At 67.0% G+C, this 115,343-nt stretch carries 102 protein-coding genes, 1 tRNA gene, 1 other RNA gene and 7 pseudogenes (2 of these 111 only partly in view); 41 read left to right on the forward strand and 70 right to left on the reverse strand.

Annotated features, from left to right (window positions below; genetic code table 11):
* The 5 genes and pseudogenes from B9D87_RS08165 to B9D87_RS08185 form a co-directional block, all read right to left on the reverse strand.
* Positions 1–1,205, reverse strand: partial view of a bifunctional [glutamine synthetase] adenylyltransferase/[glutamine synthetase]-adenylyl-L-tyrosine phosphorylase gene (locus B9D87_RS08165; protein WP_040629775.1) — the 5' portion only. It extends 1,792 nt beyond the left edge of the window; the window shows 1,205 of its 2,997 coding nt (coding positions 1–1,205); it begins with the start codon at positions 1,203–1,205; the stop codon falls past the left edge of the window.
* A 51-nt stretch (positions 1,206–1,256) separates the two neighbouring features.
* Complete coding sequence (glnA, locus tag B9D87_RS08170) at positions 1,257–2,597, reverse strand: type I glutamate--ammonia ligase (RefSeq protein ID WP_007770665.1); 1,341 nt, start codon at positions 2,595–2,597, stop codon at positions 1,257–1,259.
* A gap of 81 nt (positions 2,598–2,678) precedes the next feature.
* A complete protein-coding gene (locus tag B9D87_RS08175; RefSeq protein WP_085977794.1) occupies positions 2,679–4,247 on the reverse strand; it encodes an alpha/beta hydrolase in 1,569 nt (522 codons plus the stop codon).
* Between the two features lie 143 nt (positions 4,248–4,390).
* Positions 4,391–5,947, reverse strand: a complete 1,557-nt coding sequence (locus tag B9D87_RS08180) for an alpha/beta hydrolase (protein ID WP_007770661.1) — start codon at positions 5,945–5,947, stop codon at positions 4,391–4,393.
* 58 nt (positions 5,948–6,005) lie between these two features.
* Positions 6,006–7,396: pseudogene (locus tag B9D87_RS08185) on the reverse strand (WS/DGAT/MGAT family O-acyltransferase).
* Between the two features lie 149 nt (positions 7,397–7,545).
* On the opposite strand from B9D87_RS08185, the gene panB reads away from it, so the two are divergent.
* Complete coding sequence (panB, locus tag B9D87_RS08190) at positions 7,546–8,394, forward strand: 3-methyl-2-oxobutanoate hydroxymethyltransferase (RefSeq protein ID WP_007770659.1); 849 nt, start codon at positions 7,546–7,548, stop codon at positions 8,392–8,394.
* A gap of 213 nt (positions 8,395–8,607) precedes the next feature.
* Positions 8,608–9,801, forward strand: coding sequence for a glycoside hydrolase 5 family protein (locus tag B9D87_RS08195; protein WP_040630218.1), 1,194 nt, complete (start codon positions 8,608–8,610; stop codon positions 9,799–9,801).
* 10 nt (positions 9,802–9,811) lie between these two features.
* Here B9D87_RS08195 and B9D87_RS08200 read toward each other — a convergent pair whose 3' ends face one another.
* On the reverse strand, positions 9,812–10,192 hold the full coding sequence (locus tag B9D87_RS08200) for a heme-binding protein (RefSeq protein WP_007770657.1): 381 nt from the start codon (positions 10,190–10,192) through the stop codon (positions 9,812–9,814).
* A gap of 184 nt (positions 10,193–10,376) precedes the next feature.
* Between B9D87_RS08200 and B9D87_RS08205 the strand changes: the two genes are divergently transcribed.
* Both B9D87_RS08205 and B9D87_RS08210 read left to right on the forward strand, forming a co-directional pair.
* Positions 10,377–10,622 (forward strand): hypothetical protein, encoded by a 246-nt coding sequence (locus B9D87_RS08205; RefSeq protein ID WP_007770656.1) that lies wholly within the window; start codon positions 10,377–10,379, stop codon positions 10,620–10,622.
* A gap of 143 nt (positions 10,623–10,765) precedes the next feature.
* Positions 10,766–12,304 carry a CYTH and CHAD domain-containing protein gene (locus B9D87_RS08210; RefSeq protein WP_007770653.1) on the forward strand — a complete coding sequence of 513 codons (1,539 nt, stop codon included), beginning with the start codon at positions 10,766–10,768 and terminating at the stop codon, positions 12,302–12,304.
* A gap of 4 nt (positions 12,305–12,308) precedes the next feature.
* On the opposite strand, the gene rnpB is transcribed toward B9D87_RS08210, so the two are convergent.
* An RNA gene (rnpB, locus tag B9D87_RS08215) (RNase P RNA component class A) lies at positions 12,309–12,708 on the reverse strand.
* 75 nt (positions 12,709–12,783) lie between these two features.
* Here rnpB and B9D87_RS08220 point away from each other — a divergent pair.
* The gene (locus tag B9D87_RS08220; RefSeq protein ID WP_007770649.1) at positions 12,784–13,494 is read left to right on the forward strand and encodes a 2OG-Fe(II) oxygenase; all 711 of its coding nucleotides are present in this window, start codon (positions 12,784–12,786) and stop codon (positions 13,492–13,494) included.
* A gap of 6 nt (positions 13,495–13,500) precedes the next feature.
* Here B9D87_RS08220 and B9D87_RS08225 read toward each other — a convergent pair whose 3' ends face one another.
* Positions 13,501–14,136 (reverse strand): class I SAM-dependent methyltransferase, encoded by a 636-nt coding sequence (locus B9D87_RS08225; RefSeq protein WP_007770648.1) that lies wholly within the window; start codon positions 14,134–14,136, stop codon positions 13,501–13,503.
* 46 nt (positions 14,137–14,182) lie between these two features.
* On the opposite strand from B9D87_RS08225, the gene B9D87_RS08230 reads away from it, so the two are divergent.
* The 4 genes from B9D87_RS08230 to B9D87_RS08245 all read left to right on the forward strand — a co-directional run bounded on the left by B9D87_RS08230 (position 14,183) and on the right by B9D87_RS08245 (position 18,249).
* On the forward strand, positions 14,183–14,758 hold the full coding sequence (locus B9D87_RS08230; protein WP_007770647.1) for a helix-turn-helix domain-containing protein: 576 nt from the start codon (positions 14,183–14,185) through the stop codon (positions 14,756–14,758).
* 49 nt (positions 14,759–14,807) lie between these two features.
* Positions 14,808–15,986: a cytochrome P450 gene (locus tag B9D87_RS08235; protein ID WP_007770646.1), complete on the forward strand. Its 1,179-nt coding sequence runs from the start codon at positions 14,808–14,810 to the stop codon at positions 15,984–15,986.
* Positions 15,987–16,035: 49 nt separating this feature from the next.
* Positions 16,036–16,230, forward strand: a complete 195-nt coding sequence (locus B9D87_RS08240) for a ferredoxin (protein ID WP_007770645.1) — start codon at positions 16,036–16,038, stop codon at positions 16,228–16,230.
* A 66-nt stretch (positions 16,231–16,296) separates the two neighbouring features.
* Positions 16,297–18,249, forward strand: a complete 1,953-nt coding sequence (locus B9D87_RS08245) for an aconitate hydratase (protein ID WP_040629772.1) — start codon at positions 16,297–16,299, stop codon at positions 18,247–18,249.
* Position 18,250: 1 nt separating this feature from the next.
* On the opposite strand, the pseudogene B9D87_RS08250 reads toward B9D87_RS08245, so the two are convergent.
* The 4 genes and pseudogenes from B9D87_RS08250 to cobC all read right to left on the reverse strand — a co-directional run bounded on the left by B9D87_RS08250 (position 18,251) and on the right by cobC (position 22,293).
* Positions 18,251–19,377: pseudogene (locus B9D87_RS08250) on the reverse strand (bifunctional RNase H/acid phosphatase).
* A complete protein-coding gene (locus tag B9D87_RS08255) occupies positions 19,374–20,111 on the reverse strand; it encodes a zinc ribbon domain-containing protein (protein ID WP_007770641.1) in 738 nt (245 codons plus the stop codon). Before B9D87_RS08255 ends, B9D87_RS08250 begins: the two are co-directional and overlap by 4 nt.
* Entirely contained in the window at positions 20,108–21,250 is a 1,143-nt protein-coding gene (locus B9D87_RS08260) for a Nif3-like dinuclear metal center hexameric protein (RefSeq protein ID WP_007770638.1), read from the reverse strand. Before B9D87_RS08260 ends, B9D87_RS08255 begins: the two co-directional genes overlap by 4 nt.
* Entirely contained in the window at positions 21,247–22,293 is a 1,047-nt protein-coding gene (gene cobC, locus B9D87_RS08265) for an Rv2231c family histidinol phosphate aminotransferase CobC (protein WP_007770635.1), read from the reverse strand. Before cobC ends, B9D87_RS08260 begins: the two co-directional genes overlap by 4 nt.
* A gap of 81 nt (positions 22,294–22,374) precedes the next feature.
* Between cobC and B9D87_RS08270 the strand changes: the two genes are divergently transcribed.
* From B9D87_RS08270 to B9D87_RS08280, 3 genes are read left to right on the forward strand one after another with little or no spacing between them, the layout of a single operon-like run.
* Positions 22,375–23,070, forward strand: a complete 696-nt coding sequence (locus B9D87_RS08270; protein ID WP_007770634.1) for an HAD-IA family hydrolase — start codon at positions 22,375–22,377, stop codon at positions 23,068–23,070.
* 55 nt (positions 23,071–23,125) lie between these two features.
* Positions 23,126–23,560, forward strand: a complete 435-nt coding sequence (locus B9D87_RS08275; protein WP_234010115.1) for a low molecular weight protein-tyrosine-phosphatase — start codon at positions 23,126–23,128, stop codon at positions 23,558–23,560.
* Entirely contained in the window at positions 23,560–24,402 is an 843-nt protein-coding gene (locus B9D87_RS08280) for an SURF1 family cytochrome oxidase biogenesis protein (RefSeq protein WP_007770632.1), read from the forward strand. Before B9D87_RS08275 ends, B9D87_RS08280 begins: the two co-directional genes overlap by 1 nt.
* Here B9D87_RS08280 and B9D87_RS08285 read toward each other — a convergent pair.
* Positions 24,384–25,340, reverse strand: coding sequence for a cobalamin biosynthesis protein (locus B9D87_RS08285; RefSeq protein WP_040629770.1), 957 nt, complete (start codon positions 25,338–25,340; stop codon positions 24,384–24,386). The two genes, B9D87_RS08280 and B9D87_RS08285, sit on opposite strands and share 19 nt — an antisense overlap.
* Before the next feature lie 147 nt (positions 25,341–25,487).
* Here B9D87_RS08285 and B9D87_RS08290 point away from each other — a divergent pair, with 147 nt between their 5' ends.
* The 3 genes and pseudogenes from B9D87_RS08290 (at position 25,488) to B9D87_RS08300 (ending at position 27,489) form a co-directional block, all read left to right on the forward strand.
* A complete protein-coding gene (locus tag B9D87_RS08290; RefSeq protein WP_007770630.1) occupies positions 25,488–26,303 on the forward strand; it encodes an oxygenase MpaB family protein in 816 nt (271 codons plus the stop codon).
* Positions 26,304–27,083 carry an SDR family NAD(P)-dependent oxidoreductase gene (locus tag B9D87_RS08295; protein ID WP_007770629.1) on the forward strand — a complete coding sequence of 260 codons (780 nt, stop codon included), beginning with the start codon at positions 26,304–26,306 and terminating at the stop codon, positions 27,081–27,083.
* Positions 27,084–27,094: 11 nt separating this feature from the next.
* Positions 27,095–27,489 (forward strand): annotated as a pseudogene (locus tag B9D87_RS08300) (VOC family protein).
* A gap of 4 nt (positions 27,490–27,493) precedes the next feature.
* Here the strand turns inward: B9D87_RS08300 and B9D87_RS08305 are convergent.
* From B9D87_RS08305 to B9D87_RS08330, 6 genes are all read right to left on the reverse strand, one after another.
* Complete coding sequence (locus tag B9D87_RS08305; protein ID WP_007770627.1) at positions 27,494–28,612, reverse strand: epoxide hydrolase family protein; 1,119 nt, start codon at positions 28,610–28,612, stop codon at positions 27,494–27,496.
* A gap of 62 nt (positions 28,613–28,674) precedes the next feature.
* Positions 28,675–29,508, reverse strand: a complete 834-nt coding sequence (locus B9D87_RS08310; protein ID WP_007770625.1) for a DUF732 domain-containing protein — start codon at positions 29,506–29,508, stop codon at positions 28,675–28,677.
* 765 nt (positions 29,509–30,273) lie between these two features.
* A tRNA-Val gene (locus B9D87_RS08315) sits at positions 30,274–30,348 on the reverse strand.
* A gap of 54 nt (positions 30,349–30,402) precedes the next feature.
* Positions 30,403–30,864 carry a peroxiredoxin gene (locus B9D87_RS08320; protein ID WP_007770624.1) on the reverse strand — a complete coding sequence of 154 codons (462 nt, stop codon included), beginning with the start codon at positions 30,862–30,864 and terminating at the stop codon, positions 30,403–30,405.
* Positions 30,864–31,286, reverse strand: a complete 423-nt coding sequence (locus B9D87_RS08325; protein WP_007770623.1) for a DUF3052 domain-containing protein — start codon at positions 31,284–31,286, stop codon at positions 30,864–30,866. The genes B9D87_RS08320 and B9D87_RS08325 overlap by 1 nt, the downstream gene beginning before the upstream one ends.
* Positions 31,287–31,369: 83 nt before the next feature.
* Complete coding sequence (locus B9D87_RS08330) at positions 31,370–31,957, reverse strand: Rv2240c family protein (RefSeq protein ID WP_007770621.1); 588 nt, start codon at positions 31,955–31,957, stop codon at positions 31,370–31,372.
* Between the two features lie 186 nt (positions 31,958–32,143).
* Between B9D87_RS08330 and aceE the strand changes: the two genes are divergently transcribed.
* The 7 genes from aceE (at position 32,144) to B9D87_RS08365 (ending at position 41,912) form a co-directional block, all read left to right on the forward strand.
* Positions 32,144–34,933, forward strand: a complete 2,790-nt coding sequence (gene aceE / locus B9D87_RS08335; RefSeq protein ID WP_040629769.1) for a pyruvate dehydrogenase (acetyl-transferring), homodimeric type — start codon at positions 32,144–32,146, stop codon at positions 34,931–34,933.
* 127 nt (positions 34,934–35,060) lie between these two features.
* A complete protein-coding gene (locus B9D87_RS08340) occupies positions 35,061–36,383 on the forward strand; it encodes a PucR family transcriptional regulator (RefSeq protein ID WP_007770618.1) in 1,323 nt (440 codons plus the stop codon).
* Between the two features lie 143 nt (positions 36,384–36,526).
* Positions 36,527–37,435 (forward strand): ACP S-malonyltransferase, encoded by a 909-nt coding sequence (locus tag B9D87_RS08345; protein WP_007770616.1) that lies wholly within the window; start codon positions 36,527–36,529, stop codon positions 37,433–37,435.
* 87 nt (positions 37,436–37,522) lie between these two features.
* Complete coding sequence (gene acpM, locus B9D87_RS08350) at positions 37,523–37,870, forward strand: meromycolate extension acyl carrier protein AcpM (protein ID WP_007770614.1); 348 nt, start codon at positions 37,523–37,525, stop codon at positions 37,868–37,870.
* Positions 37,867–39,117, forward strand: a complete 1,251-nt coding sequence (gene kasA / locus B9D87_RS08355) for a 3-oxoacyl-ACP synthase KasA (RefSeq protein ID WP_007770612.1) — start codon at positions 37,867–37,869, stop codon at positions 39,115–39,117. Before acpM ends, kasA begins: the two co-directional genes overlap by 4 nt.
* Before the next feature lie 81 nt (positions 39,118–39,198).
* Entirely contained in the window at positions 39,199–40,458 is a 1,260-nt protein-coding gene (gene kasB / locus B9D87_RS08360) for a 3-oxoacyl-ACP synthase KasB (RefSeq protein ID WP_007770610.1), read from the forward strand.
* A 32-nt stretch (positions 40,459–40,490) separates the two neighbouring features.
* A complete protein-coding gene (locus B9D87_RS08365; RefSeq protein ID WP_007770607.1) occupies positions 40,491–41,912 on the forward strand; it encodes an acyl-CoA carboxylase subunit beta in 1,422 nt (473 codons plus the stop codon).
* A gap of 13 nt (positions 41,913–41,925) precedes the next feature.
* On the opposite strand, the gene B9D87_RS08370 is transcribed toward B9D87_RS08365, so the two are convergent.
* Positions 41,926–43,467: an FAD-dependent monooxygenase gene (locus tag B9D87_RS08370; protein ID WP_007770606.1), complete on the reverse strand. Its 1,542-nt coding sequence runs from the start codon at positions 43,465–43,467 to the stop codon at positions 41,926–41,928.
* A 120-nt stretch (positions 43,468–43,587) separates the two neighbouring features.
* Between B9D87_RS08370 and B9D87_RS08375 the strand changes: the two genes are divergently transcribed.
* Genes B9D87_RS08375 through B9D87_RS08385 form a run of 3 tightly spaced genes read left to right on the forward strand, consistent with a single transcriptional unit; the run spans position 43,588 to position 46,188 of the window.
* Complete coding sequence (locus tag B9D87_RS08375) at positions 43,588–44,304, forward strand: TetR/AcrR family transcriptional regulator (protein WP_007770605.1); 717 nt, start codon at positions 43,588–43,590, stop codon at positions 44,302–44,304.
* Positions 44,282–45,073 (forward strand): class I SAM-dependent methyltransferase, encoded by a 792-nt coding sequence (locus B9D87_RS08380; RefSeq protein ID WP_007770604.1) that lies wholly within the window; start codon positions 44,282–44,284, stop codon positions 45,071–45,073. Before B9D87_RS08375 ends, B9D87_RS08380 begins: the two co-directional genes overlap by 23 nt.
* Positions 45,074–45,105: 32 nt before the next feature.
* The gene (locus B9D87_RS08385) at positions 45,106–46,188 is read left to right on the forward strand and encodes an amidohydrolase family protein (protein WP_052002468.1); all 1,083 of its coding nucleotides are present in this window, start codon (positions 45,106–45,108) and stop codon (positions 46,186–46,188) included.
* Between the two features lie 16 nt (positions 46,189–46,204).
* Here B9D87_RS08385 and B9D87_RS08390 read toward each other — a convergent pair whose 3' ends face one another.
* Positions 46,205–47,746 carry a glycerol-3-phosphate dehydrogenase/oxidase gene (locus B9D87_RS08390; RefSeq protein ID WP_007770601.1) on the reverse strand — a complete coding sequence of 514 codons (1,542 nt, stop codon included), beginning with the start codon at positions 47,744–47,746 and terminating at the stop codon, positions 46,205–46,207.
* Positions 47,743–48,312 (reverse strand): TetR/AcrR family transcriptional regulator, encoded by a 570-nt coding sequence (locus tag B9D87_RS08395; protein WP_007770599.1) that lies wholly within the window; start codon positions 48,310–48,312, stop codon positions 47,743–47,745. The genes B9D87_RS08390 and B9D87_RS08395 overlap by 4 nt, the downstream gene beginning before the upstream one ends.
* 47 nt (positions 48,313–48,359) lie before the next feature.
* Between B9D87_RS08395 and B9D87_RS08400 the strand changes: the two genes are divergently transcribed.
* Entirely contained in the window at positions 48,360–49,940 is a 1,581-nt protein-coding gene (locus tag B9D87_RS08400; RefSeq protein WP_007770598.1) for an FAD-binding oxidoreductase, read from the forward strand.
* Positions 49,937–50,863 carry a diacylglycerol kinase gene (locus B9D87_RS08405; RefSeq protein WP_007770596.1) on the forward strand — a complete coding sequence of 309 codons (927 nt, stop codon included), beginning with the start codon at positions 49,937–49,939 and terminating at the stop codon, positions 50,861–50,863. Before B9D87_RS08400 ends, B9D87_RS08405 begins: the two co-directional genes overlap by 4 nt.
* 82 nt (positions 50,864–50,945) lie before the next feature.
* Here B9D87_RS08405 and B9D87_RS08410 read toward each other — a convergent pair whose 3' ends face one another.
* From B9D87_RS08410 to B9D87_RS08420, 3 genes are all read right to left on the reverse strand, one after another.
* On the reverse strand, positions 50,946–51,458 hold the full coding sequence (locus B9D87_RS08410) for a DUF3145 domain-containing protein (protein ID WP_007770594.1): 513 nt from the start codon (positions 51,456–51,458) through the stop codon (positions 50,946–50,948).
* A 152-nt stretch (positions 51,459–51,610) separates the two neighbouring features.
* Complete coding sequence (locus B9D87_RS08415) at positions 51,611–52,429, reverse strand: serine hydrolase domain-containing protein (RefSeq protein WP_007770592.1); 819 nt, start codon at positions 52,427–52,429, stop codon at positions 51,611–51,613.
* Positions 52,429–53,487 carry a class I SAM-dependent methyltransferase gene (locus B9D87_RS08420; RefSeq protein WP_007770590.1) on the reverse strand — a complete coding sequence of 353 codons (1,059 nt, stop codon included), beginning with the start codon at positions 53,485–53,487 and terminating at the stop codon, positions 52,429–52,431. Before B9D87_RS08420 ends, B9D87_RS08415 begins: the two co-directional genes overlap by 1 nt.
* Positions 53,488–53,590: 103 nt before the next feature.
* Here B9D87_RS08420 and B9D87_RS08425 point away from each other — a divergent pair, with 103 nt between their 5' ends.
* From B9D87_RS08425 to B9D87_RS08440, 4 genes are all read left to right on the forward strand, one after another.
* On the forward strand, positions 53,591–54,676 hold the full coding sequence (locus tag B9D87_RS08425) for an S-(hydroxymethyl)mycothiol dehydrogenase (RefSeq protein WP_007770588.1): 1,086 nt from the start codon (positions 53,591–53,593) through the stop codon (positions 54,674–54,676).
* On the forward strand, positions 54,677–55,300 hold the full coding sequence (locus B9D87_RS08430; RefSeq protein WP_007770586.1) for an MBL fold metallo-hydrolase: 624 nt from the start codon (positions 54,677–54,679) through the stop codon (positions 55,298–55,300).
* 50 nt (positions 55,301–55,350) lie between these two features.
* Positions 55,351–56,445 carry a class I SAM-dependent methyltransferase gene (locus B9D87_RS08435; RefSeq protein ID WP_040629766.1) on the forward strand — a complete coding sequence of 365 codons (1,095 nt, stop codon included), beginning with the start codon at positions 55,351–55,353 and terminating at the stop codon, positions 56,443–56,445.
* A gap of 74 nt (positions 56,446–56,519) precedes the next feature.
* Positions 56,520–56,897, forward strand: a complete 378-nt coding sequence (locus tag B9D87_RS08440) for a hypothetical protein (RefSeq protein WP_007770583.1) — start codon at positions 56,520–56,522, stop codon at positions 56,895–56,897.
* Positions 56,898–56,919: 22 nt separating this feature from the next.
* Here B9D87_RS08440 and B9D87_RS08445 read toward each other — a convergent pair.
* Positions 56,920–58,643 (reverse strand): annotated as a pseudogene (locus B9D87_RS08445) (Hsp70 family protein).
* A gap of 106 nt (positions 58,644–58,749) precedes the next feature.
* Positions 58,750–59,835, reverse strand: a complete 1,086-nt coding sequence (locus B9D87_RS08450) for an NAD(P)H-dependent amine dehydrogenase family protein (protein ID WP_007770581.1) — start codon at positions 59,833–59,835, stop codon at positions 58,750–58,752.
* 91 nt (positions 59,836–59,926) lie between these two features.
* Here B9D87_RS08450 and B9D87_RS08455 point away from each other — a divergent pair, with 91 nt between their 5' ends.
* The 4 genes from B9D87_RS08455 (at position 59,927) to B9D87_RS08470 (ending at position 62,733) form a co-directional block, all read left to right on the forward strand.
* Positions 59,927–60,274, forward strand: a complete 348-nt coding sequence (locus B9D87_RS08455) for an MmpS family transport accessory protein (RefSeq protein WP_174320889.1) — start codon at positions 59,927–59,929, stop codon at positions 60,272–60,274.
* A 36-nt stretch (positions 60,275–60,310) separates the two neighbouring features.
* Positions 60,311–61,618, forward strand: a complete 1,308-nt coding sequence (locus tag B9D87_RS08460) for a cytochrome P450 (RefSeq protein WP_007770579.1) — start codon at positions 60,311–60,313, stop codon at positions 61,616–61,618.
* A gap of 90 nt (positions 61,619–61,708) precedes the next feature.
* Complete coding sequence (locus tag B9D87_RS08465) at positions 61,709–62,251, forward strand: ester cyclase (RefSeq protein ID WP_007770578.1); 543 nt, start codon at positions 61,709–61,711, stop codon at positions 62,249–62,251.
* A 35-nt stretch (positions 62,252–62,286) separates the two neighbouring features.
* A complete protein-coding gene (locus B9D87_RS08470) occupies positions 62,287–62,733 on the forward strand; it encodes a hypothetical protein (RefSeq protein ID WP_007770577.1) in 447 nt (148 codons plus the stop codon).
* Between the two features lie 5 nt (positions 62,734–62,738).
* Here the strand turns inward: B9D87_RS08470 and B9D87_RS08475 are convergent, their stop codons facing one another.
* Together B9D87_RS08475 and B9D87_RS08480 are read right to left on the reverse strand one after the other, a co-directional pair.
* Positions 62,739–64,226: a flavin-containing monooxygenase gene (locus B9D87_RS08475; protein WP_007770576.1), complete on the reverse strand. Its 1,488-nt coding sequence runs from the start codon at positions 64,224–64,226 to the stop codon at positions 62,739–62,741.
* Between the two features lie 279 nt (positions 64,227–64,505).
* Positions 64,506–64,748: a hypothetical protein gene (locus tag B9D87_RS08480; RefSeq protein ID WP_007770574.1), complete on the reverse strand. Its 243-nt coding sequence runs from the start codon at positions 64,746–64,748 to the stop codon at positions 64,506–64,508.
* Between the two features lie 252 nt (positions 64,749–65,000).
* Here B9D87_RS08480 and B9D87_RS08485 point away from each other — a divergent pair.
* A pseudogene (locus tag B9D87_RS08485) lies at positions 65,001–65,791 on the forward strand (cutinase family protein).
* Here the strand turns inward: B9D87_RS08485 and B9D87_RS08490 are convergent.
* From B9D87_RS08490 to B9D87_RS26990, 21 genes and pseudogenes are all read right to left on the reverse strand, one after another.
* Positions 65,757–66,638 carry a sensor domain-containing protein gene (locus tag B9D87_RS08490; RefSeq protein WP_007770570.1) on the reverse strand — a complete coding sequence of 294 codons (882 nt, stop codon included), beginning with the start codon at positions 66,636–66,638 and terminating at the stop codon, positions 65,757–65,759. The pseudogene B9D87_RS08485 and the gene B9D87_RS08490 overlap by 35 nt on opposite strands.
* 112 nt (positions 66,639–66,750) lie before the next feature.
* A complete protein-coding gene (locus B9D87_RS08495) occupies positions 66,751–67,281 on the reverse strand; it encodes a sensor domain-containing protein (protein ID WP_052002466.1) in 531 nt (176 codons plus the stop codon).
* Positions 67,282–67,541: 260 nt separating this feature from the next.
* Positions 67,542–67,868, reverse strand: a pseudogene (locus tag B9D87_RS27790) (DUF4190 domain-containing protein); the annotation flags it as partial.
* On the reverse strand, positions 67,768–68,775 hold the full coding sequence (locus B9D87_RS08505; RefSeq protein ID WP_007770566.1) for a sensor domain-containing protein: 1,008 nt from the start codon (positions 68,773–68,775) through the stop codon (positions 67,768–67,770). The pseudogene B9D87_RS27790 and the gene B9D87_RS08505, both read right to left, overlap by 101 nt.
* 3 nt (positions 68,776–68,778) lie before the next feature.
* On the reverse strand, positions 68,779–69,753 hold the full coding sequence (locus tag B9D87_RS08510; protein ID WP_007770565.1) for a sensor domain-containing protein: 975 nt from the start codon (positions 69,751–69,753) through the stop codon (positions 68,779–68,781).
* A gap of 17 nt (positions 69,754–69,770) precedes the next feature.
* Positions 69,771–70,925, reverse strand: coding sequence for a hypothetical protein (locus B9D87_RS08515; RefSeq protein ID WP_040630202.1), 1,155 nt, complete (start codon positions 70,923–70,925; stop codon positions 69,771–69,773).
* 23 nt (positions 70,926–70,948) lie between these two features.
* Positions 70,949–71,875 carry a hypothetical protein gene (locus B9D87_RS08520; RefSeq protein WP_007770563.1) on the reverse strand — a complete coding sequence of 309 codons (927 nt, stop codon included), beginning with the start codon at positions 71,873–71,875 and terminating at the stop codon, positions 70,949–70,951.
* On the reverse strand, positions 71,875–74,364 hold the full coding sequence (locus tag B9D87_RS08525) for a GAP1-N2 domain-containing protein (RefSeq protein ID WP_007770561.1): 2,490 nt from the start codon (positions 74,362–74,364) through the stop codon (positions 71,875–71,877). The genes B9D87_RS08520 and B9D87_RS08525 overlap by 1 nt, the downstream gene beginning before the upstream one ends.
* Complete coding sequence (locus B9D87_RS27795; RefSeq protein ID WP_496401148.1) at positions 74,361–74,849, reverse strand: SaeA-related protein; 489 nt, start codon at positions 74,847–74,849, stop codon at positions 74,361–74,363. The genes B9D87_RS08525 and B9D87_RS27795 overlap by 4 nt, the downstream gene beginning before the upstream one ends.
* Positions 74,832–75,913 (reverse strand): annotated as a pseudogene (locus tag B9D87_RS27800) (SaeA-related protein); the annotation flags it as partial. The gene B9D87_RS27795 and the pseudogene B9D87_RS27800, both read right to left, overlap by 18 nt.
* Positions 75,907–76,407 (reverse strand): SaeA-related protein, encoded by a 501-nt coding sequence (locus B9D87_RS27805; protein WP_367648967.1) that lies wholly within the window; start codon positions 76,405–76,407, stop codon positions 75,907–75,909. The gene B9D87_RS27805 and the pseudogene B9D87_RS27800, both read right to left, overlap by 7 nt.
* Before the next feature lie 2 nt (positions 76,408–76,409).
* Positions 76,410–77,486: a hypothetical protein gene (locus B9D87_RS27445; protein WP_254425557.1), complete on the reverse strand. Its 1,077-nt coding sequence runs from the start codon at positions 77,484–77,486 to the stop codon at positions 76,410–76,412.
* Positions 77,441–79,060, reverse strand: a complete 1,620-nt coding sequence (locus B9D87_RS27450) for a hypothetical protein (RefSeq protein ID WP_254425558.1) — start codon at positions 79,058–79,060, stop codon at positions 77,441–77,443. The genes B9D87_RS27445 and B9D87_RS27450 overlap by 46 nt, the downstream gene beginning before the upstream one ends.
* A gap of 2 nt (positions 79,061–79,062) precedes the next feature.
* A complete protein-coding gene (locus tag B9D87_RS08540; protein ID WP_040629761.1) occupies positions 79,063–82,608 on the reverse strand; it encodes a tubulin-like doman-containing protein in 3,546 nt (1,181 codons plus the stop codon).
* Positions 82,608–85,556, reverse strand: a complete 2,949-nt coding sequence (locus B9D87_RS08545; RefSeq protein WP_007770556.1) for a vWA domain-containing protein — start codon at positions 85,554–85,556, stop codon at positions 82,608–82,610. Before B9D87_RS08545 ends, B9D87_RS08540 begins: the two co-directional genes overlap by 1 nt.
* 56 nt (positions 85,557–85,612) lie before the next feature.
* A complete protein-coding gene (locus tag B9D87_RS08550; protein WP_007770554.1) occupies positions 85,613–86,179 on the reverse strand; it encodes a hypothetical protein in 567 nt (188 codons plus the stop codon).
* A gap of 10 nt (positions 86,180–86,189) precedes the next feature.
* On the reverse strand, positions 86,190–86,855 hold the full coding sequence (locus tag B9D87_RS08555) for a DUF4190 domain-containing protein (RefSeq protein WP_007770553.1): 666 nt from the start codon (positions 86,853–86,855) through the stop codon (positions 86,190–86,192).
* A gap of 4 nt (positions 86,856–86,859) precedes the next feature.
* Entirely contained in the window at positions 86,860–87,381 is a 522-nt protein-coding gene (locus tag B9D87_RS08560) for a DUF4190 domain-containing protein (RefSeq protein WP_085382801.1), read from the reverse strand.
* Between the two features lie 521 nt (positions 87,382–87,902).
* Positions 87,903–88,682, reverse strand: a complete 780-nt coding sequence (locus B9D87_RS08565) for an Rv3717 family N-acetylmuramoyl-L-alanine amidase (protein WP_040629759.1) — start codon at positions 88,680–88,682, stop codon at positions 87,903–87,905.
* Between the two features lie 16 nt (positions 88,683–88,698).
* Complete coding sequence (locus B9D87_RS08570; protein WP_007770550.1) at positions 88,699–89,961, reverse strand: condensation domain-containing protein; 1,263 nt, start codon at positions 89,959–89,961, stop codon at positions 88,699–88,701.
* 131 nt (positions 89,962–90,092) lie between these two features.
* Positions 90,093–90,239, reverse strand: coding sequence for a hypothetical protein (locus B9D87_RS26990; protein ID WP_157373219.1), 147 nt, complete (start codon positions 90,237–90,239; stop codon positions 90,093–90,095).
* A 160-nt stretch (positions 90,240–90,399) separates the two neighbouring features.
* Between B9D87_RS26990 and B9D87_RS08575 the strand changes: the two genes are divergently transcribed.
* Complete coding sequence (locus B9D87_RS08575) at positions 90,400–91,569, forward strand: acyl-CoA dehydrogenase family protein (protein ID WP_007770549.1); 1,170 nt, start codon at positions 90,400–90,402, stop codon at positions 91,567–91,569.
* Here B9D87_RS08575 and B9D87_RS08580 read toward each other — a convergent pair.
* From B9D87_RS08580 to B9D87_RS08600, 5 genes are all read right to left on the reverse strand, one after another.
* Positions 91,549–92,091 (reverse strand): TetR/AcrR family transcriptional regulator, encoded by a 543-nt coding sequence (locus B9D87_RS08580; RefSeq protein WP_174320906.1) that lies wholly within the window; start codon positions 92,089–92,091, stop codon positions 91,549–91,551. The two genes, B9D87_RS08575 and B9D87_RS08580, sit on opposite strands and share 21 nt — an antisense overlap.
* Before the next feature lie 115 nt (positions 92,092–92,206).
* Positions 92,207–92,752: a carboxymuconolactone decarboxylase family protein gene (locus B9D87_RS08585; protein WP_007770544.1), complete on the reverse strand. Its 546-nt coding sequence runs from the start codon at positions 92,750–92,752 to the stop codon at positions 92,207–92,209.
* A complete protein-coding gene (locus B9D87_RS08590) occupies positions 92,749–93,300 on the reverse strand; it encodes a carboxymuconolactone decarboxylase family protein (RefSeq protein WP_007770543.1) in 552 nt (183 codons plus the stop codon). The genes B9D87_RS08585 and B9D87_RS08590 overlap by 4 nt, the downstream gene beginning before the upstream one ends.
* 3 nt (positions 93,301–93,303) lie before the next feature.
* Positions 93,304–93,624: a hypothetical protein gene (locus tag B9D87_RS08595; protein ID WP_007770542.1), complete on the reverse strand. Its 321-nt coding sequence runs from the start codon at positions 93,622–93,624 to the stop codon at positions 93,304–93,306.
* A 162-nt stretch (positions 93,625–93,786) separates the two neighbouring features.
* On the reverse strand, positions 93,787–94,368 hold the full coding sequence (locus B9D87_RS08600; RefSeq protein WP_148664688.1) for a hypothetical protein: 582 nt from the start codon (positions 94,366–94,368) through the stop codon (positions 93,787–93,789).
* Between the two features lie 127 nt (positions 94,369–94,495).
* Here B9D87_RS08600 and B9D87_RS08605 point away from each other — a divergent pair, with 127 nt between their 5' ends.
* A complete protein-coding gene (locus B9D87_RS08605) occupies positions 94,496–94,744 on the forward strand; it encodes a hypothetical protein (protein WP_007770539.1) in 249 nt (82 codons plus the stop codon).
* Positions 94,745–94,877: 133 nt separating this feature from the next.
* Here B9D87_RS08605 and B9D87_RS08610 read toward each other — a convergent pair whose 3' ends face one another.
* The 13 genes from B9D87_RS08610 to B9D87_RS08665 all read right to left on the reverse strand — a co-directional run bounded on the left by B9D87_RS08610 (position 94,878) and on the right by B9D87_RS08665 (position 111,489).
* Positions 94,878–96,317, reverse strand: a complete 1,440-nt coding sequence (locus B9D87_RS08610; protein WP_007770538.1) for a DNA phosphorothioation-associated putative methyltransferase — start codon at positions 96,315–96,317, stop codon at positions 94,878–94,880.
* A gap of 78 nt (positions 96,318–96,395) precedes the next feature.
* Positions 96,396–96,815, reverse strand: coding sequence for a T3SS (YopN, CesT) and YbjN peptide-binding chaperone 1 (locus B9D87_RS08615; RefSeq protein ID WP_007770537.1), 420 nt, complete (start codon positions 96,813–96,815; stop codon positions 96,396–96,398).
* Positions 96,812–97,729, reverse strand: a complete 918-nt coding sequence (locus tag B9D87_RS08620; RefSeq protein ID WP_148664689.1) for a phospholipase D family protein — start codon at positions 97,727–97,729, stop codon at positions 96,812–96,814. The genes B9D87_RS08615 and B9D87_RS08620 overlap by 4 nt, the downstream gene beginning before the upstream one ends.
* Entirely contained in the window at positions 97,722–98,282 is a 561-nt protein-coding gene (locus B9D87_RS08625) for a hypothetical protein (RefSeq protein WP_148664690.1), read from the reverse strand. Before B9D87_RS08625 ends, B9D87_RS08620 begins: the two co-directional genes overlap by 8 nt.
* 43 nt (positions 98,283–98,325) lie before the next feature.
* Positions 98,326–100,164, reverse strand: a complete 1,839-nt coding sequence (locus tag B9D87_RS08630; RefSeq protein ID WP_007770534.1) for an ATP-binding protein — start codon at positions 100,162–100,164, stop codon at positions 98,326–98,328.
* Positions 100,158–101,756 (reverse strand): DEAD/DEAH box helicase, encoded by a 1,599-nt coding sequence (locus tag B9D87_RS08635; protein ID WP_238553414.1) that lies wholly within the window; start codon positions 101,754–101,756, stop codon positions 100,158–100,160. The genes B9D87_RS08630 and B9D87_RS08635 overlap by 7 nt, the downstream gene beginning before the upstream one ends.
* Before the next feature lie 129 nt (positions 101,757–101,885).
* Positions 101,886–102,734, reverse strand: coding sequence for a phosphoadenosine phosphosulfate reductase family protein (locus tag B9D87_RS08640; RefSeq protein WP_007770530.1), 849 nt, complete (start codon positions 102,732–102,734; stop codon positions 101,886–101,888).
* Positions 102,727–106,170 (reverse strand): hypothetical protein, encoded by a 3,444-nt coding sequence (locus B9D87_RS08645; protein ID WP_040629756.1) that lies wholly within the window; start codon positions 106,168–106,170, stop codon positions 102,727–102,729. The genes B9D87_RS08640 and B9D87_RS08645 overlap by 8 nt, the downstream gene beginning before the upstream one ends.
* Positions 106,167–107,240: a DUF4007 family protein gene (locus B9D87_RS08650; protein ID WP_007770527.1), complete on the reverse strand. Its 1,074-nt coding sequence runs from the start codon at positions 107,238–107,240 to the stop codon at positions 106,167–106,169. The genes B9D87_RS08645 and B9D87_RS08650 overlap by 4 nt, the downstream gene beginning before the upstream one ends.
* A 12-nt stretch (positions 107,241–107,252) precedes the next feature.
* The gene (locus B9D87_RS08655) at positions 107,253–108,398 is read right to left on the reverse strand and encodes a cysteine desulfurase family protein (protein ID WP_040629754.1); all 1,146 of its coding nucleotides are present in this window, start codon (positions 108,396–108,398) and stop codon (positions 107,253–107,255) included.
* A 289-nt stretch (positions 108,399–108,687) separates the two neighbouring features.
* Positions 108,688–109,137, reverse strand: coding sequence for a GIY-YIG nuclease family protein (locus B9D87_RS27810; RefSeq protein WP_367648970.1), 450 nt, complete (start codon positions 109,135–109,137; stop codon positions 108,688–108,690).
* A 4-nt stretch (positions 109,138–109,141) separates the two neighbouring features.
* A complete protein-coding gene (locus tag B9D87_RS08660; protein WP_085382802.1) occupies positions 109,142–110,848 on the reverse strand; it encodes an ATP-binding protein in 1,707 nt (568 codons plus the stop codon).
* Between the two features lie 188 nt (positions 110,849–111,036).
* Entirely contained in the window at positions 111,037–111,489 is a 453-nt protein-coding gene (locus B9D87_RS08665; protein WP_040630185.1) for a VOC family protein, read from the reverse strand.
* A 148-nt stretch (positions 111,490–111,637) separates the two neighbouring features.
* Here B9D87_RS08665 and B9D87_RS08670 point away from each other — a divergent pair, with 148 nt between their 5' ends.
* Positions 111,638–112,906 carry a cytochrome P450 gene (locus B9D87_RS08670; RefSeq protein ID WP_007770523.1) on the forward strand — a complete coding sequence of 423 codons (1,269 nt, stop codon included), beginning with the start codon at positions 111,638–111,640 and terminating at the stop codon, positions 112,904–112,906.
* A gap of 4 nt (positions 112,907–112,910) precedes the next feature.
* Here B9D87_RS08670 and B9D87_RS08675 read toward each other — a convergent pair whose 3' ends face one another.
* Complete coding sequence (locus tag B9D87_RS08675) at positions 112,911–113,519, reverse strand: TetR/AcrR family transcriptional regulator (protein ID WP_415623651.1); 609 nt, start codon at positions 113,517–113,519, stop codon at positions 112,911–112,913.
* A 63-nt stretch (positions 113,520–113,582) separates the two neighbouring features.
* On the opposite strand from B9D87_RS08675, the gene B9D87_RS08680 reads away from it, so the two are divergent.
* On the forward strand, positions 113,583–114,011 hold the full coding sequence (locus B9D87_RS08680) for a DUF1707 domain-containing protein (RefSeq protein ID WP_007770520.1): 429 nt from the start codon (positions 113,583–113,585) through the stop codon (positions 114,009–114,011).
* Positions 114,012–114,039: 28 nt separating this feature from the next.
* Positions 114,040–114,819 carry an SDR family NAD(P)-dependent oxidoreductase gene (locus B9D87_RS08685; RefSeq protein WP_007770518.1) on the forward strand — a complete coding sequence of 260 codons (780 nt, stop codon included), beginning with the start codon at positions 114,040–114,042 and terminating at the stop codon, positions 114,817–114,819.
* Positions 114,820–114,995: 176 nt separating this feature from the next.
* Here the strand turns inward: B9D87_RS08685 and B9D87_RS08690 are convergent, their stop codons facing one another.
* A protein-coding gene (locus B9D87_RS08690; protein WP_007770516.1) for a serine/threonine-protein kinase crosses the window boundary here: on the reverse strand, positions 114,996–115,343 show its end. It continues 1,125 nt past the right edge of the window; only the last 348 of its 1,473 coding nucleotides appear in the window; its start codon lies off the right edge, out of view — the gene reads right to left on this strand; the stop codon is at positions 114,996–114,998.

The following is a 115,343-nucleotide window of genomic DNA, read 5'->3' on the forward strand; positions in this document are numbered from 1 at the left end:
CCGATGTAGCCGCCCTGGCCCAGCGCGGCCAGCGCGTCCACCGTCGACGCCACGTGCAGCGAGTCGTCGCCGCGGCCGTGCACCAGCTGCAGGAGCTGCACGGCGAACTCCACGTCGCGCAATCCGCCGCTGCCGAGCTTGATCTCGCGGCCGCGGACGTCGGCGGGCACCAGCTGCTCGACCCTGCGGCGCATGGCCTGCACCTCGACCACGAAATCCTCACGCTCGCAGGCGACCCAGACCATCGGCATCAGCGCGTCGAGGTAGCGCCGCCCGAGCTCCGCGTCGCCCACCGCCGCCCGGGCTTTCAGCAGCGCCTGGAACTCCCACGTCTTCGCCCAGCGCTGGTAGTAGGCGATGTGCGACTCGACGGTGCGGACCAGTTCACCGCTGCGCCCCTCCGGCCGCAGCCCCGCGTCGACCTGGAAAAAGGCCTCGGAGGCCAGCCGCATCATTTCGCCGGCCACCCGGGTGGTGGCCGCGTCGGCCTGCTCGCCGACGAAGATGACGTCGACGTCGCTGACGTAGTTCAGTTCGCGGGCACCGCATTTGCCCATCGCGATGACCGCCAGCCGCGGCGGGGTCCGGTCGCCGCACACGCTGTTCTCGGCCACCCGCAGCGCGGCGGCCAGCGCCGCGTCCGCCAGGTCCGACAGGTGGGCGGCCACCACGGTGAACGGGACCACCGGTTCGTCCTCGACCGTCGCGGCCAGGTCCAGCCCGGCCAGCACCAGCAGCCGGTCGCGATACAGGGTGCGCAGGCGCACCATCGCCGACCCCGGCGCCGCCAGCGCCTCGTCGACGCATTCGGTGAACATGTCGCACAGCCGGTCGTGGGTGGGCAGGGTGACGTTGCCGCGCAAGAGGTTCCAGGACTGCGGCTGGGCGATCAGGTGGTCACCGAGGGCCAGCGACGAGCCGAGCACGGCGAACAGGCGGCCGCGCAGCGGACGTTCGGTCAGCAGGGCCGCGTTGAGCTGATCCCATCCGAAGTCGGGGTTCTCCGAGAGCCGGACCAGGGCGAGCAGCGCGGCGTCCGGATCAGGTGCGCGCGACAGCGACCAGAGCAGGTCGACGTGGGCCTGGTCGTCGTGGTCGTACCAACCCAGCTGCGCCATGCGTTCGGCCGCTTGCGGATCGACCAACCCGAGCCGGCCGACGCTGGGCAGCCTGGGGCGCTGCGTCGCGGGTTTGGTCACGCCCACGACCGTAGCGCAAGCCGCCGGCGTTCTCCGCTGATCGGCGCCCGATCCGGGCTAGAGCGACAGGTAGGTGCTCAGCTCGTACGGGGTGACGTGGCTGCGGTAGTTGGCCCACTCCGTGCGCTTGTTGCGCAGGAAGAAGTCAAAGACGTGCTCCCCCAACGTTTCCGCGACCAGTTCGGAGGCCTCCATGGCGCGCAGGGCGCTGTCCAGGCTCGTCGGCAGCTCGCGGTAGCCCATCGCGATGCGTTCCTCGGCGGTCAGGTCCCACACGTTGTCCTCGGCCTGCGGCCCCAGCACGTAGCCCTTCTCCACCCCGCGCAGCCCGGCGGCCAGCAGCACGGCGAAGGCCAGGTACGGGTTGCACGCCGAGTCGGGGCTGCGCACCTCGACGCGCCGCGACGACGTCTTGTGCGGCGTGTACATGGGCACCCGCACCAGCGCGGACCGATTGGCCGCGCCCCACGACGCGGCGGTGGGCGCCTCGCCCCCGCCGACCAGCCGCTTGTAGGAGTTGACCCACTGGTTGGTGACGGCGCTGATCTCCGAGGCGTGCTCGAGGATCCCGGCGATGAAGGACTTGCCCACGTCGGAGAGCTGCAGCGGGTCGTCGGGGCTGTGGAACGCGTTGACGTCGCCCTCGAACAGGCTCATGTGGGTGTGCATCGCGGAGCCGGGGTGCTGCCCGAACGGCTTGGGCATGAAGGTGGCGCGGGCGCCGTTCTCGATCGCGACTTCCTTGATGACATAGCGGAACGTCATCACGTTGTCGGCCATCGACAGCGCGTCGGCGAAGCGCAGGTCGATCTCCTGCTGGCCGGGCGCGCCCTCGTGGTGGCTGAACTCGACCGAGATGCCCATGAATTCCAGGGCTTCGATCGCGTGGCGGCGGAAGTTGGAGGCGGAGTCGTGGACGGCCTGATCGAAGTAGCCGGCGTTGTCGACGGGAACCGGCGGGGTGCCGTCGTCGGGGCCCGGCTTGAGCAGGAAGAACTCGATCTCGGGGTGCACGTAGCAGGAGAAGCCCAGGTCGTTGGCCTTCTGCAGCTGGCGGCGCAGCACGTGCCGCGGGTCCGCCCACGACGGCGACCCGTCCGGCATGGTTATGTCGCAGAACATCCGCGCCGAGTGGTGGTGGCCGTTGGGTGAGGCCCACGGCAGCACCTGGAAGGTGGACGGGTCGGGGTTGGCCACGGTGTCGGATTCCGAGACCCGCGAGAAGCCCTCGATCGAGGAGCCGTCGAAGCCGATGCCCTCCTCGAAGGCGCCCTCGAGCTCGGCCGGGGCGATGGCGACCGACTTGAGGAAACCGAGCACATCGGTAAACCACAGCCGAACGAAGCGGATGTCACGTTCTTCGAGGGTGCGGAGGACGAATTCCTTCTGTCGATCCATAACCCGAACAGTATGCAACGGCTGTTAACTCTGTGTTACCGATGCCCGCTCAGAAGCATTGCGAAGCGTGCCCACCGCTGCTCAGGACTGGCAGCGGTAGGCGGCTGGCGGCGGCGTGCCGGCGACCAGATAGCGCACGACGGCGTTGTCCACGCACTGGTGGCCGTTGAACACCGCGGTGTGCTGCGTCCCGTCGTAGGTGATCAGCGGGCCGCCCAGCTGGCGGGCCAGGTTCACCCCGGCCTGATACGGGGTGGCGGGATCGTGTGTGGTGGAGACGACGACGACCTTGCCGGCGGCCATGGGCGGCGCGGCGTGCGGAGCCGACGTCGCCGGCACCGGCCACAGCGCGCACAAATCTCGGGGAGCGTTTCCGGTGAACTGCCCGTAGCTCAGGAAGGGCGCGGCCTGGCGGATGCGCTGGTCGGCGCTCACCCAGCTGGCCGGGTCCGTCGGATTCGGCGCGTCGACGCAGCGGATCGCGTTGAACGCGTCCTGGTCGTTGGCGTAGTGCCCGTTCTTGTCGCGCCCGTCGTAGTCGTCGGCGAGCAACAGCAGGTCGCCGGCGTCGCTGCCGCGCGCCAGGCCGAGCAGGCCGCTGGTCAGGTACTTCCAGTGCGCCGGCGTGTAGAGCGCGTTGATGGTGCCGGTGGTCGCGTCGGCGTAGCTCAGGCCGCGCGGGTCGGCGGTGCGGCCCGGCTTGGTCGCCAGCGGGTTGACCAGCGCGTGGTACCGGTTGACGAACTGGGTCGGGTCGGTGCCCAGCGGGCAGCCCGCCGAGCGGGCGCAGTCGGTGGCGTAGTCGTTGAAAGCGGTTTGGAATCCCGCCATCTGGTTGACGTTCTCGTCGATCGGCCCGACGGTCGGGTCGATGGCGCCGTCGAGCACCATGGCGCGCACGTGGTTGCTGTACTTCTCCAGGTAGGCGGTGCCCAGCTCGGTGCCGTAGCTGTACCCCAGGTAGTTGATCTGGTCGTCACCCAGCGCCTGGCGGACGACATCCATGTCGCGGGCGACCGACGCGGTGCCGGTGTTGGCCAGAAACGCCGTGCCCATCCGGCTGACGCACTGCTGGGCCAGCTGCCGGTAGAGCTGCTCGATGTGCGCGACCCCGCCGGGGCTGTAGTCGACCATCGGCTCACGCCGGTACGCGTCGAACTCGGCGTCGGTGCGGCAGCGCAGCGCGGGCGTCGAGTGACCGACTCCCCTGGGATCGAAGCCGACCAGATCGAAGTTGCGCCGGACCGGCGAGTCCGCCAGGTTCGAGGCCATCGCGGCCACCATGTCGACCGCCGAACCGCCGGGCCCGCCGGGATTCACCAGAAGGGATCCGATCCGTTGACCTGACGCGGGTATCCGGATCACCGCCAGCTTGGCCTGCCCGCCCCCGGGATTGTTGTAGTCGATCGGCACCGACACGGTGGTGCACTGTGCGGTGGGGATATCGCTTGTGTCGTCGACGAATTGGGCGCAGTTGCCCCAACCCTGCGGCACCGCGGCCGACGGCGGATTCGGGCCCGGGGTCTGCCCGGCACCGGGTTCCGGCGTGCCGACGGCCGCGGGCGGCGCGAGGACGCAGGGACCACCGAGCAGCAGCCCGAATGAAAACAGCGCCGAGCTCAGGGATCTCAGGCGCGACATGGCTGTCATCGTTTCAGCCCCGGGTACCCGTGGCAGCTCGAAACGGTTACGCCTTGGTCTCGGCTGCCGCCTTCGCCGAGCGTGCAACCGGCGCGAAAAATCGACGAAAGTCTCGCCGTGAGTGCACGTTCGGCGTCAGGGCCGGCGGGTGGCTAGCACTTGGCGCCCTCGGGCGGGATGGACCCGCTCACCAGATACGCCGTGATGTAGTTGTCGATGCAGCCGTCGCCCTGGAAGACCACGGTGTGCTGGGTGCCGTCGTAGGTGAGCAGCGAGCTGCGCAGTTCGTTGGCCAGATCGACGCCGGCCTTGTACGGAGTGGCCGGGTCGTGGGTCGTGGACACCACCACCGTGGGCGCCAGGCCGGGCGCGGAAATGGTGTGCGGCTTGCTCGTTGGCGGCACCGGCCAGAACGCGCAGGTGCCCAGCGGCGCGTTGCCGGTGAACTGCCCGTAGCTCATGAACGGGGCGAGCTCGCGCGAGCGGCGGTCTTCGTCAACGACCTTGGCGCGGTCGGTGATCGGAGGCTGGTCCACGCAGTTGACCGCCACCCGCGCGTCGGTGGCGTTGCTGTAGTGGCCGTGCGAGTCGCGGCGCATGTACATGTCGGCCAGCGCGAGCAGAGTGTCGCCGTGGTGGTCGACGAGTTCGGACAGACCGTCGGTCAGGTGATGCCACAGGTTCGGCGAGTAGAGCGCCATGATGGTGCCGATGATCGCGTCGGAGTAGCTCAGCCCGCGTGGGTCGTTCGTCGGGACCGGGCGGCCGACCATGGGGTTGTTGGGGTCGACCATCGGGTCGACCAGGCTGTGGTAGACGTCCACCGCCTTGGCCGGGTCGGTGCCCAGCGGGCACGTCGGCTGCTTGGCGCAGTCGGCGGCGAAGTCGTTGAACGCATCCTGGAATCCCTTGGCCTGACGAAGGTCTGCTTCGATCTGATCGGCGTTGGGGTCGACGGCTCCGTCCAGGATCATCGCCCGCACGTTGTGCGGGAAGGCCTCGGCGTACGCCGAGCCGATCCGGGTGCCATACGAGTAGCCGAGGTAGGTCAACTTCTCGTCGCCGAGCGCCGCCCGGATGGCGTCGAGATCCCGTGCGACGTTGACGGTCCCGACGTTGGCCAGGAAGTCCTTGCCCATCTTGTCGATGCAGCGGCCGACGAACTGCTTGGTTTCGTCTTCCATGTGGGCCACGCCCGCCGGGCTGTAGTCGACGTTGGGTTCGGTGCGCAGCCGGTCGTTGTCGGCGTCGGAGTTACACCACACGGCCGGGCGCGACGCCCCGACGCCGCGGGGGTCGAAGCCGACGAGGTCGAATCGTTCGCGCACCTTCTTGGGCAACGACTGGACGACGCCGAGCGCCGCCTCGATGCCGGACTCCCCCGGGCCGCCGGGGTTGATCACCAGCGAGCCGATCTTGTCCCCGGTCGCGGGGAAACGAATCATGGCCAGCGTCGCCACGTCGCCGTCGGGGTGGTCGTAGTCGACCGGGACGGCCAGTTTGCCGCACAGCGCGCCGGCCGGAAGCTTGACCTTCGGGTTCGCGGCCCGGCACGGCGTCCACTCCACCGCCTGGCCCAGCTTGGGCCCGGACATGACGGCGCGCCCGACCACGACGCGGACGCACCCCGCCAGCAGCAGCGCGACGGCAGCCATCGACGTCCAGATCAGCAGCGTGCGCGCGATCTTGGCGCGGCGAGACGGGCCCATGCCAACCTATGCTGCCAGAGGAAACCTGAGATCATGATTAGCGGCACCGCCGCCGGAGCTACCCGGCGAGCGCGAGCAGCTCCTCCATCCCCACCGCGAACGCGTCGGCCATCTCCCACAGGTCCGGCAGCAGGTCCGGGCAGGCGACGAGCCCGATGTCGAGTTTGCCCTGCAGCGACATCGCGGTGATGTTGAGTCCCGAGCCGTGAAATATCGGCCCCAGCGGATACATCGATTTGACCTCGCATCCCAGCATGTACAGCGGAACCCGCGGCCCGGGCACGTTGGAGACCACCAAATTGTGCACGGGCATGCTGTCGGTGAATCGGCTTCTGGCGTAGATCCGCATCGCGATGCCGAAAACCGCCGGGGCGGCGAATTGCGACCAATCCTGCAGCAGTGACGCGCCGATAGCCGAACTGTGTTCTTTGGCAACCGAATTCGCCTGGGCGATGGCTTTCAGCCGGGCCGCCGGATCGGCGATCTGGGTGTGCAGACTGGAGAACATCGCCGATACCTGATTGCGGCCGGGCCGGTCGGATTTGCCGTGCACCGAAACCGGGACGGACGCCACCAGCGACGAACGCGGCAATTCATTTCGGTCCGTCAGGTATTGGCGAAGCACGCCCGAAACCAATGCCATCACGACGTCGTTGACTTTGACACCGAAATGGTTCTTCACCCTCTTTATGTCGTCGAGATCCAATTCGGCATAAGCGACGTTGCGGCGGTCACTGATCCTGCGGTTGAACACGGTTCTGGGCGCCGCGAACGGACGGGCCATGGCCGAGCCGTCGCGCGTCCGGCGCACCGTGGCGAGCACCGACGAGACGGTGTCGGGCACCACGGTGGCCAGCTGCAGCGGACGGGCGGCGAAGCGGACCAGGCCGCCGGCCGCGATCTGCCAGCCGTGGGCTCCCCGACGCCGGCGGCCGGCTCCGGGGCCGGCGCGTCGGCTTCGGTCGCGCACAACTGCGACATCAGGTTGGCGCCCGTCACCCCGTCGACGCCGGCGTGGTGCACCTTGGTCATCACCGCCAGCCGCCCGTCCCGGTGGCAATCCGTGCCGGCCACGCCTTCGATGACCCACATCTCCCAGAGCGGCCTGCCGCGGTCCAACGGCCGCTCGTCGATGTGGCCGCAGATCTCGGAGATCTCGGCCCGCCCTCCCGGGGCGGGCAGGGCGATGCGGTGCAGGTGGCGATCGATGTCGAACTTGTCGTCATCCACCCAGACCGGGTGGTCGAGATTCAGCGGATTGTTCGCGAGCTTTTCGCGGAACGCCGGGATCGCCTTGATGCGCAGCGCAAGGGCCTCGCGCAGCCGGTCGAAGCTGTAGCCGCCCGGCACCGTCGACGTGTCCAGTTCGATGATCGAGCACACATGCAAGGGCTGTGACGAGGTCTCCAGGTACAGGAAGCTGGCGTCCAGTCCACTCAGCCGCTGCATGCGCGCATGGTATGTCTCACACCTTCGCGGCGGTGCAACTGCGCAAAAGAAATGGCAGAATCGAGTAGTCCGACGAACCCGGGGACCCGTTCAGGTTTTCAAAACACTGAGGGCCACGAGGATCGAACCGACCACCCTTAAGGACAATGATGTCTGAGCACAACGTTTACGGTGCCAACTCGCCCGCGCAGCCCGAAAAGCCGCGGACCAAGATTCGCACTCACCACCTGCAGAAGATGAAGGCCGAAGGCCACAAGTGGGCCATGCTCACGGCCTACGACTATTCGACCGCCCGCATTTTCGACGAGGCCGGCATCCCCGTGCTGCTGGTCGGCGACTCGGCGGCCAACGTGGTGTACGGCTACGACACCACCGTGCCCGTCTCGATCGACGAGCTGATTCCGTTGGTGCGCGGCGTGGTGCGGGGCGCCCCGCACGCGCTGGTCGTCGCGGATCTGCCGTTCGGCAGCTACGAGGCCGGGCCGGCCGCCGCTCTGGCCGCCGCCACCCGGTTCATGAAGGAGGGCGGCGCGCACGCGGTCAAGCTCGAGGGCGGTGAGCGGGTGGCCGAGCAGATCGCCTGCCTGACGGCCGCCGGCATCCCGGTGATGGCGCACATCGGGTTCACCCCCCAGAGCGTCAACGGCCTGGGCGGGTTCCGGGTGCAGGGGCGCGGCGACGCGGCGGAGCAGACGGTGCACGACGCGATCGCGGTCGCCGAGGCCGGCGCGTTCTCGGTCGTCATGGAGATGGTGCCCGCCGAACTGGCCACCCAGATCACCGGCAAGCTGACCATCCCGACCGTCGGCATCGGCGCCGGTCCCAACTGCGACGGCCAGGTCCTGGTTTGGCAGGACATGGCCGGCATGAGCAGCGGCAAGGCCGCCCGCTTCGTCAAGCGGTTCGCGGACATCGGCGGGGAATTGCGCCGGGCCGCAACGCAATATGCCCACGAGGTGGCCGGCGGGGTCTTTCCCGCCGACGAACACTGCTTCTGATGCGTCGGTAGCGGGCCCGCACCGACCGGCGGCGGTGTTTTGCGCGGTCGCGTCGCCGGTTTGCGGTTCGCGCCTGGTCGATCACGTTTTCCCTGTCACCGCGAAACCAATGAAATGCGTTGCGGTACAGGGATGTACGATGGTTCGTAAAGACAATCCGAACTCTGACGAGCAGGGGTGGACCACATCGACCGCGGGAATCGCGGTGCCCTCGTGCACCGTCGAACGGTGCTGGCGTTGCCACTGCTAGTAGCGGGAGGCGTGGCTTTGGCCCGGACACCACACGCGTCGGCAAAACCGCCCAACACCTCACCGCAGGCGAGTCGTTGGTCGCCCGAGCGGGCCAACCGCTGGTATCAGGCGCAGGGCTGGCCGGTCGGCGCGAACTACATCACCTCCAACGCCATCAACCAGCTGGAGATGTTCCAGCGCGAAACCTTCGACCCCCGGCGCATCGATACCGAGCTGGGCTGGGCGCGAACCAACGGATTCAACGCGATACGGGTCTTCCTGCACGATCAGCTCTGGGCGCAGGACCCCCACGGGTTTCAGGGCCGGCTGGCCCAGTTCGTCGACATCGCCGCCCGCCACGGCATCAAACCGCTGTTCGTCTTGTTCGATTCCTGCTGGGACCCGTTTCCGCAGGCCGGCCCGCAGCGCGCGCCGCGGCCGGGCATCCACAACTCCGGCTGGGTGCAGAGTCCGGGGGCGGCGCGCCTCGACGATCACGGCTACCTGCGCACCATGCGCGGCTACGTCACCGGCGTGCTGACGCAGTTCCGCCGCGACGACCGCGTCCTGGGCTGGGACCTGTGGAACGAGCCGGACAACCCGGCCGACGCCTACGCCTCGGTCGAGCGCAAAGACAAGGTGGACCTGGTCGCCCAGTTGCTGCCGCAGGTGTTCGAGTGGGCCCGGCTGGTCGATCCCTGCCAGCCGTTGACCAGTGGCGTCTGGCACGGCGAGTGGGCCGACCCGGGGCGCCGCAGCGTCATCAGCGGCATCCAGCTCGACAACTCCGACGTCATCACGTTCCACTCCTACGCAGGACCGGAGGAGTTCGAGCGACGCATCGCCGAGCTCGTCCCGCTGGGCCGGCCCATCCTGTGCACCGAGTACATGGCCCGGCCGCTGGGCAGCACGGTGCAGGACATTCTGCCGATCGCCAAGCGCGCCGGCGTCGGGGCGTTCAACTGGGGATTGGTCGCCGGCAAGACGCAGACCTTCTTCCCCTGGGATTCCTGGGACCAGCCGAACCCCGACCCGGCGATGCCGCAGGAATGGTTTCACGACCTGCTGGCACCCGATGGACGACCGTTCCGCGACAGCGAGATTCAGACGATCCTCGAACTCAGCGACCTGGCGATGCACCTGCAGCCGCCCCCGCCGCCGCCGCCGGCCGGCTGACGACGATCGGTCAGCGGCACCGGTTCTGGAAGTCGGTCAAGGGCTGGCGAATGCCCTCGAGGTCGGCGTGGGTCTGCGGGTTGGCGTCCATGTACTGCTTCAACTGCGCACGCATGTCGTCGCGCGGCTGCCCCTTCAAGCTGGTGAAGTACGCGTTGACGTCGGGATGGGTGAACAAATACGCCGACGTCGCGGCGGCAACGCCCGAGGAGACCTGGGCAAGATCGGCCGCCGTGCAGTTCGGTTGCGACGAGGGGGCCGGTTCCGGATCGTCCATCGGCCAGTCCGCTGCGGCCGAACCCGCCGTCGCGAAAAGCATTGCCACACCGACCGCGCCGGCCGCCATTGCACCGGCGACAACCCGGGCCGCCAGGCGAACAAAAGACACCATGGAAACGCTCCTCCGCCTTCGCATCCGCAACCGCGGCAGTTATCAGTACCGCAAACCATAAGGGGTTTTCTCGCCGCGCATGCGCTAATCACCGGCAAAGAAATACGAGCCATTCTTCGATCTGGGCCCGTCGGCCGGTCCGCGACGGCAGAATGCTTTACGAATGGCTGGAAGGAGACCGCAGATGATTCGGCGCCGCTGGTTTGCCGCCGTGTTGGTGTTCTCGGGCTTGGCCGCTACTCCGGCAATTGTCGTCGCCGCGCATTCCGCGGACCGGGCGGAGGCGACCGTGTGTGTGAACGCGGGCCGACGCATCTCGGTCAGCGGATGCACCAACATCGCCGACAACATCGAACGCTATGTCCCGCCGCCGGCCGCGTATGCGCCGCTGCCCGAGGACGACGCGCCGCCTCCTCCGCCGCCGCCCTAGGGGCGCCCGCGACGGGCCGTCCCCACACCCGCCGATCCGCGGCGGTCTCGTCGCTTCGGTATGGCAGGCTATGGGTGCTCATTTCCCATCCGATCCGTTCACGGCCGCGGTGACGCGCCCAACGCGCCCTCATGGAGCCGAAGATGCCTGCAAAAGCGCCGCAACCCTCGCGTCATCTCGAGGTCGAGCGCAAGTTCGACGTGGTCGAATCCACCGTGTCGCCCTCGTTCGAGGGGATCGCCGCGGTCGCGCACGTCGAGAAGTCAGCGGCGCAAACCCTGGATGCGACGTACTTCGACACGCCCATACACGATTTGGCGCGCAACAAGATCACCCTGCGCCGCCGCACCGGTGGTTCCGACGCGGGCTGGCACCTCAAGCTGCCGTCCGGTCCCGACGCCCGCACCGAGGTCCGCCTGCCGCTGGACGCCTCGAACGGCGGCGACACGGTGCCCAACGAGTTGACGGACGTGGTGCTGGCGATCGTCCGCGACCGCCCGCTGCAGCCCGTCGCGCGCATCACCACCCGACGCGAGAGCCAGGTGCTGTACGACGCCGCGGGCACCGCGCTGGCCGAGTTCAGCAACGACCATGTCACCGCGTGGTCGACGCGGGGGTTCGAGGACACCGACGCTCCGACCGAACAGGAGTGGCGCGAGTGGGAATTGGAGCTCCTGGAATCCAGTGGGCTTTCCAACGGGACGGCCGGCGTCGAGCTGCTGAATCGGTTGAGCAATCGGCTGCTGGACGCCGGGGCCGCACCGGCGGGTCACGGCTCCAAGCTGGCGCGGGTGCTCGGCACGCCGCCCAACGGCGCCACCCCGTCTGCGGATCCGCTGCAGCGCGCGATCGCCGAGCAGGTTCGCGAGCTGGTGGTGTGGGATCGCGCGGTACGTGCCGACGCCTACGACTCCATACACCAGATGCGGGTGACCACCCGCAAGCTGCGCAGCCTGCTGCGCGACTACCAGGAGTCGTTCGGGCTGCCCGAGGACGGGTGGGTCCTGGACGAACTGCGTGAGCTCGCCGGAATTCTGGGTGTGGCGCGCGACGCCGAGGTGCTCGCCGAGCGATACGAGCGCGACTTGGACGGGCTCGCACCGGAATTGGTGCGCGGGCCGGTGCGCGAACGTCTGGTCGGGGGTGCCCAGCGGCGCTACCAGACCGGGCTGCGCCGGTCCTTGATCGCCATGCGCTCGCAGCGGTACTTCCGCCTGCTGGACTCCCTCGACCTGATAGCGGCCGAAACCCCCGGCGCCGCCACGGCCGAGGAGCAGGCGCCGGTGACCATCGAGGCCGCCTACAAGAAGGTCCGCAAGGCCCAGAGGGCCGCCGCCGAGGTCGACCGCGAGCACCCGGATGACCACCACCAGCGCGACGAGGCGCTTCATCGGATCCGCAAGCGCGCCAAGCGTCTTCGTTACACCGCCTCGGCTACCGGCGCCGCGAAGGTGTCCGAACAGGCCAAGGCCGTCCAGTCGCTGCTCGGTGACCATCAAGACAGCGTCGTCAGCCGCGAGCACCTGCGTCAGGAGGCCGAGATCGCGCACTCCGCCGGCGAGGACACCTTCACCTACGGGCTGCTGTATCAGCGGGAGGCCGACCTGGCCGACCGCTGCCGCGACGAGCTCGACGACACCCTGCGCAAACTCGCGAAGGCGGTGCGCAGGGCGGGACATTAGGAGGCGGACGAGTTGGCCTGTAAGCCGGATTCTGTTCCGCGCCGCCGCGCGTAAGCAACGGCGACGCGGCGGCGACCATCCATCTGGACACACCGTCACCGGGTGCCTCGAGCGGCCTACCCGCAGGCTCGGGCGAGCAGCCCTCGAACGCCTGCGCGGCCGCACCGCAGTGCGGCCTTCTTGGCCTTGCTTCGGGTGGGGTTTGCCAAGCCACCCCGGTCACCCGGGATGCTGGTGCGCTCTTACCGCACCGTTTCACCCTTACCACCGCGAGGGTGGCGGTCTGTTTTCTGTGGCACTTTCCCGCGAGTCACCTCGGATTGCCGTTAGCAATCACCCTGCTCTGTGAAGTCCGGACTTTCCTCGAACCGCTTGCGACGGTCCGCGGCCGCCCGGCCAACTCGTCCGCGACGAACCACGGTACTACCTGCGGCATGCGGGGGCCAGCAACTCCGGAGCGCGGCTCTATCGTGGAGTCGATGGACCGATGGGGAAAGCGGGTCGACAGCGGCGATTGGGACGCCATCGCCACCGCGGTCGACGAGTTCGGCGGCGCACTGCTGCCGCGGCTGGTCACGCCCGCCGAAGCGGCCCGGCTGCGCAAGCTCTACGCCGACGACGACCTGTTCCGGTCGACCATCGACATGGCGCCCAAACGCTATGGCGCCGGACAATACCGGTATTTCCACGCGCCCTACCCCGAACCGATCGAAGAGCTCAAGCAGGCCCTCTATCCCCGGTTGCTGCCGATAGCGCGGGACTGGTGGGGCAGGCTCGGCCGGGACGCGCCCTGGCCGGACCGCCTCGACGATTGGCTGGCAGCCTGTCACGCCGCCGGTCAGCACAGATCGACCGCCCTGATGCTGAAATACGGTGCGGGCGACTGGAATGCGCTGCACCGCGATCTGTACGGTGACCTGGTTTTCCCGCTCCAAGTGGTCATCAACCTCAGCGACCCCGAGACCGACTACACCGGCGGCGAATTCCTGCTCGTCGAACAGCGCCTGCGGGCCCAATCCCGGGGCATGGCAACGCAACTGCCGCAGGGACACGGCTACGTCTTCACCACGCGGGAACGCCCGGTGCCCTCGGCGCGGGGCTGGTCCGCGGCGCCGGTCCGCCACGGCGTCTCGGTCGTTCGCTCCGGCGAGCGCTACGCGATGGGGCTGATCTTTCACGACGCGGCCTAGCCGGGGCTATCCGTCTCGCCGCAACACCATGATGTTGTCGGCCATCGTTCCGACTTCCCCGTTCGGGCCGAGCATTTCGCGGTCGACGGCCTCGGTGCGCAGCCGCGTCCACCGCGGCGGGTCCAGGCGCAGCGACCCGAGGACCTCCTCGATGCCGGCGAAGTGGTGACCGTCGTGGTGTTCCGCCCATGGCGGGGGTGCCCCGTGGTCGACGATCAGCAGCACCCCACCACGATCCACCCGCTCGGCCGCCCGCTGCAGCACCCCGTCGCGTTCCAGCCGCGCCGGGGAGTGCAGATACTGCGCGGACACCAGATCGAAGCTCCCCTCGGGGAAACTCTCGTTGAGGTCGTGTTGCTGAAAGTCGATGTGCGCGAGCAGGTTCCGGGCCGATGCGGCCTCGGTGGCGCGCCGCAGCGCGGTGGCCGAGATATCGACGGCCACCACCTGCCAGCCGCGCTCGGCCAGCCAGAGCGCGTCGGCCCCCTCACCGCAGCCGAGGTCGAGCGCCCGGCCCGCCGGCAGGCCGGCAGCCACCTCGGCCAGGCGGGGATTGACCCGTCCGCTCCACGCCCGCTCGACCGAGCGGTAGCGCTCCTCCCAGAACCGCTGGGCGTCATCAGGTTTGCACGAATTTTCCATACCGCGAGCTTGCCCAGCCGGCACGACTTTGCCAAGCTGAATTGCCATGCAGGCAAAAACCACCCCCGACATCGACCTCCTGGTGCGCCGGCGACTGCGCGAACTGCGGGTGCAACGCGGGCTGACGCTGCAGGAGGTGGGCGAGCGCGCCGGCATCGACGTCTCGACGCTGAGCCGCCTCGAGTCCGGGAAACGCCGGCTGGCGTTGGATCACCTGCCCCGGCTGGCGCGCGCTTTGTCGGTCAGCACCGACGAGCTGCTGCAGGCGCCGCCCACCCCCGACCCGCGGGTGCGCGGCACCGCGCGCACCCACCACGGCGTCACCTATTGGCCGCTGACCCACCAGGGGCCCGCCGGTGGCCTGCACGCGTTCAAGGTCCGGGTCAGCGCGCGTCGCCGCACCCCGCCCACCGACCTGCCCGTGCACGAGGGCCAGGACTGGATGTATGTGCTTTCCGGCCGGCTGCGGCTCATCCTGGGCGAACGCGACTTCACCATCGACCCGGGCCAGGCCGTCGAGTTCTCGACGTGGACACCGCACTGGTTCGGCGTGGTGGACGGGCCGGTGGAGGCGATCATGATCTTCGGAGCGCACGGCGAGCGGCTCCACCTGCACAGTTGATCCGCGTTCGACCATTGCCCGGCGGGCACCGCGGTGCCAGGCTGACCGCATGACAGAAGCCGAAAGTTTCGTCGACCAGACGGTCACGGGGCTCGCGGAGCCGCAACCGATGTACAAGGCGCTGCGCGAAACCACCCCCGTGTTCCGGTCGCCGCAGGCGGTGGTTCTCAGCCGCCTGGCCGACATCGAAATGGCGCTCAAACACACCGAGCTGTTCTCGTCGAACATGGATGCGGTCGACCTGGGCAACGTGCGGCCGCTGATCCCGCTGCAGATCGACCCGCCCGAGCACGCCAAGTACCGACGCGTCCTCGATCCGCTGTTCACCCCGCGCGAGATGGCCCGGCGCGAACCACGGGTGACCGAGCTGGTCAACGAGATGATCGACCGCTTCGCCGGCCGGGGCGAGTGCGACTTCCACGCCGAGTTCGCGGTGCCGCTGCCCTGCACCGTCTTTCTGCAGCTACTCGGCCTGCCGCTGGACGACCTCGAGCGATTCCTGGTGTGGAAGGACGGCGTCATCCGCCCCGAGGGCGACTCGGGTTTCGACCGCCGCCACGAGAGCTCCGCGGCCGTGGCCCAGCAGATCTACGAGTACTTCGACCGCGCCATCGACGACCACATCGCCCGCCCGCGCGACGACGTGCTGTCGGCCATGATCGCGGCGAACTTCAAAGACGATGCCGGCCAACCACTGTCGCGCGAGGAGCTGCTCGACATCTGTTTCCTGTTCCTCATCGCCGGACTGGACACGGTCACCGACTCGCTCGACTGCTTCTTCGTATACCTGGCGCGTCACCCCGGCCATCGCCGTCAACTCGTCGAGCAGCCCGACGTCCTGCCCGGCGCGGTCGAAGAGTTGTTGCGTTGGGAGACACCGGTTCCCGGTGTGGCCCGGGTGGCCGTCCAGGACGTCGAGGTGGGCGGGTGCCCGATCAGCAAGGGCGAGCGGGTCAGCCCGCTGCTGGGTGCGGCCAACACCGACCCGGCCGAGTTCCCCGACCCGGAGCTGGTGGACTTCACCCGTAACCCCAACCGGCACCGGGCTTTCGGCGGCGGGCCGCACCGCTGCCTCGGCTCGCACCTGGCCCGCATGGAGCTTCGGGTGGCGTTGCGCGAATTCCACCGCCGCATACCCGATTACCAGATCAAGCCCGGCACCGAGCTGTGCTACACCGCCGCACTGCGGTCGGTGGAGTCGCTGCCGCTGGTCTTTCCGGTGTCATGACCCGCGCCGGCGACGATGCAGAGCGAAGCGATGAGGAGGTGCGGCGCAAATGACTCACGTCGCGGTCGACGCCGACCTGTGCACCGGGCACGGGCGCTGCTACACCCTGGCGCCCGGCGTCTTCGACGCCGACGAGGTCGGGCACTGCCTGGTGCTCGTCGACGAGGTGTCCGGCGAGCTCGAAACGCAGGCCGTCACGGCCGAGCGCAATTGCCCGGAGCGCGCGATCACGCTGACTCGGTGAACGACGGACCGCCGACATAGCCATCGAATCGCGCTAAAACAGGCCGTACCGGGGTAGACCCCGGGTATGCCCATGAACGTCGCCCACAAGCTGATCAGCTCGCATCTGGAGTCCGGGGAGATGTCCCCGGGAGAAGAGATCGCGATCCGCATCGATCAGACGCTGACCCAGGACGCCACCGGCACCCTGGTGATGCAGGAACTCGAGGCGCTCGGCCTCGATCGCGCCCGCACCGAAGTGAGCGTGCAGTACGTCGACCACAACCTGCTGCAGGGCGACGAGAAGAACGCCGAGGATCACGAATACCTGCGCACCGCGGCGCAACGCTTCGGGCTGTGGTTCTCCAAACCGGGCAACGGGGTGTCGCACCCGACCCACATGCAGCGCTTCGGCATCCCCGGCAAGACGATGGTGGGGTCCGACTCCCACACCCCGGCGGCCGGATCGCTGGGCATGCTCGCCATCGGCGTCGGCGGTCTCGAAGTGGCGCTCGCGATCACCGGGCGGCCACTGCACATCCGGATGCCCGAAATCTGGGGGGTGCGGCTCGACGTTGAGCTGCCCCAGTGGTGTTCGGCCAAGGACGTGATCCTGGAGATGTTGCGCCGACATGACGTCAAGGGCGCGGTGAACCGGATCATCGAGTACCACGGGCCCGGTGTGGCGACGCTGACGGCGATGGACCGCCACGTCATCGCCAACATGGGCGCCGAACTCGGCGCCACCACCACGGTGTTTCCCAGCGACGACGCCGTCCGCGAATTCCTGCGGGCCGAGGGACGCGAGGACGACTGGACAGAGTTGCTGGCCGACGAGGGCGCGGGCTACGACGTCGAGGACAGCATCGACTTATCGCAGATCGAGCCGCTGATCGCCAAACCGTCGTCACCGGGCAACGTGGTGCCGGTGCGCGACGTGGCCGGCGAGGAGATCGCCCAGACGGTGATCGGTTCCAGCGCCAACCCCGGGCTGCGCGATTTCGCGATCGCGGCCGCCATGGTGGCGGGACGCCAGACGGCCCCGCAGGTCAGCTTCGACATCAACCCGACGTCACGCGAGATCCTGGCCGACCTGACCAAGATGGGCGCGACGCTCGATCTGGTGGTGGCCGGCGCGCGCATCCACCAGGCGGGCTGCATGGGGTGCATCGGCATGGGCCAGGCCCCCGCGGTCGGCCGCAACTCGCTGCGCACGATGCCGCGCAACTTTCCCGGCCGCTCGGGCACTAAGGAGGACGCGGTCTGGCTCTGCTCCCCCGAGACCGCCGCGGCGTCGGCGCTGACGGGTGTGATCACCGATCCGCGGGCGTGGGCCGAAGAGCAGCAGATGGAGTATCCGAAACTCGAGCTACCCGAACGCAACTCCGTCAACACCGCCATGTTGGTGCCCCCGCTCGAGCCCGAGGAGGCACAACGGGTCGAACCCGTGAAGGGACCCAACATCTCCAGCCTGCCCGAGTTGTCACCGCTGCCGGACGAAATCGAGGCGCCGGTGCTGCTCAAGGTCGGCGACAACGTCTCCACCGACGAGATCTCACCGGCCGGAGTGCAGGCGCTCCCACTGCGGTCCAACATCCCGAAGCTCGCGATGTTCAGCTTCACTCGGATCGACGATTCCTACCCCGAGCGGGCTCAAGCGGCCGGCGACGGCGGGCACATCATCGTCGCCGGCGACAACTACGGCCAGGGCTCCTCGCGGGAGCACGCCGCGATCGCTCCGCGTTACCTGGGACTGCGCGCGGTCATCGCCAAGTCCTTCGCCCGCATCCACTGGCAGAACCTGGCCAACTACGGCATTTTGGCGCTCGAGTTCGACAATCCCGACGACTACGACTCGGTCGACCAAGACGACACCCTCCGCATCCAGAACCTGGACGCTCTCGACAAAGAGGACGTCCTGCAGGTCGACAATGTGAGCAAGGAATCGTCATTCGCTGTGCGGCATCGGCTCTCGCCGCGGCAAGTCAAGGATGTGTTGGCCGGCGGCCTGATCCCGCGACTCAACCAAGAGCAGGAGTAATTTACAGATACGCCGTCTGGTTGACCAGACGCACCGAAGACGCTCCGTCGGAATAGAATTCGGCGATGCTCAGCGACGCCAGGTCGAGGTGCAGGCGGTACAGGATGCCGGCCCCGGCGTCCAGCGCCTCGCGCAGCAGCATCTTGATCGGTGTCACGTGCGACACCACCAGCACCGTGCTGCCCTGGTGCGCGGCGACGATCCGGTCACGAAACCTCGACACCCGCTCGGCCACCGCGTCGAAGCTTTCCCCGCCCGGCGGTGCGGTGCTGGTATCGCGCAGCCAGCGACCGTGCAGCTCGGGATCGCGCTCGGCGGCCTCGGTGAACGTCAGCCCCTCCCACGCCCCGAAATCGGTCTCGATCAGGTCGTCGTCGACGGTCACGTCCAGGCCCAGCGCCTTGGCGGCGGCCGCCGCCGTGTCATAGGCCCGCTGCAGCGGGGAGGCGAAGACCGTCGAAATGCCGCCGCGCTGCGCCAGATAGCGCGCCGCCGCGTCGGCCTGCCGCCGCCCCACCTCCGTGAGCGCCGGGTTGCCACGGCCCGAATAGCGGCGGTGCACCGACAACTCGGTCTGGCCGTGGCGCAGCAGCAGCAGCCGGGTGGGGCGCCGCGCGCGCCGGTCCAGCCGGGCGGCGACGGGGCCGGCGCCGCGACGGGTTCCGGTTTTTCCACCGGGGCGGATAGTGGCGCCGGTTCGGGCTTTTCGGCGGAGCCGCTGGCCTCGGCGGCGGCGTCCATCGCCTCGTTGGCCAACCGGTCGGCATGCGTGTTGCGCGCCCGCGGGATCCACGAGTAGCTGATGCGCGCGAACCGTCGCGCCCGGTCACGGGCCTCGGCGTGCAGTTCGATCAGGTCGGGGTGCTTGACCTTCCACCGCCCGGACATCTGCTCCACCAGCAGTTTGGAGTCCAGGTACACCGCCGCCTCGGTGGCGCCCAGGTTCAGGGCGTCGTCCAAACCGGCTATCAGGCCCCGGTATTCGGCAACATTGTTGGTTGCCCGGCCGATGGCCTGCTTGGCCTCCGCCAGCACGGTCGTGCGGTCCTCGGTCCACACCACCGCACCGTATCCGGCCGGCCCGGGGTTGCCGCGTGATCCGCCGTCGGCCTCGATGACGACTTTCACTGATCGAATCCCTTGACCCGCAACAGGATCGCGCCGCATTCCGGGCAGCGCACGACATCGTCCTCGGCGGCCGCCGAGATGCGGGACAGCTCGCCGCGGTCGATCTCGAGCCGGCAGGCTCCGCACCGGCGGCCCAGCAGCTGCCCGGCACCGGCGCCTCCCCCGGCGCGCTGGCGTTCGTAGAGCGCCGAGAGCGCGGGGTCCAGCGCCGCGCTCAGCGAGTCGCGCCGCGAGGCCTGCAGCTCGCGGGCCTGGCTGAGCTCGGCGACCGCGGCCTCGAGCGCCTCCCGCGCGGCGGCCATCTCGGTCTCCAGCGACGTGAGGGTCCGCTGCTCGTCGTCCAGCTGCGATTGCAGCTCCTCGCGACGCTCCATCACCTCGAGCAGGGAGTCCTCCAGGCTGGTCTGCCGGCGCTGCAGGGTCTCCAGCTCGTGCTGGAGATCCGAGAGCTGCTTGGCGTCGGTCGCCCCCGACTGCAGCAGCGAGCGGTCGCGGTCCTCGCGCCGGCGCACCCCCTCGATCTCCGTCTCGAGCCGCGCCACCTGGGCGTCGATGTCCTCCAGCGCGATGCGCAGCGTGGCCACCCGGTCACCGGCGGCCTCGGACTCCGCCTGCAGCCGCTCGCAGGCCTCTTGCTCGGGCAGGTGGGTGGCCCGGTGCGTGATGCGGGACAGCTCGGCGTCCAATTTCGCCAACTCGAGCAACGAACGTTGCTGCGCCACTTCAGCTTTCATGACCGCTCCCCCCCGTTGCCATCGGGCTCGACGTTCCAGGGGTCGGTGCGAATCGAGCTCACCCGCACCGGGAGCTCCGCACCGAAACGCGACCGCAGCAAGCCGGCGGCCTGCTCACACCATGGGAATTCACTTGCCCAATGTGCCACATCGATCAAGGCCACCTCCGAGGCGCGGCGATGTTCGTCGGCCGGGTGGTGGCGCAGGTCGGCCGTCACGTAGGCCTGCACGCCGGCACCGGCCGCGGCGGCCAGCAGCGAGTCCCCGGCACCGCCGCACACGGCAACCCGCGACACCGGCATCTCGGGGTCACCCGCCGCCCGCACTCCCCACGACGTGCGCGGCAGCGCCGCGCCGACGCGGGAGACGAAGCTGCGCAACGGTTCCGGGCGTGCCAGCATCCCGACGCGGCCCAATCCGGCGTCGCCGGGCGGGGGCACCATCGCGAAGATGTCGAACGCGGGCTCCTCGTAGGGATGGGCGGCGCGCATCGCCGCCAGCACCGCGGCCCTCGAACGCGCGGGCGCGACGACCTCGAACCGGTCTTCGGCCACCCGCTCGACATTCCCGACGCTGCCCACCGCGGGCGAGGCGCCTTCGTGCGGCAGGAACTGGCCGATGCCGCTGACGGTCCAGCTGCAGTGCGAATAGTCCCCGATATGGCCGGCCCCGGCCGCAAACACCGCCGCCTGCACCGCTTCCGCGTTCTCGGCGGGCACGTAGACGACCCACTTGTCGATGTCGGGCGCATCCGACACCGGTTCGAGGACGGCTTCGACGTCAAGACCCAGGGCCTCGGCCAGCGCGTCGGAGACGCCCGGGCGGGCCGAGTCGGCATTGGTGTGCGCGGTGAACAGCGAACGCCCGGTCCGGATCAGCCGGTGCACCAGCGCACCCTTGGGAGTGCTGGCCGCCACGGAGTCCACGCCGCGCAGCAGCAGTGGATGGTGGGCCAGCAGCAGGCTCGCCGGGGGAACCTCGTCGACGACCGCCGGCGTCGCGTCGACCGCCACGGTCACCGACTCGAGCTCGTCGTCGGGGTCGCCGCACACCAGGCCCACCGAATCCCAGGATTCGGCGAGCCGCGGCGGGTAGGCCTCGTCGAGCACCGCGATGACCTCGGCCAGCCGCACGCTCACCGCTTCCCCCCGAGGTGTCCCGTCGATTCCGCGATGGCCTGCACCAATTGCGGCCACTCGCGGCGCACCGCCGCCCGCAGGTACCGCTCGTCCAGGCCGACGAACGTATCACAGCGGCGAATGGCAATTCCCCTGTCATGCAGAGTCTTTCGGATGTGGACCGCATCGGGTGTGCGAAACAGCACGAACGGAGCCCGGCCGTCGACCACCTCGGCACCCACCGATGCCAGGCCGGTCACCATCTCGGCGCGCAACCGGAACAATCGCGCCGCGCCGGCCGCCGCCTCGGCGACGGCCTGGCGGCCGCAGCACGCGGCGATGGCCGTCAGTTGCAGCGTCCCCACCGGCCAGTGCGCCCGCTGGGCGGTCAACCGCGCCAGCACGTCCGGGGAGCCCAGCGCGTAGCCCACCCGCAACCCGGCCAGCGCCCAGGTCTTGGTCAGGCTGCGCAGCACCAGCACGTCGGGCAGCGCGTCACCGGCCAGCGACTGCGACTCACCGGGAATCGAGTCGGCGAACGCCTCGTCGACCACGAGGATGCGCCCCGGCCGGCGCAACGCCAGCAATTGTTCGCGGGTGTGCAGCACCGAGGTGGGGTTGGTCGGATTACCCACCACGACGAGGTCGGCGTCGTCGGGGACGGCCGCCCCGGCCAGGCCGAACGGCGGCTCCAGCACGACGTGGTGCACCGGCACCCCGGCCGCCGTCAGCGCGACGGCCGGCTCGGTGAACGCCGGCGCGATGATCGCCGCCCGCCGCGGCCGCAGATTGCCCAGCAGGGCGAACGCCTCGGCCACCCCGGCCAGCGGCAGCACCTCGTCGCGGGCCCGGCCGTGCCGCTCGGCGGCCGCGTCCTGCGCCCGGCGCACGTCGTCGAGGCTCGGGTAGCGCGCCAGATCGGGCAGCCGCTCGGCCAGCCGCCGCAGCAGCCACTCCGGCGGTTGGCCGTGCCGGACGTTGACGGCGAAATCCAGCATCCCGGGCGCGACGGCCTGATCGCCGTGGTAGCGCGCCGCAGGCGGGCTCAGGTTCAGACTCGCCATCCGTGAAACACTAGTGCGCCCCGCGGGCCCGCCGGACCAACACCGTCACACCCGGCCGCAGCCATCGAGGACAATGGTGAGGTGACAGGCACAACGTCAGCCGATCGGCAGGCCCCGGACGCCACCGCCCCCGCCGCGGCGCAGCTGGTGATCTTCGATCTCGACGGCACGCTGACCGACTCCGCGGAAGGGATCGTCGCCAGCTTCCTGTACGCGCTCGAGCACATCGGCGCCCCGGTGCCGCCCGGCGACCTCGTCGCACAGATCGTCGGTCCGCCGATGGACGACACTTTTCGGGCCATGGAACTCGGCGACGACGCCGAGAAGGCGATCGCGGCCTTCCGCGCCGAGTACGGCGCCCGGGGCTGGGCGATGAACGCGCTGTTCGACGGGATCGAGGCGCTGCTGGTGGACCTGCGCGCGGCCGGTGTCCGGCTGGCGGTCGCCACCTCCAAGCTGGAGCCGACCGCGCGGCGCATCCTCGCCCACTTCGGACTCGACCAGCACTTCGAGGTGATCGCCGGCGCGAGCCCCGACGGTGCGCGCAAGGCCAAGGTCGAGGTGCTGGCCCACGCCCTGGAGCAGCTGGAGCCGCTGCCCGACCGGGTGCTGATGGTCGGTGACCGCAGCCACGACGTGCACGGCGCGGCCGCGCACGGCATCGACACCGTGGTGGTCGGCTGGGGCTACGGCAAGGCCGACTTTCCCGACCGCGCCGCGTCCGGGGTGACGCACGCCGCGACCATCGACGAATTACGGAGGGCGCTGGGTGTCTAGTCGCGAGCCGCTGCACGTCACGTTCGTGTGCACCGGCAACATCTGCCGGTCGGTGATGGCCGAGAAGATGTTCGCCGACCAGCTGCGCCGGCGCGGCCTGGCCGACGCGGTCCGGGTGAGCAGCGCCGGCACCGGCAACTGGCACGTCGGTGAGTGCGCCGACGAGCGGGCCGCCGGCGTGCTGCGCGCCCACGGCTACGCGTGCGAGCACCGCGCCACCCAGGTCGACGCCGAGCACCTGGGCGCCGACCTGGTGGTGGCCCTGGACCGCAACCACGCCCGGATGCTGCGGCACCTGGGCGCCGACGAGGACCGCGTCCGGATGCTGCGGTCCTTCGATCCGCGCACCGGCGCGCACACCCCCGACGTCGACGACCCCTACTACGGCGACATCGCAGACTTCGAGCGCGTGTACACGGTCATCGAGGCCGCGCTGCCCGGCCTGCACGACTGGGTCGACGAGCGGCTCACCCAGAACGGCTCCACGTGATGCGCCGCCTGCCCTTTGCGCTGCGCCCGGGCTGGATCGTGCTGGCCCTGGTGGTCGTCGCCTTCGCGTACCTGTGCTTCACGGTGCTCGCACCCTGGCAGCTCGGCAAGCACAGCAGGACCTCGCAGGAGAACCACCAGATCGAATCGTCGTTGAACACCGCGCCCGTCCCGCTGAAAATGCTTCTGCCGCAGCGGAATTCAGCGGCCCCGGACGCGCAGTGGCGACAGGTCACCGCCACCGGGCACTACCTGCCCGACGTGCAGGTGCTGGCCCGATTGCGGGTGATCGATTCGAAGCCGGCGTTCGAGGTGCTGGTGCCGTTCGTCGTCGACGGCGGGCCGACCGTCCTGGTCGACCGCGGCTACGTGCGCCCGCTGGAGGGTTCCCATGTGCCGCCCATCCCCCGTCCCCCGACGCAGACGGTGACCATCACGGCGCGGCTGCGCAACTCCGAGACCGCCGCGGTGAACAAGGATCCCTTCGTGGGAGACGGTGTGCAGCAGGTGTATTCGATCGACACCGAACAGGTGGCGGTGCTGACCAAGGTCCCGTTGGCCGGGTCCTACCTGCAACTGATCGACGGCCAGCCCGGCGGCCTCGGCGTGGTCGGCGTGCCACAGCTGGACGCCGGCCCGTTCCTGTCCTACGGCATCCAGTGGATCGCGTTCGGCATCCTCGCCCCGATCGGGTTGGGCTACTTCGCCTACTCCGAGATCCGCGCCCGCCGCCAGGAGCAGCAACAGCGGCCGGCCGCCGAGGTGGCGCCCACGCCCGAGGCGCCCGAAGCGCCGCAGTCCGTGGAGGCCAAACTCGCCGACCGCTACGGCCGGCGGCGGTAGCCCGACAGGCACACCGCCAGCCCCGCCGCCACGGCGGCGCCCGTCTGCACCAGTGCCGACAGCGCCACCGCGCGCCGCAGGTCGGTCACCGCCGGCGCCCGGCCATCGCCCAGGGTGGGCCGGATCTGCAGCTCGTGGCGGTATTGCGTGGGCCCGCCCAGCCGCACGCCCAGCGCCCCGGCGAAGGCCGCCTCGACGACGCCCGCGTTGGGGCTGGGGTGACGGGCGGCATCGCGGCGCCAGGCCCGTGCCGCGCCCGACGGTGATCCGCCGACCAGCGGCGCCAGCAGCACCGCCAGCGACGCGGTCACCCGCGCGGCGGCGTAGTTGGCGACGTCATCCAATCGTGCTGCGGCCCAACCGAATCGGAGATAGCGCGGCGAGCGATAACCCACCATCGAGTCCAGGGTGTTGATGCCGCGATACACCAGCACCGCGGGGACGCCGCCGGCCGCCGCCCACAGCAGCGGCGCCACCTGCGCGTCGGAGGTGTTCTCGGCGATCGACTCCAGTGCCGCGCGGGCCAGTCCGGCCTCGTCCAGCGACGCCGGATCGCGCCCACACAACGAGGGCAGCAACCCGCGCGCGGCCTCGACGTCGCCGCGTTCCAGCCGCTCCGACATGTCCAGGCCGGTGCGCGCCAGCGAGGTGCCGCCCAGCGCGACCCAGGTGGCCGCTCCGGTCGCCGCGATCGTCCACGCCGGGCCGCGCCGCGCGGCGGCGCGTTCCACGGACAGGCCCAGCAGGCCGAGCGCCGCGAGCAGCGCGGCGACGTGGAAGGCGCCGGCGACCCTCCCGTCGCGGTAGATCACGTTCTCCAGCGCGGCCGCGGCCCGCCCGAACAGCGCGACCGGGTGACCGCGGCGCGGGTCACCCAGCGCGCGGTCGGCCAGATAGCCGATCGCCACGCCCGCGATCCGCGCCCGCCTCGCAACCACCCCGGCAGCGTCTCACATCCGCCCTGTCGGCTAGGCGACCGCGAAGGCGTGCCCATTTCTCGGGCGGATATAACGCGGAGATCATTGATCGCGGCGATCCGGCGATGATCTACTCGAAGGCATGAGGCCCAGCAGGCGTGGTTCGCGGTGAAGCGGCCCGCGACCCGGGTCGCCGACCTGCTGAACCCGGCGGCGGCGTTGTTGCCCGCCGCGAACGTCATCATGCAGTTGTCGTTGCCCGGTGTCGGCTACGGCGTGCTGGAAAGCCCGGTGGACAGCGGCAACGTCTACAAGCATCCGTTCAAGCGCGCCCGCACCACCGGCACCTACCTGGCGGCCGCCACCATCGGGACCGCGTACGACCGGACGCTGATCTGCGCGGCCGTCGACGTCGCCCACCGGCAGGTCCGGTCGACGTCGTCGAGCCCGGTGTCCTACAACGCCTTTGACCCCAAGTTGCAGCTGTGGGTGGCGGCCTGCCTGTACCGGTATTTCGTCGACCAGCACGAGTTCCTGCACGGCCCGCTGGACGACGCGACGGCCGACGCGGTCTACCAAGATGCCAGCCGGCTGGGCACGACACTGCAAGTGCCCGAGCGGATGTGGCCGCCGGACCGGGCCGCGTTCGACGAGTACTGGAAACGCTCGCTCGACGAGCTGCGCATCGATCCTCCGGTGCGCGAGCACCTGCGCGGCGTGGCGGCGTTGGCGTTCCTGCCGTGGCCGGTGCGGGTGCTGGCGGGGCCGTTCAACCTGTTCGCGACCACGGGGTTTCTGGCTCCCGAGTTCCGGGAGTTGATGGGGCTGGACTGGTCGCCGGGCCGGCAGCGCCGCTTCGGTTGGCTGCTGGCGGCTCTGCGGCTGGCCGACCGGCTGATCCCGCACCGGGCCTGGATCTTCGGTTACCGGCTCTACCTGTGGGACATGCGATCCCGCGCGCGCCAGGGCCGGCGGATCGTCTAGATGGCCCAGGATCGTCTCGCGGGCAAGGTCGCCATCATCACCGGCGCGGGCTCCGGCATCGGGTGGGCCGCGGCCCTGCGGTTCGCCGACGAGGGCGCCCGCGTCGTCTGCGCCGACGTCAGCGGGCAGGAGCGCGAGATCGCCGCCAGGCTCGGCGATGTCGCGCTGCCGGTGCACGTCGACGTCACCGACGCCGCCGACGTGCAACGCATGGTCGCCACCACCGTCGACCGCTTCGGCCGGGTGGACGTGCTGCTGAACAACGCCGGATTCGGTGGGCCACACGCGGCCCTGGCCGACACCGACGAAGAAATGTTCGACAAGATCCTGGCCATCAATCTCAAAGGCGTGTTCCTCGGCATGAAATACGCGATCCCCGCGATGCTCGAGGCGGGCGGCGGCGCCGTCGTCAACACAGCCTCGGCGTCCGGGCTGGTCGGCTGGAAAGGCTTGTCCTGCTACGCCGCAGCCAAGGCCGCGGTGGTGCAGATGACCAAATCCGCCGCGCTCGATTACGCCAAGACGAACGTGCGCATCAACGCGATCTGCCCCGGGATGACCTACACCGGCCTGGCCGGCGCCAAACCCGACGACGAGGTGCCGCCGGGCGGTTACCTGCCGACACCAATGGCGCGGTGGGGCGAACCCGCCGAATTGGCCGCCGCCGCACTCTTTCTCGCCAGCGACGAGGCATCGTTCGTCACCGGTGCCGCGCTGGCCGTGGACGGTGGCTACTCGGCCAGCGGCCCGCTGGTCGGCAAACCGCGCAAAGCGGACTAGCGTGGCAAGGCATGACCTTTCCAGCGCTCAACCACGTCGCGGTCACGGTGCGCGACCTCGAAGTCAGCGGACCGTGGTATCGCAACCTGCTCGGCGCCGACCCGATCCTCGATGAGCACACCGACGCCGGCTTCCACCACCAGGTGTGGATGCTCGACGGCGGCACCGTATTCGGCATCCATCAGCACGACCGGGCGGCCCCCGACGAGAAGTTCAGCGAACACCGCGTCGGGCTCGACCACGTCGGCTTCGGCTGCACCGGGCGCGCCGAGCTGGAGAAGTGGGTCACCCGCCTGGGCGAACTGGGAATCGAGCACGGGGCATCGTGGATGCGCCCTACGGCTCGGGGTTGAGTTTCCGCGACCCCGACGGCATCGCCCTGGAGTTCTTCGCCCCGCCCGGCTGATACGTCAGCGCACGGTCGCGAAGAACCCGCGCACGTCCTCGACGAACAGCTCCGGTTGTTCGAACGCCGCGAAATGCCCGCCGCGCGGCATGTCCGTCCAGTGGGTGATGTTGTAGACCGGTTCGCACCAGCTGCGCGGAGCCTTGAGCAGCTCGCCCGGGAAAGCCGCGACGCCCGTGGGCAATTCGACGCGGTCCCCGCCGCCCCACACCGCGAAGCTCTCCCAGTACAGGCGGGCCGAGGACGCGGCGGTGTTGGTCACCCAGTAGACCATCACGTTGTCGAGCAGCTCGTCGCGACTGACCGCGTTCTCGGGATGACCGTCGCAATCGGCCCAGTCCCAGAACTTTTCGACGATCCAGGCCAGCTGCCCTACGGGCGAATCGGCCAGGCCGTAGCCCAGCGTCTGCGGCCGGGTGGACTGTTGCTTGGAATAGCCGGTGCCCCACTTGCGGTGGTTGGCCAATCCGGCCAGGGCGCGTTGCTCCTCCTCGGTCGGGTTGGTCAGCGAGTCCTTGGTGGGCCGGCCGACCGGCATGTTCAGGTGGATGCCCACGCAGTGGCCGACGTTGCGGCCGATCTGTGTCGTGACCGCGGCGCCCCAGTCGCCACCCTGGGCGCCGTATCGGTCATAGCCCAGGCGCGCCATGAGCGTTTCCCATGCCTCGGCGATCTTTTCCACGCCCCAGCCGGTGTGGGTGGGCTTGCCCGAGAACCCGTACCCGGGCAGCGACGGGCACACGACGTGGAAGGCGTCCTCGGCGCGACCCGACGCGGGGTTGGTCAATGGCTCGATCACCTTGTGGAATTCCACGATCGAGCCCGGCCAGCCGTGCGTGATCACCAACGGGAAGGCATCGGCGTGCGGGGATCGCTGGTGAATGAAATGGAGGTCCAGCCCGTCGATTTCGGTGATGAACTGATCGAAGCGGTTGAGCGCGGCCTCCCGCGATCGCCAGTCGTAGGCGTTGGCCCAATAGTCGGCCAGCTCGCGGGTGTAGGCCAGCGGCACGCCCTGGCTCCAGTCGTCCACGCATTCGGCCTCGGGCCAGCGCGTGCGCGCCAGCCGCGATCGCAGATCGTCGAGAACGTCGTCGGGAACGTCGATGCGGAACGGTTTCACGCGTTCATAGTGCCCTCGGACGCAGTGCCCTCGGCACGCGCCCCGTCGCGACGCCCACTACCTCAGGGCGCGAGCCTGACAAACCCCGGCGACATCGGTGGCGGCGCCGGCGGCGGCGGCGGGGGTGGCGGTGGCGGCGCGGGCTGCTGCGGTGCGGGTGGGGGCTCGAGTGGTGCGGGCGCCGGCTGCTGCGGTGCGGGCGCCGGCTGCAGTGGTGCGGGCGCCGGCTGCTGCGGCCGGGGCGGTGCCTGCCGCGGTCGCGGCGGTGCCGCGATCGGCCGGGGCGGCGTCTGGAGATGCGCCACCGGCGGCGGTGGCGGCATTGGGATCTCCGGCGGTTGTGGCTGAGTGATGTCGCCGGCGGGATTCCGGAATCGGCCTGCCGCAACGACTCCCCGCCATTGCGCCGGCGTGGTGACGGCGACCGCGGTATGCGCATGCGCGGTCCCTGGAGCTGTGGGGACGTTCCAGGCCGACGCGGGATTGACCGCCAGGGAAGCGATCTTGCCCCGGTCGTATGGGCAGTAGGCCTCGACCGACGCAGTGACGAATCGGGCCTCGGTGCGCGCGAGGCGCCCCGGGGCGTAGTTGCGCTCGGCCGGGTCCTGGCTGTACGCAAATTGCACCATCGCGTCCACGACGGCGTCCGCCGAAAAGCCGGCATCGACTGCGCGACAGACTTTGTGGGCGGTATCGATCAGATACGGGACGCCCTCGAGGGCGGGGATGCCTTCCTGATCGAGCAGGGCGAGGAACTGGTCGTCTTGGTTAGGGTCGGCCGCAGCTGCGCCGCCGCGCAGGATTGCAGCGCCAGTTAACACCAGGATGGCGGTAGCCAGAGTGCCGAGGTGGCCGTGGCTGGTGATGCCGGTGGACCTGGTGATGCCGGTGAACATGGCAGTACCTTCGTTCTTACTAGGGCCCGTCGTTTGACGGGCTTTGGATATTCATCTACGCCACAAACGTGGGTAGCTACGGGGCTAGCGCGGCCGGGCGACGGCCGGGCAGGTGCCAGTCGCTGCACGCGGGCGGCCGCGCGGGCGGCACACCGATCGGAGCTGTAGCGACGTAAGAAAACAGGGTCTGTGGCGGTGTTTTTGCGGCAGGCCGGACATTGCTTTCGCACGTGTTCCGCGGCATTTCGAACTCCAGCACACGGATTGCGCGGTCGGGGTCCAGGGATTTGGCCACCGCGATATTCCGGGGGCGCGCGTTGCGGCGGGATAACCTCAGATGGCGGGCGTACGCCCTGCCCATTCCTGTACATCTCGGCTGCCGCAGGTTGGCGTGTCCAGCAAATGTTTCGCCGCTGGCCAACGGCATACTAAAAGCGTAACGCCGGGGCGTCTACATGGAGATTGTGCATTTCCTGAGCCGTTGCTGCGCGTTAGCTGATATCCCCTTAGCGAAACGCGGGCGGAGATACGAAAAATCGCCGACGCGGGACATCCGGACGGCCTCCATCGGCCGTCTGGCGCGGCGCGAAACCGCCGCACCGGATTCGCGCCACGCGTCGAATTCCTGGTCGGCCCCGGCAATCAAAGACGCGCGGCTACGACGCGGCGTTTGTCGATTATTTTCGGTGAACTCGAATTCGTCGGCCCGGCCATGTCGCTTCCGGGATTCGCGCGCGTTCTCGTGCGTGACGTGACCGCGAACATTGGTGGGCGCGGACGGTATCGAACCGCCGACCGCTGGTGTGTAAAACCAGAGCTCTACCACTGAGCTACGCGCCCGTGCCCGGGCAGGCTACCCGCCCGAAGGCCAACTTCCCAAAATTTCCAACCCCCTCAGGCCCGCAAGGCCGCCAGGGCGTCGGCCCAGAGCCGCTGGTCGCGGGACTCGCCGGGCTGCTTCATCTCGGCGAAGCGAATGATCCCGGACCGATCGACGACGAACGTGCCGCGGTTGGAGTAGCCGGCGTCCTCGTTGAACACGCCGTAGCTCTGGCTGACCGCGCCGTGCGGCCAGAAGTCCGACAGCACCGGGAAGGTGAAGCCGCTGTCCAGCGACCAGACCCGGTGGGTGGGCGGCGGGCCCACCGAGATCGCCAGCGCCGCGCTCTGATCGTTTTCGAACTCGGGCAGGTGGTCACGCAACAGATCCAGCTCGCCCTGGCAGATCCCGGTGAAGGCCAGCGGGAAGAACACCAGCAGAACGTTCTTGGCGTCCCGATACGAACTCAGCGTGACGCGCTGCTGGTTCTGGTCGCGCAAAGTGAAATCCGGGGCGGCTGTGCCGACGGGCAGCATCAACGCTTCCCGGCACGGGATTTGGGCTGCACCAACCGGCTGGCGCTCCAGTCCCCCAGGTTGACCGAGGAGGTCGGCATCAGACCGGCGGTGGGGGCGGCCTCCGCGATTTCGGCCGGCAAGACGTGACCCGGCTTGCCGGTCTTGGGCGTCAGCACCCAGATCACGCCGTCTTCGGCCAGCGGGCCGATCGCGTCCATCAGGGTGTCCACCAGGTCGCCGTCACCGTCGCGCCACCACAGCAGGACGACGTCGACCACCTCGTCGGTGTCCTCGTCGAGCAAGTCACTGCCGCAGGCTTCCTCGACCGCGGCGCGGATCTCGTCATCGGTGTCTTCGTCCCAGCCCCACTCCTGGACAACCTGGTCCCGCTGGATGCCCAATTTGCGGGCGTAGCTCGGGGCGTGATCCGCCGCGACCACCGTGGAGCCTCCTTAACGTCCGCGCGCTATGCGATTGGGGATTATCGTCGCACAGCCAGAACCTGGTCCATACTTCCGCATCATCACGTTGCCAGGCACAGTTTCACCGCGTTCTTTTTCGTGTCGTTGAGTTGATCGACCCGTTTGTTGAATTCCCCGGTCCCCGCGTGGGTGCCGATGGCGTTGGCCACCGCGCGGGCGGCGTCGATGTAGGCGTTGAAGGCGTCCTTGATCTGCTGCGACATGGCATCGCTGAAGCTGTTGCCCACCGTGGTGGCGCTGTCGTTGAGGGCGTCGATGGCCGGGCCCTCGGTCGGGCCGGTGCCGCGGCCGGCGTTGAACGCCTTGACGAATTCGTTGGTCTTGTCGATCGCGTTCTTGCTGGTGGTGATCAGCGTGGCGCAGGCGGTGCGCACCGCCTTGGTGGTCAGCGACTGCTGCCGCTGGGACTCGCGGACGCTCGAGGTCACCGACGAGGCGGACACCGACGCCGACACCGACTGCCGGTAGGCCGGCGCCACTTTGGTGTCCGGTGTTGCCGTGCCGTTGGTGACGGAGGTGCACCCGACGATGCCCATCAGCGTCACGGCGACGCATCCGAGGGCCAGCGCCCCGCGCCGGGGCAAAGCCTTCACCTGCGTCTGAGGGACGGCACCCCACCGGATGAGCACAAGGCTGACGTTACCGGGTGGGTTGCACACCTGTCCCACACACGCCGAGTTGGTGTTCGCCAGGCGACGTTGCGATCGGCTACCCGACGTCGGCTATCCGCGCGAAACACCGGTGCGGCACGATGGTGGGCAGGGTGCGACCCACCCGTTACGGCACACATTCCGCCACACAACAGGAGTAGTGCGTTGACAACTGAGTTCGTGCGCCACGATCTGGCCACAAACCCCACCGGCGCAACCGAACCCGACCGGGTTCGGGTGATTCGCGAGGGGGTGGCCTCCTACCTGCCCGACATCGATCCGGAAGAGACGTCGGAGTGGCTGGAGTCCTTTGACGAATTGCTGGAGCGCTCCGGCCCGTCGCGGGCGCGCTATCTGATGCTGCGATTGCTGGAACGGGCCGGCGAGCAGCGAGTCGCCCTGCCGTCGCTGACGTCAACCGACTACGTCAACACCATTCCGACCGAACTCGAGCCGTGGTTCCCCGGCGACGAGGACGTCGAACGGCGCTACCGGGCGTGGATCCGGTGGAACGCCGCCATCATGGTGCACCGCGCACAGCGCCCGGGAGTCGGTGTGGGCGGCCACATTTCGACCTACGCCTCGTCGGCGGCGCTGTACGAGGTCGGCTTCAACCACTTCTTCCGCGGCAAGGCGCACCCCGGCGGCGGCGACCAGGTGTTCATCCAGGGCCACGCGTCGCCGGGTATCTATGCGCGTGCCTTCCTGGAGGGCCGCCTGACCGCCGACCGGCTGGACGGCTTCCGGCAGGAGCACAGCCACGCCGCCGGCGGACTGCCGTCCTACCCGCACCCGCGGCTGATGCCCGATTTCTGGGAATTCCCGACGGTCTCGATGGGCCTGGGCCCGCTCAACGCCATCTACCAAGCGCGGTTCAACCACTACCTGCACGACCGCGGCATCAAGGACACCTCCGACCAGCACGTGTGGTGCTTCCTGGGCGACGGCGAGATGGACGAGCCGGAGAGCCGCGGGCTGGCGCACGTCGGCGCGCTGGAGGGTCTGGACAACCTGACGTTCGTGATCAACTGCAACCTGCAGCGCCTCGACGGCCCGGTGCGCGGCAACGGCAAGATCATCCAGGAGCTGGAGTCGTTCTTCCGCGGCGCCGGCTGGAACGTCATCAAGGTGGTCTGGGGCCGCGAGTGGGACGCCCTGCTGCACGCCGACCGCGACGGCGCGTTGGTGAACCTGATGAACACCACGCCGGACGGCGACTACCAGACGTACAAGGCCAACGACGGCGCCTACGTGCGCGACCACTTCTTCGGCCGCGACCCGCGCACCAAGGCGCTCGTGGCGAACATGACCGACGCCGAGATCTGGAACCTCAAGCGCGGCGGCCACGACTACCGCAAGGTGTACGCCGCCTACCGGGCCGCCCTCGACCACAAGGGCCAGCCGACGGTGATCCTGGCCAAGACCATCAAGGGCTACTCGCTGGGCGCACACTTCCAGGGCCGCAACGCCACCCACCAGATGAAAAAGCTTGCGCTGGAAGACCTTAAGCGCTTCCGGGACTCCATGCGGATCCCGATCAGCGACGCCCAGCTGGACGAGAATCCGTACCTGCCGCCCTACTACCACCCCGGGTCGGACGCCCCGGAGATCCGCTACATGCTCGACCGCCGGCGCACCCTCGGCGGCTTCCTGCCCGAGCGGCGGACCAAGGCGAAGGCCCTGCGACTGCCGGGCCGCGACACCTATGCGGCGCTGAAGAAGGGTTCGGGAACCCAGGAGGTCGCCACCACCATGGCGACCGTGCGCACCTTCAAGGAAGTGTTGCGGGACAAGGAGGTTGGCCCGCGCATCGTGCCGATCATTCCCGACGAGGCGCGCACCTTCGGCATGGACTCGTGGTTCCCGTCGCTGAAGATCTACAACCGCAACGGTCAGCTGTACACCGCCGTGGACGCCGAGTTGATGCTGGCCTACAAGGAAAGCGAAGCCGGCCACATCCTGCACGAGGGCATCAACGAGGCCGGGTCGGTCGGTTCGTTCATCGCGGCGGGCACGTCGTATGCGACGCACAACGAGCCGATGATCCCGATCTACATCTTCTATTCGATGTTCGGCTTCCAACGCACCGGTGACGGCCTGTGGGCCGCCGCGGACCAGATGACCCGGGGCTTCTTACTGGGCGCCACCGCGGGGCGCACCACGCTGACCGGCGAGGGCCTGCAGCACGCCGACGGTCACTCGCTGCTGCTGGCCAGCACCAACCCGGCGGTGGTCGCCTACGACCCGGCGTTCGCCTACGAGATCGCCTACATCGTGGAGAGTGGGCTGGCGCGGATGTTCGGCGAGAACCCCGAGGACATCTACTTCTACATCACCATCTACAACGAGCCGTACGTGCAGCCGCCCGAGCCGGAGAACTTCGACCCCGAGGGCGTGCTGCGCGGCCTGTACCGCTACCACGTCGCCACCGAACAGCGGGCCAGCAAGGCGCAGATCCTGGCGTCGGGGGTGGCCATGCCGGCGGCGCTGGACGCCGCGCGGATGCTGGCCGCGGAATGGGACGTCGCCGCCGACGTGTGGTCGGTGACCAGCTGGGGCGAGTTGAACCGCGACGGCGTGGCCGTCGACCGGACGCGGCTGCGCCATCCGGACCGGCCGGCCGGCGTCCCATACGTCACCCAGGCCCTGTCGGACGCCGTCGGGCCCGTGGTCGCCGTCTCCGACTGGATGCGTGCGGTGCCTGAGCAGATCCGGCCCTGGGTGCCGGGCACCTACGTCACCCTGGGCACCGACGGGTTCGGCTTCTCCGACACCCGGCCCGCGGCGCGGCGATACTTCAACACCGACGCCGAGTCGCAGGTGGTCGCGGTGCTCGAGGCGCTGGCCCGCGATGGTGAGATCGACCCGTCGGTCCCGGTCGCGGCCGCCCGCCAGTACAAGATCGACGACGTGCTGGCCGCCCCGGAGCAGACGTCCGACCCGGGCGTGGCCTGACCGGGGCCACTCGCTCGCTCGCGCCTCACCGAGGGCCCGGCCGGCCGGGCCCTCGGGCTGGCCGGCTTGAGAACGCCACGCGGCTTCTTTGGCGGAAACTTCCAGAAAAGTCGCGTAGGTTTTAGGGGTGAATGACAACCCCTTCGCCGGTCCGTTCGCCAAACAGCCCCGCTCCCCGCTGGAGATGCTGGACACCGTGCCGGAGTCGGTCCTGCGGCGGCTGAAGCAGTATTCCGGCCGGCTGGCCACCGAAGCCGTCTCGGTGATGGGCGATCGGCTGCCGTTCTTCGCCGAACTGGAAGCGTCGCAGCGGGCCAGCATGGCGTTGGTCGTGCAGACGGCCATCAACAACTTCGCCGAGTGGATGCAGGACCCGCACAGCGACGTCAGCCACACCGCGCAGGCCTTCGAGCTGGTGCCCCAGGACCTCGCCCGCCGCATCGCGCTGCGGCACAGCGTGGACATGGCGCGGGTGACGATGGACTTCTTCGAGGAGGTCGTCCCGCTGCTGGCCCGCTCCGAGGATCAGCTGACCGCGCTGACGGTGGGCATCCTCAAGTACAGCCGTGACCTGGCATTCACCGCCGCGACCGCCTATGCGAACGCCGCCGAGGCCCGCGGCACCTGGGACAGCCGGATGGAGGCCAGCGTCGTCGACGCGGTGGTCCGCGGCGACACCGGCCCCGAGCTGCTGTCCCGCGCCGCGGCGCTGAACTGGGACACCACCGCCCCGGCGACGGTCGTGGTCGGCACCCCGGCCCCCGGGCGCGACGGGTCGACCGGCCCCGACGACAGCGAGCGCGCGAGCCAGCACGTCCGCGATATCGCCGCACAGCACGGCCGCGCCGCCCTCACCGACGTGCACGGGACCTGGCTGGTGGCGATCGTGTCCGGCCAACTGTCGCCTACCGACAAATTCCTGGGCGATCTGCTGGTCGCGTTCGCCGACGGCCCCGTGGTCGTCGGACCCACCGCGCCCATGCTGACGGCGGCCTACCACAGCGCCAGCGAGGCGATATCCGGCATGAACGCCGTCGGCGGCTGGCGCGGGGCGCCACGTCCGGTGCCGGCCCGCGAGCTGCTGCCCGAACGGGCGCTGATGGGCGACGCGTCGGCGATCGTGGCGCTGCACACCGACGTGATGGGCCCGCTGGCGGACGCCGGTCCCACGCTGATCGAGACTCTTGACGCTTACTTAGATTGTGGCGGCGCCATTGAGGCTTGTGCCAGAAAGTTGTTCGTTCATCCAAACACCGTGCGCTACCGACTCAGGCGGATCACCGACTTCACCGGCCGCGATCCGATGCAGCCCCGCGACGCATATGTCCTGCGAGTGGCGGCGACGGTCGGCCAGCTCAACTATCCAACCACTCCGCCCAGCGCCACCAGCAACGCCATGCCGGCGGTCCCGCTGCCGGTCAAAGGGGTTGTTGCGGGGCAATCCGGATAACAGTGACTCAGGCAACAGATCGCGGCACGATATCAAACCAGTAGCTTAAGGAGCGGTTTTGTAGGGTCTACACAAAAAGCTAAGACGAGGTTCATAATCTGTTACACCCGCCAAAACCGTTTCCACAGTGTTCTCTTAAACACGTGATTGCATTGCTTGCGCCCGGACAGGGTTCGCAGACCGAGGGGATGCTCTCGCCATGGCTGGAGCTCCCCGGCGCCGCTGACCAGTTGGCGCTCTGGTCCAAGGCCAGTGGCCTCGACCTCGTGCGCCTGGGCACCACCGCATCGACCGAAGAGATCACCGACACCGCGGTGACCCAGCCGCTGGTCGTGGCCGCCACGCTGCTGGCCCACCAGGAGTTGACCAAGCGCGGCCTGCTGTCGGACGCGGACCTGGTCGTGGCCGGCCACTCCGTCGGGGAGATCGCCGCCTACGCGATCGCCGGCGTGATCGCCGCCGACGACGCCGTCGCGCTGGCCGCCACCCGCGGCGCCGAGATGGCCAAGGCCTGCGCCATCGAGCCGACCGGCATGTCGGCGGTGCTCGGCGGCGACGAGGGCGAGGTTCTGGCGCGCCTCGAGCAGCTCGACCTGTTCCCGGCCAACCGCAACGCCGCCGGGCAGATCGTCGCGGCCGGTGCGCTGACCGCGCTGGAGAAGCTGGCCGAAGACCCGCCGGAGAAGGCGCGGGTGCGCGCCCTTGGTGTGGCCGGAGCGTTCCACACCAAGTACATGGCCTCGGCGCTCGACGGCTACGCCGCCGCGGCGGCTGCCGTTCAGACGTCCGAGCCCACCGCCACGCTGCTGTCCAACCGCGACGGCAAGCCGGTCGCCTCGGCGGCCGCGGCGATGGAGGCCCTGGTCGCCCAGCTGACCCAGCCGGTCCGCTGGGACCTGTGCACCGCCACGCTGCGTGACCTGGAAATCGCTGCGGCCGTGGAGTTCCCGCCCGCGGGCACCCTCACCGGCATCGCCAAACGAGAACTTCGGGGGGTTACGGCTCGCGCCGTCAAGTCGCCCGCAGACCTGGACGCTTTGGCCGAGCTCTAAAGCCAGCTCGACCAGTTGCACAACCAGTACAACCGCATATCAAGTCAAATCGACTAACACGCAACACATTACGAAGGGAAGCACGCTGTGGCTGTCAGCCAGGAAGAAATCATCGCCGGTATCGCCGAGATCATCGAAGAGGTGACCGGTATCGAGCCCTCCGAGGTCACCCCGGAGAAGTCCTTCGTCGACGACCTGGACATCGACTCGCTGTCGATGGTCGAGATCGCCGTTCAGACCGAAGACAAGTACGGCGTCAAGATCCCTGACGAGGACCTCGCCGGTCTGCGCACCGTCGGTGACGTCGTCTCCTACATCCAGAAGCTCGAGGAAGAGAACCCCGAGGCCGCCGAGGCGCTGCGCGCCAAGCTGGAGACCGAGAACCCCGAGGCGGTCGCCAACGTCAAGTCGAGGCTGGAAGCGGACAGCAAGTGAGCAAGCCTTCCACTGCTAATGGCGGTTACCCCAACGTTGTGGTAACCGCTGTCGCGGCGACGACATCGATCGCGCCGGACATCGAGAGCACGTGGAAGGGTTTGTTGGCCGGCGAAAGCGGCATCCACGTCCTCGAAGACGAGTTCGTCACCAAGTGGGATCTGCCCGTCAAGATCGGCGGTCACCTCAAAGAGCCCATCGACGAACACATGAGCAGGCTGGACATGCGGCGCATGTCGTATGTCCAGCGGCTGGCCAAGGTGCTGAGCACCCAGCTGTGGGAGACCGCCGGTAGTCCCGAGGTCGACCCCGACCGGTTCTCGGTCGTGGTCGGCACCGGGCTCGGCGGCGCCGAGCGGATCGTTGAGACCTACGACCTGATGAACGAGGGCGGCCCCCGCAAGGTGTCGCCGCTCGCCGTTCAGATGATCATGCCCAACGGCGCCGCGGCGGTGGTGGGCCTGCAGCTCGGTGCCCGGGCCGGGGTCATCACCCCGGTGTCTGCCTGCTCGTCGGGTTCGGAGGCGATCGCCCACGCGTGGCGTCAGATCGTCATGGGTGACGCGGACTTCGCCGTTTGCGGTGGGGTCGAGGGTCCCATCGAAGCGCTGCCCATCGCGGCGTTCTCGATGATGCGGGCCATGTCGACGCGCAACGATGAGCCTGAGCGCGCATCGCGGCCGTTCGACAAGGACCGCGACGGCTTCGTGTTCGGTGAAGCCGGGGCGATGATGATCATCGAGACCGAAGAGCACGCCAAGGCTCGTGGCGCCAAGCCACTGGCCCGGTTGATGGGTGCCGGCATCACCTCGGACGCGTTCCACATGGTGGCACCGGCGGCGGACGGCGTGCGCGCCGGCCGCGCCATGACCCGATCGCTGGAGCTGGCGGGGTTGTCCCCCAAGGACGTCGACCACGTCAACGCCCACGGGACGGCGACGCCGATCGGTGACACGGCCGAGGCCAACGCCATTCGCGTCGCGGGTTGCCAGGAGGCGGCCGTGTACGCACCGAAGTCGGCCCTGGGGCACTCCATCGGTGCCGTCGGGGCGCTGGAATCTGTTCTCACGGTATTGAGCCTTCGGGACGGCGTGATACCGCCAACACTCAACTACGAAACCCCCGACCCCGAGATCGATCTGGACGTTGTCGCGAGCGAACCCCGCTACGGCGACTTCCGTTATGCGATCAACAACTCGTTCGGGTTCGGTGGCCACAACGTGGCACTCGCCTTCGGGCGTTACTGAGTACGGCGTCCGGCGGCGCCTCGGGTCGCAAACGGCCCGAGGAGCAGCCGGACAAATCTGGAAGGAACGTTCGCAAGACCCATGACAGAGCTGGTTACCGGGAAAACGCTCCCGAACGTGGTCGTCACTGGCGTCGCCATGACGACCGCGCTGGCAACTGATGCCGACACCACCTGGAAGCTGTTGTTGGACAGCCAAAGTGGTATCCGCAAACTCGAGGATCCGTTCGTCGAGGAGTTTGACCTGCCGGTGCGCATCGGCGGGCATCTGTTGGAAGAGTTCGACAGTCAGTTGACCCGCGTGGAGCTGCGTCGCACGGGCTACCTGCAGCGGATGTCGACCGTGTTGGGCCGGCGGGTCTGGGAGAACGCCGGCTCCCCCGAGGTCGACAGCGACCGCCTGATGGTGTCCATCGGCACCGGTTTGGGTTCGTCGGAAGAGATGGTCTTCAGCTACGACGACATGCGCGCTCGTGGCATGAAGGCCGTCTCCCCCCTCGGCGTGCAGAAGTACATGCCCAACGGCGCCTCGGCGGCCGTGGGACTGGAGCGCCAGGCCAAGGCCGGGGTCATCACCCCGGTGTCGGCGTGCGCGTCGGGTTCCGAGGGGGTGGCCCAGGCCTGGCGCAACATCGTCTTCGGCGAGGCCGACATCGCCATCTGCGGTGGCGTGGAAACGCGTATCGAGGCCGTGCCGATCGCGGCGTTCGCCCAGATGCGCATCGTGATGTCGACCAAGAACGACGACCCGGCCGGCGCCTGCCGCCCGTTCGACCGCGACCGCACCGGCTTCGTGTTCGGCGAGGCCGGCGCCCTCATGGTCATCGAAACCGAGGAACACGCCAAAGCCCGCGGCGCCAACATCCTGGCCCGCATCATGGGCGCCAGCATCACCTCCGACGGCTACCACATGGTCGCCCCCGACCCCAACGGCCTACGCGCCGGACACGCCATGAGCCGGGCCATCCAGCTCGCCGGACTCAGCCCATCCGACATCCACCACGTCAACGCCCACGCCACCGGCACCTCGGTCGGCGACGTCGCCGAGGCCAAGGCCATCAACAACGCCCTGGGCCCGCACGGCGGAAACGCCGCCGTCTACGCCCCCAAAGCCGCACTCGGCCACTCCGTGGGCGCCGTGGGCGCCGTGGAATCCATCCTGACCGTGCTCGCCCTGCGCGACCAGGTCATACCGCCCACCCTCAACCTGGAAAACCTCGACCCCGACATCGACCTCGACGTGGTGGCCGGCAAGCCACGCCCGGGCAACTACGAATACGCCATCAACAACTCATTCGGCTTCGGCGGACACAACGTGGCCATCGCCTTCGGGCGCTACTGAACCGAGCAACACCGAATATCAGGAGACCTGCGATGACTATCACGGCCCCCGAAACGGTTGGCGAGTCGCTCGACCCTCGCGACCCGCTGTTGCGCTTGAGCACCTTCTTCGACGATGACACCGTCGAGCTGCTGCACGAGCGCGATCGTTCCGGCGTCCTTGCCGCCGCGGGGACCGTGAACGGCGTGCGCACCATTGCGTTCTGCACCGACGGCACCGTCATGGGCGGCGCGATGGGCATCGAGGGCTGCACGCACATCGTCAACGCCTACGACACCGCCATCGAGGAGCAGAGCCCGATCGTGGGTATCTGGCACTCCGGCGGTGCCCGGCTGGCCGAGGGCGTGAAGGCGCTCCACGCGGTGGGCCTGGTCTTCGAGGCGATGATCCGGGCGTCCGGCTACATCCCGCAGATCTCGGTGGTCGTCGGCTTCGCGGCCGGCGGCGCCGCCTATGGGCCGGCCCTGACCGACGTGATCGTGATGGCGCCGGACAGCCGCGTGTTCGTCACCGGGCCCGACGTGGTCCGCAGCGTCACCGGCGAGGACGTGGACATGTGCTCGCTCGGCGGCCCGGAGACGCACCACAAGAAGTCCGGGGTGTGCCACATCGTCGCCGACGACGAGCTCGACGCCTACGAGCGGGGTCGCCGGTTGGTCGGGTTGTTCTGCCAGCAGGGGCATTTCGACCGCAACAAGGCCGAGGCCGGTGACACCGACATCCACGCGCTGCTGCCCGAGTCGGCGCGACGGGCCTACGACGTGCGCCCGATCGTGACCGCGATCCTCGACGACGAGACGCCCTTCGACGAGTTCCAGGCCAACTGGGCGCCGTCGATGGTGATCGGTCTGGGCCGGCTGTCCGGCCGCACGGTGGGCGTGCTCGCCAACAACCCGCTGCGCCTGGGCGGCTGCCTGAACTCCGAAAGCGCCGAGAAGGCAGCACGTTTCGTGCGGCTGTGCGACGCCTTCGGCATCCCGCTGGTGGTGATCGTCGACGTGCCCGGCTACCTGCCCGGTGTCGACCAGGAGTGGGGCGGCGTGGTGCGCCGCGGCGCCAAGCTGCTGCACGCGTTCGGCGAGTGCACCGTTCCGCGCGTCACGCTGGTCACCCGAAAGACGTACGGCGGGGCCTACATTGCGATGAACTCGCGGTCGCTGAACGCCACCAAGGTGTACGCCTGGCCGGACGCCGAGGTTGCGGTGATGGGCGCCAAGGCGGCCGTCGGCATTCTGCACAAGAAGAAGCTGGCCGCCGCGGCGGATCACGAGCGCGAAGCGCTGCACGACCAGCTGGCCGCCGAGCACGAGAAGATCGCGGGCGGTGTGGACAGCGCCATCGAGATCGGCGTGGTCGACGAGAAGATCGACCCGTCGCACACCCGCAGCAAGCTCACCGAGGCGCTGGCCCAGGCGCCCACGCGCCGCGGCCGCCACAAGAACATCCCGCTGTAATCCCCGGCGAAGCTCAGCGGCCCAGGATCGCCGAAAGCGCTTGTCGCAGGGCCCCTTCGGGGTCGGCGGGAAACTCGTCGGCGCGCCATCCGACGAAATCGTCCGGGCGGATCAGCAGCGCCCCCTCGGACGGCAGTCCGGTGATCGCCGCCCACTCGTCACTGTAGAAGCGATGAGCCGCCAGCGACGCCGAAGCCGCTGCCGCACACCATCGCTCGTCCCCGGACAGCACGGTGAATCGGGGCCCCAGCAGGTCAAGTGTCGAGAGGCCCTCGCGCACCCAGACGTGCGGCACCCGGGTGCCCGGTTGGGCGCGTAGCTCGTCCACCAGGCCGTCGCCGTCCGCATCGCCTGTCACGACCGCGGCCGAGCGGTATCGGTACCCGATGAGCAGGTTGAACATCGGACACTCCTCGTCGGGCGGCAGCTGCGGCATGTCGCCACCGGCGCGCAGCAGCGCCACCGACGGCCCGGTGAGGGACTGGCGCGCGGCGAACCGGCCCACCGGGTGGCGCTCGGCGTGATAGGTCGCCAGTAGCTCGGGCGCGGCCGTGCCGTGCAGGACGGCGGCGAGTTTCCACGCCAGGTTGTGCGCGCTTTGAATGGCGGTGTTGGCTCCCCCGGCCTTGAACGGTGGCATGGTGTGCGCCGAATCGCCGACGAGAAATGCGCGCCCGCACTCGAATTGGTCGGCCACCCGCTCATAGGGCTGCCACGCCGCGACTTCGATGACGTCGATGTCGATCGGTTCGCCGATCGCCGTGGTGAGCATTTCGCGGCAGCGCTGCGGGGTGAACTGCTCGGCTGACTCGCCCGCGCCGGGAAAGTAGGTGGTGATGAACATGCCGAGATCGCCCTGGGCGACCAGGAAGATGCCGTCCACGTCGTCGTTCTTCACCTGCACGCCATCGCCGTCGCGCAGCTTCGGGATGAACCGCCGCCACGGCGCCCGGAAGTAGACGAAGACGACGTAGATCGGCAGCGCGCCGTACCCGGAAGTGGTGACGCCCAGCCGGTTACGGATCGGGCTGTGCACGCCGTCGGCGGCGACGAGATAGTCGGCGCGGACGGTCTGCGACTCCCCCGACTCCACGTCGCGCAGCACCGCGGTGACACCGGTTTCGTCCAGCTCCATCGAGGACAGCTCCGTGCCGTAACGCACCTCGCCGCCCCCTCGCCGGGCGGCATCGCGCAGGATCGGCTCGAGCCGGCTCTGCGGGCAATACTGTGCCGCCGGCTCGGGGCTCAGCTCGTCCAGGCCGGCGAAGATCGCTTCGACGTCAAGCGCCGGTTCTTCCTCGACGCTGTTCAGCGTCGGCCTGACCACCATCGCCGAGACGTGTTCGGCGACCGCGCGCACCTCGTCGCGAAGCCCCAGGCCACGCAGCACCTCCGAGCTGCGGAAGCTCAGGTTGCGGGCCTTCGGATAGAGAAAGAATTCCCGTCGCTTCTCGACCAGCAGCGAGCGGACCCCGTGCTGGGCCAGCAGCGCCGACGTGGCCAGCCCGCCGACGCCGGCTCCGACTATGAGTACCGGTACGTGGGTGGCAGCCATGGCCTCACCCTAGCCCAAACTGACAGAGACTGTAAAACGATAGTTTCTATCACTATATGCCACGGCCACCTTGACTGTTGACTGATATAGTACTCTGGTCACGAATGGGAGGGGCGGTCGATGGCGGAACGGTCGAGTCTGGATCGGCGACGGCGGGCCGATCGGATTCTTGACAGCGCCCGTGACCTGCTGCTGCGCTGGGGTTACCGGCGCGTGACGATCGACGAAGTGGCCGCTCGCGCCGGGGTGGGCAAGGGCACCATCTACCTGCACTGGCGCTCCCGGGAGGACATCTTCCACGCCGTCAGCGCCCGCGAGGCTGCGGCGATGACACAGGCGATCGTCGACGCGGTCCGACAAGATCCCGCCGAGGTCGCGCTGCACCGTTATCTGCGGCGGCTTTTCGTGGAGGCGATGGAGCGACCGGTGCTGCGTGCGCTCTACACTCGGGACGCCGACACGCTCGACAAGTTCCTCGCGGCCGTTGATCACCAGCGGTTGGAAGAAGCCAAGCTGGGCGTCAATCGGGACTACTTGGGTGTGCTGGCCGCCGAGGGATTGCTGCGGTCAGGCCTACGCCCAGACGACCTGGACTACACCCTCCCGACGATCGTGTTCGGTTTCTTTGCGGCGGAACCCTTCCTGCCCGCGGCGATCGAGTTGAGCCTGCAGCAGAAGGCGGACCAGCTTGCCGACACGGTACGGCGCGCGTTCGAGCTGCCAACTGCGCCCGCTAAGGACGCCCTGAAACGCGCTGCGGCGAAAGCTATCCCGATCCTGGGGCGCCTCGCCGATGACTTCCTGGCCGCGACATATGGAGGTGATCACCATGAGTGAACTGGTTTCTGACCTTGCCCGCCCACGCGGGCGCTACGGCGTCGACGGCGACTACCGACTGATTCCTGCACCGGCCCTCTTCGCCGGCTACCTGCTGCTGTGCCTTGCCGAAGCCGCATTGGCCGCCACCTGGCTGGCGGCGGGACGAACTCTGGCCGGCGCGGCGGTGGCCGTGGTCGCGGTCGCAATGGTCGCCGTCGGCGTCAGCATCCTGCGGTTCAGCCGGCGAGGAAAATTCGAGGTCTGGGCCCGCCTGCTGACCGGCATCGGCCTGCGCGGCGATGAGCACGTGCTCGACCTCGGCTGCGGGCGCGGCGCGGTGCTGCTGGCGGCTGCAAAGCTGGTGCCGCGCGGAAAGGCTGTGGGCGTGGACATCTGGCGCCCCGACCAGACCGGCAACTCCATGCGGGCGACGCTGGCGAACGCCGACGCCGAAGGGGTCTCGGACAGGGTCGAGCTGCACACCCGGGACATGACCGACCTACAGTTTCCCGACGCGTCGTTCGACCTCGTGGTGAGCAACCTCGCGATCCACAACCTGCCGGGCAACCCGGCGCGGCTGGCCGCCATCGACGAAGCCGTGCGCGTCCTGCGGCCCGGCGGTCGCCTCGTGATCGCCGACCTCGGCTTCACCAAGCTATACGCCCGACGGCTCGGGCAACTTGGCATGGCGAACATCGGGCGCAAGGACCTTGGCTGGCGTGCGTGGTGGGGACTGCCGTTCATCCGCACCCACGCCGTCACCGCGACCAAGCCCGAACCAGCGTGACGAAACCCGTTAGCCGCGAGTCGGTTTCCCCAGTGATAGCCCTGGAGGAGGCCTTTCTGCACCCACGCGTCTGGGATTTGTTCCCCGCGTCGTTGCGCCAGAAGTATCAGCCCGTCCGAGCCCGGCTCAGCGACGTCGGGGCCGAGCGAATCCGCCAAATGGACGCGGCCGGAATCGACGTGCAGGTGCTCTCCCACGTCCAGCCCGGAATCCAGATCGTCCCGGACGCACGGGCGGACTCGGCGATCGCGGTCAGCGTAGAAGTCAACGACTGGCTCGCCGAGGCCATAGCCCACCACCCGACGCGATTCGCGGGCTTCGCGATGCTGCCCACCCAGTCCCCGTCCGGAGCCGCCGACGAATTAGAGCGCACCGTAGGGGATCTCGGCTTCGTCGGCGCGTTGATCAATGGGCACACCAACGGCCGCTATCTCGATGACCCGTCGTTCGACGTGCTGCTCGACAGGGCCGAATCCCTGGGCGTCCCGATCTACATCCATCCCACCGACCCACCCCAACCGGTAGCGGACACGTCCTACGCGCCCTTCGAATCGGCCCTCGTACCGACCTGGGGCTGGCCGGTGGAAACCGGGACCCACGTGCTGCGGCTGATCTGCGCGGGGGTGTTCGACCGGCACCCGGATCTGAAGGTCATCGTCGGGCACATGGGAGAGCTGCTGCCCTACTGCTTCAGCCGCCTCAACGTGGGACTGACGATGGCCGGCTGGCTGCTCGCCCCGGAGCCGGACAACAGGGTGATGCGCAGGAACGTGGGCTACTACCTGCGGAAAAACGTCTTCATCACCAGCAGCGGCGTATTCGACACGCCCGTATTTGACTGTGCCCGAGCCATGTTGGGCCTCGACAACCTGATGTTCTCTGTCGACTACCCGTTCCAGGACAACTTCGCCGCAATGGAGTTTCTCCACCGATGCGACCTCTCCCCCGACGACAGGGAGCGGTTCGCCCACCGCACCGCGGAAACGCTGCTGGGAATCGGTAGTCGGCCGCGCTCCCCCCGCCCAGCGGCCAACCTGGGTGACGCCTGGCACAGACTGCGATCTCGCGCCCAATCGAAGCTTGGCCGCACGTTGATCTCGGCTCTGGTGAAGTAGTCGCGACCGCGGTTGGCTAGCCGAAGCGCGCCACGAACTCCTCCGCGACGGCCACGGCGCGTTCCCGATCGCGCGCCACCAGCCCGATGCGGGTCCGCCGGTCCAGGATGTCGGAGGCGTCCAGCGCGCCCTCGTGTGTTACCGCGTACGCGAATTCCGCTCTGCTGACGTCGATTCCGTCGGCGACCGGCTCGGTCGGCCGGTCGCAGGCCGCGACGGCGACGACCTTGGGCGCCTCGGCGCCGTACCGTTGCAGCAGCGACGAAGGCAGTTCGGTGTCGCTCGCCGCGATCACCCCGGGATTGGCCGGCGCCCCGATCAGCGGCAGGTTGCGGGTCCGGCATTTGCCGGCGCGCAGGCGCCGCACCCGGATCGCGCGATCCAGCACATCCTGTGCCATGTAGCGGTATTCGGTCAGCTTGCCGCCGATCACGCTGATCACCCCGGACGCCGATTCCACGACGGCATGCTCCCGGGACACGTCGGCGGTGCGGCCTTCGCCGGTATCGATCAGCGGCCGCAGTCCCGCGTAGGCGCCGATCACGTCGGTGGCGGTGAGCCCGGTGCCCAGTGCGGTGTTCACCGTGTTCAGCAGGAAGGTGATCTCGTCGACCGACGGCTCGGGCACATCCGGGATGGGACCGGGGGCCGCTTCGTCGGTCAGCCCCAGATAGACCCGGCCCAGCTGTTCGGGCATGGCGAACACGAAGCGGTTGAGCTCGCCGGGTATCGGAATGGTCAGCGCCGCAGTCGGATTACCGAAGGCCTGGGCATCGAAGACCAGATGCGTGCCCCTGCTGGGCCGTAACCGCAGTGCGCCGTCGATCTCGCCCGCCCAGACCCCGGCGGCGTTGATGACCGCGCCCGCCGAGACGTCGAACGCCTGCCCGCCGCACCTGTCGGTCAGCCGCACCGAGGTGCCGGTGGCCCGCGAGGCCGATACCCGGGTCAGGATCCGCGCGCCGTGCTGCGCCGCGGTGCGCGCGACCGCGGTGACCAGCCGGGCGTCGTCGATCAATTGACCGTCGTAGGCCAGGAAGCCGCCGTCCAGGCCGTCGCGTCGCACGGTCGGTGCCATCTGCACGACGCGCTGGGCCGATACCCGGCGCGAGCGGGGCAGGGTCGAGGCCGGGGTGCCGGCGAGGAATCGCAGGGCGTCGCCGGCCAGGAACCCGCCGCGCACCAGGGCCCGCTTGCCCGGGGTCATCGACGGCAGCAGCGGTACCAGCTGGGGCATCGCGTGAACCAGGTGAGGGGCGTTGCGCGTCATCAGGATTCCGCGCTCGATGGCGCTGCGCCGGGCGATGCCCACGTTGCCGGTCGCGAGGTAGCGCAGCCCGCCGTGCACGAGCTTGGAACTCCAGCGGCTGGTGCCGAACGCCAGATCGTGTTTCTCCACCAGCGCCACCCGCAGGCCGCGGGCGGCGGCATCCAGCGCGATGCCGGCGCCGGTGATGCCGCCGCCGATCACGACGACGTCCAGCGCCTGACCGTCGGCGAGCGCGGTCAGGTCGGCGGCGCGGCGGGCGGCGTTCAGGGCGGTGGGATCGGGTATCACGACAGGTATCCGTTCAGCGAGTAGGCCAGCTCGGTGGCCAGCGCGTCGGCGTCGAGCATCGGTTCGACGATCCGCGCCGATTGAATGGTCGACTGGGCGATCAGCAGCACCATCGTCGCCATCTGGACGGGGTCGCCGAGCCGGACGCTGCCGTGTCGCTGAGCCGCCCGCAGCCGGGCGGCCAGCGCATCGATCAGCATGCGCTGGCTGGTCCCCAGGCGTTCGGTGATGTACGTCGACGCGAGATCCGAGTGCAGCACCGATGTCACCAATCGGTCCGCCCGCAACAGATCGGTCACCGTAACGATCTGTCGCACAAGCGATTCGCGATCGTTGCCGAGCAGCGGGGCGTCTTGCATCACCTCGGTGATGTGCTGGGTCAGCAGCGCCGCCACGATCGACGGCGTGTCCGGCCACCGCCGGTACACCGTCGGCCTGCTGACGCCCGCGCGCCGGGCGATCTCGGCGAGGGTCACCCGTTCCACGCCGAAATCCACCACGCAGCTGGCGGCCGCCGCGAGGATGCGCTCGCCGGTGTCCAACTTTTCGTTACGGATTGACAGCATATGTAATACTGTAACGCATGACCGATCCCCAGGGGCTGCTGCCACCGATGAAATGGAACGCGTGGGGTGACCCCGCCGCGGCCAAGCCGCTCTCGGAGGGGATCCGCTCATTGCTGCAGCAGGCCGTGGGGGTCGAGGGGTCCCGCGCGGCCGAACTGCGATCCGACGAGGTGCAATTGCGTCCGTCGGCGTTGTCGCAGTCCGACCGGGACGCGCTGGCCGCCATCGTCGGCGCCGAATACTGCCGCACGGCGGACCCCGACCGGCTGCTGCACGCGGGCGGCAAGTCGACCATCGACCTGCTGCGTCGCATGGACCGCGGCCCGCAGAATGCGCCCGACGCCGTGTTGCTTCCCGGGGATGACGACGCCGTCGCCGCGATCCTGCGCCACTGCTCGCAGCATCGCATCGCCGTGGTGCCGTTCGGCGGGGGCACCAGCGTGGTCGGTGGGCTCGACCCCGACCGCGGGGAGTTCTCCGCCGTCGTCTCGCTCGATCTGCGCCGCTTCGATGAGCTGATCTCGCTGGACGACGTGTCCGGGCAGGCGGTGTTCGGGGCCGGGGTCACCGGGCCGGAGGCCGAACGCCTCCTTGGCGCACAAGGCTTTTCGCTCGGCCATTTCCCGCAGAGCTTCGAGTACGCCACCATCGGTGGCTTCGCCGCGACCCGCTCGTCCGGTCAGGACTCGGCGGGCTACGGCCGGTTCAACGACATGGTGCGGGGCCTGCGCGTGGTCACTCCGGTGGGCACCCTGGATCTGGGCCGCGCGCCGGAATCCGCAGCCGGCCCCGACCTGCGCCAGCTGCTGATCGGCTCGGAGGGCACCCTGGGCGTGATCACCCGGGTGCGGCTGCGCGTGCACCGCGCGCCGGCAGCCGTCCGCTACGAGGCGTGGTCGTTCCCGGACTTCGCGACCGGGGCCGCGGCCCTGCGCGCGGTCACCCAGAATGGCACCGGCCCCACCGTCATTCGGCTCTCCGACGAGGCCGAAACCGGCGTCAACCTGGCCACCACCGAGGCGATCGGCGAATCGCAGATCACCGGTGGATGCCTGGCCGTCACCGTGTTCGAGGGCACCGCCGAGCACGTCGAAAGCCGGCACGCCGAGACCAGCGCGCTGCTGGCGGCCCGGGGCGGGACCTCGCTGGGCGACGGTCCGGCGCAGGCCTGGGAGCGCGGCCGGTTCGGCGCGCCGTACCTGCGCGATTCGCTGCTCGCGGCGGGCGCGCTGTGTGAAACGCTGGAGACCGCCACCGACTGGTCGAATGTTCCCGCGCTGAAATCCGCTGTCACCCAAGCGCTTACCGAGGCGCTCGCCGCGACGGGCACGCCCGCTCTGGTGATGTGCCACATCTCCCACGTCTACCCCACCGGCGCCTCGTTGTACTTCACCGTCGTCGCCGGGCAGCGCGGCAACCCGATCGACCAATGGAAAGCCGCCAAAAAGGCCGCGTCGGATGCCATCATGGCCACCGGTGGGACCATCACCCACCACCATGCGGTCGGGGCCGACCACCGGCCGTGGATGCGCGACGAGATCGGCGAGCTGGGAGTGCAGGTGCTGCGGGCGGTCAAGGCGACGCTGGATCCGGCCGGAATCCTCAATCCCGGCAAGCTGATTCCGTGACGGCCGAGCTGCGCCGCCGAGAGATCGGCAAGGTGATCGCGCTGACCAACCCGGTGTCGGGCCACGGCGCGGCGGTGCACGCCGCCCAGCTCGCGATCGCCCGGTTGCACCGCCGCGGCGTAGAGGTCGTCGAAATCATCGGCGACGACGCGCAAGACGCCCGCCACCTGGTGGGCGCGGCCCTGCAGAAGGGCACCGACGCGGTCATGGTGACCGGGGGCGACGGCGTCGTCTCCAATGCCCTGCAGGTGTTGGCGGGCACCGACGTTCCGCTGGGCATCATTCCGGCCGGCACCGGCAACGACCATGCCCGCGAATTCGGCATCCCCACCAAGGACGCCGAGGCCGCCGCGGACATCGTCGCCGATGGTTGCACGGAATCCATTGACCTGGGCCTGATTCGGGACAGCGGCGGAGCCGAGAAGTGGTTCGGCACCGTGGCCGCCACCGGCTTCGATTCGCTGGTCACCGATCGCGCCAACCGGATGAGCTGGCCGCACGGCCGGCTGCGCTATTACGTCGCGATGCTCGCCGAGCTGTCACAGCTGCGGCTCTTGCCCTTTCGCATGGTGCTCGACGGCGGCAAAGAGCTCGACGCGGATATCACGCTGGCCGCCTTCGGCAACACCCGCAGCTACGGCGGCGGGCTGCAGATCTGCCCCGGCGCCGACCACACCGACGGCCTGCTCGACATCACCATGGTGCACGAGGCATCGCGCACCAAGCTGGTGCGCCTGTTTCCCACCGTCATGAAGGGCACCCACATCAACCTCGACGAGGTCAGCACGGCGCGGGCCCAATCCATCCACGTCGAGTGCCCAGGCATCAACGTCTACGCCGACGGCGACTTCGCCTGCGCGCTACCGGCCGAGATCTCGGCGGTGGCGGGCGCTCTGCGGATTCTGCGCCCGGCCAACCGGTAGGCCCGCACTGCGGGGACCATCGACGCGCTGAGGGTCGCTGATCGCTGCGGCGAGGGGCGGCACATGGCGAGCCGCAGATCGACTAACCGACGCCCCGGCTCAACCAGGTCACCTCGCCGACGTCGCCGCCGTCGCGGTAGGCCTCGAGCGCCTCGTCCCAGGCCGTGCCCAGCACCGAGTCCAATTCGGCGGCCAGGGTGTCGGCGCCCTGGGCCATCATCGCCCGCAGCCGCATCTCCCCGACCATGACGTCGCCGTTGGCGCTCATCGCCCCGCTCCACAGGCCGAGCTGCGGGGTGTGGCTGAATCGGTGGCCGTCGACGCCGGGGCTGGGATCCTCGGTGACCTCGAACCTCAGCACGGACCAGGACCGCAACGCGTTGGCCAGTTTGGCCCCGGTGCCCACCGGGCCGACCCAGTTGGTGACCGCGCGCAGCTGTCCGGGCATCGCCGGCTGGGGCGTCCAGTTCAGGTTCGCCTTGGCACCCAGGGACGACGACAACGCCCACTCGACATGCGGGCAAACCGCCGCGGGCGACGCGTGCACGTACACCACGCCGGTCGTCACGTCGGCGAATTGATTCGACGCTCGCATTTCCTGCTCCTTCGGTTCCACCAGGGACGTCTTCCCCAACGACCTGCGGACCCGACAAACAGGGCAGCGTGCTTGAAATCTTCGATTTTTTGTGTGTCGTGCGTGTCTATTGTGCCTTGTGATACCCCTGTTGCGCTAGTGTGCATTTCCCACTAGCTGTAATCGGCGATCACGGCGTCCGAAAGCGCCGGCCACGGCCGCAGCGCCCAGTCCCCGAAATCCCGGTCCGTGAGCACCACCAGCGCCAGGTCTTTGTCGGGATCCGCCCAGATGAAACCCCCTGCTTGGCCAAAATGGCCGTACGTTCGCGCCGAATTCCGCGCGCCCGTCCAGTGCGGCGATTTGGTGTCCCGGAGCTCGAAACCCAGCCCCCAATCGTTGGGCCGCTGCACCCCGTAGCCGGGCAGAACGCCGTCCAGACCGGGAAACTGCACCGTCGTCGCCTCGGCGTGCAGGCCGGGTGAGACCGTCGCCGGGCGCAGCAGGTCGCCGGCGAACGCCGCCAGGTCGGCCACCGTGGAGCTCGCCCCGAATCCGGCGGCCACCGCGCCGCCGTGCAGCCGGGTCGCCGACATGCCCAGCGGCTCGAACACCGCCTCGGTCAGGTAGCGGGCAAACTCGATGCCGGTGTCCTTCTCCACCTTCTGGCCCAGCACGGTGAAGCCCTGGTTGGAGTAGATCCGGCGGACGCCGGGCGCGGCCAGCACCCGGTCGTCATGCATCGACAGGCCCGAGGTGTGGGCAAGCAGGTGGCGGACCGTCGCGCCGGGCGGGCCGGCCGGCATGTCGAGCTCGACCGCGCCTTCCTCGATGGCGACCTGCACCGCCCGGGCCGCCAGCGGCTTGGTCACGGAGGCCAGCTCGAACACCCGCTCGGTGTCGCCGTGGCTGGCCAGCACGCCACCCGGCCCCACCACCGCCGCGGCGGCGGCCCCGACCGGCCAATCGTTCAGGGCGTCGAGGGCCGCCATCACTTCCGGGCGATGTAGTAGTTGTTGATCGGGTCCGACTCGATCTCGGCCACGCTCACGTCGCCGAACCCGGCATCGCCCAGCATCGAGACGGCCAGTTGCGTCCCCCACGCGGTGCCCAGTCCGGCGCCGTCCAGCGCCAGCGACACCGTCATGCAGTGCATCAGCGACGTCGTGTACAGGTAGGTGCTCATCGGGACGCCGACGTTGTCCTCGAGCCGGCTCGACGCCTTGATGTCGGCCATCAGCAGCACCCCGCCGGGCCGCAGCGCGCGGTAGATGTTCTGCAGCACCCGCGCCGGCTGCGCCTGATCGTGGATGGCGTCGAAGACGGTGATGACGTCGTAGGTGTCCGCCTTGTCCAAATCAGCGAGATTGTGGCTTTCGAAGGCCGCGTTGGACAGGCCCCGCTCGGCGGCTTCCGCGATCCCGGTCGCGATGGCCTGCTCGGAAAAGTCGATGCCGGTGAACCTGCTGGCCGGAAACGCTTGTGCCATCACGTTGATGGCGTGTCCGCTGCCGCAGCCGAAATCCGCCACGTCGGCCCCGGACCGCAGCCGCTGCACGAGGCCGTCCACCAACGGCAGCACCACGTCGACCAACGCGGTGTCGTACACGGCGCCGCTCTGCTCGGCCATCAACGCGTGGAACCGGGGAAACTCGCTGTACGGCAACCCGCCCCCGGCGCGGAAGCACCCGATGATCTTTTGTTCGACCTCGGCGAGCACCGGAACGAGCAGGGTCACCAGGGCCAGGTTGTCCGGTCCGGCCTCGCGCGTGAGCACCTTGGCGCGCTGCGGGGGCAACGAGTAGGTCGCGGTGTCCGGGTCGTAGTCGACGACGCGTCCGGTTGTCATGCCGGCCAGCCACTCCCGGACGTAGCGTTCGTTGAGCCCGGCCGACGTGGCGATCTGCTCGCTGGTCGCCGGTGCGTGTCCGGCCATCGTGTCCAGCAGCCCGGTCTGATGCCCGATGCTGAGCAACAGCGTCAGGCTGGCGCCGTCGATGGCCGCGGTGATTCGTTCGGTGAATTCTTCGGTGGTCTCCAAAGCCGTCACGCCCAGGGACGCTACACCCGGTCGATGGCTATCCGGTTGCCAACGGCGGATGGGTGGACAACCCGCCGCGAGATGTATGGCGGCGGTCAGTAGGTTGGAGCCCATGAGTCAGACAGTGCGCGGCGTGATTTCACGCAAGAAGGGCGAACCCGTTGAATTGGTGGACATCGTCGTCCCGGATCCCGGGCCCGGAGAGGCTCTGGTCGACGTCATCGCCTGCGGGGTGTGCCACACCGACTTGACCTACCGCGAGGGCGGCATCAACGACGAATATCCCTTCCTGCTCGGCCACGAGGCCGCCGGGCGGGTCGAGGCCGTCGGCCCGGACGTCACCTCCGTGGCGCCCGGCGACTTCGTCATCCTGAACTGGCGCGCGGTGTGCGGGCAGTGCCGGGCCTGCAAGCGCGGCCGCCCGCACCTGTGCTTCGACACCTTCAACGCCACCCAGAAGATGACGCTGACCGACGGCACCGAGCTCACCCCCGCGCTGGGCATCGGCGCGTTCGCCGACAAGACGCTGGTGGCCGCCGGCCAGTGCACCAAGGTCAGTCCCGAAGCAGACCCCGCGGTCGCGGGCCTGCTGGGCTGCGGGGTGATGGCCGGGCTGGGCGCGGCGATCAACACCGGCGCCATCACCCGCGACGACACCGTCGCGGTCATCGGTTGCGGCGGCGTGGGTGATGCCGCGATCGCCGGTGCCGCCCTGGTCGGGGCCCGGCGGATCATCGCCGTGGACACCGACAACACCAAACTGGACTGGGCCCGCAAGTTCGGCGCCACCCACACCGTCAACGCCCGCGACCTCGACGTGGTCAAAACCATTCAGGACCTCACCGACGGCTTCGGCGCCAACGTGGTGATCGACGCGGTGGGCCGGCCGGAAACCTATAAGCAGGCCTTCTACGCCCGCGACCTCGCCGGAACCGTTGTGCTCGTTGGTGTTCCGACCCCCGACATGCGCCTGGACCTGCCGCTGGTGGACTTCTTCAGCCACGGCGGCTCGCTGAAGTCGTCGTGGTACGGCGACTGCCTGCCCGAACGCGACTTCCCCACGCTGATCGACCTGTACCTGCAGGGCCGGCTGCCGCTGGAGAAGTTTGTATCCGAGCGAATCGGGCTAGACGGCATCGAGGAGGCGTTCGAGAAGATGCACGGTGGCAAGGTCTTGCGTTCGGTCGTGGTGCTCTAAATGGTGGACATCGATCGGGTGGTCACCCACGGTACGTTCGAACTCGACGGCGGCAGTTGGGAAGTCGACAACAACATCTGGCTGATCGGTGACAACTCGAACGTCGTGGTGTTCGACGCCGCCCACGACGCCGCACCCATCGTCGAGGCGGTCGGAGGCCGTCACGTGGTGGCGGTGGTGTGCACGCACGGCCACAACGACCACGTCACGGTGGCGCCCGAACTCGGCAAGACCCTCGACGCCCCCGTGCTGCTGCATCCGGGCGACGAGGTCCTATGGCGAATGACGCATCCGGACAAAGACTTTCGCACGATATCCGACGGCGAGACGTTGAAGATCGCCGGCACCGAGCTCAAAGCGCTGCACACTCCGGGCCACTCCCCGGGGTCGGTGTGCTGGTACGTGCACGACCTCGGCGTGGTGTTCAGCGGCGACACCCTGTTCGCCGGCGGGCCGGGTGCGACGGGTCGGTCCTACTCCGATTTCCCGACGATCCTGGAGTCGATTTCCGGGCGGCTCGGCAAGCTGCCCGGCGACACCGTCGTGCATACCGGCCACGGCGACAGCACCACGATCGGCGACGAAATCGTGCACTACGAGGAATGGGTGGCCCGCGGCCACTGATCTCCCGTCCACGCCGAACTGTCAACCGGCTCGGCCTCTATCGTTGACCCATGCCGCCTGAACCCCGGATGCCCGAATCGAGCATTGTGGTGCGGCCCGAGCCCGACTACACCGAGGCGTCGCGGCTGCGGGCCGCCGGGTTGGCGCAGGCGATCGCGGCGTTCGAGCGGGCCGCCGAGCAGGTGACCCTGCCCAGGGCTCCGCAGCCAATCGTCATCGCCGACTACGGCGCGGCCAACGGCCACAATTCGCTCAGGCCGCTCTCGGCCGCCATCGCGGTGCTGCGTCGCCGCACCCGCCACGATCACGCAATCCTGGTGGCGCACACCGATGTTCCCGGTAACGACTTCGCCGCGCTCTTCGAGACGGTGCACGACGACCCGGAAAGCTACCTGCACTCCGACACGGCGGCGTTCACCTCGGCGGTCGGGCGTTCGTTTTACGACCAGATCGTGCCGTCCAAGACGGTCAACCTGGGTTGGACGTCGTGGGCGACGCAGTGGCTGAGCCGAACACCGTGCGAGGTACACGATCACGTGCACGTGTCGCGCAGCAAGGACGAGGCCGTGCACTCCGCCTATGCCGACCAGGCCGCGCTGGACTGGCACAACTTCGTCGCCTTCCGCGGCCGGGAGTTGGCCCCCGAGGGCCGGCTGGTGGCGCTGACGCTCGCCGCCGACGAGGACGGCACGGCGGGCTTCGCCCCGCTGCTCGACGCCATCGTGGAGGCGCTGGACGATCTGGCGCACGACGGCCTGCTGCACCCGGATGAGTTGCGGCGCATGGCTATTCCCACCTTCGCCCGCGCCGAGAAGGATTTTCGCGCCCCGTTCGCGCCGAAGGGACGGTTCGAAGGCCTGATGATCGAGCACCTCGAGATGTTCAACGCCGAGGACCGGTTCTGGGCTCGCTACCAGTTGGACCACGACGCAGAGGCTTTCGGCGCACAGTGGGCGGCGTTCGCCCGGTTCGCGCTGTTCGGATCGCTGGTGTCCGCGCTCGACGGTGGATTCGGTGACGAGCGGGCGGCGCAATTCGTCGAGCGGCTGGCGGCCGCGGTGGCCGCGCGGCTGTCCAGCGCGCCCGAGCCGATGCGGATCCCGCAGGCCGTGGTCGTGCTGGTCAAGCGCGACGCACTGCGCTGATGAGAGTTTCGGCGCATCCGCGCAGCGGGTAACCCCTTGCAATCGTCAACCTGCGACTGCAAGGGGGTAGACGCATGAGCGTGCAGGACGATAAAGGGGCTGATCAAGAGGATGGTCAACAGCTAACCGAGAAGCCGGAGCCGGACGAGGACGACAAAAAAGAGGCCGCCAAGATGATGGAGGCCTACGAGGACAAGCCGACGATCGTGCTGCCCGGCACCGGCGGCAGCGTGTCCGGCACCGCGGTCAACGACTGGCTGGACGAGGACGGCAATCCCAGGAACGAAACGCCCGAGGGCACCGATACCCAACAGAAGTCGGACGACGACCAGCGCGACGAACGAGCGCTGCAGGACCAGATCGAGAAGGACAAGGCCCTCAACGACGTCCTCCGAGAGGCCGCCAAGGCCGAGAACAAGGGCGAAAAGGGCAGCAAGGGCGAAAAGAGTTGAGCCGCAGCCGAAGTAACAGAATTTAGCGGGAAGGAATCGGCCCCAACGCGCTGATGCCCAGGTTGCCCTCGATCTCCTGAATGATCTGGTTGACGCGGTCGAGCCCGGGGATGGGTCCGTCGACGCCCGGAACGGGCGGGGCCGCGACTTTGCGCGGCGCGGCCTGACGGGCCGGGGCCGGTGGGGCCGCCTGAGGAGTCGCGCGGGGCGTGGTGGTCATCGGCGTCTCGGTCGCGGCGGGCGGGGTGGTGTCGGAGGTTGACGGCACCGGAACGTCCGGTGGCGGCGGCGCCGGCTCGGCCGTCGCGCTGTGCGGCGCGGCCGGCGGGGCCGCCGGTGTGGTACTCAAGGCCGGCGCCGGCGTGGTCGCCGACTTGTGCTGCGAGCTCAGCCCGATCGCCACGGCGGTTCCCACCAGCAGCACCGCCGCGACGGCGATGACGATCGCCGCCGCCGGCAGCAGATGCAGGCGCGACACCAGCGGCTTGCGCTTGACGGTTTCGGGCGCGCCTTCGGCAGGCTCGGGTGCGGCGGCGGCCGCTCCGGTCGCCGCGTCGGGGTCCGGCCCGGTGTACCCCGCGCCGGTGGCCCGCGGGTTGTGCCCGGTGGCCGACCAGGCCCGGGCCGTCGCGGGGCCGCGGGCGCCGAGAGGGTCGCCGGCGTGGCCGGCGCCGCGGGCGCCGAGAGCGTCGCGCCGGCATCGCCGGGACCGTGCGCGGCCCGCAGCGCGGCGCCTACCGCGGCCGTGAGTTGTGGGCGCGGCGTCGTGGCGACGGGAACCCGAAAGTGCCGCGACAGCGCGGTGGTGACCGCCGGCAGGTTCGCCCCGCCGCCCGTCGAGACCACCGCGACGAGATCACGGATTCCGTTGCGCGCCAAGGCGTCGTCCAGTGCCGAGATCGCGCTGTCCAGTGCGGGGCGGATCGCGTCGTCGAGTTCGTGGCGGGTGAGCCGGACTTCACCGCGCGTCCCGGTCAGCCCGTCGGTCAGCGTGGCCATCGTCGCCGAGGACAGCTGCTCCTTGGCGATCCGGCATGCGCTGCGCAGCCGGCTCAACGAGCCGATCGCCGCGTCCCCGGTCGGGAACGCACCGGTGGTCGGCATGTTGGCGATGACGGCGCCCAGCAGCGCCTGGTCCACCAGGTCCCCGGAGAAATCGCGGTGCCGAACCGTCGGGGCCAACGCCCGGTAGTCGCCGTCGGCGTGCATCAGGGTGATGTTGGTGCCGCTGCCCCCGAAGTCGCAGACCGCGACGGTTCCGCGCGGCGGGATGCCCGGGCTGGTCCGCACGGCGAGCAGCGTGGCCGCGGCGTCGGGGATGAGCAGGATCGGGCGCGCGCGCCGGGACCACTCGGGGATTTCGCTCAGGGCCGCGCCGAGGGCGTCCACCGCGGCCGACTCCCAATGGGCCGGATAGGTGACCGCGATGTCGTCGGGCAGGGGGCGTCCACCGGTGGCGGCATACGCGAGCGCCCGCAACGCGTCGGCGACCAACAGCTCGCCGCGGTGCACCGAGCCGTCGACCGCGACGACGCCGCGCGGGTCGCCGACCCGGTTGACGAAGCCGGTGATCACGACGCCGGGTCCCTGCAGTCGCGGGTTCTCCGCGGGGATGCCGATCTCGGCGGGACGATCCGGGTATTGCGTCAGCACGGGCTTGCGGGTGATGGCGTTGTCGGCGGTGACGGCCGCCAGGTTGGTGGCGCCTATCGATAAGCCCAGCGCGGTTCCGACTCCATTGGCCATATCCCGATCCCCATCCGCAGCACCGACTCGCATCCGGCTAGCCGTTATTGTGCCGCCAAAACCTGTATTCCGTGTCGGCGACAGCTATGCGCCCGCTGTGCGCCGGTCACCGGATGCAGCCCTCGCCGGCGATCAGCGGGAGGTCGAGCGGGGTGACCCAGCCCGGCCGCAGGTCGTTGACGGCCGGAACGGCGTTGAGCGCCCGCAGGCCGGTCGCCAGGCATCCGGCCGCGGCCGCGTCCCGGCCCGAGCCGTCGGTGAACCGGAATGCGGTCTCCTGGAAGATGCTCGGGGTTCCCTCGATGTCCACGCGGTAGACGTCGTTGTCGTGGCCGGTCGGCCAGTCCGGGGCGGCGTCCAGCCCGATCCGGTTGACGTGTTCGAGCTGGATGCGGGTCTCACCCTGGTAGACGCCGTTGATGGTGAACCGGACGGCGGCCACGTGCCCCGGCTTGATGACGCCCCTGGCGGAGTTGCGTTCCGTGGGCGTCACCCACTTGTCCCAGGTGGTGGTGATTTCGTCGAGCATGATGCCGGCGGCGTGCGCGATCATCGGGACCGTGGCGCCCCACGCGAAGATCAGCATGTCGCGGTCTTCGAGCATCGGCTTGAACTCCGGCTCGCGGCCGATGCCCATCTCGAATTCGTAGTCGCCCTCGTAGTTGGTGTAGTCCAGCAACTCGGAGGCGCGGACCCGGCGCACCTCGGAGCACAGCCCCATCAGCGTCATCGGGAACAGGTCGTTGGCGAATCCGGGGTCGATGCCGGTGGTGAAGCAGGACGACTCCCCCAGCTCGCAGGCCTCGGTGATGGGCTGGATCCAGTTCGGCGGGTTGAGGCTCATGGTCGGCCAGACCCACGGGGTCATCGCGGTCGAACACACGTCGATGCCGGCCCGCAGGAACCGGGTGATCAGCGAGATGTTCTCCTTGGCGTGCATCGCCGTCGGGCCGTAGTGCACCAGCGCGTCGGGTTTCAACGCGATCAGGGCTTCGACGTCGTCGGTGGCGGTGATGCCGACCGGCTCGGCCAGGCCGCAGATCTCGCCGACATCGCGACCGACCTTGGCGGGATTGCTGACGCCGACGCCGACCAACTCGAACAACGGATGCTTCACGATCTCGGCGATCACCATCTTGCCGACGAAGCCGGTTCCGTACACCACCACACGCTTTGCGCCGTGACCCACCATGCCTTGACGCCACCTTTCCACCTCATCGGCCCCCGCTTCGGGCTTCACCATAAGCTTCCCTACGGTCGCTCGTGGTGACACGATGCAATTCATGACCAAGCACCTCGCCGGACCTTCGGTCCTGTTGGCCGTCGGTTTCGGGTTCGCGAACGCATGCGGCGTAGCGCAGGCCCTCCCCCAGATGCCGAAGGTCCGCTACGAGATCAACGGGCCCGCCGTCGCCGAGTTCATCTACTACCAAACCGACACCGGGCAGCTGCATCAGGTCAACGCACCGCTGCCCTGGTCGACGGAGTTCACCGGTTTCGGCGGCGAGGTGTTCGCCGTCAGCGCCCAGGGACCGGGCCCCATCTCCTGCAAGATCTTGGTCGACGGCAACGTGGTGAGCGCCGCGACGGCGACGACGGGCGCGCCCGCCAGGACCGTCTGCACGCACTGACCCCGTACTCCCCTTTTCACGACGAAGGAGGTCTCGGTGAGCCTGAAGACGGGTCCCAAGAAAGGCCTGGCGCCGCGGACGAACGGGGCGCCACCGCCCGACATTGCGCTCGCCGACATCCATCTCGAGTCGCTGGACTTCTGGGCGTTAGACGACGACTTCCGCGACGGCGCGTTCGCCACCCTGCGCCGTGAGGCACCGATCTCGTTCTGGCCCGCGGTCGAGTACGAGGGTTTCGAACCGGGCGGCGGGCATTGGGCGCTGACCAAACACGACGACGTGCATTTCGCGAGCCGTCATCCGGACATCTTCAGCTCGAGCCCCAACATCACGATCAACGACAACACTCCGGAGATCAGCGAGTACTTCGGCTCGATGATCGTGCTCGACGATCCGCGTCACCAGCGGCTGCGCTCGATCGTCAGCCGCGCGTTCACCCCGAAGGTGGTGGCGCGCATCGAGGCGTCGGTCCGCGAGCGGGCCCGCCGGCTGGTCGCGGCGCTGATCGCCAATCATCCCGACGGGGAAGCCGAGCTGGTCAACGAGCTCGCCGGTCCGCTGCCGTTGCAGGTCATCTGCGACATGATGGGCATTCCCGAGGAGGACCATCAGCGCATATTCCATTGGACCAACGTCATTCTCGGGTTCGGCGACCCGGACCTGGCGACGGATTTCGGCGAGTTCCTTCAGGTCTCGATGGACATCGGCGCCTACGCCAGCGCGCTGGCTGAGGACCGGCGATCCAACCACCACGACGACCTGACCACCGCCCTGGTGGAAGCCGAGGTCGACGGGGAACGGCTGTCGTCGTCGGAGATCGCGTCGTTCTTCATCCTGCTGGTGGTGGCCGGCAACGAGACGACGCGCAACGCGATCAGCCACGGTGTGCTGGCGCTGTCGCGCTACCCCGCCGAGCGGGACAAGTGGTGGTCGAACTTCGACCGGCTGACACCCACCGCCGTCGAGGAGATCGTGCGGTGGGCCTCCCCGGTGGTCTACATGCGACGCACGCTGACCCGGGATTTCAAGCTCAGCGGCACCAAGATGAAGGCCGGCGACAAGGCCACGCTGTGGTACAACTCGGCCAATCGCGACGAGTCGACGTTCGAGAATCCCTGGGTGTTCGACGTGGCGCGCACCCCCAACCCCCATTTCGGCTTCGGTGGCGGCGGTGCCCATTTCTGCCTGGGCGCCAACCTCGCTCGTCGCGAGATCAGGGTCGTCTTCGACGAATTGCGCCGCGAGATACCCGACATCGTCGCGACGGACGAACCCGCGCGGCTGCTGTCGCAGTTCATCCACGGCATCAAGACCCTGCCGGTGGCATGGACCCCGCCGCGGTAACGCGCACCGAATTCGCCTCTGCCCGACGGTATATCGCCTTCTCGAATCCGATAGCGCATGCGCCGGCGGATTCCGGATTACGCTGACCCCGTGACCATTCCCGCGTTCCCCGCCGCCGAGGTGCTGGCCGCACGCCAGAAACTCGTCCTCGACCACTTCCATGACGAGGTCCGCCAGGCCTGGGACGACGTCTTGTCTACTTTCCCGCATCCGCGCTACGAGCTGATCCCCCAGATGCTCGTGCACGACGGTGACGCAGCGGTGCGCGACTACTACGCCTACACGCGGACCGCATTTCCCGACCAGGACCACGAGATCATCGCGCTGCGCCACAGCGCCGACGCGGTGATCGTCGAATTCTGGCTGATGGGAACGCACCGCGGCTACCTGGGCAAGGTCCCGCCCACCGGCAGCCGGTTCCGCGTCCGCATGACCGCATACTTCGTCTTCGACGACACCGAAACCCTTGTCTGCGAACGCATTTACTTCGACACGCTGACCATGATCAAGCAGCTCCTGGGTGGGCTGGACATGAAGAACCCGGCGAACTGGTGGCTGGCCGCGCGGTGCCTGCGCGGGTTTTTGTCGATGTCGTCGGAAAAACCGGACCCGGCGCTGACCAACACCCCCTAAACTCCACCGCTAAGGGATGGAGCGAGGAGGCTGCGATGCGGTGTTCAAGCCTTCACGCGGTGGGCGGCGTCGCCGCCGTGGCCGTGTCGTGTTCCTGCGCGATGGCCACCGCGGCGCCCCTGCCGCCCGGCGCGCACACCGAGAAATGGATCGACCTGCGGACCGGCCAATGCGTGACCGATCTGCCGCCGCCCGACGGCAGTCGCGTCAACGTCACCGTCGTCGACTGCGCGACAGCGCATTTGGCCGAGGTGTATCTGCGGGCTCCGATGGCCGTCGACTCCGCCATCGCCACGGTCGCCAACCGCGACTGCGCGGCCGGGTTGGCCCCGTACACCGGAGTTGACGGCGGCCGGTTTTCGATCACCTATCTGATCGACTCGAACCAGGACCGCACCGGCGCCAACCCCACCCCGAGCACCGTGATCTGCCTCCTGCAGTCCGCCAACGGCCAGCCGTTGACGGGCTCCGCGCGCCGCTGAGATGTCTAGGCGATGACGTAGTCGCTGAGCGGGAACTCCCGGGCTTCTCGCACCGAGTTGAGCGTTGACGTCGGCCGCAGCAGCGACGCCTCACCGCTCGGGCTGAAGTAGTACGAACGCGACGTCGCGCAGTTGCCGGCGTAGAACACCGAATTGTCCAGCCGTTTGGTCATCCGCTCCATGAACCGATCGTTGGCCTCTTCGGTCACCTCGAAAGTGGTTGCGTTCCTGCGCTTCACCTCACCGAGCAGCCGGTCCATGTGCCGCATCTGGTATTCGATGGTGTGGAAAAAGGACAGTCCGGAGAAGGCGAATGGGCTTGCCAGGCCGAAGTAGTTCGGGAAGTACGGCATGGTGACGCCCTGATAAGACTGGAATCTGGTCTCTCGCCACCACTTACCCAGGTTGCGTCCTTTGCGGCCGACCACCTCGATGGCCGGGAAGTTGGCCTCCCACAGATCGAATCCGGTGGCCAGCACCAAGGTGTCGATGACGGCCTTGCGGCCGTCGGTGGTGACGATGCCGTCCGCCTCGATCCGCTCGATCGAGTTGGTCTCCAGGTGCACGTTCGGCTGGGTGAACGCGCGATAGAAGCCGTTGGAGAAGGTCGGCCGCTTGCATCCGAGGTCGTAATCCGGCGTCAACCTGGCGCGCAGTTCCTTGTCCCGGATCCACCGGAATCGGTTGATCTTGGCCAGGTCCGAGGCGGAGATGTTGCCGCGCCCCCGCGACTCCCGGAAATGCAGCGCGCCCACAACCATGATGACCTCGAGGATGATGTCGGTCACCCACCGCAGCGCGCGCTGCGCCGCCGGGACCCGCGCAAACAGGCGCCGTATCGCCGGAGAGAACTCGAAGTCGAGCTTGGGTATGACATGGGTCGCGGTGCGTTGGTAGATGGTCAGCTCTTCGGCCTCTTTGGCCAGCTCGGGGACCACCTGCACCGCGGAGGCGCCGGTTCCGATGACGGCGATGCGGCGCCCTTGGTAGCGGTAGTCGTGGTCCCACTCGGTGGTGTGGACCACCTTGCCTTCGAAGCTCGCGATGCCCGGGATGTCCGGCATGCGTGGTTGTGACAGGAAACCGGTGGCCGTGATCAGGAAGCGGGCCGTCAGCGTCTCGCCGCCGGCCAGGGCCACCCGCCACACGGCGGCTTCCTCATCCCACTGGGCGCCCTCCACCGTCGTGTTGAACCGCATGTGGCGGCGCACGTCGTACTTGTCGGCGACGTCCGCCGCGTACTGCTTGACCTCGGCCCCCGGCGCGAACAGTCGCGACCAGTCCGGCTTGGGTTCGAACCAGTACGAGTACGTCGTGGAGGGGATGTCGACGGCGATGCCCGGGTAGTGGTTGACATGCCAGGTGCCACCCAAGTCGTCCTCGCGCTCCAAGATGATGAAGTTGTCAAACCCGAGGCGCTTGAGCTGAATGGCGGCGCCGATGCCGCCGAAACCCGCACCTACGATGATCGCGTCGAAACGGTCCGTGTCCACAGCCCCTGCTCCGTGCTACCTGGTTCCATACTTAACGAATCATAAGCTTTCACTAAGATACGCAACTCTAATAGGGCGCCACGCCGAGCGCATCCGAGCTTTGCCAGTATGTGACCTTGCTGACACAACTGCGGCAAGTCATCGACGGGTCTATCAGACCTGGCGGTCCGGCGATCAACCTGCGTAAACGGCCGCAGCCGCAGCGATTACGTCATCGTCGGTCGCGATCGGTGCCGCCAACTTAGCTCGGAGCGAAATCCGCCGGGCGCCACAGAGTTCTTATCTCGTGGCGGGCCCAGCGGTCAGCGTGCCCTGCAGCCGACCCAGGAACTCGTGGCAACGCCGTGCCCGCTCGGAGTCCTGAGCCATCACTTCGCTGAAGAACGACGCCACGTCATCGAGGCCGGCGTTCTTCGCGTCGCGCACGTACTGCCCGTAATCGTGACCCGCCTTGAGCGAGTGATATTGAAGGGAAATAAGATCGAACGTTACGTCGTCGAAACCCGTTTCACCCGTTGCCATGTCGCCACCCTCCTGACAGTGAGCGCCAAACTTGGTACTCGCGGTCTCCGGCTACCCTGAATGGACAACACCAAACGACGGCTTAAAGTGTTTTCGTAGGCAACCCGACACGCAATGGCTGCGTCGGTCCGATGGCGGCGCCGCCGCCGCTGTCCGCCGCCTGTCGCTGCGCCCCGGTATACAGGAAATCATCACCAAATGGTTGGCAACTTGACAGTTTTGGGAGGGGCTCGGATGGGAAATTCGGACGCCATGATTGCACGTCACATCGTTCGTTTCCTCGGTTCAGCAGCAGTTATCGCAGCGTCGGGCGTGGCCGCTTCCGCGTTGACGACTTCCGTCATCCCCTCCGCCTCGGCCCAGTGTCCCGACGTGCAAGTGGTGTTCGCCCGCGGCACCGGCGAAGCCCGGGCGTCGGCCCCACCGGTCAGGCCTTCGTCGACGCGCTACACCAGCGCGTCGGTGGGCGGTCCTTTGACGTGTATCCGGTCAACTACCCCGCCAGTGACCAATGGGATACCGGCATCGACGGCATCAGAGACGCGGGCGCCCATGTCAATTCGATGGCCCACGACTGCCCCAACACCAAGATGGTGCTCGGCGGCTACTCGCAGGGCGCGGCCGTGATGGGGTTCGTCACCTCGGCGTCGGTGCCCGACGGCATCGACCCCAACACCGTTCCCAAGCCGCTGTCCCCCGACGTCGCCAGCCACGTCTCCTCGGTCGTGCTGTTCGGCATGCCCAACGTGCGGGCGATGAACTTCCTCAACGAGCCCCCCGTGGAAATCGGCCCGCTCTACCAGGACAAGACGGTCAAGGTGTGCGCCAGCGAGGACCCGGTCTGCTCCGACGGGATGAACTTCGCCGCGCACAACACCTACGCCGACGACAACGCGATGATCGACAAGGGCGTCGCCTTCGCCTCCAGCCACCTCGGCCTGGGTGGGCCGGCCCGGCCCGGTCGGGGCGCCGGCGGGCGGCGGCTTCGGCGGCTGAGTAGCCCGTTGGCTAGCCGGGGATCCTGCCCAGGATCAGGTTGGTGATGGCCAACGTCGCCTGCCGGGTGGCATCCGTCTTGGCTGAAGTACACGTCTGCACGTCGACAACCACATTGGCCTTTGCTGCGACCGCGTGAACGCAGAGGATCGATATCGGCGTTTGCGGCACCACGTCAATGGCGGTGGTGCCGTTGCCGGCGTCAGCCGGCGGCCGGATGGACACCGGGTAGGTTTTCCCGTTGGGCCAGGTTGCATTCAAGGTAGAGCCGCCGCACTGGCGGAAGGTCGATAGCAATCTCTGCAGCATCGCTTGCGCCGCGGCCGCGTCGTGAAATGCGGTGGCCCCCTGTCCGGTGGACCACTGGCTGTTGAGGCTCTTGTCGAGGATCTCTGTCGCGGAAAAGCCCGTGAAGCCTGAACCGTCGTAGGCCTCCGGAGCGCTGGACTCGATGACGGGCCAGCAATCCGGACGGTCCATTTTGCCTCTAACGGGATCTGGTGTGGGCTGATGCAGTGTCCGCTCGATCTTCATGCCTTGGTCCCTCGTGATGCCTTCGACGTCCTCGAGGCTGGGCAACAGACCGTCCAGATCTGCGGGCGCGGCGGTGGGCGGTGGAGGCGGCGGCGGAATTGTCGGCGTGCTGGTGCTTGTGGTCGTCGTAATGGTCGCGGGTGCCGCGACCCGGGCAGGTGTCGTGTCCGGCATGACTGCGGCGACGATCAATGCGATCACCGCCGCGGTGATGAACACATACGAGAGCGTCACCCCGACCAACGCGCGATCGCGACCGCGCTCACCACTGCGGCGGATCTGCGCTAATCCCAAGTGCCCCAAGATGAGCCCGGCCGGGGCGAAGACGAACGCAAACACCACCGACAACGTCGCCAACACATTGGCCTCGTCGCGCGGTGGTGCCGGCGGTGGTGGCGGCTGCTGCGGACCCGGCGGGCCTCCGAACGGATTCTGCTGAAACGGGCTGGAACCAAAGGGATTTGTCACGCGCTCAGCCCGGGATCTTGTTGAGGATGAAGTTGGTGATGTCTAGCGCGGATTGCGGACCGCGGCCGCGTGTTTCGGCCATGAGAATCATCACATCCACCAGGACATTGTTTTTCGCGGCGATCGCTCGGTAAGTGCCCAAGCGTGGTGACAGTTGCTGCGCTATCACCTCTATGGTGGAGATACCGCCACCAGCATCAACGGGCGCCATCACCGTCAATGCGACGGCGACATTCCCTTTTTTGTCGGGAGCGGGGAGCAGGGTCATGGCAGAGTTGGCGCATTGATGCCAGATCGCCTGGATCTTTTCCAATTGCGCTTGGGCCGCCGCCGCATCGCGATACGCCACGACCGCTTGACCAGCCTCGGTAGGTGTGCGCGGATTATTTGTTTCCATCATCATCGTGGCGTAGTAGCGCAGGGCGCCTTGCATGTCGTAGGTGTTCGGTGCGCCGGCCGCGAAGACCGCTGAGCACTCGGGTCGGTCGACGAGCTGGTACTTACTTCCCGGTTCAGATGTTGGCTCGTACGCCACCAGAACCTGGTCCCCAGTAATGTTTTGACCTCATCGAGGCTCGGCAGCAGACCGGGCAGGTCCGACGGAGTCACTATTGGAGGTCTTGGCGGAGCGGCCGGGCGCGGTGTGGTACCGGATGGTGGCTTCGTCGTCGTGGTGGCAGGTACCGCAACGTGCGTTGGGGTGCTATCAGGCAGCGTGGCCCGGACGATCAACGCGACCACCAACGCGGTGATGAACACATACGACAACGTCACCCCGACCAGAGCGCGGTCGCGGCCACGCTGCCCGGTACGCCGAATCTGCGCTAAACCCAAGTGCCCCAGAATCAAACCCGCTGGGGCGAAGACAAACGCGAACACCACCGACAGCGTCGCCAACACATTGGCCTCATCGCGCGGCGCGACCGGGGGCGGCTGCGCCGGCTGCTGTTGCGGGGCGAACGAACTACCACCGAAGGGGTTCGGCTGAAACGGGCCGGGGCCAAAGGGATTGCTCATCGGATTAACTCGGGATCTTGCCCAGGATGTAGTTAGCGATGTCGAGCGCGGCCTGCTGACCACGATCGGTGTCCACCAGCACAACGTTGATGTCGACGACCACATTGTTTTTCGCGACGATCGCACGGTCGTTGCGCGACCGCAGCACCGGGCCCTGCGCGGTCAACACCATGGCGGTGATCCCGTTTCCGGCATCGGAGGGCACACCCATCGACACCGCGACGGGCGGCGCCTGCTTGCCCGGCGGGGGGATGATGTTCATCGTCGAGCCGCCACAGTTACGCCATATCGATACGAGGTTCGCCAACTGTCGCTGCGCGCCCGGCGGGTCCCGGAAGGCCATGAGCACCTGTCCCGCTTCCTTCATGGCGGGTACGTCGTGGTCGTCGATCAACACCAACCCGTAGTAACCGACGAGGGCCTGCATATCGGTGTTGGGGGCGCCGCCGCCCATGACCGGCCAGCATTCGGGGCGATCAACGGATGCGCTGTCGGAATCCGGGCCGGGCTTGAATGTCGGCGGCAGGGCAACAAGATTGGGGTCTCCCATGAACCTCTTCACGTCATCGATGGTCGGCAACAATCCGGGTAGGCCCGTCGGGGTGACGATGGACGACGACGGCGCCGAGGCGGCTCCGGTTGAGGCCGCCGTACTGGTCTGTGACGCCGTTCGCGACGATCCACCGTCGCCCTGCGTCGCCCAGGCCACCACGGCCACCACCGACAGCGTGATGACCGCATACGACAGCATCAGCCCTACAATCGCGCGGTCGCGGCCCCGTTCGCCGGAGCGGCGGATCTGCGCCAGGCCAAGATGCCCCAGCACCGCACCGGCGGGCGCGAAGACGAACGCAAACACCACCGAGAGCGTCGCGAAGACGTTGGTGCGCGGTCGTTGGGGCGGCGGCGCCGTGTAGACCGGCGGGCCGGGCGGCATCCCACCGTAGGGCGGGCCGCCATACGGATTGCCGCCGAACGCATTGGGCCCGAACGGCTCCTGTGGATTGCTCATCGTTCAGCCCGGAATCTTCTCGAGGATCTGGTTGGCGACGGCCGTCGCGGTTTGGCGGGCGCGGTCCACGTCGTTGCCGGTGTAGGACACCAGCAGGTCGATGACGACGTTGGCCTTGGCGGCGATCGCGTGCACGGAAAGATCGTCGCGCGCCGAGGCTTCGATCGTGGTGATGGCGCTGCCTGCATCGATCGGCTCATTGAGTGAGAACGCCACTGTGCTCTTATTGAGGAAGGTGATCGTCACCGGCAACCCGCCGCACTGGCGCCACGTGGACAACATTTTCGTCAGTTGTGCTTGCGCTGCGGCTGCGTCGGGGAATGCCGCGATGGCAGCGTCAACCGACCTCGTGTTGGCTGGGTCATCACGGTCGGCGAAGACCGGCATGTAGTAGTTCACCAGGCTTCCGGTGTTGTACAGGTCCGGCACGCCAGCATAGAGAACTCCGCGGCATTCCGGACGGTCGGTGGTTTGTCCGCCCGCGGCGAGATCGTCGGGCCGGCGCAGAATTACGGCCTGGATCAATTTGTCGTCACCGGTGATGGCTTTGACGTCGGCGAGGGTGGGCACCAGCCGCGCCAGATCGGACGGCGTGACCGCTGGGCTCGGGGACGGGGAAGCCGTGGTGGGCGCGGCACTGCGGGCGGCGGGGCCGTCGGGCCGGGTGAGCCACACCACCGAAATGCCCGTCACGGCAACGATCACCACATACGACAGCACCGTCCCCACCAATGCGCGATCACGGCCGCGCTGGCCGGTACGCCGAATCTGCCTCAAGCCCAGGTGCCCCAGGATCGCCCCGACGGGGGCGAACACGAACGCGAACACCACCGACAACGTCGCCAAGGCGTTGACCGGTGGGCGATCCGGCGGTGGCACCGGCGGCCCCGAATACACCGGCGGCCCGGCGGGACTGGCCCCGAACGGCGTGCTGCCGAACGGGTTGTGCTCGAAGGGATTCTGAGGGGGAATCGTCATGTTCGCCGCGCGCAAGCCTAGAGCACACCGAAACTCGACGTGACCCAGCGGACCGGGTCGACACAACGGAACGGGGCGATGCCCCGGGCGTGCAACCGCTGGCCGCTGGGCGGCTGGCCGAGGGCCGAAACGACGAAGAACCGGTGCCTCAACCGCCGTGGCGTGGAGGGGTTTTCGACGCCCGCGATGATCGAGCCGGCGTTGAGCCGGGTGAGCAGGCTGCGCACCTCTTCGTGCAGCAACTGACCGTCGTTGTCGTCGTAGAGCACCGAGTCCGACGGGTCGCGAAGGTAGGCGGCCCCGGCGTTGGACATCACCATGCTCCACTCGGAGCCGTCGACGTCGCGCAGCGCCCGCAGGGCGTCGAACTTCGACAGGATGACCGCCAGCCGCGGCTCACCGGAACCGATGGCCATCATCACGTTGTTGAGCACGCCGCGCGGGTCTCCCCCGCTCACCATCTGCGGCGGCAGCAGATCCTGCAACTGATCCCGAATCGATTGCACCCGAAGCGGATCGAACATGAAGAACACGGCCTCGGCGTTGCTGAAGAACCGGAACGGCGGTGAATGGAGGTTTCCGGACTCCATGTCCTCGCCGGCGACGTCGCGCAGCACCAGGTAGCGCTGCACCCCGTGCCAGGTGCCGAGACTGAAGATCAACGGCTCGCGCTGCGTCGAGGTCTGGGTCATCATCGTGGGTGTCGGCGGGATCAACCCGCGCTGCACGAACAGCGGTGTCTCGTAATGGGTTGCGTACGCGACCGCGGTCGAGCGCGTCGCGGGCGCCATCGCAAACCCGAGGTGTTCGCACAGCAGCTGCAGTTGCCGGACCAGCACCGCGATGTAGAGGCTTTTGCCGGTGGCGCGGGCACCCGCCATCGCGATGCAATAGGCCTGACCCTCGCGCCACCGGTCGGGCAGGGTGAAGTGGCAGACCGGGCAGATCTCGTGGACCGGACCGCGCAGCGCCTGCGCGGCGATGTTCGGCGGCGGCGGACCGTTGTACCCGGGTGGCCGATCCCACCGGAACATCGGCCCGATCTCGGCTCTGGCGCCCAAAAACGCCGACCCGACCTCGTCGTGGTAGCGGGGCGCACCGCTGGTCGGCGCGAGCGTCCACAGGTGATGATCGGGATCCAGCAGCGCAAAGCAGCGTGGACATTTCGTCAAGATCGCCGGGGCCGTCGGAGCGCTCATGTCAGGGCCCGAACCAGCCCGGCGGTGATCTCGTCGAGCACCTGCGGATGCGCTAACAGTTCGGCGGAGGCATCCTGCCCCGACCGGGGCGCCGGCAGCCGCGGGCCGGCCACACGGCGGTCGTCGGACAGGGTGATCAACGCGAATCCGCGGTGCACGCCGCTGGCCGGGAAGTCCGAACAGGCCACGGTGGCGATGTCGGTCCGCAGCCGCGACCAGCGCGCGCCCGCCGACCAGCGCGGCTGCACCTTGCGGACGGCGTCGGCGAGCCCCGCGCCGGGGCCATGGCCGTCCACGGGGACCTTGGTGACGTCGGCGCCGACGAGGACCGCGGCGACGTCGTGAATCCCCAGCGCATCGGCCACCCCGACGGCCACGTCGGTGGCGGCCGCCGCGCTGCCGTCGGCAAACCAGGGGCGCATCGAGGCCGAACTATTGAGGGCGACAACAAGTTCGGCGTGGGCCACCTTGCGGTCCCGGCCGATGAGACGACGCGCGGAGGTACGCGCCGCGGCGGCCAAGGGGCTCAGCGCCGTGTCGGCCGCGGCGGTGACGGCGACTTCGATGTGGTGGCCCGACGGACGCAGCTCGGCAAACACCACCGCGGTATCGCCGCTGACATCCACCGGATCGAACAGCACCTGGACCGGGTCGGCCTCGTCTGGCACATCGTGCGCGATCGCCAGGTGCACGACGGTTCCGGCACCGAATTGCGTTGTGAACGCCGGCCGGACGGCGATGGTGATCGGACCGGTCAGCGAGGGCACCACGACGTGCTGAGGGCTGGAGCGCACCACGGGCTGGCCCGGCGCGCCCTGGATGTCGAGCGCGGCGTCCTGGACCGCACCGCTGATGGAAATCGAAAGCGGTCCAACGGGTATGTGCGCGCGCTGATTACGGGCGGTCAGGGCGTAGATCGGCATCAGTGGTTCCTCCACATCTGCGCCGGCGGGGCCGTCAGCGGCGCACGCCCCTCAGCGCGGCGGGCCAGCATCGTGCTCACCAGCTTGCGGTACCGCCGTGGCGGTGATCCCTCGTTGCTGCCGGCCATCCGCATCATCATCGCGAGCACCCCCTCCTGGTCGTCGTCGCTGAACTGCCGGCTCGCGGTCAGCGCGGCGGCGGCCGCGGCCAGCACTCCGTCGACGGCATCGCCCGACTCGGCGGCATCGGTCCGTAACAGGCTGGCCGCCAACACCTCTGTGGGCCCGACGATGTTGTTGTCAACAAGGGCCAGCACCTGCTCGCCGGCGGCGGCGGCGACGGCCGGGTCGGCGGCGAGTTGTCCCGCCAGGACGGGTCGCGGTTGGCCCGCGATCAGGCCCAGGACAGCCAGCGTTGTCACCCGCACCGCGCAGTCTGCGTGCACGCGACCGGGCCCGATCTGGTTCAACGCCGCGTCCCACAGCCCGGCGTACGCCTTTTGGTGAGTGTTGAGGTAGCCGCGCTGCACCCAGGACGCCGGCGCGACCATGCGTAACGCCGCGCATGCCACCGCGAGGTCGTCGTTGTTCGCACCGGTGATCTCGTCGGCCAGCCGGGCCAACGACTCGCTGTCGGGCGCGCCCAGCAGGGTCGGCAACAGCGCCGCCGTGCTCAGGGCGGGCCCGCCCGCCGCCAGCAGTTCGGCGGGCTCCCAAATGTGTTGGGCCGCCACGTCGTCGCGGCGCGGCGCCCCGTTGGCCGCGAGCCACCATAACTCGGCGAAGGGATCCGCCTCGTCGGGGTTGCGTTCGGCACGCATGCCGCACACCGCGGCCCGGGTCCAGGTCGCGTCCCACGGTTGGGCGCCCAGCAGTTCGACCGGCGGGGGCATGGTGGATCCGTCGGCGAACCAATCCAGCACGGCGTCGCTGATCGGCGTCGCGCTTTCGCAACTCAGGCGCAGGGTCGCGGCGGCCGCGGCGATCCGGGTTTCGGGGCCGAGCCGGTGCGTCAACCGGCGAGCCAGCGTGGTCCCGGTCTGCGGGTCGGCCAGCTGGGCCGCGACCCGGTCGGTGAGGGCCTGGGTCAGGCGGTCGTCGTCGACGCCCGCGCGCAGCAGCAGGTCGATCAGCTTGAGCAGCCGTTGCGGGTCACCGCTGGCGCCGGCTCGTTGCAGCGCCGGGCCGAGCGCGGCAGCCAGCGGTTCGGGAACCGGACGGCCGTGATAGGTATTGGCGCTCAACGGGATCGGGCCCAGTTGATCGAGCCAGGTGTCGTCGCCGATGGCGCGGCACAGGTAGGTCAGCGCGGCGTGTTCGCCGGCGCCACCGGGCAGGTTCTGCTCGGCGGCCTTCCACGCGTCGGGTGTGGTGTGGCCGACGAGGGCCGAAAGCGCCTCGTGGACAAGGCGTTCGGTCGGCGATCCGGGGGTGATACCGGCCGGCGAGTGCGCGGTGATGATCGCGTTCGCTTCGGGATGGGCGGCGGCGAAGCCTTCGTCGGCGGCGATCGTGACCGCCAGCGGCCACGCCGGGTGCAGGTCCCGATCCTCTGTGTGCGCGGCGCGGTGGTCAAGTTCGTCGAGCACCGCGAGTGCCGACTGCGGGTCGAGCAGCACCTCTTGTGCCATCACCGACCAGGCGGTGACGGCGATCGCCTGACCCGATGCGGTCCGATGCGGCTCGCCCCCCAGCTCTCCCAGCGACAGCGTCGCGGTCTCGTCGATGACGACGAAACCCGCCGGCACCGTGTCCAAGTCGCCGACGGGCGCCGCGGCCAGGTGCGCGATGGCGTGCTGCGCCGGGCCGAGTTGGTCGGCGCGGTCGAACGTGCTGAAGTTCAGGGTGGCCGCGGTCCCCGGGGACATGAGGAAGCTCACCAGGCCGATCCACTGCGCGGCCGAGTCGACGGACACGGCACCTAAGACGACGGGCGCGCCCCCGTCGAGCGCGGCCGCGACGGCGTCCAGTAATCCGAGCAAGGTGCCGACCCGCCAGGTGCTGGTGTCCAGCGCGAAGGCGATCACACTTTCGCGGGTGACGACGTCGGCGACGCCCGGCGGTTCGGCGGGCAAGGCGGCGCGCCCGACCGCCGCGGCGCCGAACGGCCGTAGCCAGGCCGGCGAGCCCCACCGCTGGATGGGGCGCGCCCGCGGCGCGGAATCCGGTGCGCGGTCCAGCAATACGTGGGCGAACACGTTGCCCGGGCGCCCGGTGCTGTCGGCGCCGGCGGCGGCGGTGTGCCAGTAGCCCGCCGCGTCGCCGGCCCAGCGCCGGTATTCCAGCCGTCGCGGCCCCGCGTCCAACTGCTCCGGGGTGGGATAGTCGGGCAGCGGCGTGACGGGCCGAAACGCGGTGCGCACGCCCGAGGCCAGGCGTTGCGTTTCCTCGGGTGACAGATCGCCGGTGGTCTGCTTGACCTGCCAGCCGCCCGCGCCTCCAGGCCGGTCGAAACTCGTATAGGCGAGTTGACCGTAGCGCGGGGTCACGGCGCGCCCATGGTCAAGCGGAGGCTGTGCACCGGCGGGTCCAACAGCGCGATGGTGCGCAGCCGCGCCGCCGACGGCGTATTGACGAACAATCGGATCCATCCGCGCCGGCCGCGCAGGTCGACGGCCCACGGCTCGGCCGTCCCGGCGGTGGTCAGGGCCGACCACCGCAGTTCCTTCGACGGCGTGGCAGCCAGCCCGCCCTGCGCGTCCAGCGGCGCCGCGTCGAGGGCTTCTCCATCGGTGGGCGACAACGGAATTCGGTCCGGATGGTTGACCAGTACGAATGCCGGCGATCCCGGCACCTCGTATTCGGACCGCATGTAGATGGTCGCGTGCGACGGCTGGCCCACCGGGTCGCGGCTCAGCTGCACCGCGTACTGCAGCCGCAACAGGCCCGCGTATTCGATGCTGCGCACGGCCCCGATCGCGCGGCGACCGGCGGAGAAGGCCACCGGCGCCAGATGCAACGAACACCCACTCACCGGCAGCTTGCCGTTGGGCAATTGCAGGCCGCCGTACTTCTCGTACTGCTCGACGGTGATCTCGTAGGACGTTCCGGTCAGACCGTTGCGGGGTCGTAGCCTTTCGGCGCCAGATACACCACGACGACGGCGGCGCCCTGCGGCCAGTCGAACGTCAGGACCTGCTTGTTGCAGTACTCGGCCAGTTCGACATCCCGGATGACACCGGTGCGCACCGAGCAGAAGGTCTTGCCAAGCAACGCACGACCGGCCAGCACCGTGACCGGGGTGAAGTAGGCGCGGCTCCAGTCCGTCGGCCAGGACACCCCCGACATCACCGACCGCGGCCGTCCGTCGGGACCGGGCTGCTCGGAAACCGGTTGCGTCAAGCGCAGATCCGGGGTCAGGCCGACCTGCTCGAGCGCCGCCTCGGGCAAGTCGTTAGCCTCGGCACCCGCCGCCGGGCCGGTCTGGCTGCGATAGATCACCACTTCGCCGGCCGGCGGTGCCTTCCAGGTGAGCTCGAAGCCCTCCGCGGTGCCCGGCGCCGACGTCACCATCAAGTCGGTGACCGGCGTTAGGACGGCGGCGATTTCGACTTCCGCGTCCACCGGCGCGGAAAGCCGCAGTACACCGTTGACCGGCACGGCGGCCCGGATCCGATACACGTAGCGCCGTCCCGGCGCCGGGTCGGGGTCGACGAATCCGGCGCGGTTGTCGCGGTCCAGCAAGATCCGGTGCTGGGGCCCCTCGCGGCCCGCTTCCTCGGCCGGCATCCGGGACACGAACACGGTGCTGACCGCCGCGGGCACCGTCCACCTGCCGATCACCTTGCCGTCGTCCTGCCGCACCACACAATCGCGCACCGGGCTGACGGCCACGCCTTCGGCGTGTTTGATCGGTTGCGCGGCAAGCGCTTCGGCACGCGTAGCGCCGACGTTGACCCACACCTGGTAGTAGCGCACCGCCGCGGCCGACGGCACCGGGTCGGCCGCGGTGGTCAACGAGGTGGCCGCCACCAGCCGGGCCCGGTCCGGGGAGTACGGCGCGTTGTCCTCCTGGGCGACCAGCCGGTAGATCACCACGGCGTCGCCGCCGGGCAGGTAGGGGGTCCAGGCCAGCTCGCAGCCACCGGCGTCCTGGTCGTCGCGCGGGGCCGCACGGTGACGGCGGCCAGCGGGCCGGTCTGTTCACCGAAGGTGTATGTCGCGAAATCGCTTGGGCTCAGCGGAAGTTGGTCGTGGGTGGCGCCGTCGGTCAGCGGCGCGGTGCCGGTCGGTTCGGCGGCGGCGTCGACCGCCGACAGGGCCGCCGAGCGGTGATGCCGGCCCGGCGACGGCTCCGACTCCACCTCGGCCAGGACGGCCGCCAGCTCCTCCGCGTACTCCGCGACGGAGCCGGGCAGCATCGCCCGAATCTGGTCCACATCGGTGCGCCCCGACCGCAGTATGAGTCGGAGGTGGGTTTCCTTGAAGCCCGCCTTGGACACCGCCCCCGAGTCGATCAGGCGCTGGCGCCAGGCGATCAGGGCGTTGAGGCGCGGGTCGTCGGCGTCGCCGGTGTGCTGCGGATCGGGCATGGCTAGAACACCAAATCCCCGCCCGGGGGCGCATCCCGGTGTTCGGTGTGGGTGATCACCGCGGTCTTCTCCATTTCGACTCCCGACGCGGCCGCCAGCGGCACCTCGAACAGGGTGAAGTCATAGGGCGCCAGCCCGTCGCTGGCCTGGACCACCGCGGCGCGGAAACCCAGACCGGGTCGGGCGAGCGCGGCCGTGTCGATGGCTACCGCGCAGCGGCCCGCGGTCATCGCCGCGTCGGTGAACACCGACCCGTCGAACGGAGCCGCCTGCCCCGGCCGATGGTCGACGACACCGGCGGCGAACTGGTCGGAGGCGACGTGCTGACCCAGCGCCGGGGCCAACACCGCTCCGGTCAGCGCGGTGCCCACGCGGTCGTCCTCGGCGAACATCTGCTCGACGCGCTGCCACAGCGCTTCGGCGCCGGTGGAGTGCACCTGCCCGGAGGCCACCGCCGCCGACCATTGGTCCAGGCCCGACGACGTCCGGAAACCCGGCATGCGATAGAGCATTTCGGGCTCCTCCCGCAGCCGGCCCGCGGCGTGGGCGACCATCTCCTGCCACGGCTTGGTCAGCCAGCCGAGCGCGTAGAGGCGGCGCTGAATGGCATGCGCCGCATCGTCGGCGCGCTCGGCGCCCGGATCGGCCACGCCGACCTGGGCGCAGCGGGGCAGGCCGTCGGAGATCAGTGGCGCCGCCGACCGCCCGGCGGGTGCGGGCCCGAACGGTGCGCGCAGCACCGGCCCCAGCACGCGGCACCACGACAGATACTGGCCGTACGCGGTGGACAGGCGGCTGACGTCCTGCAGCGCCGTCTGCAGATTCGCCTGCATCATGTCGAGCTGATTCTGTTGGGATTTGCGCAGATTCATCAGGGTGAACATGTCGCGCTGGGCGAACAGGAACAACGTCAGCGACACCACAACGTAGAGCCCGAGCAGTATCCCGCCGGTGATCAATGTGTATTTCCAGCCGGTGAAGCCGGCCACCGCGAGGCCGACCAGCACGACGAGGACTCCCAACGTCGCCCAGGTCAGCGTGGCCAGGATGGTGCCGATGGCTTGTTGGCGGGCACGCACCCGCTCGTCGATCGAGATCTCGCTGGCCGCCCGCTGGATCTGTTCGGCGATTTGCGCGACCTCGGTGCGCGCCCGCCCCAGGAAGTCGGCCAGGATCGATCCGGCTTGCCAGGCATAGCTTTTCGACGCGTATTGCTGCCAGCGCTCCAGTTCGGTCGACGCCCCCGCGCCTCGACCCCGGCCGCCGGGTCGGAGTAGGCGCGTTGCAGCCGCTGGCGCAGATCGGCCGCGCCCAGCACGTCGGCCGGCTCCAGGTCGCTGACCCCGATCACGGCGGCCAGCGACGTCGGGATCGCGGTGAATCGGTCCGCGCCGCTCGGCACGACGTCGGCGGCGCTCGCCACGACGCCGACGCCCGCGCCCACTTGGATGGGGTCGAGTCCCTTGGCGCGGCGTCCGCCGTCGGCCAGGGTGAGTGCGCCGTTGACGAAGTCGGTCCACAGCGGGCTCAGATCCTGTTGGGCCAGCTGCCCGTTCGCCCCCGATCCGCCGATGGCCGCGTTGAGCGTGTCGGCACTGCGGCCAAGGTCCTGCCAGTCGGCGAGCTGGCTGCTGGTCACCACCGAGAACGCGGAGTCGCGGCCGCCGAACACGGTGCCCTGCACCGTCGAGGCCAACACCGCCGATACCGATCCCTTGACCGCCGACAACCACGCCGACGGCGCGTTGCGCAGCGCACCGCCCATGAAGCGAAGAAACATCTTCAGCGCCGCCCAGATCGAAATGGCCTGCGTGGCAACATCGTCGGCACCCATCCGCGGCCCGCGCAGCACGTCGCGATGTTTGGTCCACAACGCGCGGGCCATCGACTGGGTGGCCGCCGACACGTCCTCGACGTACAGCACCGGTACCTGGCCGCCATGCGGCAGCGGCAACCGTCCGGCCGGATCGAACAGCCGCGCCCGCAGCCGACGTTCCACCTCGGCGGTGTCGAGGCTGCGGTAGAACGCGCGCACCGCGCGCAGCGTCTGTCCGGGCAGGATTTCCACGCTGTCGAACGGAGTCTGCTGCAGATCGGCCCACAGACCCGCCACCGCGGCGACCACCGGCGCGGCACGCTGGGCCAGATCCAGCGGCTCGGCCAGGTGTCCCCACGGCACCGCGCCCAACCCGGGCGCCGGCGAATCCTCCGGCGCGATCAGCAGGTTGTGCCAGCCCTCGACCACGACCGACGAACTGAGCTGGCTGGCGCCGACCCGCCCGCTGGTGAGCAGCATCCGCAGCAGGGTCATCTTGGCTCCACGGGCGGTGCTGCGCACCACCTGTTCGACGAACTGCTCGGCGGCCAGTGGCGCCCGTTGCTCGGCCGGGGCGTCGAGTGGAACCAATACCGCCACCCGGACCCGGTCGTAGTGCTTGGCGGTCAGCACCTGTTGCAGCACAACGCCTTCCGACCGGCCGTCGCGCACCATTGTCGCCGTCGTCGCGGGCCCCCGCGCATCGCCGGCCTCCACCCAGACGAAGACGCCCAGCAGTCCCGCTGCGGAGTAATCGCACAGGACGCCGAGGAGCTCGTCGGTATGCAGGTGGGGCGCCACGACCACGGTGAGAGCGGTGTCGCTGGATACAACCATGGTCAGAACGTCCCGCCCTCGGGAATCACCACGGGCGCACCGCCGTCGAGCACCGGCCCGCCCGCCGCGGCGCCGGCCGCCAGCGCCTCGGCCTCGTGCTGGATCAGGTTGATCAGCGCGCCGGTGGCCGCGTACACGTCGGGCGCCAGGTCGCGGAACATTGGCGTGTTCGACGCGGTGGTCCGGGTCGGCACCGTCGTGAACGCCCCACCCGGGGTCGCCCCGGCCATGTCCGCCGGAAGGTATTGCGCCGCAACGTCGCGGATGGTGGTCAACCATTCGACGGCCGCCGCGGCGCGCTCGTCGGCGGTTTGGGCCTCGGCGATTCCCGGCACCCGAGACTGCACACCGGGTGCGCTCGCAACGCCTTGCAGGAATTCGCGCAACAGCCCTTGCGCCGACAACGCGACGATCCCGCTGGCGGGGTCTTGGGAGTGCGCGTCGTAGAGCTCACGCAGCACGCTGTAGGGCCGCAGCGATCGCATCACCGGCGGCTCGTGCGACTGCGCGATGGCCAGCAGGATCGATTCCAGCACCGCGGGCAACCAGTCGTAGGGGGCGTGGAACGCCGACGGCGGCGTCAGCAGCGGGTTCGGGAAGTTCAGCCACTGCCCGCTGTCGGCGTCGTAGATCCGCACCGGCTCGGTGAACGGGGACGCCGGGATCTGGATGCGGCCCAGCAGCTGGCCGACGAACCAGCCGCCGGTCATGGCGAATCGCTGCTCGTCGGTCATCGGCAGCGACGCCGAAAGTGGCCGGGAGCGACGGTATTTCCAGAAGGCGCCGCGCCCGGGCCCCGCGGTCTGCGCCCACTGCTGGGCGGCGGGCTTGAGCACCGAGTCGAACGCCAGCGGCGAATAGTTGGGATAGGACCCGAAGATGTCGATGCGGGTCACGCTGTCCTCGTCGGACAGCGAGCGCCCGTAGTTGTCCTTCGTCGCCTGGTCGATGCGCGGATTGTTGCGGATGACTTCGAACAGTTCCCGGTCGACCGGTTGACCGGCGAACGGAATCTCGGAGAACTTGTAGCGGTATTCGGTCTGCTGGCCGGGGTGGACCCGCTGCAGCGCTTGGTCGTTGACGCTGGCCAGCGGTCGCGCCAGCGACAGCGCCTCGGCGAACTTGGTGGCGATGTCGCGGCGGCGCGCCACCAGCTCCGACTCCGACGCCCCGGCACCCTGCACGTAGTCGCGCAGCGACACCTTGCAGAATTCGGCGAACGACTCCCCGGGCCGCTCGACGTAGAGCCTGGCCCTGCGCAGCAATTCCACTGGCCGGGTGTGGATGTCGAACTGGGCGATCGACGGCACCCGCGCGCGGCCGGTCTCCGGGTCGGTGCCCAGCGCCCGGGTGACCCACGTGGCGGTGCGTTCGATCAGCCCGCCGGGCGCGGCGACGCCACCGGTGGTCTGCCATTCCCCGAGGATCACCCGCGTGGTCGCCTCCTCGATCGCCGACTGCAACGGGATCATGGCGTTGGCACCGGCCACCGCCTTCGGCAGGTCGGCCTCGTAGCGTCCCTTGAAGGCGGTCGAATTGATCAGCAGCACTTCGTTGTTCGCCTCGGCGAACCGGCTGGGCACCAGTTCGTCGGCGTCCGCCGGCCAGGCCGCATACTGATCGGTGGCCAACCGCGCGAGGCCCACGTCGGTAGGCGGCTCCGAGCGGGCGATCTCCAGCTGAACCATCGCCTCGCTGAGGCGATCACGCAGCGGCACCAGCAATTCCACGCCCAGCACCCGCATCACGTCGGCGATCCGGGCGGCGGTGTCGGCGAACAGCTGACGACGCACCGTCGCGCGGAAGCCGTCCACCACGGCCGCCACGATCTGGTCGGTGTTGGTCATCACCCCGTGCAGCGATTTCAGCCCGGCGTCCACCTGCGGCGAGATCGCCACGATGTCGGGCGGGCCCATGTTGCCCAGCTGCGCGACCCCCGCGGTGAGTTGGTCGTCGATGTGCCGGCGGAGCTGGTCGACGACTTCCCGCGCGAAGGGCAATCCCAGCGAGGCGACGGCCGCGCCGACCACCTTGTCCAGCCGGGCGGCGAAGTCCTGGTGCCACTGAAAAGCCATGGCGTAGGCTGCATCCGCACACGCGCGGGCCAACTCGGCGCGCCGATTGTGCACGGCCTGCCGCATGGTCGGCACCCACTGTTCGGCGGCGACGCCTTCCGGGTTCGGCAGGTGGTTGCGCAGCTGCCGGTCGATCAGGTTGTTGACCGTGGCGGCGACGGTGTCGGCGGTGAACGCCTCGGTGCCGATCCAGCGGCCCAGCTGGCTCACCCGGGTCTGCTCGTCACCGGCGCTGGGCGGCAACCCCAATTCGCCGCAGAGCGCGGCCCATTGGCTGGACAGCAGCGAGTCCAATTGTTCGGTGCTCGACGCCGGATTGCCCTTCTGCATGTGGCCGTCGAGCAGCTTGTCGACGCAGCTGCGGGCCAGCCGCTGGGCGGCGTATTCGGCGTAGCGGTCGCGGCCCATGCTCAGGCTGGAGAAGCCATAGGTACCCCAGGGCAACACATCCCAGGACGAGATGCCCCAGCCCAGCAGGTCGCGATCGCCCACCGGCGACGCGGTGTTGCCCAGGTCGTAGGCGACGAACTGGTCGCTGGCCCGGCCGCTCATCATCAGCCCGGCCAGCCCACGCGCCAGTCCGCGGTACACCGCGTACTGCGAGCCGTCGCCGAACAGGGTGCGGTCGGCGCCGATGTAGCGGCCCACCGGGAAGACCCGCGCGAACGGAATCGGTTCGCCCTCGCCGTGATGGTGGCCCAGCGCGCGCAGGATCCGCACGTCGTGTTCGCGGGCCGCGCCGGATTGGCTGGCCACGATCTCGCCGAGCATCGCCAACGCGTTCGCCCGCACGCCGATGATGGCGCTCTGGGGCAACGAGTCGAAGATGTCGGGTGTCACCATGAATACGCCCATCAATCGGGGATCCAGGCCGGTGACCAAGGTCAGCAGGCGGCACACGTCCAGCGCCATCGACGCGCCCGCACCGCCGGCCATCGAGGACACCACCAACACCAGCGGCGGTTCGTTCGGGTCGAAGCGCCCCATGCCCGGCACGTCGACCGTCGACATCTCCGAAACGGTCTCGACGCGAAACAGCGTGTCCCAGGCGGCCTGTAGCCGGGCGTGGATCTCGGCGGCCTTACTCAGGGTGATCATGCGCCCGATCGCCCGGTACTGCCCCGCGCCGGCCGAGATCGGGATCGACACCTCCTGCGGGTTGCGGGGCGCCCAGGTGGCGATGGTGTCCAGCGCCGATTCGGCCGCCAGCCGCTGCGACAGCGCACCGTCGAGCACGGCGTAGCTGCTGCCCTGCGGTCCGCAGCCGACGTAGCTGCCGCCCTGGGCGGGGACGTTCGCCAGCCCCTCCGGGCCCGACTCGGCGGCGCTCGGCACGTCGATATGGACGAATTGCCAACCGGCCAACAGCTTTTCGATCCCAGCGGTGTGCAGTTCGGAGCGCAACTGGTCCATCATCAGAGACAGCGTGGCACCACCGGAGCCACCGCAGCCCACTACCAGGAATCGTCGCATCAGGTGCCCTCTCCGAACGGGTCGAATGGTTCTGGGTCAAATCGATAGGAGGGCTGTGTCGCCTCGGTCGGCGGGAGCGCGGACGGCTTGCCCTCGCCCCGCTCGCCGCCCTCGTCGCGTTCTTCGCGCTGGCCGTGCTCGTCATACCGGTAGCCCGAGGCCATCGTGTCGTCCTGGCGCGGTATGGGTTCGGGGATCGGCCGCTCCTGCGTCTCCGCCTCGTTGAACCCCGGCGGCACCGATCCCGTCGTCACGGGCGGCGGCGCAACGGGTTTGGCTGCCGCGAAGGAGGCGGGCGCCGCTGCGGGTGCGCCCCCGAATGGCGAATCGCCCCCGCCGCCAAAGGGATCGTCTCCGGCCGGGCCGGCCACGATGCCGGCGGGCGTGTCACCGAACGGGGAAGCCGTCTCGCCCGGCGCCGCGAACGGCGCCGTCATGCCGGCCTGTACGGCGCGCAGCCGCAACCCGGTGAGCAGGTCGGGCAGTCGCTGCGCGACGTCTTCGTAGAGCCGCTCCCGCGCGAGGGTGTCGGTGGTTCCGGCCACCAACAGCAGTACCTCGGCGGCGTTCTCGGGCCCGTACGGGTTGTGCAGCAGCACCCAGGTGTTGTGCACCGCCAGCGGCAGCACAGCGCGCAGACCGGTTTTGTCCGATCCGGGTAGCTTGGACCCGACGCTGACGACGCCCTCGGCGTTGACGACCACGTGGCCGGATCCGAACGGGCTGCGCCCCATCACGACCGAGAGATTCACCCCGGCCACCGACAGCTCGCGGGTGCCGCCAGGCGGCAGCCCGGTCACCGGTTGCACCAGATCGGTGTCGGCCATCGCGAACGGCTCGCCGCCGCGCAACACCGCGTCGTGGTCGACCTCCACCGGGATGCGTTCGGCCAGCAGCGGATTGTCGGGGATCTTGCTGACCCACCACTTCGACGCGTACAGCAGCGCCAACGGGATTCCGGGACCCAGCAGCAGCGCGGCGATGAGCACCAAAATGAAGTTGGTGGTGTTGAGCGGGTTGATCATCGACGCCGTGAAGGCCACGGGTACGGTCTGCGCGTCGTCCGGGTTGTCCAGCGTCGAAACGTGGACGGGCACAGTGCCGTTGAGCCCGCCGTGGCCGTTGTGGTCGGTGTGCAGGGTGACCGACAGCTGTGCGGTCTCCCCGGCCTGCACCTTCAGGCAGTGCTGGCCCGAATTCATCGGCGAACCGACATGCGGCGTGCCGATGCCGTCGGGGGCGCCCGACACCGTCGCGGCATCGGTGTCGCTGATCCAGGCGCAGCCCGGGCCGGTGATGTTCAGCGTCGCCGTCGCCCCCTTGGCTCCCTCGACCGTGCCGAAATCGATGCGCTCACCGGGGGTGGGCAGACCGACCTTGGGCAGAATCTGCACGGGCACATCGACTTCCTGCGGCGACAGCTGGGTGCCGGCGATGGGCCCGCCGTTCAGGTCGGTGGTGTCCGCGGTGGTGATCACCAGCGACATCCGCAGCGTCGCGTGCCCCGGGGCGACCTTGGTCAGGTCGGCGTCGACGGGTTTGGCGATGTCGTCTTTGCCCGCCGCGGTCAGCAGCGGAATCGGCGCGGCGCCGTCGGGACCCAGCGAGGCCGACATAGTGGCCGAGCCGGCCAGGTCGGCCGGGGCCATCGGCTTGCCTTGGCCGTCAACCAAACCGAAGACCAGGCCCTTGAGTGTCTGGCCGCTGTGCCACGCGACCTTCTCGCCGCCCGTCAGCGCCGGGAAGATGTCGGTGGTGATGTGAATGCTGACCTTGGACACCGCGTCCGGGTGCTGGCCGGTGGTGTCGACGTAGACGATCGCCCACTGCCCGGCCCAGTGCGGCGCGTTGCCGTTCTGCAGCGAGATCGTCTGCGCCGATTCGGATTGCCATTGATAGTTCACCGACACGCCGTCGACGTTGACGTTTTGGGCGCCGTCCTTTTTGGGCAGCGGCAGGGTCTGCCCGGTCGGGGCGACGAGGTAGGGCTCGACGCCGGGCACGCCGCCGGAGCCCAGGATGTTGACCTCTTTGATGGACCGGTCGAGCACGAAGTTGTGCCGCGCCTCCGGGCACACCTTGATCTGGCACACCCCGCCCTGGTCGGTCACGCCGGGGTCGGGGTTGAGGGCGTCGAATGCGAACAGCATGTCGTCGATGTTGGCGACGGGAAAGAAGTCGCCGGGCACCGGATCCATGATGGCGCCGCACGCCATGCCCTGCAGTCCCTTGCCGGTGCTGATCGCCGACATCACGTTGAAGTCGCCGGGAGTCTGCTTGGCGCCCAACCCGATTCCCAACATGATGATGTTGCTCGACCGCAGCTGGTCGGCCAGGCCGCTGGGCCGGCAGATGGACTGCACGGCCTTCTGGGTGGTGTCGGGGATTCCGTTCGGTGAGTCCAGCGGGACCCCGTCGGCGTAGGGCTTGGTCACCGGGCGGGCGGTGAAGTCGATCATGCCGTCGGAGAACCAGGCGATGGCCTGGCAGCGCTGCCCCTTGCCGGCGGCCCCGCCGTGGTTGGTCAGCGCCTGCCGGGCGCCGTCGAGGGCCAGCCAGTAGTCGGTGTCGATGCCCGTGTTCTTCTTGGCGATCGGATCCAGCGAGGCGCCGACGCTGCCGGCGGTCGATCCGGTGAGCTGGGTCCAATCATGTTCGGGGACATAGGTATCGGAGAACCCGGCGACGGCGACGTCGAGGTGTGCGCTCACCCGGTCGGCGTACTTGCCCAGCGTCTGCACCAGGTAGCGGGCGGCCTGTACCCGCGCGGCCTGCGGGTCGGTCTGCTGCAGGCTGCTCGACTCGTCGAACAACAGCAGCAGATCACCGGCCTTCTGCGAGGCCAGGCAGGCCCCGAATCGGCTGGCCCCCGGCGAGCCGGTCGCCGACGCGACCGGCGCCCACCCGACCAGGTTCAGCACCACCACCAAAGAAGCGGCCGCGGCCACCCGCGCCAGTACGGCAAGACCGTTGCGGCCGCGAGGTATTCGAGCAGATTGGGCCACTACAACGTCCCTGCCCACAGCGCGATCTGCCAGGCCCCCACGGCGATCCCCACCAGGCAGACGGCCAGCACCACCCAGTACAGCGTCGAGGTCCAGGTGGGCGCCGAATAGATCGCCTCGGTGCGGCGCCGGGTATCGACCCGGCTGAAGACCGCCAGCGCGCCGATCGCCAGCGGCCCGGCCAACAGCCACCCGCCGACCGCGGCCGCGATCATCGGGCCGCCCAATGCGCTCGCGCCGGCCAGGGCAACGCCGGCCAGGGCCAGCGCCAGCGCCACCGCAAACCACACCAGCGGTGGGCCCGCCGTCGTCAGCGCGCCGACGCCCGCGGGACTCGCGGTGAGTTGGCCGAATGCGTCACGCCCGCCCGCCGGGTCGAACGCCGGTGCCGCCGGGCCCGGGAAAGCATCCGGACGCGCCGGGGCGGGGCGCTGGTTGGCCCACGGATCGAACCCGCCCGAGAAACCCCCGCCCTGCTGGCCGTGCGCCGGCGCCTGGCCGCCACCGGGCGCGGACTGCTTGCCCGGCCCGAAGTCGCTGAAGTCGAAGGGGTTTGGTGCGTTCATTGTCCGGTTCTCAATACGGGTTCAGGCACAGGGCGAAGGAGCGGTCGGGCGGCGCGGCCACGTACACCGAGTTGCACTGGTTGCTCGAGCGCACCCGCGCGGCAACCGTGTACACCCCGTCGCGGTGCTCGCAGTCGACGCCGAACAGGTCCAGCGCGTCGTTGCCCGTGCTGTTGCGCAGCTGCAGCTCCACGCAGGTGCCGATCGGCACGGTCGCCAGGTCGAGCTTCGGGCCCCGCGGCACCGTGGTGCCCGGCGCTACCGACGTGATGGTCCGGGGCGGCAGCGGCCGGGGCAGGGCGGAGCTGGACGCGGTCGCCGGCGTCGAATCGCTTGGGCGGGTGCCCCAATACACGCCACCGAGGATCAGCAGCACACACATCAGGTAGCCGATCACCAGGCCGGCGATCGCGGCCGGGCGTCCCCGCTCACCGCTGCGATTGATCTGCGGCAAGGCGAGGTGGCCCATCACGATGCCGGCGGGCGGAACAATCACCGCGAAGACCGGTGAGAGCACCGCCAGGGTGTTGTAGTCCGCGCGCGGCGGCTGCCCACCGAACGGCGCACCCGAGTAGCCGACCGGGGTCGTCGGCGCGCCCCCGTAGGACACGGTGGGCGGCGGTCCGCCGAACGGGTCGCCGGACTGCGGCGCGAAAGGGTCGTCGCTGGGATACATCGGTTCAGCCCTTGAAGTCGACGATGCAGGCGTACACGGTCTTGTTGTGGTTCCACAGCGTCGTGGGGGTCTTGCAGGAGTCGTTCGACAGCAGCTGGGTCACCTGCAGGACGCCTTCGCGCACCTCGCATGTGACGGGGTAGATGGTGATGAAGTCGGCCTTCTCCGAGGGGTCCGGCTTGTTCTGCTGGACCTCGATGCAGTCGCCCACCTTCAGGTCGCTGACAGAGACGCTCGGGCGCTGCGCCGGCGGCGGCGTGATCACCGTGGTGTGCGGCGGCACCGGCGGCACGTACGGGCTGGGGGCGGCCGTCTTGACCGTGTGCGAATCGGATCCGCTGGTCGCCAGCCACACCGCCAGGGCGCCGACCGCCAGCACGATGATCAGGTACGAGGCCGTCAGCCCGAAGATGGCGCGGTCGCGGCCACGCTGGTGGCTTTGCCGGATTTGGGACAACGCCACGTGCCCCAGCGCGGCGCCGGCCGGCGCGAAGACGAACGCGAAGATGGCCGACAGCGTCGCCAACGTGTTGGTCTTCGGCGCCGACGGAAAGGCACCGGATCCCGCGGGCGGATGCCCGGGCTGATGCTGCCCGAACGCCGGCCCCTGGCCGCCGGCCTGCCCCCGAAAGGGTCGGCGCCGAACGGATCCTGATAGCCGCCGCTATATGTCATCGGTGCCCCTCGATGCAGGGCCGGAGCTGGTCACCCATCCCCCTCATCAGCCGCCATCCCATTCCCCGTCAACGCGCCGGTTCGGCGGCGTTCACCGTCACCACATGCCCTGAAACCCGGGATGTCCCACCGCAAAAATCAACATAGTCGGTGCGGGCACGACGCACTCTTTTTCCACGAGAAGCAGCTTTCGGTACTGCTACATATAGTGCTGCGCCGCGCACACGCGCAATTTAGGCTGCGGCCCAACGTTCGCCACCCGCTCCATCGAGAGGTTAGCTACACCTCCAAAAACACCATCCCGTCCGACCATAGAAGTTAGCTGACCGGCCCTCGAAGGCACGTCGGTCAATTAGCTCAGTAGCGCCCACGTCAGCCGGTCGCGGCTTTGGAGTTCAGAAAGGCAACTATGCCCTGGGTGACCGCCGCGGCATATTTCGCCCGGCCGTCCGGACTTTCCATTCGCGCCAAGTCACCGGCGTTTTTCATGTTCCCCAGTTCGACCAGGACCGCCGGGTACTGGGCCAGGTTCAGCCCGGCGAGGTCGTCGCGACCGTACAGGCCGTCCGAGCCGATGTAGTTGGCCGGCTGTAAACCGGATTGGACCAAGGCATCCCGCATCGCATGCGCCAGCCGCACGGCCGGTCCGGATTGGGCGTCGTTGAGCGGCGGGCTGGAGTAGTTGACGTGGAATCCGCTGCCGGACGGTGGCCCTCCGTCGGCATGGATGCTGACGATCGCGTCCGGGCGCATGGCGTTGGCCGCCGCGGCGCGCTGGTCGATGCACGGGCCGACCCCGCCGTCGCTGTCGCGGGACAGTTGGGTGTGCACGCCCAGTTGGTTCAGCGAATCGTTGATCAGCCCCACCACCGCCCAGGTGAAGGCGTGTTCGGGATAGCCGTCGTCGGCGGCGGCCCCCGACGTCTGGCAGGGCTTGGTGCCGCCGCGGCCGTTGGGGACCTGCTGGTTGATGGACGCGTCGTTCACGGCGTTGTGGCCGGGGTCCAGGAAGACCGACGCCCCGGCCACCGCGGCCGCCGCCCGCGGGGCGGGCAACCATGCACCGGCGGTGACCATCGCCGGCATGACACCGGCGATTTTCAGGATGTCGCGGCGTGCCACGGATCGCAGCCCGCCCGGGCGATCACTCACCGCGCGATGGTAGCAATCAGACCTCTTCGACAGCAGCCATCAGGGCGTCGCCCACACACTTCAAGAAGGTCTCCGGCACGCTGTAGCCACAGGTCACCATCCTCAGACTGCCCTCGTAGGTGGTGATCCCGGTCAGGTATTCGCCATCCGTCTGGCTGAGCACCACCGGCCCCCACACCGCCGTCGGACGCAAAGCGGTTGCGCCGTCCAGGTTTTGCACGCCGAGGTTGGTGACCATGACGTCCCACGGGCTGATCCGGCTGAAGAGGTGCTCGGCGTCGTCGGTGTCGGCATCGATGGGGATCACCTGCTCGAGGGCGTCCGTCGTCGTACGGATTGCTGGCGCCGATCGCGCGGCGTTGAGATGCGCGGTCGTCGCGCGGGCCTGCTCCCAGAACGATGTCCCGTCCCACGGCGCGTGCCCGGTTGCGGTCGGCAGGATGCACAGCACGCAGCCGCCCTCGATTGCGAGCATCGGCCGCAGGTTCATCGGGTTGAGGACGCGGATGAACTCCTCGCCTCGGACCGCGGCGCGCACTCGGCACATCGCCACGACCAACGCCGCGTGCACCGTGGTGTTCTCCGCGCGGCAACGCCGCACCAATGCGGCGGTCTCGGCTCGGGTCATGGCCAGGGTTCGCACGTTCGTCAGGGTGCCGTCGAAGGGACGGATGACGCTGGGCGTGCTCATCCTCGTGTCGTCGGATTCCGCGGTGGGGTCCAGCGGCTCGGCCGCTTCGAGGGCGGTCGCGACGATGCGCTCCTGAGCTTGTGGCACAGGCAAACTCGCCAGGACCGCTCCGCTGAGCGCGGCGATCAGGTCGGTGAGCACGACGATGGAACTGATTCCGTCGGCGATCGTGTGGTCGAAGGTGAGCAGCAGCGCGCTACGCGTCGAGCTCTGCAGCAACGAGGCGCGCATCAGCGGCGCACGCGACCGGTCGAACGGCCTGCTGAGCTCTGCGGCCGCGGCGGCCTGCCACGCCAGTTCCGGTACGTGGCTTATGGTGAGCCCCACGGGCGCGACGGTCGCCGCGCGATAGAAGCCCAGGCGGATACCGGGCCGGTCCTCCACGTGCACCGACAACAGCGGATGCCGTCGCTGGACGGCGCCCAACGCCGTCCGGAGCTCGTCCGCGCGGAGCACCTCGCCGAATTCCGCCACGATCGAGAAATGCGCGGGGTTGCGCTCGCTGTATCGATAGAACAGCCGCTCGGCGGCTCCCAGGGGACGAACGAGGGTGGTTGCCTTGTCGTGCTGCGGGGTGTTGACGATCACCGAACCTCCAAGCGCCGGTAGAGCACTGCGACACAATGCAGACGGTCTCCCGGACGAATCGGTTCAAGTCTGCTGTCGCCGCCCTGAATCCGGCTCCGTGCGATGGGCCACAAATCCCACAGATCGCGACATCAACCGCGGACGTCGGCGAATGTCGTTGCCGTGCAGAGCATCAGCAGCGCCAACAAGATGCTCAGCGTTTTGACCGGGCCCGACGGCGCGCCGGTCCCGGACGGTCCCCGGCCGTCTCGCGAAATGGCTTGCGGTGAACGCATCATCACGTCCTCCTGTGGGCAGCTGGGGCATCGCCTGACAACATTCAGCCAACACCGATAAAACCATCGCCTCCAACGCTTAAAAACGATGACATCAATCGTGATTCACGATCAAGTCCCCGCAGGACAACTTACATACTAAAAAGTATGTTACGGTCGGGGCATGTCCGTGGTCGAAAGCCGCCCGCTGCACGGCGTCACCGACGAATTCGTTGCACGCCTGGCCGATCGCGCCGAAGAGGCCGAACGATTGCGGCGCCTGCCCGCGACGACCATCACCGATTTCCGGCAGACCGAGCTGTTCCGGCTACTGCTGCCGGCCCGCTTCGGCGGCCTTCAGGCCTCGTTCCCCGAACTGCTGCAACCGATTCGGCGCATGGCGCATGGTTGCGCATCCAGCGCGTGGACGCTGGGTTTCTACGCGCTGCACAACTGGCTGCTGTCGCTGTTCGACCCGCGCGTGCAGGACGAGGTTTTCGCGTCCGGCCCGGTGTTGGCGCCGGCTCCCTTGGCGCCGACCGGGCGTGGCGTACCGGCCGACGGTGGCACGCGCCTGACCGGGCGGTGGTCGTGGGCGACGGGCGCGATGGATGCCGATTGGGTGATGGTCGGCGTGCTGATCGAACGCCCGGACCGCATCGATCCGGCGCTGGCGGTGGTGCCCGCCGAGCAGGTCGAGGTCGAGGACACGTGGCACACGGCCGGCATGCGCGGCACCGGGTCGCACGACCTCGTCATCACCGACGCCCTGGTGCCCGAGCATCGGTTGGTCGCGGTGACCGACATCTACGGCGGCACGGCGCCGGGTGCGCGCGAGCACGGGGTGCCGACGTACCGGTGGCCGATGGTGCCCGCCCTGGCGCTGACGGCGGCGATGCCGGTGCTCGGAACGGCGGAACGGGTGACCGACCTGTTCGCCGAGCGGCTCAGCGGCCGTGTGCTGGCCTACAGCGGGGTGGCGCAGAAAGACCAGCCCGCCGCGCAGATCAGGCTGGGCGAAGCCAGGGTGCGGTTGAGCGCACTGCGGGCGTTGGTCGACCAGACGGCCGACGGCATCGAGGCGATCGTGGTCCGCGGCGATCGGGTGAGCCGATCGGTGCGGGCCGACGCGCGGTTGGCGGCCGCGCGCACCGTGCACGAAAGCCGGGCGATCATCGCCGACCTCATGGAGGCCTCCGGTGCCAGCGCCCATTTCCTGTCGAGCCCGATGCAGCGCGCCAAGCGCGACGTGGACATCGCGGCGGGACATGTGGTGTTCGATTACGACACGAGTCGAGAGTTGGCCGGGGCGTTGGCAATCGGCGCGAAAATCTCACCCATCGCGATGGTCTGAGCGGGCCGTCCCCGCCTCCCCCAGCATCACCGCCAGGAACCGTTCCCGTTGCGCCACCGATTGGGCCTGCTCGGCCGAGCTGGTGAGATGCAGCAGTCCGATTCCCGCGGCGAAGGTCAATTCCGCCCGCAGCCTGGCGTCCTCGAGGCTGAACCCGTAGTCGCTGTAGGCCTTGATCACGGTGCGCAGCAGCAGCCGGTCGGCCGCGCGGATGTTTTCGGCCGCCGCCGGGTCCAGGCGGGCCCACTCCCGCATCGCGCGCTCCAGCATCCAGTATTTCGGGCTGACCAACGTGAGCGTCAGGGCCGACAGGCGTTCCCGGGGCGGCAGCGCGTCGAGCTCGGACAGCGCCTGACGGTCGCGTTCGAGGAACTTGTTCCACGATTCGACCAGCGCGGCCCGGTATTGCTCGATGTCCTCGAAGTGCCAGTAGAAGCTGCCGCGGGTGACGCCCGCCTGCTGGCAGAGGCGTTCGACTTTGAGTGCGCGCACTCCCTCATGGGCAAGCACGGTGTAACCCACCTCGAGCCAGTCCTCGGCCGACAGGCGGGTCGACGGCTGTTTCCGCACGTCCACTCCAGGGACATTACGGGAGACATCCCTGGTCGGCGGGAAGATTAGGCAATCTCGCTAATCTTCATCTGGTCGGCGGAACGGGGAGTCGGGCGGTGTCGTCGAGGTCGACGTCGAGGGCGTTGAGCATCAGCGCCAGGCCGGCATACCGGCCGATGACCATCAACGCCTCCACGGTCGCCTCCGAACCGAGCGCCGTGTGCACCTGGTCGAACAGTGGTGCCGCGACGCGGCGGGTGGTCACCAGTTCGGTCGTCAGTCGCAGTACCGCCAGCTCGGTGGCGTCGAATGGCCCGGTGTGCCAATCGGACTGGGTCGTGATGGCGTCGATGGTGGCGGCGTCGACTCCGACCGTCTGCGCGACGTCTTTGTGCTGGCCGAGTTCGTAGGCGCAGTCCATGAGGTACGCCGTACGCAACACGATCAGTTCACGAAGCCGCCTGGGCAGCACCGGGCTGGTCAGGGCGGCGTCACCGGCCACCATCCAGCCGGTGAACACCTTCTCGGCGTTGGCCAGTGTCCGGTAGACGTTGAGATTGCCCCGCCGCGCGGTCAATTCGCGGGCGGCCTCGGCCATGTCTTCGGGCTCGCGATACGGGATTCGGGTCACTTGGCCAGGCCTTCGTCGACGCTGGAAAAGGTCGGGGTGTCGATCTCGAGGTCGACGGCGTTGAGCACCAGCGCCAGGCCGTAGTAGCAGCTGACGATCATCAGCAGTTCGGTGAGCGCCTCGTCACCGAGCAGGGCGTGGGCCGTGGCGAAGGAGTCGTCGCCGAGGTGGCGGGTGGTGCACAACTCGGTGACGGTGTCGATGACGGTCCGTTCGTCGTCGCTGAATCCGGCCGCGTCCAGGTCCCCCTTGTCGAGCAGGGCGTCGATCTGTTGGTCGGTGAGCCCCGCGGTGCGGCCGAAGATCACGTGCTGGGCGAGCTCGTAGGGCGAGTCCTGCAGGTGGCCCACCCGCAGGATGATCACTTCCCGCATCCGCGGGGTGAAGGTCGGGCTCTTGAACAGTTCGCCCGTCATCTGCGCCCATCCGTCAAAGATGTTGGGGGCGTTGGCGATCAGTCGAATGACGTTGAGGGTGTCGGGACGCGCGATGAACTGCTGGATCCGATCGGGTTGGCAGTCGGTGCTGACCAAGGGCATTCGCGTCATCGCCTACTCCTTGCTGGTGGTGTTCGCGGCGAGGGTGAACGTCCACTCCAGCGTCACGAAGGGCTCCTCGACCATAGTTCCGTCCGGCGCGAGGCCGGGGTCGTGGTGGACGAAATCGGCCTGCAACGACGTCTGGTCCGCGAACACCGCGTCGCGGCCGATGTGCGGGTCGTCCTTCAAGAAGAGCTGCGTGATCCGGCCGTGCCGATGGCGTCGAGGGCGCGATGATTCTACCTCGCTTCGCAGCGGTCGGTGCGAAATCGTCACCGCGACAATCAATCCCACCTCGTCGCGGTTCAGCCGGTCGACGATCGCGGCCAGCATGCTCAGGAACTGCTCGGCCCAAAGTCAGACTTTTTGGATAGAGAACGTCAGTTCAACCAGCGAGAACGCGAGCCGTCGCCTCCGTGTCCCCGCACATCCGCCCTTGGGACTGGCACAGGTGGTTGGCTGAGCGGTTTTGGAGCTACCTCGGATGGCCGGAAACTACGCGCAATCGTCACATATGCCGGTTGCCGGTAGTTGTGTGTGATGGACAGGGCACACCTTTGGCGGCGCATCGCGTTTGGCCTGTGCCCTCCTATAGTCGCGAGAGGCCTTCGCTTGGGGAGTCAGTGTCGGTTCTCCGCCGCCCGGCGGGAGTTCCGCACCGAAGTGGCGGTAGCATTCGAGCCTGGTTCTTGCGGCGTGGTCGTCTAGCTGCTCTAGCGTCTCCTTATCGTCGTACAAATCGCCGGCGTCCCTCGCCCGAATCCTCTCGGCCTCAAGCACGGCGCGGTAGCCGTTTCCAACCGTGCCCTCTGACGTCACGCAGAGCGAACTGAGGTGAGGGATGTCGTTCTCTAAGCAGTGCGCTATCACGCGTCCCAGAAGCTCACCTATCCAGTTCGTTATCAACCCCTTGTGCGTTATGCCTGTCTCGTCCTGGACGAACTCGGCGAGCTGCTTGTATGTGACGAAACAGTTGTAGCTCTTGGCCGCATCGGCGAGCAGCGCGATGGCGAACGGCTCCCACGCATCGTGCGCATCCTTCATTTCGACGTAGTCGCCGTGTTTGTCGTGTGGCAAAATCGATCCCCTTTCCGGAAACAGCCTGTCACATCCCAGCGACAAGCAGCCCATCCAATGTCAACCTCGACGACGGTGCGACGGGTTAATTTGTCTGAAACACGTCCAAATCGAAGGGACACCTGCAGTGGACAATGATTTCCGGGCACGGGACGTATGGTTCGACATCCCCGCGGGGAGTGTGCCGGACATGGCCTGCGGCGGGGCCCGCAACGGCGTGCCTAACTACGTAGGAACCGAACATTTCCGCCCTGAGTACTTCACTGCAGAGGTCAACGATGGTCGGATGACAGAGCTTCGATTATGGGGCCGTCAGATCAAGAAGGATGGTTCGCTGGGCAACCGCCACCTCGACTACTTGTGGCAGTGGGACTGACCACAACCTTGGCACAATCAGTAACGAGTTCTCGGGCATCGACATCTCTCGAAGCACCGGAGGGTCGGCGGGCGTATTTCCCGCGCTAGTGGCTGAACAAGGCTCATACCGATAAGTCGTTGGCTTTCTTGGCCTAAGCGTGTCTGCCCACGTCGCGCTTGACAACTCGGTGCCCACGCAGGGCTACGCCGCAGCGCTCAAGTTCGGCATTCCAGCCGTTCTCGAGTCCGATCAAGGTTGGGTTTTCGTAAAGTCCCGCACGCACTTCCGCAGCGGTCAGGCGACGGTACTTGGGTACCGCCGGGTCGTCAGGGTCGAGGAACTCTTCTTTGCGATGCAGTAACGGCCTGTTGACGCGCTGGCCGAAGCTTTGAAAGCTCGACTCTAGGCTGGCCATCTCGACGCCGTAAGTCCACTCCAATGTCGGGTGGGGATTTGTATCGAACTCGGGGTAGGAAGACCACGAAACGCGTCGCCCGCGATGATCCAACTTGAGAATATTCCATCCTCCCGGTCGGCCCGCGGCAATGAACCCACAGTATTCATATAGACGTAGTACTACAGCGATTTTGCTTACGGCACTTCGGTGGACGTAGAAGGCGGTCGCCGTCATCTTCCCCGGCGAGTTCTGCATCGCCCCTCTGATATAAGTGTCGTCACGGATCTTTGCGAGTAGGCGATCCGCTCGAGCACAGGCCTCGCGATAGCTCTTGAAGCAGTGCTTGATGTCCGCCTGGATGCCGAGCGGGAGCGCTCCTAACGACGCGCGCCCACTAAATATCGACGTCCCTAGGTACAACAGCGTGTCGAGGGTAGAGCGACGCAAGCCTTCCGCGACTCGATCTGCTGAAGCACCCTTGTTGATCACCTCCAACAGCGAACGGCGTGAAAATCGCCCGAGCTGAGGCAACAGGTGATCGGGTATCTCTTCGAAAAGTGGTGGGCGACCACGCTTCTCGGCGAAAGAAATCACCTCGGAAACGGCGGAAGCGTAGTCTTCGCTTTCTGCCCACTCGAACCCTGTGATTGCGCCTCGGGCTAGATAAGCAAAGCGGTCCTCATCGTGACGAAAGGCGTACACAACTCCTGGCACTGGGGAGACACAGCGCCGCCCGGTGGTCTCTTCTACGATTTTTCGAATCTCACTTGGGGTGAAGAAGCGTTGGAACGTATTGCGACTACTAACGATTCCGTCGCCAGATTCCTCTCCCCTGATCGAATTAAGCTCCCAGGTGAGCCGGCAAGAAACGACCATCACTTTAGTTGCGAGCTGCCATGCCTTACTGATGGCCTCCTGTCGTTCTCCGAAGTCTTCAATGACATTCAGTACGTATGTCAGTAACACAACATCCCGCTCGACCAGCGGGGTATCCGGCGCAAAGAATGGATCCCACCCGTCTGCGGTCACGCCCATTTTGCGGAGTCGCGCTGCGTCTTGCCCCCGGCCGCACCCGTAGTCGAGCACTGATACGTCGGTCCTGACCACTTCATCGAGAAGGGCTTGCCTCACCGGCATTGAAAGGTCGCCACGTCCAATTGCCGTGCGTTCCCTGGAGCTGCCCCACTCAGCCATTGCGGCACCTGGGCATTCGACAATCGTGACCACATCTCTTACGGCTAGGAGAGGCACACACGATCAAACCCTTCGCTACTAAACTTCGAAAGACCTGACGCCGCCGAGCTTCTTCTGAAGTAAGTCATCATGATAGTCCGCGCGTCGGGCCAGCGCGGCTAGGCCAGTCATCAGCTCATTTTCCTGAAGATGGTCGCCAAGAAGGACATACTCAACCGAGATCGTTTTCGACTCTTCGTAATACACCCAGCGGCAGAAGTTCGACGTCATGTTCAGAGCATTTACTTCCTGCAATATGCACGCATTGGTTGCATCGACGCCCACGAGCACATCCGAGCTGATTTCGATTAGCGTTTGTGAGCCCCGATCCAGCAACTGGATGGTGACACCGGCACTTGCGAATCTCAAATGGATGCTCCCGCTAGGGGTTTCGGTCCACGTTAGGGAGTTCGCCTCCAAAATCGCAGTGATTTGCCGGTATACCTTCTGGCGACTCATCGACTCGACTCCGTGATCGTCTTTGTTCGACTGAACATCTCAGAGTGCCTCTTCACGTCATGCGTGTATCTGTTCGGTAAAAACTCCAGCATCCAACGCATCAATGTCTGCCAAGTCTCGGCTGCCTGATCATGGTCGAATCCAGTTATCTGGCTGACTCGTTGGCGGACCTCACCGAACCGTCGCGGCCGCTCTAGGTGCTGATCGATATCTCGAAAGATCGGCTGACAACCCAGCCGATGACCTACTAGCAACTCAAACTGCCGCTTGTCCAAGCCAACCGGTAGATCGAGTACAGCAAGATCCAGTGTTGCCGCGGCGGCGGATCGTGAAGTCAACGAGCTCGGACCGTGGGAGTAAGCCAAGTAGAGATCCGAGGGCATGCGCAGTTGAGGAATCCAGAGATCGGGGGGCTCAGCAGAGTGATCGAGCTGAACGGGCACCGAGGTCGGGCCGGGAAAGAACTTTGCTATCTCTTCGACCTCGCGAGCCAGTTCTTCGGTCGCCAGGGTGCTCTCCACCGTCAAGCGCTTCTCAAGCTCTGCAATTTCGTCGCGGCTAGATGGAACCAAAAGCTCGATATTCGGGTTCTGGGACCACCCCAGAGCGGTCGCTGTGAGGTTGGCTGACCCCAGCAAGACGTCGTTTTCATTCCGGAAGAACTTTGCATGCAGGCGATTGTGAAGGTAGACACCACCTCCACGAGCACGAACGACTTGGAGCACTCGCGTGTCTGAGACTCCGGCTGCGATCTCTTCGGGTCTCCATCTCGTGTAGAGGACGACCCTGACATTGACAGGAACAGCCGACATCACCCGTTCAACCACAGCCTCTTTGGCGAATGGCGCACACATGACAAACTCTTCCCGTGACGACCCGGCGAGTCCTATCAAAACTTCCCCGAGCTCAGTCATCGTGCGATTCTCGAAGCATCTCGATAACGCGCCGGCCCCAAAGCAGCCGCGAATCTTCCGTCGCACGCTTGATCGACCCGCCAGGAAGAGCATCTTCGTAAAGGGCCCACGCGCTCAACAAAACTTCGCAAAGCTTCTTGTAAGGCGAGGAGTCGTCATTCTCTTCGAATGGTGTGGGCATACTTGTGAACAGCTCATGGGTCGAATTCAGGGTAAGGGTTATCGTGTTGCCAGCCGAGCGGACGGTGAAGAAAGCGTCCGAGTCCAGAGGCCGGCGGTTGACCGCGATAACAACGCCGCTCGATAACGTCAGCGCTCTGAGCTGGCCGGGGGCACCGGTGGACATAACATACGGGGTCCGTGCATCCGGCGGGTCTGGCGGTGCGGGCGCCCGGGACGCATGCGATTTGGCGCTCGCGAGCATCCATTTATGGCCCGGTTGCCAGACGAATTCCTGGGGTTCCTGCCACAGTATGGCATCACACTGGCCGACGTCCCCGCCCAACGCGGTCGCTATCTCTGTGACCGACAGCGGCGCCGCAGCCTGGCTCAAGACTTTAATGATGTCGTCTCGTGTCGTCACAATGCCCTTGGTTCTATAAGCGACTAGTCAAGAACGCTTCTGCCATGCGCCCCCAGTCATGTCTGATGTTTTGAGTAAGCCGCCGTGTTTCGTTGGTCTGCTCATCTTCATACCGAGCCCAAGCGAACAACATCATCTCCAAGCCAGCTTGGGCAGACAAGAGCTTCTGCTTGAGTTTGTCGGGGTCTTCAGGGAGATCTTTGGGATCGCGGGCGCCGAGCAGCAGCGCATAGGCGGGGTGATCTGTATTCAAAGTAACCAGCAGGATTCCACCTCTAGGCTGCACTGAGAAGAACGCCCCTCCTTCGAGCGGAGCAACCTCAACTCGATATTTCAGCCCTTTGTCGATCGTTTCCGCCGCCAGAATTTCCGCGGACTCACGCGAATGCCCTAGGTGCTCAAGCTGGTCGGCAACGTCAGCTTTCCTCTCGTCAGCCGGCTTACTCTCGTCTTCGTCACTGCGACCTCGGTGCCCTTCCTCCTGGCGCTTGCGGACCGCGTCGGTCGCCTGCTCTTCGACACTTTCTTCCGCGTGCCGCGTACGCCGTCGCCTGCCTTCGGCTTGGGTCTGGATCATGCTGCGCATTTGTTTGATGTTGGTCTGAACGCGGTGCACGATTTCAAGCAAGGGCTCAAGCGGATCTTCTTCGTCTCTGAGCGCCGCTCGTGCAGCAGATATCGATCCGGCGTGCTCTTTAATGATTGCGCTCGCATCAACTTTGGCGGCCTCCGCAAAGTTGCGTGCGGATTGTTTGTTGTTGGACACCCCGAACAATTCATCAAGGCCGGGTTCAAACGAGACCTCTACGCCCCACCATCGCTCACGAGGCTCATAGGTAGTCGTCCAACCAGGATCTAACTCAAGCTCCCTACCCGCCCGAACGACCGAGACACCCACATTTCGCCCGGCATGCTGACCGAATGGAAGGCTGCCCGTCGCTTGTCCTCCTGCACTGTCTCGAGCTTCCTCAGACGCTATTGAGAACTTGATGCTCACGACATGGTCTTCACCCTGGAAGCGAACCACCTGTTCGACCACATTGCCTTCTGCCGAAGGGAATGGCCTAAACATGGGCTTTGTGTCAAAGGGCGCGGGACAACTTGTGTTGGCCATCAGGTAGAGCGGATCGTTGGGCTTAGCGGGACGCTCAAGCAGGATGCGGTTCGCATCGTCATAGAGGAAACTCTTGAGAACGATCGATACCCGGCCATCGTTGATCCAGTACCGATACATCCGGCCGATCAGCTCTTCGGAGTTGTCAATCAAGGCCTTCGACGTTCGCCACAGCACCCGGTCGACAGCACTCCATACAACGAGCGTGCCCGATTTGCCGAATGCACCCTTGCCAGCCGCGGTCCGCCAGACCTCTGGGATAACTTTTCGCTGGGGAGCAGGCAGAACACGCATTCGACCGGCGTTGATGTCGGGCAAGTCGATGTAACTATGCAGTGCCTTGTCCACGCCATCGGTCCAACTCCATACATCGACCCGCTGGCATTGTGAAATCGAAGCACTAGGTAGTCCCATGCCGAAACGTCCCATACCGTCTTGTTGGCCGCGGTCAAGGTGAGTTCCGTTGCCGAACTGGAGGGCGATCTGCAGAGTATCTGCATCCATGCCTGATCCGTCGTCGAGCACGGCTACCTCGTGCAGGCGCTTCCGAGTCCGTTGCTCAACTTGCGATTCGCGGTCTGCGCATAACAGTTGAACTGTCTTGGCGCCCGCCTGAATTGAGTTATCCATCAATTCGGCTATCGCGTACGCGGCGTTTTTATATCCGTTGTCGCGCATTGCTTTTACGGCAAGCGCTGTTGGAACAATGTCGAACTCCGCAGAGGTCTCGGTCACCATACATCCTCCCAATTATCGAACGCCTCAGCCATGTTGCAGAAACCCGGCAATCGCGTGTCAACAACCGTCGCGACTTCGGCTCGCCTGTTGCCGCCGGCCTTCTCGCCTCGAGTTGCCCTTCCTACCATCTGGCTAAACAGCACAAGGCTTTTCGTCGGCCTCGCGATAACAGCGGCGCTGGTTTGGGGGGCGTCAAAACCTGTGGTCAAGACCCCATAGTTGACTATCACCCGCGGCTCATCACTTGCAGTCCTGAACGTCGAGATTATTCGAGCACGTTCGGCGGCCGGGGTTTCTCCTGTGACCGCATAGGACCAGTAGCCGCGCGCGCGTAGCACGGTTGCGAGCACGATCGCGTGATCCTTCGTCGCCGCGAACACAATAGTTCGATTGTGCCGACCACACATTGCCTCAGCGACGCTCAGAATCAACAGATTTCGCTGTTCGTCTGCGGCAAGTGCACCGATTACGTGCGGAGGAATATCTAGGGAATCCTCGAGTTCGCGTAGTTCTTGGAGCGATAGCTCTGATCCTGCGGTGTATTGGAGCTGTACAAACTCTGTATCTGCTAGGTAACCTTCGTCGATCAGGTAGCGCACTGGATTGTGGTAGCCATCCACCTCCAGCGACACCTTGGACTCGTCGAAGAACTTCGCTAGACGTTCATCCTCGTCGACGTCGTTCCAGCTTCGACCGGGCGTTGCGGTGAGACCAAGCAAGGGTGTCTGCGTTCCGGACTCTGTGAGCACATCGAGAATCAAGTTGTATGTGGGCGCGATGGCTTGATGCGCTTCGTCCATGACTACAAGGCTGACGCGTCCGGCGAGAGTTCCAATTTCCGAGAGTGAGGTTCGCACTGAAGCATAGACCTTGGCGAGGCCTGCAACGATGATTCCGTCGCCAATGATGGGGAGTTTGAGAGAGTGTGGGCCCCACCATCTTTGAACTTCTACAGGACGAATTCCGCGCGCAGCCCACGCCTTCTGAAATTCTTCGACAGCCTGCTCACAGAGCTCTTCGGAATGCGCCAGCCACACAACTAGCTTCGGTTCTCCTTGATTGAGCACGTCTGAAATCACAGACATCGCAGTGCGTGTCTTTCCAGATCCAGTCGGCATGTGCAGCATAACGCGGTGAGGTTCATACATCAGCCGCGTTAACACTCTTCCCGCCGCCAAGCGCTGGTGCGAGAAAAGACCGTGCATTGGATTTGTGATTTCATGCGCTGGAGGCAAGATTCGCTGCTCGGTGTCGTCCGCTAAGGCGAAGAAGTCAAGCAAATCGGTCGCTCGTGCTGAACCGCGTCGCACGCTCATCGAGCACAGTCCGTCGTATGGATCGCCCGAAAGCCCGAGACGTTCCGCCAACATCTCCGCGTCGAACCGCGGAAGCAGTAACAAAAGCTCACCGCGTAGCTGGGCGTCTAGAAGCATACTGGCCGGGGAGCGTAAGCCCGCTGCGATCTCGCTCAGTCGCTCCGGACGAGCTAGCGTTGCGTCTAGGCCCGCAAGTAAGCGGACAATGTCGCGTCCAACTAACTGCTGCAAAAGTTGGTCGGAAGCCCGACTGATCAATTCCTCAAACGTAATCACGACGAGAACCAACGAGACGCGGCCTACACATCAATTTTCACCATAGATGTTCTAACACAGCGCAAAACCTCAGGTGTCTTAGTTGCCGAGATTCCTAGAAAATCGAGCTAGCTCCGTGGCACTCCGGTTTCACAGGGCACAGATCGAGCACTGCATCGCGTCATCGTCATCGTCAAGCGCGTCGCCCAGGATGTCCCAAACCGGGCGATTCTTTTTCCGCTTCGCCGCTTGCTGTTGAGCCTCCTCATGACGCGCCAGAATCTCCTCGCGCCGCGCAATCAAGTCTGGGAGCGACTCTCCTCCCGACCACGTGTACTGGCGGCCCTTCATCGCATACTCACCGAACGAAGCATCTCCATCAGCTCCGGCATCCTGTCGGACCTTCGCCTCGATTGCTATAGCCCTCTGAAGGAGGTCTGGATGCTTATCCGCCAGTCCGACCCATTCCGCCTTGCGTTGGTAGAAGCAGAAGTAACAACCTGACCGCGTTCGCCACTCGTAGTACTTCGGCAGACCGATGCCGGCCTCATCCAGAATTCGGAGAACACCCTCATGATCAACGTTGTCCTCCACAAACGGCAAGACCGTCCGAATGTTCGGCTTAGTGCTTACGTATCCTTTGCGCCCGGATTCGTCGGCGCGGATAGCGACATAGGAGACAGCGTGATCATCGCCGATCCACTCTTCCAGGGGTTCAATCTTCATCTTTTTTGTGCACCAACGCATCTGTGGAGATGGGAGTGTGCCTCGATACACATCAAACCAATGATCGAAACCCTTTTTCGCATTCAGGCGAGCGATCGGCTTCCCAAGGGCTGTCTCAAGGCGATCAAGGTACTCATACGTCTCTGGAAGCTCGGCGCCAGTATCGCAGAAGAAGTACTCCATCTCTGGTACGCGGTCGCGCAGATACACCGCGAGCGCGCTCGAATCCTTACCACCGCTAATCCCGCAGATATGGCGAATGACGTCAGCCATAACGTTTGTCCTTCCCAACTACCTCGCGAGCATCCGCCGGCTCGGCAGACTCGAACTCCTCGGCCAACCTTGCCATGAGCATCCGACAAGCGGTGGAGCGCGGGATCCCACCCTCCATCAACTTAGCGACAAGTTCCTCAAATAGTGGTGTGATCGCAGATTTCTCGTGCTCCGTCAGGGAGAGCAACTGGACTGATTCGGCACCGCCTGGCGAGGTTAGCGTCATCCTGCTCACCGAGTACCCGTGCTCAACCTTCGAAGCAAGACGTTCATGTAGCAATGCCGACGTCCTCCGCAGGGCTCCTCCGATTTCAGCAACCCGCAAGGGGAATCGGCCCGCGACCTCATCTGTCCAGACCCTGGGAGCCTGGCCATCGCACACCACCATCGCGACATTCTCTAACCACTGCTGATCTTCGAGCGGTCGCTCCAGGGCGCCAATAAACGCCTTGAGCCTTGGTTCAAGCACCTGACCATTGAGGCGTCGAGCATCTGCCGTAAGTGACTCTCGTAACTCCGCTAGCGAACCCCTAGTAGCTGTCGCATGTGCAAGTTGTTCTTGCACCGAATCAAGCAGATGGGGGTAGGCATCACGAAGTTCTCGGATCGAAACGGTGAGCTGGTCGGCGAACCGCTCAACGTCGCCACGGTTGAGCCGGCCACCCCCGGCAAAGGGCTTCATTCCAAAGATCATTGGCAAAGTTTCGAAGAGTAGGACGTCAGGCTCCGCAGCATGGTGGAACGCGTCGCGAACCGCGATCGATTGCGCAGACAACCCCATACCAGTCTTCTGCGAGTACGGGGGCAGGACCCGCAGTTCACGGTAGAGGGCGGTCACGACATTTAAAAAGGTCGGCGGCCCATGATGGCCGGTAATGCCCAACCGGTCGACTAGGCACTCGATGACTATTGGCCTTCTGCCCGTTGAAGTTTGGGTGTTTTTGATAGAGAAATTACCGGGATTCTTGGCAAGCCGCTCAGCAACAGCATCGTCAATCGAGAGTACGAGACTTCCGTGTTCGTAGACGGCGATCTCGTCGCTTCGTGCGACCAGCCCGGCGACCAACAATATGGGGACGATACCGTCCTTCACGCCGAAAGGCGGTGACAACAGTAGTGACCCGATGTCCTTAAGGCAAAGTCGCGAGTCGACGGCACTGTCAAACGCTGAATTCATCGCCGTCCAAAGAGGTTTCCAGCGCCGATCAGCTGGTGCCTGGATCTTCCAACTACCGTCCTCCGTTAAACGGTGTATCCCAGTGGATCTGAAAATCGCCTCGTACATGGCACGATCTGGGCCATACCCCTCAATCGCGAATGCTTCACTGTCCTTGTGCGCTAACAGTGCATCGATGAGGAACCGTCGAGCCTTTGCGCCCTGACTTGTAAGCTCCCTGCGAGCGATCATTTCGTTCGCAATCCGTGGGGTGTTGGAATACACCGCATCTGCAACATCAGACAGTAACGCAGATGGCCCGCGTCGCGGATCCAGTGAGCGGCTCGAACCTGCTAAGACCCAATCGGCATCGTTATTCCAGGTCTGTCCAATTTGAATCTGCAGCCTTTGTTGAGCAGCCGACACACGCTCGACTAGTTCGCGCCGTGCCACCCAGTCGGCGCCCTCCGCCTCTGCACTTCGCAGAGCTGAATTCAACGCCGCTGCATCGATAGCCGTCTCACGCACTATAGAAACGTCATCAGGAATGACGTAGACGGCGGGTCTTCCGTCAGATGGTCTGGGCGCCCTGCTCAGGTCCGCAAGCGAGTTTGTCGCGTAGTAAACTATCCCATCCCATTGAGGATCCAGCGCTTCGTCCGCTCCATCGATCAACGTACTGAACTGTCGCCGAAAGACCCTCAGGACCCCGGTGTGCTGACTGTGGCGACCAGCGACGAAGGGCTCGAGCTCGACTGCGTCTCGGAGGAGGTCCGCAAAGTCGACATCTTCATACGAATGCCGCGCCGCCTCGATCACCCGCCGGACGTTGTAGTCAGACCCGTGCCAAATCCGATACTCGTCAGAGAAGGCTCGGTAGGTAATCAGGCCAGCCTCGACCAACGACTCGAGCACATTGCTCGTCTCGAATGAACCGCCGGGACCCGCAGATTCGAGTGCGAATTCGAGCAACTGTCGTGACGCACGAATGCGACCTCCACTCGAAACAAGATTCAGTACGCCGACTGTCTTAACCGCTTTGAGCTGATCAGGCGTGAGGCCAGCATTGTCTCGGATCCGCGTCTCAATTTCAATCCAACGACTTGCGCCGTCCGCGACACCGATCATGCTGCTGGACGCTTCGAGGAAGTAGTCGTATAGCTGATCGACGCCGACAAGTGGCAACGGGCTCTTCGGCCGCCATACGTTGCTCGCAAGGAATTCTGGAACTGCGCGCGGTTCTGTTCCTGCGAGGAACGAGAACAACGTTCGCTCGTTCTGGCCATATCTGCTACAAAGCTCCGGCAGAACTGCCAACGCGATGGGATGCAGAGGTATCGCTGCCGCTGCATCGTCGATTAACTCACGCAGGCCGACCGACTCGAGCTTTGATTGATGGCTCTGCACCCACTGTGTTGCCGCTTTGCTCACCGCCGGGTCATGTGTGATCGCAGAAGCGATAAGCCTTCGCGACTGTTCCGCAGTTTCGACGTACGGGATGTCCTGGAAGCGCCCTTGCACTTTGGACCACTCGCGTCGCCGGGCTGTCGAGCCGTCCTGGACATATTCGTCAAAGGAAAGGTGCTGCATGGTGATGATCACCAAGGGCACAGCATCTTCTCCTTGGGTCATTTCCGCCAGCTCCTGAAGTAGGAACGGGTCCCCGTCACTGCCTGACGATGCGAAGTATTCGAGGTTCTTGCCGAATTCGTCGATTAGAAGCAGGACTGGGCAGGCGGCCGACATGCGGCGTATGCATGCCCGAATGTCGGCAGCGCACGGTGCGGCGTGGGCACTTGATCCGAAGGCCGGCGAAACTAGCGACTGACCCGGGCCGTACTGTCGGACGGCACCCGCGTGCAATGCGCGCGCGATAGTCGTTGATACCGATTCGCTATTAGCGGTCGCGAAAGCGCGGATGAATCCTTCTCGTCCAGCCTTGGCTGATCGCATCCCCTTGCGAAGTAACGAATCGACAGATGAATCAGCGGCCGTCAAGATCGAATGCGCGCTCTTAAACTCCGCAGTTGATGCGCCAGCGAGGAGCCCGTCAAGGAACACGGCGAGCGACGACTTTCCACCGCCGTGCGGGCCTGTAATTGAAAATGTCCGACCCGCGGCGGAGTCCATTAGGCCCTGCGCGACGCGTGAAATAACGTCGAGGGCCCGCCCGGTCGGCACGTACCCCTCGATAGCGCTGCGTCCGTGGTCGCGCTCCACGTTGGCTGATCGACTGAATCTGCCGCTAACAGTTATGAAGTCCGCTAACGGACCGGTCATGCTGCGTCACCTCGCCGTCCCGAACGTGCGCGACTTTGCTTCCTTATAAGGCGTTCGACTTCAGCTTCCGAAAGGTATGGGCGCGTCGCGGCAGTTCCTACCAAGGCCAGTCCTGTCTCGGGTGCAAATGCGGAATTTTTCTGTTCACGTCTAGCTCCAAGCACCTCCAACGCGACATCCGCCGGAGTGGCGCTGACCGCCATCTGTCTGGACCCGGCCGGCCTAGCCAAACCCAGATGGCCTACCACGCTTGCTGATTCATCGATGGCATCCGCGATATCTTGCTCCGTGAGCTTCATGACGCGCCCCGGCGAGCCCGGGTCCGCGGTCAGGCGGGTGAGGGAGATCGTCCGACTCCCCTCACCTCCCCGACTCAGGTAATCGAGGCACGCATAGGTTATTGCTGTTGACGGCAACGTAGCCTTATTGCCTATAACCATTCGATATGCGTTTTTGTTCGGTCCGGGAGATGGCCGGACAAGGCCTAGTTCACGGAACGGGGAATCGAGCAGGTCGTCTAATGTTTGACGCCCTTGCGTTTCGCGCCGGGAGTACATGCGCAGCAGGCAGTCGACGTCCTTCTGGAGGCTGCTCTTCATGGGCTGAGACCATGTTGTCGCTGCGATCTCGTCAGTACAGAATTGAAGCAGTTCAGCGTCCGTGAACTCAACCGCCCCAAAATCGTTGAAGGCTAGGCGCCACACGGGAAGTACCGAACGCTCGGAGATCGCCTGCCAGTGGAGTATCCACAGAGTCACGGGATCCTCTAGGTACGGATCGAATCCGCAGCGATCATCGAGCAAGGCTCGACCTATGTGTGTCGGCGTGTACACAGATTGGCGTGGCCGGTCCGGATGCGGCCGCCGCGCAATCACTTTCGTGGCGAAGGACCAAAACCTGATCGCTTCTACCATGTTCTTGCCGACTCCAAGTTCCACGGGAGCCGACTGCTCGTTGAAAATGTTTGGATCGGACGCGGCGGCGTCGTAGCCTTTCTTGATCCATCCGAAGCGTGGATGGAAAGTCTGATGGTTAGCGAACATTGGGGTCGCTGCTTGCTCAAGGGTCACCGCTTGCTCCTCCTACGCTGCCGTCATGTCGCGGACGCGCGACACCGCGGTCGCGATAGCACTGGCCGAAACATTGATCTCCTCGCATGTCGTCGGCCGGCCCAGTGATATACGAAGCGACTCGGCAGCCGCAGCGCTTGTCATTCCCATCGCAAGAAGGACATGGGACGGCGAAGTCACAGCCGACTGGCATGCACTTCCAGAAGACACCATCACGTCGGGCATCGAGGCCATCACCGCTTCAGCGTCTGCCCCAATAAACCGAAGATTTAAGGTGTTCGAAAGCCGTTGCGAGTCACTGCCGTTCAGTTCGACGCCAGGAATGTCGTCGCATAGAGCAGCAAATAGGTCGCTTGCCAGCTGATGTATTCGCGCCGCGTCGTTCGGCTGTTCCTTCATGACTAGCTCCGCGGCAAGGCCAAATCCGACAATCGACGGTGTGTTCTGGGTGCCACCACGGATGCCCCGCTCCTGCCCACCACCCGGCACGATAGGCACAATCGACTTCTGTACCTGACGGCTTGCTATCAGTGCGCCAGCGCCTTTCGGGCCGTAAATCTTGTGGCTACTAAAGATCATGAGGTCAGCCGTTTCGGCAGTAACTGCGAGAGAGGCTTTCCCCACAAGTTGAGTCGCATCGACGAAAAAAAGGGACCCCGCCAAGGCTGCAACCCGCCCGACCTCCAAAACGGGACCCAAGACGCCCGTCTCATTGTTGGCCGCCATCACTGCAACTACTCCGACGGATCCGTCGACGAGCTCCGAAAGCTTTTGGAGGTCAATAATTCCGTCCGGGCCGACGTCTACGCGCCGCACCTCGCCCCCGACGAGACGTGCCCCAAGCTCAGCAGCCGCAATGATTGCTTTGTGTTCAGTGGCTCCGATCACGACGTTTGGACGCTCGGAAGCACCCAACATCGCACCGACCAAACCCAGTGTCGCCGCTTCAGAGGCCCCGCTCGTAAAGACCACGTGTTGCGATGGTCGGCGTACAAGCGACGCAACTCGACTCCGCGCTTCCTCGATAAGCTCCGCCGCAGCTTGACCGGCGCTGTGATGCGAGCTGGCAGGGTTACCAAAAACTGCGTGCGCATCCACCACCGCCGGAAGGATGCGCTGGTCAACCGGTGTTGAAGCGTTGTAATCGAGGTAGACCATCGCTCCGATCCTATTCGTTTAGCATCAAAATATTGGGCGCCACGCGGGCAGCCGCACACGCTGCCACAGGGGTCTGACAAGCCGTGGCAAGATTTCCTCGCGGGCCGAGGCGAGGGGGTCGTCACGTCCGCGGTCACACACATGCGAGCTTGAGGCTCGCGAAGTACTACGTCGCTGCGAGCCGCATCTGCTGGTGAAATTTACAGCTAGCCGAAAGCCACCCATATCCGCACAACCGCGACACGGCAGCCATATGGTCGAGTCCGAACATTCGTGGGGTCAGTTACGCTTAGCTAATGCAACTCGGTAAGGCTTGCTTAATTTTCACTACTTCTGCCGACACATCCGGATCGCCGACGTAGCCATTAGCTCGAACTCGTGAAATAACAGATATTGCCTTAGAATTTGCCGCTAGATGATTTAGGAAAGCGTTCTGTATATTCCACTCGACAGCTTCACGATATTCTTGCTGACTGAATTTACGTATCCCCGATAGCATCCATGCAGAGAATTTCACTGCGCCTATTTCGATGGTCTCGTACCGTCTGACCGCACAAAGCCGCTGACGAAAGGTGGCGGACTCGCCGTGGGACAGGTGCTGGGACAGCCGCGCTAGCGCTCCGCCTGATGAATATGTTTGGCCTACGTATAACACTCGCCAATCTATCGCGTGGATAACATAAATCCATCCATGATGGTCAGCGATTGTACAATCACCAATTTCAAACGCATTAAACATCCATTCAGTCGCCACTGACAATCGAAGAAATATTCAACTGGCGAACAATTTCGCTTAGCTCGGCACCGACACGCTCTCGGTATTCAGTCATGATCTTCTCGGCCATGAGTTGTTCAAACTGTGTCTTATATACCAATGAATATTCTCCTCGAGCGAGGCCAAAGAAAAAAACATCAATAATTTTTGCTAAAGCCGCGTTTTCTGGAAGAGATTCGATGAGGTCACGCACGAACCGATGCAAAGAATTTACTCTTACAATAATCCCCAGATCAGGATCGTGTGCACGTTGCCAAAGCTGGTTATTGTCCAGCGCAGACACATACTGTACACGCTGCCCATCTTTTTTCAGCCGTTCGCGTTCAGCGTCAGACGCTTCATTTTCTTTCGTCGTCCGCTCACGGCGCTCTCGTAACTCGTCCCGCTCCGGCGCAGGTGCGGCTTCTTCGTCGAGCTTGTCCGAATCACTACCCAGTTCTTCGATCTCATTTAGCTCCGAGTTAATATCGTCATGAGGCGACTCTCCCAGCTTTTGTTGCATACGCCGTTTTGCCGCACCCCATGCCAGACGGCTCTTCTTGACACCTTCCGAGATTATGGGATTTAGCTGTTCAGAGGCTATGTCTGAGAGAATAATCCGGTTCTTCGAAACATTGATGTTTAAGACTTCGTCGGCATCATCGCTAATTTCGATTCGACCGCGAAATGCATATAAGTCTTGATCTTGATGAATCTTTCCACCCAAACTACTAGCCCACTCAATTAACCGGCCGTTGCGATAGACATAAAAACCATAGTTTCCAGCGCCGATGTCATACTTGCGCCGCGCCTCTGCCTGACTACTAACATTTGCATCGGCCACGGAAGGCGGATGGGGTAATTGCGTGATTGTCACATGCGCGAATGTCGAGCCGGTGTCATCGAGTTGGAATGCTTGACGCCTTTGCAAGTATCTGACATCCAAGCCGGTCCATTCACTCTCATCGTCAAGATTTCCGTTCTTCTCTGCCTCGGCTTCGTATAGTGGGTCCCGAGGCTGGACCTCCTCACCGTCTAAAGTGAGCCCCACCTTTTGAATTCCTTGGCTAGCATCGCCAGATAGTGCGTAATAGTAGACGACACCCGCCTGTTCAGACAGTTCTCGCTTTATTTGTGCAGGCGACTCTGAGCTATCCTTATGAATTTTATCGATAATTACTAGAGTTCCGTTTCCTCCAGCTGCAACCTCATCGAGTATTGCTAATTCGTCCGGGCTTGCTTTGCGTACTAAATAGATGAATTCGCCTTTTTCCCTTACCTGTTCGTGATCGAGCACAGCAGCTAGTGCCGAACCCTGAGAACGTGACACTATAGTGAGCCGTTGGCCTAGAGATGCAGAGGCCGACTTGAGACCCATGCCGAATTTCGACAAGCTCTTCGGCGAATAGAGATCGGGGGAAGATCCTAGCGTTAGGGCGTTATCCAACCCCTCCGAATCCATACCCGTGCCGTTATCGGCAATGAGAATCTTATTAACGATTGCTCTTGGTCGTCCGGGCTTGCCTTCGGAAAGGTTGATCAGTTCAAACTTCACGGCCGCGTGGGTCGCGTTGTTTGATATTGCATTGTCGACGATGTCAAGTACCGCGGCGGCGGCGCTATAGCCGATTCTGCCCAACGCGTACAGAACCCGGCTAGGATCCCAGCTTCCTTTTCTGATCTCCTCGCTCGCCACGGTTCCTGCCCCTTCGTTGGTGCTTGTTTCGACTCCGTGAGTTCGCGCTCATACGCAGAGCCGATCTCATGAATCACCGTCTTTGACCGCCGTTGCGGCATCGTGTACGGCCTCTTGCGCGCATGAGTCGCTACCGTACCGAACCTCTGAGAGGTTCGTAGGGCTTCAGCTAGATTGACAACCAGCCCCTACGGCCTCGCCGGCAACGCCGCCAACCACCCGTCGGAAAGCAACTCCAACAGCTGCCCATCCGGATCCCGAATCATCGCCGCACCGGCCGACACTGACCCGTCGACCACCGCTCCCCCGAACTCCGCCACCCGAGCCAACACTCCGGGAAGATCGGACACCGAGAACGAGATGTGCGTCAGCCCGATCTGATCCATCACCCGCTCCGAGCCGGCATGAACCTGACGCTTCGAGTAGTCCATGAGCTCGAGCACGAACCCATCCCGCACCAGATAGGTCGCGTGCACGCCGAGCGGCTCGGGCAACCCCACCAGCTGAGATGTCGCGCCATCGGGCGGGTCGAGTTCCCACCAGAACTGGAACCCCAGCAGGCCCTCGTAGAACCGGCGCGACCGCTGGCGGTCGGTGACGCATAACCCAACGTGATTGAAAACCGTTCGATGACTACTCAACACAACCTCCGCAGCAAGTCAGGCCCTTAACGACGCGATCCCTACCGACCTTCGATGACGCTTCACCACACGACCCAAGAGCGTAATAATGCAAAGATAAGCCAATAGGCCGCCAGCTAAGCAGACGCTTCCGTGGGAGAGCTTGTCGATGGTCACACGCCCGAAGGTCCGCCGCGACGCCACGGTCGATTTCGACCATCATTCCGACGCGTTCAACCTCAACGAGCTGGCCGTCAATGCCGAACTGCGGCAACGATGTCCGGTCGCGTGGAACGAGAACTACGACGGCTTCTGGTACCTCAGCAGCTACGACGCCGTCAGCCACACCGCCCGCGACGGCGACACGTTCGCCCACAAATACGAACCCAACGCCGAAGATGGCGTCGACTACCAGGGCGAGATGGGCGTCCCGCGCCCCGACGGTCAGCCGGCCCTGGGCATCGGCGAGGTCGACGGCCCCTACCACCAAGCCCTACGGCATGCCCTGGCGCCGTTCTTCTCCCCCGGCGCCGTCGAAAAACTCAAGCCCTTCATGGAGCAATCCGCACACTGGTTCCTCGACCAGCGCATCGCCGACGGACAGATGGACGTGGTGCTCGACTACGCCAGCCCGGTCCCGGCCATCCTGACCATGAAGTTGATGGGCCTGCCCTACGACAACTGGCACCTGTACGCCAACCTTTTTCACTCCGTCATGGCCGTCCCGCAGGACAGCGACGAGTACGCCAGTGCGATCGCCAAAGTGCCCGCCATGATGCAAGAGGTCCTCGAGTTCGCGGCCAACCGAAGAGCCGACGCGCGAGAAGACCTGACCAGCTTCCTGATTCAATTCGAATTCGACGGCCACCGCCTCACCGACGAACAGCTGCTCAATATCCTCTGGAACCTCATCGGCGGCGGCGTCGACACCACCACCTCACAAACCGCGCTCACCCTCCAACACCTGGGCACCCACCCCGAGCTCAGGCAGCAACTCATCGACCACCCCGAGCTCTACCGCACCGCCACCGACGAATTCCTGCGCTACTTCTCGGTCAACCAAACCCTCAGTCGCACAGTCACTCACGACGTCGTCCTCGGCGGCCAATGCCTCAAGAAGAACGACCGCGTCGTCATCAGCTGGCTCTCGGCCAACCACGACGAAAACGAATTCGACCGGCCCGACGAGATCATCCTCGATCGCGCACCCAACCGTCACGTCGCGTTCGGGCTGGGCCCGCATCGCTGCATCGGCTCGCACCTGGCCCGGCTGATGTCGGCCGTGATGGTCAAGGCCGTCCTCGACCGCATCCCCGACTACCAGGTCGACGTCGACAACGTCCACCAATACCTCGGCAACCCAAGCATGACCGGGCTGGGCAAGCTCCCGGTCACCTTCACCTCCGGCGCCAGCCGGGACACGCCGCGGCCGTGGTGATCGCTCAAAGCACTTGAGCCACAACGCCCGTCACCAGGTCGTCGGGCGCTTGGGTGATGCCGACGGCCTGAAGATGGCCACCGATGGCCAGCGACGCGACGCCGTGCACCAGCGACCACAGCGGCCCGGCGATCTCGCGCGGATCCCGGCCGCCGGCGATGCCCGCCGCCTGGCACCGCGTGATCGCGTCGAGTAGGTCGCCGAACGCCGCCAAGCCGGCCACCGCGACGCCCGGTTGCTCCGGCTTCAGTGACTCCGCCCCGAACATCACCTGATAGTGATCGGGATGGGCGACGGCCCATCGCACATACACGCGGCCGAGCTCGACGACCCGCTCCCGGGGATCAGATACCCGATCGGCCGCCGCGGCCAGCGCGGCGTGCAGATCGAGGAATCCCTGTTCGGCGACGGCGGCCAGCAGCTCGGCCTTGTCGGCGAAGTGCCGGTACGGCGCCGCGGCGCTGACCCCGGCGCGGCGCGCCGCCTCGGTGAGGGTGAACCCTTTCGGCCCCTTCTCCGCCACCAGCGACAGCGCCGCGCTGGTCAGCGCCCGTTTGAGGTCGCCGTGGTGATAGCTCTGCCGCCGCGGCGCGGCCGCCCGCTTCACTGCCATGTTGACGAGATTAACATCGAGGTATATGTTAAGGCGATTCACATCGGCGACCAAGGAGACGACATGACGAATCTGCTTGACACCACATCAGCGCTCGCCGGCACCCGCGACCGGGAGAAGACGGCCGACCTGCTCGGTCAGGCGCTCGCGCAGGGCTACCTGCCGATCGACGAGTACGACCGACGGCTGCAGACGGTGTTCCAGACGCAGACCGCCGACGAGTTGCGCGAACTGCTCGCCGGCCTGCCGCTCGATCGCATCCGGCGCCACGACCCCCGCCGCCGCGCCGCCCGCCTGGCCGCGGCGCGTCGCGGAATGCGCGCCCACCTCGTCGCGTACCTCGCCATGTGCGTCATCGTGCTCACCGTCTGGGCGGCCGTCGCGCTGACGACGAACGCCACCTACTTCTGGCCGATCTGGCCCATCCTCGGCGCGGGAATCGGACTCGTCAGCCACGCCGTGTCGATACCGCGCGGCAAGCAAAGCCGTTGAGAACCAGCACTACTCGCAAGGAAGAGTCATGAAGAACACGGCAGTGGTCACCGGCGCCAGCTCTGGACTGGGCGCGATCTTCGCCGAACAACTGGCGCAGCGGGGTTTCTCGTTGGTGTTGGCCGGGCGGAACCATTCCCGCCTCGAGGCCGTCAAGCAACGGATCGGACAGAGTGCCGAGGTTGAGCTGGTCGTGGGCGACCTTGGCACCGACGACGGTGTCGAGGACCTGATCGCCCGGCTGAACGGACGGGTGATCGACCTCCTGGTCAACAACGCGGGCTTCGGCACCTACGGCCCGTTCGCCGAAATCGAGGCCGATCGCGAACGCGAACTGGTCGCTGTCAACGTCACCGCACCGGTCCGCCTGACTCACGCGGTCCTGCCCGGGATGCTGGCCCGCGGCCGCGGCGGCATCTTGAATGTGGCCTCCGTCATCGCCTTTCAGCCCGGCACCTATCAAGCCACCTATGGCGCCTCGAAGGCGTTCGTGCTGTCGCTGAGTCAGGCGTTGTGGGCCGAGACCCGCGGCTCCGGTGTCACCGTGACCGCGCTCTGCCCCGGGCCCACCCAGACCGGGTTCGTCGACGCGCTCGGGTCGGACGTCTCGCACACCGCGGCCTATAGGCACCTCGCCGCACCCGGGCCCGTCGTGGCCGCCGGGTTGCGCGGTCTCGACCGCGGCCGCGCGGTGGTCGTGCCCGGCGTGCGCGACCGGATGATGGTGACGGGCACACGATTCGCGCCCGGATGGCTGTCGGCGCTCATCAGCGGGCGGATGCTCCGGCCCGCTGAAGCGCCGGCATAAGCTGATCACCTTGCGTCCGCGGCGTTACGCGCGCGCCGGCGCCGGACCAACAAGCTTCAAACGTGCCAGCGCATCCGCTAGCACGTTTGGGAATCACTTTATGGTCGGAAACTCGTAACTGGCCCGTGGGACCAACCCCAGGGCGGCCACACTGAGAACCACTGCGCCGGTAGCGATTACGACGCCGTCGCGAACTGCAGCACCGGTTCGGACGAGTCGACGTGCCCGAAGCTGATGATCCGCAACCGGTAGGGACGCACCTCGTAGACCACCCCATCGACCGGGTTGGTGACGTCGAATCCGTCCTCGACCTGCTCGGCGTTGGACAGCTCGAGGTGGGCGCCGTCGCGGATCCGCTCGCCGCGGTAATAGTAAGTGCCGCTGAGGTTTTTGCACACCACCGCCAGCGACTTCGCGGTCCGCAGCACGGCGGCCGGCGGATTGCCCGGGTCGCACCGCGCCGTCTCGCCGACGAACCCTAACCCGTCGGCGCCTTTCACCGGACGTGAGAGCGTCGGCGTCAA

This window comes from Mycobacterium colombiense CECT 3035 (assembly GCF_002105755.1).
GTDB lineage: Bacteria > Actinomycetota > Actinomycetes > Mycobacteriales > Mycobacteriaceae > Mycobacterium > Mycobacterium colombiense.

Bases quoted from the DNA above. Each gene is read 5' to 3' on its own strand.
- B9D87_RS27810 (WP_367648970.1), bottom strand. From the start codon at position 109,137: ATGTTTAATGCGTTTGAAATTGGTGATTGTACAATCGCTGACCATCAT.
- B9D87_RS08380 (WP_007770604.1), top strand. From the start codon at position 44,282: ATGGAGGTGATCACCATGAGTGAACTGGTTTCTGACCTTGCCCGCCCA.
- B9D87_RS08555 (WP_007770553.1), bottom strand. From the start codon at position 86,855: ATGTATCCCAGCGACGACCCTTTCGCGCCGCAGTCCGGCGACCCGTTC.
- B9D87_RS27450 (WP_254425558.1), bottom strand. From the start codon at position 79,060: ATGGTTGTATCCAGCGACACCGCTCTCACCGTGGTCGTGGCGCCCCAC.
- B9D87_RS08200 (WP_007770657.1), bottom strand. From the start codon at position 10,192: ATGGTGTCTTTTGTTCGCCTGGCGGCCCGGGTTGTCGCCGGTGCAATG.
- B9D87_RS08370 (WP_007770606.1), bottom strand. From the start codon at position 43,467: ATGGCTGCCACCCACGTACCGGTACTCATAGTCGGAGCCGGCGTCGGC.
- glnA (WP_007770665.1), bottom strand. From the start codon at position 2,597: ATGGATCGACAGAAGGAATTCGTCCTCCGCACCCTCGAAGAACGTGAC.
- B9D87_RS08455 (WP_174320889.1), top strand. From the start codon at position 59,927: ATGACCAAGCACCTCGCCGGACCTTCGGTCCTGTTGGCCGTCGGTTTC.
- B9D87_RS08255 (WP_007770641.1), bottom strand. From the start codon at position 20,111: ATGAAAGCTGAAGTGGCGCAGCAACGTTCGTTGCTCGAGTTGGCGAAA.
- B9D87_RS08395 (WP_007770599.1), bottom strand. From the start codon at position 48,312: ATGCTGTCAATCCGTAACGAAAAGTTGGACACCGGCGAGCGCATCCTC.
- B9D87_RS08595 (WP_007770542.1), bottom strand. From the start codon at position 93,624: ATGCTGGCCGCGATCGTCGACCGGCTGAACCGCGACGAGGTGGGATTG.
- B9D87_RS08180 (WP_007770661.1), bottom strand. From the start codon at position 5,947: ATGGGCCCGTCTCGCCGCGCCAAGATCGCGCGCACGCTGCTGATCTGG.
- B9D87_RS08435 (WP_040629766.1), top strand. From the start codon at position 55,351: ATGCCGCCTGAACCCCGGATGCCCGAATCGAGCATTGTGGTGCGGCCC.
- B9D87_RS08630 (WP_007770534.1), bottom strand. From the start codon at position 100,164: ATGGTGACCGAGACCTCTGCGGAGTTCGACATTGTTCCAACAGCGCTT.
- B9D87_RS08225 (WP_007770648.1), bottom strand. From the start codon at position 14,136: ATGGAAAATTCGTGCAAACCTGATGACGCCCAGCGGTTCTGGGAGGAG.
- B9D87_RS08615 (WP_007770537.1), bottom strand. From the start codon at position 96,815: ATGAGTCGCCAGAAGGTATACCGGCAAATCACTGCGATTTTGGAGGCG.
- B9D87_RS08645 (WP_040629756.1), bottom strand. From the start codon at position 106,170: ATGACCGGTCCGTTAGCGGACTTCATAACTGTTAGCGGCAGATTCAGT.
- B9D87_RS08230 (WP_007770647.1), top strand. From the start codon at position 14,183: ATGCAGGCAAAAACCACCCCCGACATCGACCTCCTGGTGCGCCGGCGA.
- B9D87_RS08510 (WP_007770565.1), bottom strand. From the start codon at position 69,753: ATGACGATTCCCCCTCAGAATCCCTTCGAGCACAACCCGTTCGGCAGC.
- B9D87_RS08575 (WP_007770549.1), top strand. From the start codon at position 90,400: ATGTCCGTGGTCGAAAGCCGCCCGCTGCACGGCGTCACCGACGAATTC.
- B9D87_RS08480 (WP_007770574.1), bottom strand. From the start codon at position 64,748: ATGGCAACGGGTGAAACGGGTTTCGACGACGTAACGTTCGATCTTATT.
- B9D87_RS08275 (WP_234010115.1), top strand. From the start codon at position 23,126: ATGGCCGAGAAGATGTTCGCCGACCAGCTGCGCCGGCGCGGCCTGGCC.
- B9D87_RS08320 (WP_007770624.1), bottom strand. From the start codon at position 30,864: ATGCTGCCCGTCGGCACAGCCGCCCCGGATTTCACTTTGCGCGACCAG.
- B9D87_RS08400 (WP_007770598.1), top strand. From the start codon at position 48,360: ATGAAATGGAACGCGTGGGGTGACCCCGCCGCGGCCAAGCCGCTCTCG.
- B9D87_RS08430 (WP_007770586.1), top strand. From the start codon at position 54,677: ATGGTGGACATCGATCGGGTGGTCACCCACGGTACGTTCGAACTCGAC.
- B9D87_RS08670 (WP_007770523.1), top strand. From the start codon at position 111,638: ATGGTCACACGCCCGAAGGTCCGCCGCGACGCCACGGTCGATTTCGAC.
- B9D87_RS08280 (WP_007770632.1), top strand. From the start codon at position 23,560: ATGCGCCGCCTGCCCTTTGCGCTGCGCCCGGGCTGGATCGTGCTGGCC.
- B9D87_RS08655 (WP_040629754.1), bottom strand. From the start codon at position 108,398: ATGGTCTACCTCGATTACAACGCTTCAACACCGGTTGACCAGCGCATC.
- cobC (WP_007770635.1), bottom strand. From the start codon at position 22,293: ATGGCGAGTCTGAACCTGAGCCCGCCTGCGGCGCGCTACCACGGCGAT.
- B9D87_RS08610 (WP_007770538.1), bottom strand. From the start codon at position 96,317: ATGGCTGAGTGGGGCAGCTCCAGGGAACGCACGGCAATTGGACGTGGC.
- B9D87_RS08470 (WP_007770577.1), top strand. From the start codon at position 62,287: ATGCGGTGTTCAAGCCTTCACGCGGTGGGCGGCGTCGCCGCCGTGGCC.
- B9D87_RS08365 (WP_007770607.1), top strand. From the start codon at position 40,491: ATGACTATCACGGCCCCCGAAACGGTTGGCGAGTCGCTCGACCCTCGC.
- B9D87_RS08295 (WP_007770629.1), top strand. From the start codon at position 26,304: ATGGCCCAGGATCGTCTCGCGGGCAAGGTCGCCATCATCACCGGCGCG.
- B9D87_RS08520 (WP_007770563.1), bottom strand. From the start codon at position 71,875: ATGCCGATCTACGCCCTGACCGCCCGTAATCAGCGCGCGCACATACCC.
- B9D87_RS08590 (WP_007770543.1), bottom strand. From the start codon at position 93,300: ATGACGCGAATGCCCTTGGTCAGCACCGACTGCCAACCCGATCGGATC.
- B9D87_RS08415 (WP_007770592.1), bottom strand. From the start codon at position 52,429: ATGGCGGCCCTCGACGCCCTGAACGATTGGCCGGTCGGGGCCGCCGCC.
- B9D87_RS08375 (WP_007770605.1), top strand. From the start codon at position 43,588: ATGGCGGAACGGTCGAGTCTGGATCGGCGACGGCGGGCCGATCGGATT.
- B9D87_RS08440 (WP_007770583.1), top strand. From the start codon at position 56,520: ATGAGCGTGCAGGACGATAAAGGGGCTGATCAAGAGGATGGTCAACAG.
- B9D87_RS08310 (WP_007770625.1), bottom strand. From the start codon at position 29,508: ATGTTCACCGGCATCACCAGGTCCACCGGCATCACCAGCCACGGCCAC.
- B9D87_RS08680 (WP_007770520.1), top strand. From the start codon at position 113,583: ATGACGAATCTGCTTGACACCACATCAGCGCTCGCCGGCACCCGCGAC.
- B9D87_RS08620 (WP_148664689.1), bottom strand. From the start codon at position 97,729: ATGACTGAGCTCGGGGAAGTTTTGATAGGACTCGCCGGGTCGTCACGG.
- B9D87_RS08205 (WP_007770656.1), top strand. From the start codon at position 10,377: ATGATTCGGCGCCGCTGGTTTGCCGCCGTGTTGGTGTTCTCGGGCTTG.
- B9D87_RS08505 (WP_007770566.1), bottom strand. From the start codon at position 68,775: ATGAGCAATCCACAGGAGCCGTTCGGGCCCAATGCGTTCGGCGGCAAT.
- B9D87_RS08425 (WP_007770588.1), top strand. From the start codon at position 53,591: ATGAGTCAGACAGTGCGCGGCGTGATTTCACGCAAGAAGGGCGAACCC.
- B9D87_RS08675 (WP_415623651.1), bottom strand. From the start codon at position 113,519: ATGGCAGTGAAGCGGGCGGCCGCGCCGCGGCGGCAGAGCTATCACCAC.
- B9D87_RS08450 (WP_007770581.1), bottom strand. From the start codon at position 59,835: ATGGTGGGTCACGGCGCAAAGCGTGTGGTGGTGTACGGAACCGGCTTC.
- B9D87_RS08410 (WP_007770594.1), bottom strand. From the start codon at position 51,458: ATGCGAGCGTCGAATCAATTCGCCGACGTGACGACCGGCGTGGTGTAC.
- B9D87_RS27805 (WP_367648967.1), bottom strand. From the start codon at position 76,407: ATGCCCGATCCGCAGCACACCGGCGACGCCGACGACCCGCGCCTCAAC.
- B9D87_RS08540 (WP_040629761.1), bottom strand. From the start codon at position 82,608: ATGCGACGATTCCTGGTAGTGGGCTGCGGTGGCTCCGGTGGTGCCACG.
- B9D87_RS08235 (WP_007770646.1), top strand. From the start codon at position 14,808: ATGACAGAAGCCGAAAGTTTCGTCGACCAGACGGTCACGGGGCTCGCG.
- B9D87_RS08175 (WP_085977794.1), bottom strand. From the start codon at position 4,247: ATGACAGCCATGTCGCGCCTGAGATCCCTGAGCTCGGCGCTGTTTTCA.
- B9D87_RS08210 (WP_007770653.1), top strand. From the start codon at position 10,766: ATGCCTGCAAAAGCGCCGCAACCCTCGCGTCATCTCGAGGTCGAGCGC.
- B9D87_RS08685 (WP_007770518.1), top strand. From the start codon at position 114,040: ATGAAGAACACGGCAGTGGTCACCGGCGCCAGCTCTGGACTGGGCGCG.
- panB (WP_007770659.1), top strand. From the start codon at position 7,546: ATGTCTGAGCACAACGTTTACGGTGCCAACTCGCCCGCGCAGCCCGAA.
- B9D87_RS26990 (WP_157373219.1), bottom strand. From the start codon at position 90,239: ATGATGCGTTCACCGCAAGCCATTTCGCGAGACGGCCGGGGACCGTCC.
- kasB (WP_007770610.1), top strand. From the start codon at position 39,199: ATGACAGAGCTGGTTACCGGGAAAACGCTCCCGAACGTGGTCGTCACT.
- B9D87_RS08640 (WP_007770530.1), bottom strand. From the start codon at position 102,734: ATGGCTGACGTCATTCGCCATATCTGCGGGATTAGCGGTGGTAAGGAT.
- B9D87_RS08245 (WP_040629772.1), top strand. From the start codon at position 16,297: ATGCCCATGAACGTCGCCCACAAGCTGATCAGCTCGCATCTGGAGTCC.
- B9D87_RS08550 (WP_007770554.1), bottom strand. From the start codon at position 86,179: ATGAACGCACCAAACCCCTTCGACTTCAGCGACTTCGGGCCGGGCAAG.
- B9D87_RS08220 (WP_007770649.1), top strand. From the start codon at position 12,784: ATGGACCGATGGGGAAAGCGGGTCGACAGCGGCGATTGGGACGCCATC.
- B9D87_RS08240 (WP_007770645.1), top strand. From the start codon at position 16,036: ATGACTCACGTCGCGGTCGACGCCGACCTGTGCACCGGGCACGGGCGC.